This window comes from Streptomyces sp. NPDC025833 (assembly GCF_055558055.1).
Genome location: NZ_JBVHNF010000007.1, coordinates 111,591 through 221,695, shown reverse-complemented (window position 1 = coordinate 221,695; position 110,105 = coordinate 111,591). Strand labels below are relative to the sequence as shown.

112 protein-coding genes, 4 tRNA genes, 1 pseudogene and 1 riboswitch (2 of these 118 cut by a window edge) are annotated in these 110,105 nt (G+C 71.3%); of the genes and pseudogenes, 27 read left to right on the top strand and 90 right to left on the bottom strand.

Translation table 11 applies throughout. The features are described 5' to 3' along the window. On the bottom strand, positions 1 to 1,094 hold the 5' portion of the coding sequence (gene glmS, locus ACZ4K2_RS14480) for a glutamine--fructose-6-phosphate transaminase (isomerizing) (protein ID WP_467478267.1). The gene continues 754 nt to the left of window position 1, outside the view; 1,094 of the gene's 1,848 nt are visible here — the first part of the coding sequence; the start codon lies at positions 1,092 to 1,094; the stop codon falls past the left edge of the window. Between the two features lie 761 nt (positions 1,095 to 1,855). On the opposite strand from glmS, the gene ACZ4K2_RS14475 reads away from it, so the two are divergent. From ACZ4K2_RS14475 to coaA, 3 genes are all read left to right on the top strand, one after another. Further along, positions 1,856 to 6,550, top strand: a complete 4,695-nt coding sequence (locus tag ACZ4K2_RS14475; RefSeq protein ID WP_467769957.1) for an RICIN domain-containing protein — start codon at positions 1,856 to 1,858, stop codon at positions 6,548 to 6,550. A gap of 169 nt (positions 6,551 to 6,719) precedes the next feature. After that, a complete protein-coding gene (locus ACZ4K2_RS14470) occupies positions 6,720 to 6,923 on the top strand; it encodes a hypothetical protein (RefSeq protein ID WP_467477001.1) in 204 nt (67 codons plus the stop codon). Between the two features lie 202 nt (positions 6,924 to 7,125). Continuing rightward, positions 7,126 to 8,094: a type I pantothenate kinase gene (coaA, locus tag ACZ4K2_RS14465; RefSeq protein WP_467477024.1), complete on the top strand. Its 969-nt coding sequence runs from the start codon at positions 7,126 to 7,128 to the stop codon at positions 8,092 to 8,094. Between the two features lie 51 nt (positions 8,095 to 8,145). Here the strand turns inward: coaA and glmM are convergent, their stop codons facing one another. The 3 genes from glmM to rplM form a co-directional block, all read right to left on the bottom strand. Continuing rightward, positions 8,146 to 9,504, bottom strand: a complete 1,359-nt coding sequence (gene glmM, locus ACZ4K2_RS14460; protein WP_467476999.1) for a phosphoglucosamine mutase — start codon at positions 9,502 to 9,504, stop codon at positions 8,146 to 8,148. Between the two features lie 221 nt (positions 9,505 to 9,725). Next, the gene (gene rpsI, locus ACZ4K2_RS14455) at positions 9,726 to 10,238 is read right to left on the bottom strand and encodes a 30S ribosomal protein S9 (protein WP_020941689.1); all 513 of its coding nucleotides are present in this window, start codon (positions 10,236 to 10,238) and stop codon (positions 9,726 to 9,728) included. A 42-nt stretch (positions 10,239 to 10,280) separates the two neighbouring features. Next, entirely contained in the window at positions 10,281 to 10,724 is a 444-nt protein-coding gene (gene rplM / locus ACZ4K2_RS14450) for a 50S ribosomal protein L13 (protein ID WP_020941688.1), read from the bottom strand. Between the two features lie 299 nt (positions 10,725 to 11,023). Here rplM and ACZ4K2_RS14445 point away from each other — a divergent pair, with 299 nt between their 5' ends. Further along, entirely contained in the window at positions 11,024 to 11,893 is an 870-nt protein-coding gene (locus ACZ4K2_RS14445) for a hypothetical protein (protein ID WP_467476995.1), read from the top strand. A gap of 16 nt (positions 11,894 to 11,909) precedes the next feature. On the opposite strand, the gene truA is transcribed toward ACZ4K2_RS14445, so the two are convergent. The 39 genes from truA to rpsL all read right to left on the bottom strand — a co-directional run bounded on the left by truA (position 11,910) and on the right by rpsL (position 36,631). Continuing rightward, the gene (gene truA / locus ACZ4K2_RS14440; protein ID WP_467476993.1) at positions 11,910 to 12,773 is read right to left on the bottom strand and encodes a tRNA pseudouridine(38-40) synthase TruA; all 864 of its coding nucleotides are present in this window, start codon (positions 12,771 to 12,773) and stop codon (positions 11,910 to 11,912) included. Between the two features lie 90 nt (positions 12,774 to 12,863). Beyond that, the gene (rplQ, locus tag ACZ4K2_RS14435; RefSeq protein WP_467476992.1) at positions 12,864 to 13,364 is read right to left on the bottom strand and encodes a 50S ribosomal protein L17; all 501 of its coding nucleotides are present in this window, start codon (positions 13,362 to 13,364) and stop codon (positions 12,864 to 12,866) included. 124 nt (positions 13,365 to 13,488) lie between these two features. Continuing rightward, entirely contained in the window at positions 13,489 to 14,511 is a 1,023-nt protein-coding gene (locus ACZ4K2_RS14430; RefSeq protein ID WP_003966937.1) for a DNA-directed RNA polymerase subunit alpha, read from the bottom strand. 152 nt (positions 14,512 to 14,663) lie between these two features. Further along, on the bottom strand, positions 14,664 to 15,068 hold the full coding sequence (rpsK, locus tag ACZ4K2_RS14425; RefSeq protein WP_003956432.1) for a 30S ribosomal protein S11: 405 nt from the start codon (positions 15,066 to 15,068) through the stop codon (positions 14,664 to 14,666). A 65-nt stretch (positions 15,069 to 15,133) separates the two neighbouring features. After that, entirely contained in the window at positions 15,134 to 15,514 is a 381-nt protein-coding gene (gene rpsM / locus ACZ4K2_RS14420) for a 30S ribosomal protein S13 (protein ID WP_360815856.1), read from the bottom strand. Between the two features lie 192 nt (positions 15,515 to 15,706). Continuing rightward, complete coding sequence (gene rpmJ, locus ACZ4K2_RS14415) at positions 15,707 to 15,820, bottom strand: 50S ribosomal protein L36 (protein ID WP_003998809.1); 114 nt, start codon at positions 15,818 to 15,820, stop codon at positions 15,707 to 15,709. A gap of 60 nt (positions 15,821 to 15,880) precedes the next feature. Then, positions 15,881 to 16,102, bottom strand: coding sequence for a translation initiation factor IF-1 (gene infA, locus ACZ4K2_RS14410; protein ID WP_004927214.1), 222 nt, complete (start codon positions 16,100 to 16,102; stop codon positions 15,881 to 15,883). Positions 16,103 to 16,265: 163 nt separating this feature from the next. After that, the gene (gene map / locus ACZ4K2_RS14405) at positions 16,266 to 17,102 is read right to left on the bottom strand and encodes a type I methionyl aminopeptidase (RefSeq protein ID WP_467476989.1); all 837 of its coding nucleotides are present in this window, start codon (positions 17,100 to 17,102) and stop codon (positions 16,266 to 16,268) included. Positions 17,103 to 17,199: 97 nt separating this feature from the next. Further along, the gene (locus ACZ4K2_RS14400) at positions 17,200 to 17,862 is read right to left on the bottom strand and encodes an adenylate kinase (protein ID WP_467476987.1); all 663 of its coding nucleotides are present in this window, start codon (positions 17,860 to 17,862) and stop codon (positions 17,200 to 17,202) included. Beyond that, complete coding sequence (gene secY / locus ACZ4K2_RS14395) at positions 17,862 to 19,175, bottom strand: preprotein translocase subunit SecY (protein ID WP_467476985.1); 1,314 nt, start codon at positions 19,173 to 19,175, stop codon at positions 17,862 to 17,864. The genes ACZ4K2_RS14400 and secY overlap by 1 nt, the downstream gene beginning before the upstream one ends. A gap of 190 nt (positions 19,176 to 19,365) precedes the next feature. Continuing rightward, on the bottom strand, positions 19,366 to 19,821 hold the full coding sequence (gene rplO / locus ACZ4K2_RS14390) for a 50S ribosomal protein L15 (protein WP_467476983.1): 456 nt from the start codon (positions 19,819 to 19,821) through the stop codon (positions 19,366 to 19,368). 2 nt (positions 19,822 to 19,823) lie between these two features. Next, positions 19,824 to 20,006 carry a 50S ribosomal protein L30 gene (gene rpmD, locus ACZ4K2_RS14385; protein WP_003974250.1) on the bottom strand — a complete coding sequence of 61 codons (183 nt, stop codon included), beginning with the start codon at positions 20,004 to 20,006 and terminating at the stop codon, positions 19,824 to 19,826. Positions 20,007 to 20,008: 2 nt separating this feature from the next. Then, a complete protein-coding gene (rpsE, locus tag ACZ4K2_RS14380; protein ID WP_003992370.1) occupies positions 20,009 to 20,614 on the bottom strand; it encodes a 30S ribosomal protein S5 in 606 nt (201 codons plus the stop codon). Between the two features lie 39 nt (positions 20,615 to 20,653). Beyond that, on the bottom strand, positions 20,654 to 21,037 hold the full coding sequence (rplR, locus tag ACZ4K2_RS14375; RefSeq protein WP_030860987.1) for a 50S ribosomal protein L18: 384 nt from the start codon (positions 21,035 to 21,037) through the stop codon (positions 20,654 to 20,656). A gap of 3 nt (positions 21,038 to 21,040) precedes the next feature. Next, the gene (gene rplF, locus ACZ4K2_RS14370; protein ID WP_467476978.1) at positions 21,041 to 21,580 is read right to left on the bottom strand and encodes a 50S ribosomal protein L6; all 540 of its coding nucleotides are present in this window, start codon (positions 21,578 to 21,580) and stop codon (positions 21,041 to 21,043) included. 24 nt (positions 21,581 to 21,604) lie between these two features. Beyond that, positions 21,605 to 22,003, bottom strand: coding sequence for a 30S ribosomal protein S8 (gene rpsH, locus ACZ4K2_RS14365; RefSeq protein ID WP_007384075.1), 399 nt, complete (start codon positions 22,001 to 22,003; stop codon positions 21,605 to 21,607). A 212-nt stretch (positions 22,004 to 22,215) separates the two neighbouring features. Beyond that, the gene (locus ACZ4K2_RS14360) at positions 22,216 to 22,401 is read right to left on the bottom strand and encodes a type Z 30S ribosomal protein S14 (RefSeq protein WP_003948630.1); all 186 of its coding nucleotides are present in this window, start codon (positions 22,399 to 22,401) and stop codon (positions 22,216 to 22,218) included. Positions 22,402 to 22,406: 5 nt separating this feature from the next. Beyond that, complete coding sequence (rplE, locus tag ACZ4K2_RS14355) at positions 22,407 to 22,964, bottom strand: 50S ribosomal protein L5 (RefSeq protein ID WP_385161341.1); 558 nt, start codon at positions 22,962 to 22,964, stop codon at positions 22,407 to 22,409. Then, entirely contained in the window at positions 22,964 to 23,287 is a 324-nt protein-coding gene (rplX, locus tag ACZ4K2_RS14350) for a 50S ribosomal protein L24 (protein WP_467476974.1), read from the bottom strand. Before rplX ends, rplE begins: the two co-directional genes overlap by 1 nt. Positions 23,288 to 23,289: 2 nt before the next feature. Beyond that, positions 23,290 to 23,658 carry a 50S ribosomal protein L14 gene (gene rplN, locus ACZ4K2_RS14345; protein WP_003998823.1) on the bottom strand — a complete coding sequence of 123 codons (369 nt, stop codon included), beginning with the start codon at positions 23,656 to 23,658 and terminating at the stop codon, positions 23,290 to 23,292. A gap of 100 nt (positions 23,659 to 23,758) precedes the next feature. Then, positions 23,759 to 24,043 carry a 30S ribosomal protein S17 gene (gene rpsQ, locus ACZ4K2_RS14340; protein WP_360990539.1) on the bottom strand — a complete coding sequence of 95 codons (285 nt, stop codon included), beginning with the start codon at positions 24,041 to 24,043 and terminating at the stop codon, positions 23,759 to 23,761. Then, on the bottom strand, positions 24,043 to 24,267 hold the full coding sequence (gene rpmC, locus ACZ4K2_RS14335) for a 50S ribosomal protein L29 (protein ID WP_018564811.1): 225 nt from the start codon (positions 24,265 to 24,267) through the stop codon (positions 24,043 to 24,045). The genes rpsQ and rpmC overlap by 1 nt, the downstream gene beginning before the upstream one ends. Then, entirely contained in the window at positions 24,267 to 24,686 is a 420-nt protein-coding gene (gene rplP / locus ACZ4K2_RS14330) for a 50S ribosomal protein L16 (protein ID WP_009190136.1), read from the bottom strand. The genes rpmC and rplP overlap by 1 nt, the downstream gene beginning before the upstream one ends. Positions 24,687 to 24,691: 5 nt before the next feature. Next, entirely contained in the window at positions 24,692 to 25,513 is an 822-nt protein-coding gene (rpsC, locus tag ACZ4K2_RS14325) for a 30S ribosomal protein S3 (RefSeq protein ID WP_003998826.1), read from the bottom strand. Next, a complete protein-coding gene (gene rplV / locus ACZ4K2_RS14320; protein WP_003974262.1) occupies positions 25,513 to 25,860 on the bottom strand; it encodes a 50S ribosomal protein L22 in 348 nt (115 codons plus the stop codon). Before rplV ends, rpsC begins: the two co-directional genes overlap by 1 nt. 44 nt (positions 25,861 to 25,904) lie before the next feature. Next, on the bottom strand, positions 25,905 to 26,186 hold the full coding sequence (gene rpsS, locus ACZ4K2_RS14315) for a 30S ribosomal protein S19 (protein WP_003974263.1): 282 nt from the start codon (positions 26,184 to 26,186) through the stop codon (positions 25,905 to 25,907). 12 nt (positions 26,187 to 26,198) lie between these two features. Next, on the bottom strand, positions 26,199 to 27,035 hold the full coding sequence (gene rplB / locus ACZ4K2_RS14310; RefSeq protein WP_467476969.1) for a 50S ribosomal protein L2: 837 nt from the start codon (positions 27,033 to 27,035) through the stop codon (positions 26,199 to 26,201). A gap of 38 nt (positions 27,036 to 27,073) precedes the next feature. After that, complete coding sequence (rplW, locus tag ACZ4K2_RS14305; RefSeq protein ID WP_145886671.1) at positions 27,074 to 27,493, bottom strand: 50S ribosomal protein L23; 420 nt, start codon at positions 27,491 to 27,493, stop codon at positions 27,074 to 27,076. Continuing rightward, a complete protein-coding gene (gene rplD / locus ACZ4K2_RS14300; protein WP_145886673.1) occupies positions 27,493 to 28,146 on the bottom strand; it encodes a 50S ribosomal protein L4 in 654 nt (217 codons plus the stop codon). The genes rplW and rplD overlap by 1 nt, the downstream gene beginning before the upstream one ends. Positions 28,147 to 28,154: 8 nt before the next feature. Further along, a complete protein-coding gene (gene rplC / locus ACZ4K2_RS14295; protein WP_005481233.1) occupies positions 28,155 to 28,799 on the bottom strand; it encodes a 50S ribosomal protein L3 in 645 nt (214 codons plus the stop codon). Between the two features lie 16 nt (positions 28,800 to 28,815). After that, complete coding sequence (gene rpsJ / locus ACZ4K2_RS14290) at positions 28,816 to 29,124, bottom strand: 30S ribosomal protein S10 (protein ID WP_003948644.1); 309 nt, start codon at positions 29,122 to 29,124, stop codon at positions 28,816 to 28,818. Positions 29,125 to 29,569: 445 nt separating this feature from the next. Continuing rightward, positions 29,570 to 30,106, bottom strand: coding sequence for a hypothetical protein (locus tag ACZ4K2_RS14285; protein ID WP_467476963.1), 537 nt, complete (start codon positions 30,104 to 30,106; stop codon positions 29,570 to 29,572). Next, complete coding sequence (locus ACZ4K2_RS14280) at positions 30,106 to 30,333, bottom strand: hypothetical protein (protein WP_467476959.1); 228 nt, start codon at positions 30,331 to 30,333, stop codon at positions 30,106 to 30,108. Before ACZ4K2_RS14280 ends, ACZ4K2_RS14285 begins: the two co-directional genes overlap by 1 nt. Continuing rightward, on the bottom strand, positions 30,330 to 31,688 hold the full coding sequence (locus ACZ4K2_RS14275) for a hypothetical protein (RefSeq protein WP_467476957.1): 1,359 nt from the start codon (positions 31,686 to 31,688) through the stop codon (positions 30,330 to 30,332). Before ACZ4K2_RS14275 ends, ACZ4K2_RS14280 begins: the two co-directional genes overlap by 4 nt. 12 nt (positions 31,689 to 31,700) lie before the next feature. After that, positions 31,701 to 32,072 (bottom strand): hypothetical protein, encoded by a 372-nt coding sequence (locus ACZ4K2_RS14270; RefSeq protein WP_467476955.1) that lies wholly within the window; start codon positions 32,070 to 32,072, stop codon positions 31,701 to 31,703. A 194-nt stretch (positions 32,073 to 32,266) separates the two neighbouring features. Continuing rightward, on the bottom strand, positions 32,267 to 33,460 hold the full coding sequence (gene tuf, locus ACZ4K2_RS14265) for an elongation factor Tu (RefSeq protein WP_467476952.1): 1,194 nt from the start codon (positions 33,458 to 33,460) through the stop codon (positions 32,267 to 32,269). 160 nt (positions 33,461 to 33,620) lie between these two features. Next, positions 33,621 to 35,747: an elongation factor G gene (gene fusA, locus ACZ4K2_RS14260; protein ID WP_467476949.1), complete on the bottom strand. Its 2,127-nt coding sequence runs from the start codon at positions 35,745 to 35,747 to the stop codon at positions 33,621 to 33,623. Positions 35,748 to 35,786: 39 nt separating this feature from the next. Continuing rightward, complete coding sequence (gene rpsG, locus ACZ4K2_RS14255; protein WP_003974303.1) at positions 35,787 to 36,257, bottom strand: 30S ribosomal protein S7; 471 nt, start codon at positions 36,255 to 36,257, stop codon at positions 35,787 to 35,789. A gap of 2 nt (positions 36,258 to 36,259) precedes the next feature. Further along, on the bottom strand, positions 36,260 to 36,631 hold the full coding sequence (rpsL, locus tag ACZ4K2_RS14250; protein WP_003948652.1) for a 30S ribosomal protein S12: 372 nt from the start codon (positions 36,629 to 36,631) through the stop codon (positions 36,260 to 36,262). Positions 36,632 to 37,360: 729 nt separating this feature from the next. Here rpsL and ACZ4K2_RS14245 point away from each other — a divergent pair. Further along, positions 37,361 to 37,522, top strand: coding sequence for a hypothetical protein (locus ACZ4K2_RS14245; RefSeq protein WP_467476947.1), 162 nt, complete (start codon positions 37,361 to 37,363; stop codon positions 37,520 to 37,522). A gap of 53 nt (positions 37,523 to 37,575) precedes the next feature. On the opposite strand, the gene ACZ4K2_RS14240 is transcribed toward ACZ4K2_RS14245, so the two are convergent. The 11 genes from ACZ4K2_RS14240 to ACZ4K2_RS14190 all read right to left on the bottom strand — a co-directional run bounded on the left by ACZ4K2_RS14240 (position 37,576) and on the right by ACZ4K2_RS14190 (position 51,563). Continuing rightward, positions 37,576 to 41,475 carry a DNA-directed RNA polymerase subunit beta' gene (locus tag ACZ4K2_RS14240; protein WP_467476944.1) on the bottom strand — a complete coding sequence of 1,300 codons (3,900 nt, stop codon included), beginning with the start codon at positions 41,473 to 41,475 and terminating at the stop codon, positions 37,576 to 37,578. A 100-nt stretch (positions 41,476 to 41,575) separates the two neighbouring features. Continuing rightward, the gene (gene rpoB, locus ACZ4K2_RS14235) at positions 41,576 to 45,061 is read right to left on the bottom strand and encodes a DNA-directed RNA polymerase subunit beta (protein ID WP_467476942.1); all 3,486 of its coding nucleotides are present in this window, start codon (positions 45,059 to 45,061) and stop codon (positions 41,576 to 41,578) included. A gap of 589 nt (positions 45,062 to 45,650) precedes the next feature. Next, complete coding sequence (rplL, locus tag ACZ4K2_RS14230; RefSeq protein ID WP_467476939.1) at positions 45,651 to 46,034, bottom strand: 50S ribosomal protein L7/L12; 384 nt, start codon at positions 46,032 to 46,034, stop codon at positions 45,651 to 45,653. A 116-nt stretch (positions 46,035 to 46,150) separates the two neighbouring features. After that, positions 46,151 to 46,681, bottom strand: a complete 531-nt coding sequence (gene rplJ, locus ACZ4K2_RS14225) for a 50S ribosomal protein L10 (RefSeq protein ID WP_467476938.1) — start codon at positions 46,679 to 46,681, stop codon at positions 46,151 to 46,153. A 501-nt stretch (positions 46,682 to 47,182) separates the two neighbouring features. Further along, the gene (locus ACZ4K2_RS14220; RefSeq protein ID WP_467476937.1) at positions 47,183 to 48,103 is read right to left on the bottom strand and encodes an SCO4651 family lipoprotein; all 921 of its coding nucleotides are present in this window, start codon (positions 48,101 to 48,103) and stop codon (positions 47,183 to 47,185) included. A gap of 163 nt (positions 48,104 to 48,266) precedes the next feature. Then, positions 48,267 to 48,992 (bottom strand): 50S ribosomal protein L1, encoded by a 726-nt coding sequence (rplA, locus tag ACZ4K2_RS14215; protein WP_467476935.1) that lies wholly within the window; start codon positions 48,990 to 48,992, stop codon positions 48,267 to 48,269. A 97-nt stretch (positions 48,993 to 49,089) separates the two neighbouring features. Further along, the gene (gene rplK / locus ACZ4K2_RS14210) at positions 49,090 to 49,524 is read right to left on the bottom strand and encodes a 50S ribosomal protein L11 (RefSeq protein WP_003998857.1); all 435 of its coding nucleotides are present in this window, start codon (positions 49,522 to 49,524) and stop codon (positions 49,090 to 49,092) included. Positions 49,525 to 49,655: 131 nt separating this feature from the next. Next, a complete protein-coding gene (locus ACZ4K2_RS14205) occupies positions 49,656 to 50,063 on the bottom strand; it encodes a hypothetical protein (protein ID WP_467476931.1) in 408 nt (135 codons plus the stop codon). Between the two features lie 80 nt (positions 50,064 to 50,143). After that, on the bottom strand, positions 50,144 to 51,019 hold the full coding sequence (nusG, locus tag ACZ4K2_RS14200) for a transcription termination/antitermination protein NusG (RefSeq protein WP_467476928.1): 876 nt from the start codon (positions 51,017 to 51,019) through the stop codon (positions 50,144 to 50,146). 80 nt (positions 51,020 to 51,099) lie between these two features. After that, entirely contained in the window at positions 51,100 to 51,384 is a 285-nt protein-coding gene (gene secE, locus ACZ4K2_RS14195) for a preprotein translocase subunit SecE (protein ID WP_467476926.1), read from the bottom strand. A 106-nt stretch (positions 51,385 to 51,490) separates the two neighbouring features. Beyond that, positions 51,491 to 51,563 (bottom strand) — tRNA-Trp (locus tag ACZ4K2_RS14190). 261 nt (positions 51,564 to 51,824) lie between these two features. Between ACZ4K2_RS14190 and ACZ4K2_RS14185 the strand changes: the two genes are divergently transcribed. Together ACZ4K2_RS14185 and ACZ4K2_RS14180 are read left to right on the top strand one after the other, a co-directional pair. Beyond that, on the top strand, positions 51,825 to 53,051 hold the full coding sequence (locus ACZ4K2_RS14185; RefSeq protein WP_467476924.1) for a pyridoxal phosphate-dependent aminotransferase: 1,227 nt from the start codon (positions 51,825 to 51,827) through the stop codon (positions 53,049 to 53,051). 148 nt (positions 53,052 to 53,199) lie between these two features. Further along, positions 53,200 to 54,240: an adenosine deaminase gene (locus ACZ4K2_RS14180; RefSeq protein WP_467476921.1), complete on the top strand. Its 1,041-nt coding sequence runs from the start codon at positions 53,200 to 53,202 to the stop codon at positions 54,238 to 54,240. A gap of 19 nt (positions 54,241 to 54,259) precedes the next feature. Here ACZ4K2_RS14180 and ACZ4K2_RS14175 read toward each other — a convergent pair whose 3' ends face one another. Beyond that, positions 54,260 to 54,883, bottom strand: a complete 624-nt coding sequence (locus tag ACZ4K2_RS14175; RefSeq protein WP_467476917.1) for a TetR/AcrR family transcriptional regulator — start codon at positions 54,881 to 54,883, stop codon at positions 54,260 to 54,262. A gap of 103 nt (positions 54,884 to 54,986) precedes the next feature. On the opposite strand from ACZ4K2_RS14175, the gene ACZ4K2_RS14170 reads away from it, so the two are divergent. Next, a complete protein-coding gene (locus ACZ4K2_RS14170; protein WP_467476915.1) occupies positions 54,987 to 55,619 on the top strand; it encodes an NAD(P)-dependent oxidoreductase in 633 nt (210 codons plus the stop codon). 10 nt (positions 55,620 to 55,629) lie between these two features. Here ACZ4K2_RS14170 and ACZ4K2_RS14165 read toward each other — a convergent pair whose 3' ends face one another. From ACZ4K2_RS14165 to ACZ4K2_RS14130, 8 genes are all read right to left on the bottom strand, one after another. After that, a complete protein-coding gene (locus ACZ4K2_RS14165) occupies positions 55,630 to 56,685 on the bottom strand; it encodes a UDP-N-acetylmuramate dehydrogenase (RefSeq protein ID WP_467476913.1) in 1,056 nt (351 codons plus the stop codon). A 618-nt stretch (positions 56,686 to 57,303) separates the two neighbouring features. After that, positions 57,304 to 58,764, bottom strand: a complete 1,461-nt coding sequence (locus ACZ4K2_RS14160) for a DHA2 family efflux MFS transporter permease subunit (RefSeq protein ID WP_467476910.1) — start codon at positions 58,762 to 58,764, stop codon at positions 57,304 to 57,306. 89 nt (positions 58,765 to 58,853) lie between these two features. Then, the gene (locus ACZ4K2_RS14155) at positions 58,854 to 59,429 is read right to left on the bottom strand and encodes a TetR/AcrR family transcriptional regulator (protein ID WP_467476908.1); all 576 of its coding nucleotides are present in this window, start codon (positions 59,427 to 59,429) and stop codon (positions 58,854 to 58,856) included. 170 nt (positions 59,430 to 59,599) lie between these two features. Beyond that, positions 59,600 to 60,028, bottom strand: a complete 429-nt coding sequence (locus ACZ4K2_RS14150; RefSeq protein WP_467476907.1) for a MaoC family dehydratase — start codon at positions 60,026 to 60,028, stop codon at positions 59,600 to 59,602. 7 nt (positions 60,029 to 60,035) lie between these two features. Further along, a complete protein-coding gene (locus ACZ4K2_RS14145; protein ID WP_467476904.1) occupies positions 60,036 to 60,488 on the bottom strand; it encodes an FAS1-like dehydratase domain-containing protein in 453 nt (150 codons plus the stop codon). 155 nt (positions 60,489 to 60,643) lie between these two features. Continuing rightward, entirely contained in the window at positions 60,644 to 60,808 is a 165-nt protein-coding gene (gene rpmG / locus ACZ4K2_RS14140; protein WP_003948671.1) for a 50S ribosomal protein L33, read from the bottom strand. A 90-nt stretch (positions 60,809 to 60,898) separates the two neighbouring features. Continuing rightward, positions 60,899 to 60,971, bottom strand: a tRNA-Met gene (locus ACZ4K2_RS14135). A 46-nt stretch (positions 60,972 to 61,017) separates the two neighbouring features. Further along, a tRNA-Thr gene (locus ACZ4K2_RS14130) sits at positions 61,018 to 61,090 on the bottom strand. 471 nt (positions 61,091 to 61,561) lie between these two features. Between ACZ4K2_RS14130 and ACZ4K2_RS14125 the strand changes: the two genes are divergently transcribed. Together ACZ4K2_RS14125 and ACZ4K2_RS14120 are read left to right on the top strand one after the other, a co-directional pair. Next, positions 61,562 to 62,818 (top strand): amidohydrolase family protein, encoded by a 1,257-nt coding sequence (locus ACZ4K2_RS14125; RefSeq protein ID WP_467476901.1) that lies wholly within the window; start codon positions 61,562 to 61,564, stop codon positions 62,816 to 62,818. A gap of 144 nt (positions 62,819 to 62,962) precedes the next feature. Then, complete coding sequence (locus tag ACZ4K2_RS14120; RefSeq protein WP_467476900.1) at positions 62,963 to 63,619, top strand: SDR family oxidoreductase; 657 nt, start codon at positions 62,963 to 62,965, stop codon at positions 63,617 to 63,619. 158 nt (positions 63,620 to 63,777) lie between these two features. On the opposite strand, the gene ACZ4K2_RS14115 is transcribed toward ACZ4K2_RS14120, so the two are convergent. The 4 genes from ACZ4K2_RS14115 to ACZ4K2_RS14100 all read right to left on the bottom strand — a co-directional run bounded on the left by ACZ4K2_RS14115 (position 63,778) and on the right by ACZ4K2_RS14100 (position 65,859). Then, positions 63,778 to 63,990, bottom strand: a complete 213-nt coding sequence (locus tag ACZ4K2_RS14115) for a hypothetical protein (protein ID WP_467476899.1) — start codon at positions 63,988 to 63,990, stop codon at positions 63,778 to 63,780. 132 nt (positions 63,991 to 64,122) lie between these two features. Next, the gene (locus ACZ4K2_RS14110; RefSeq protein ID WP_344347781.1) at positions 64,123 to 64,347 is read right to left on the bottom strand and encodes a hypothetical protein; all 225 of its coding nucleotides are present in this window, start codon (positions 64,345 to 64,347) and stop codon (positions 64,123 to 64,125) included. A gap of 44 nt (positions 64,348 to 64,391) precedes the next feature. Then, the gene (locus tag ACZ4K2_RS14105) at positions 64,392 to 64,643 is read right to left on the bottom strand and encodes a hypothetical protein (RefSeq protein ID WP_467476896.1); all 252 of its coding nucleotides are present in this window, start codon (positions 64,641 to 64,643) and stop codon (positions 64,392 to 64,394) included. A gap of 280 nt (positions 64,644 to 64,923) precedes the next feature. Then, complete coding sequence (locus ACZ4K2_RS14100) at positions 64,924 to 65,859, bottom strand: LysR family transcriptional regulator (protein ID WP_467476895.1); 936 nt, start codon at positions 65,857 to 65,859, stop codon at positions 64,924 to 64,926. Positions 65,860 to 66,029: 170 nt separating this feature from the next. Here ACZ4K2_RS14100 and ACZ4K2_RS14095 point away from each other — a divergent pair, with 170 nt between their 5' ends. The 3 genes from ACZ4K2_RS14095 (at position 66,030) to ACZ4K2_RS14085 (ending at position 70,101) form a co-directional block, all read left to right on the top strand. Next, positions 66,030 to 67,340, top strand: coding sequence for an MFS transporter (locus ACZ4K2_RS14095; RefSeq protein WP_467476894.1), 1,311 nt, complete (start codon positions 66,030 to 66,032; stop codon positions 67,338 to 67,340). 182 nt (positions 67,341 to 67,522) lie between these two features. Beyond that, the gene (locus ACZ4K2_RS14090) at positions 67,523 to 68,083 is read left to right on the top strand and encodes an ATP-binding protein (protein ID WP_467476893.1); all 561 of its coding nucleotides are present in this window, start codon (positions 67,523 to 67,525) and stop codon (positions 68,081 to 68,083) included. After that, a complete protein-coding gene (locus ACZ4K2_RS14085) occupies positions 68,038 to 70,101 on the top strand; it encodes a SpoIIE family protein phosphatase (RefSeq protein ID WP_467476891.1) in 2,064 nt (687 codons plus the stop codon). Before ACZ4K2_RS14090 ends, ACZ4K2_RS14085 begins: the two co-directional genes overlap by 46 nt. Before the next feature lie 116 nt (positions 70,102 to 70,217). Here the strand turns inward: ACZ4K2_RS14085 and ACZ4K2_RS14080 are convergent, their stop codons facing one another. Together ACZ4K2_RS14080 and ACZ4K2_RS14075 are read right to left on the bottom strand one after the other, a co-directional pair. Further along, positions 70,218 to 71,483 carry a glycoside hydrolase family 3 N-terminal domain-containing protein gene (locus tag ACZ4K2_RS14080; RefSeq protein ID WP_467476889.1) on the bottom strand — a complete coding sequence of 422 codons (1,266 nt, stop codon included), beginning with the start codon at positions 71,481 to 71,483 and terminating at the stop codon, positions 70,218 to 70,220. Positions 71,484 to 71,870: 387 nt separating this feature from the next. Next, positions 71,871 to 71,952, bottom strand: a tRNA-Tyr gene (locus ACZ4K2_RS14075). A 233-nt stretch (positions 71,953 to 72,185) separates the two neighbouring features. Here ACZ4K2_RS14075 and ACZ4K2_RS14070 point away from each other — a divergent pair. Next, positions 72,186 to 72,674 (top strand): YajQ family cyclic di-GMP-binding protein, encoded by a 489-nt coding sequence (locus ACZ4K2_RS14070; RefSeq protein WP_467476887.1) that lies wholly within the window; start codon positions 72,186 to 72,188, stop codon positions 72,672 to 72,674. 104 nt (positions 72,675 to 72,778) lie between these two features. On the opposite strand, the gene ACZ4K2_RS14065 is transcribed toward ACZ4K2_RS14070, so the two are convergent. Further along, positions 72,779 to 73,045 carry a GlsB/YeaQ/YmgE family stress response membrane protein gene (locus tag ACZ4K2_RS14065; RefSeq protein WP_467476885.1) on the bottom strand — a complete coding sequence of 89 codons (267 nt, stop codon included), beginning with the start codon at positions 73,043 to 73,045 and terminating at the stop codon, positions 72,779 to 72,781. Positions 73,046 to 73,201: 156 nt separating this feature from the next. Between ACZ4K2_RS14065 and ACZ4K2_RS14060 the strand changes: the two genes are divergently transcribed. Next, positions 73,202 to 74,455: an APC family permease gene (locus ACZ4K2_RS14060; protein WP_467476883.1), complete on the top strand. Its 1,254-nt coding sequence runs from the start codon at positions 73,202 to 73,204 to the stop codon at positions 74,453 to 74,455. A gap of 26 nt (positions 74,456 to 74,481) precedes the next feature. On the opposite strand, the gene ACZ4K2_RS14055 is transcribed toward ACZ4K2_RS14060, so the two are convergent. The 12 genes from ACZ4K2_RS14055 to ACZ4K2_RS14000 all read right to left on the bottom strand — a co-directional run bounded on the left by ACZ4K2_RS14055 (position 74,482) and on the right by ACZ4K2_RS14000 (position 86,307). After that, the gene (locus ACZ4K2_RS14055) at positions 74,482 to 74,874 is read right to left on the bottom strand and encodes a YccF domain-containing protein (protein ID WP_467476880.1); all 393 of its coding nucleotides are present in this window, start codon (positions 74,872 to 74,874) and stop codon (positions 74,482 to 74,484) included. Further along, positions 74,871 to 75,731, bottom strand: a complete 861-nt coding sequence (gene htpX, locus ACZ4K2_RS14050) for a zinc metalloprotease HtpX (RefSeq protein WP_467476878.1) — start codon at positions 75,729 to 75,731, stop codon at positions 74,871 to 74,873. Before htpX ends, ACZ4K2_RS14055 begins: the two co-directional genes overlap by 4 nt. Before the next feature lie 189 nt (positions 75,732 to 75,920). After that, complete coding sequence (locus tag ACZ4K2_RS14045; RefSeq protein ID WP_467476876.1) at positions 75,921 to 77,438, bottom strand: NADH-quinone oxidoreductase subunit N; 1,518 nt, start codon at positions 77,436 to 77,438, stop codon at positions 75,921 to 75,923. Then, on the bottom strand, positions 77,435 to 79,009 hold the full coding sequence (locus ACZ4K2_RS14040) for a complex I subunit 4 family protein (protein WP_467476873.1): 1,575 nt from the start codon (positions 79,007 to 79,009) through the stop codon (positions 77,435 to 77,437). Before ACZ4K2_RS14040 ends, ACZ4K2_RS14045 begins: the two co-directional genes overlap by 4 nt. A 6-nt stretch (positions 79,010 to 79,015) precedes the next feature. After that, positions 79,016 to 81,010 carry an NADH-quinone oxidoreductase subunit 5 family protein gene (locus ACZ4K2_RS14035; protein ID WP_467476870.1) on the bottom strand — a complete coding sequence of 665 codons (1,995 nt, stop codon included), beginning with the start codon at positions 81,008 to 81,010 and terminating at the stop codon, positions 79,016 to 79,018. Beyond that, entirely contained in the window at positions 81,007 to 81,384 is a 378-nt protein-coding gene (nuoK, locus tag ACZ4K2_RS14030; RefSeq protein ID WP_467476869.1) for an NADH-quinone oxidoreductase subunit NuoK, read from the bottom strand. The genes ACZ4K2_RS14035 and nuoK overlap by 4 nt, the downstream gene beginning before the upstream one ends. Further along, positions 81,384 to 82,079 carry an NADH-quinone oxidoreductase subunit J family protein gene (locus ACZ4K2_RS14025; RefSeq protein ID WP_467476868.1) on the bottom strand — a complete coding sequence of 232 codons (696 nt, stop codon included), beginning with the start codon at positions 82,077 to 82,079 and terminating at the stop codon, positions 81,384 to 81,386. Before ACZ4K2_RS14025 ends, nuoK begins: the two co-directional genes overlap by 1 nt. Next, positions 82,076 to 82,627, bottom strand: coding sequence for a NuoI/complex I 23 kDa subunit family protein (locus ACZ4K2_RS14020; RefSeq protein ID WP_467476865.1), 552 nt, complete (start codon positions 82,625 to 82,627; stop codon positions 82,076 to 82,078). Before ACZ4K2_RS14020 ends, ACZ4K2_RS14025 begins: the two co-directional genes overlap by 4 nt. Beyond that, on the bottom strand, positions 82,627 to 83,595 hold the full coding sequence (locus ACZ4K2_RS14015) for a complex I subunit 1/NuoH family protein (protein ID WP_467476862.1): 969 nt from the start codon (positions 83,593 to 83,595) through the stop codon (positions 82,627 to 82,629). Before ACZ4K2_RS14015 ends, ACZ4K2_RS14020 begins: the two co-directional genes overlap by 1 nt. After that, positions 83,592 to 85,286: an NADH-quinone oxidoreductase subunit C gene (locus tag ACZ4K2_RS14010; RefSeq protein WP_467476859.1), complete on the bottom strand. Its 1,695-nt coding sequence runs from the start codon at positions 85,284 to 85,286 to the stop codon at positions 83,592 to 83,594. The genes ACZ4K2_RS14015 and ACZ4K2_RS14010 overlap by 4 nt, the downstream gene beginning before the upstream one ends. Continuing rightward, on the bottom strand, positions 85,283 to 85,897 hold the full coding sequence (locus tag ACZ4K2_RS14005; RefSeq protein ID WP_467476857.1) for an NADH-quinone oxidoreductase subunit B: 615 nt from the start codon (positions 85,895 to 85,897) through the stop codon (positions 85,283 to 85,285). Before ACZ4K2_RS14005 ends, ACZ4K2_RS14010 begins: the two co-directional genes overlap by 4 nt. Continuing rightward, on the bottom strand, positions 85,888 to 86,307 hold the full coding sequence (locus tag ACZ4K2_RS14000) for an NADH-quinone oxidoreductase subunit A (protein WP_467476855.1): 420 nt from the start codon (positions 86,305 to 86,307) through the stop codon (positions 85,888 to 85,890). The genes ACZ4K2_RS14005 and ACZ4K2_RS14000 overlap by 10 nt, the downstream gene beginning before the upstream one ends. 221 nt (positions 86,308 to 86,528) lie before the next feature. Between ACZ4K2_RS14000 and ACZ4K2_RS13995 the strand changes: the two genes are divergently transcribed. From ACZ4K2_RS13995 to ACZ4K2_RS13975, 5 genes are all read left to right on the top strand, one after another. Then, the gene (locus ACZ4K2_RS13995; RefSeq protein WP_467476853.1) at positions 86,529 to 87,737 is read left to right on the top strand and encodes a sensor histidine kinase; all 1,209 of its coding nucleotides are present in this window, start codon (positions 86,529 to 86,531) and stop codon (positions 87,735 to 87,737) included. Between the two features lie 359 nt (positions 87,738 to 88,096). After that, the gene (locus tag ACZ4K2_RS13990) at positions 88,097 to 89,440 is read left to right on the top strand and encodes a sensor histidine kinase (protein WP_467476851.1); all 1,344 of its coding nucleotides are present in this window, start codon (positions 88,097 to 88,099) and stop codon (positions 89,438 to 89,440) included. A 399-nt stretch (positions 89,441 to 89,839) separates the two neighbouring features. Continuing rightward, the gene (locus ACZ4K2_RS13985) at positions 89,840 to 90,499 is read left to right on the top strand and encodes a LuxR C-terminal-related transcriptional regulator (protein WP_467477020.1); all 660 of its coding nucleotides are present in this window, start codon (positions 89,840 to 89,842) and stop codon (positions 90,497 to 90,499) included. A 325-nt stretch (positions 90,500 to 90,824) separates the two neighbouring features. Beyond that, positions 90,825 to 92,753, top strand: a complete 1,929-nt coding sequence (locus tag ACZ4K2_RS13980; RefSeq protein WP_467476849.1) for a 2-oxoacid:acceptor oxidoreductase subunit alpha — start codon at positions 90,825 to 90,827, stop codon at positions 92,751 to 92,753. Further along, a complete protein-coding gene (locus ACZ4K2_RS13975) occupies positions 92,746 to 93,807 on the top strand; it encodes a 2-oxoacid:ferredoxin oxidoreductase subunit beta (RefSeq protein WP_467476847.1) in 1,062 nt (353 codons plus the stop codon). Before ACZ4K2_RS13980 ends, ACZ4K2_RS13975 begins: the two co-directional genes overlap by 8 nt. A 157-nt stretch (positions 93,808 to 93,964) precedes the next feature. Here the strand turns inward: ACZ4K2_RS13975 and ACZ4K2_RS13970 are convergent. Further along, positions 93,965 to 94,351, bottom strand: a pseudogene (locus ACZ4K2_RS13970) (winged helix-turn-helix transcriptional regulator); the annotation flags it as partial. A 91-nt stretch (positions 94,352 to 94,442) separates the two neighbouring features. Between ACZ4K2_RS13970 and ACZ4K2_RS13965 the strand changes: the two are divergent. The 3 genes from ACZ4K2_RS13965 to ACZ4K2_RS13955 all read left to right on the top strand — a co-directional run bounded on the left by ACZ4K2_RS13965 (position 94,443) and on the right by ACZ4K2_RS13955 (position 96,893). Next, positions 94,443 to 95,297, top strand: a complete 855-nt coding sequence (locus ACZ4K2_RS13965) for an SDR family oxidoreductase (RefSeq protein ID WP_467476845.1) — start codon at positions 94,443 to 94,445, stop codon at positions 95,295 to 95,297. Positions 95,298 to 95,418: 121 nt separating this feature from the next. After that, positions 95,419 to 96,375, top strand: coding sequence for an EamA family transporter RarD (gene rarD / locus ACZ4K2_RS13960; RefSeq protein ID WP_467476843.1), 957 nt, complete (start codon positions 95,419 to 95,421; stop codon positions 96,373 to 96,375). Positions 96,376 to 96,425: 50 nt separating this feature from the next. Next, positions 96,426 to 96,893 (top strand): VOC family protein, encoded by a 468-nt coding sequence (locus ACZ4K2_RS13955; protein ID WP_467476840.1) that lies wholly within the window; start codon positions 96,426 to 96,428, stop codon positions 96,891 to 96,893. Between the two features lie 40 nt (positions 96,894 to 96,933). Here ACZ4K2_RS13955 and ACZ4K2_RS13950 read toward each other — a convergent pair whose 3' ends face one another. Then, positions 96,934 to 98,007, bottom strand: coding sequence for a hypothetical protein (locus ACZ4K2_RS13950; protein WP_467476836.1), 1,074 nt, complete (start codon positions 98,005 to 98,007; stop codon positions 96,934 to 96,936). 193 nt (positions 98,008 to 98,200) lie between these two features. Between ACZ4K2_RS13950 and ACZ4K2_RS13945 the strand changes: the two genes are divergently transcribed. Next, positions 98,201 to 98,794, top strand: a complete 594-nt coding sequence (locus ACZ4K2_RS13945) for a flavodoxin family protein (RefSeq protein ID WP_467476833.1) — start codon at positions 98,201 to 98,203, stop codon at positions 98,792 to 98,794. Between the two features lie 70 nt (positions 98,795 to 98,864). Here ACZ4K2_RS13945 and ACZ4K2_RS13940 read toward each other — a convergent pair whose 3' ends face one another. From ACZ4K2_RS13940 to ACZ4K2_RS13925, 4 genes are all read right to left on the bottom strand, one after another. Then, the gene (locus ACZ4K2_RS13940) at positions 98,865 to 99,749 is read right to left on the bottom strand and encodes an ABC transporter permease (protein ID WP_467476830.1); all 885 of its coding nucleotides are present in this window, start codon (positions 99,747 to 99,749) and stop codon (positions 98,865 to 98,867) included. After that, on the bottom strand, positions 99,736 to 100,854 hold the full coding sequence (locus ACZ4K2_RS13935) for an ABC transporter ATP-binding protein (RefSeq protein ID WP_467476828.1): 1,119 nt from the start codon (positions 100,852 to 100,854) through the stop codon (positions 99,736 to 99,738). Before ACZ4K2_RS13935 ends, ACZ4K2_RS13940 begins: the two co-directional genes overlap by 14 nt. A gap of 41 nt (positions 100,855 to 100,895) precedes the next feature. Beyond that, a complete protein-coding gene (locus ACZ4K2_RS13930; protein ID WP_467476826.1) occupies positions 100,896 to 102,152 on the bottom strand; it encodes a LolA family protein in 1,257 nt (418 codons plus the stop codon). A 443-nt stretch (positions 102,153 to 102,595) separates the two neighbouring features. Further along, a complete protein-coding gene (locus ACZ4K2_RS13925; protein WP_467476823.1) occupies positions 102,596 to 103,606 on the bottom strand; it encodes a polyprenyl synthetase family protein in 1,011 nt (336 codons plus the stop codon). A gap of 592 nt (positions 103,607 to 104,198) precedes the next feature. Further along, positions 104,199 to 104,370, top strand: a riboswitch (cyclic di-AMP (ydaO/yuaA leader). Positions 104,371 to 104,375: 5 nt separating this feature from the next. Between ACZ4K2_RS13925 and ACZ4K2_RS13920 the strand changes: the two genes are divergently transcribed. Then, positions 104,376 to 104,858 carry a transglycosylase SLT domain-containing protein gene (locus tag ACZ4K2_RS13920; RefSeq protein ID WP_467476820.1) on the top strand — a complete coding sequence of 161 codons (483 nt, stop codon included), beginning with the start codon at positions 104,376 to 104,378 and terminating at the stop codon, positions 104,856 to 104,858. 26 nt (positions 104,859 to 104,884) lie between these two features. On the opposite strand, the gene ACZ4K2_RS13915 is transcribed toward ACZ4K2_RS13920, so the two are convergent. Beyond that, the gene (locus ACZ4K2_RS13915) at positions 104,885 to 105,712 is read right to left on the bottom strand and encodes an HAD family hydrolase (protein WP_467476818.1); all 828 of its coding nucleotides are present in this window, start codon (positions 105,710 to 105,712) and stop codon (positions 104,885 to 104,887) included. A 270-nt stretch (positions 105,713 to 105,982) separates the two neighbouring features. Between ACZ4K2_RS13915 and fahA the strand changes: the two genes are divergently transcribed. Further along, complete coding sequence (gene fahA, locus ACZ4K2_RS13910; protein ID WP_467476816.1) at positions 105,983 to 107,200, top strand: fumarylacetoacetase; 1,218 nt, start codon at positions 105,983 to 105,985, stop codon at positions 107,198 to 107,200. A gap of 507 nt (positions 107,201 to 107,707) precedes the next feature. Next, positions 107,708 to 108,646 (top strand): M56 family metallopeptidase, encoded by a 939-nt coding sequence (locus tag ACZ4K2_RS13905; RefSeq protein ID WP_467476813.1) that lies wholly within the window; start codon positions 107,708 to 107,710, stop codon positions 108,644 to 108,646. A gap of 97 nt (positions 108,647 to 108,743) precedes the next feature. On the opposite strand, the gene recQ is transcribed toward ACZ4K2_RS13905, so the two are convergent. Then, positions 108,744 to 110,105: the 3' portion of a DNA helicase RecQ gene (gene recQ, locus ACZ4K2_RS13900; RefSeq protein ID WP_467476811.1), read on the bottom strand. It continues 642 nt past the right edge of the window; only the last 1,362 of its 2,004 coding nucleotides appear in the window; its start codon lies beyond the right edge, outside the window; the stop codon is at positions 108,744 to 108,746.

Genomic DNA, 110,105 nt, shown 5'->3' with positions numbered 1-110,105 from the left:
GCGTGCCGCAGCGCCATCAGGGTGTCCATGGTCTCGCCGGACTGGGAGATGGCGATGACCAGGGAGCGGCCGTTCAGGATCGGGTCCCGGTAGCGGAACTCGCTCGCCAGCTCCACCTCGCACGGGATGCGCGTCCAGTGCTCGATGGCGTACTTCGCGATCAGGCCGGCGTGGAAGGCCGTACCGCACGCGACGATGACGACCTTCTCGGTCTCCCGCAGCTCCGAGGGGCTGATCCGCACCTCGTCCAGCGTCAGCGAGCCGGACGGGTCGATGCGGCCGAGCAGGGTGTCGGCGACCGCCCTGGGCTGCTCGGCGATCTCCTTGAGCATGAAGTAGTCGTAGCCGCCCTTCTCGGCGGCCGAGGCGTCCCAGTCCACGTGGTACGAGTGGACCTCGGCCGGGGTGCCGTCGAAGCCCGTCACCGTGACGCCGTCGCGGCGCAGCTCCACCACCTGGTCCTGGCCCAGCTCGATCGCGGAGCGGGTGTGGGCGATGAACGCGGCGACGTCGGAGGCCAGGAACGCCTCGCCCTCGCCGACCCCCACCACCAGCGGCGAGTTGCGGCGGGCGCCGACCACCATGCCCGGCGCGTCGGCGTGCACCGCGACCAGGGTGAACGCGCCCTCCAGCCGGCGGCAGACCAGCCGCATCGCCTCGGCGAGGTCCGCGGCGGACGAGAACTCCTCGGCCAGCAGGTGAGCGACCACCTCGGTATCGGTCTCGGAGGTCAGCTCGTGCCCCCGCTCGGCCAGTTCCGCGCGCAGCACCGCGAAGTTCTCGATGATGCCGTTGTGGACCACCGCGACCCGGCCCGCGTTGTCCAGGTGCGGGTGCGCGTTGCCGTCCGTGGGACCGCCGTGCGTGGCCCAGCGGGTGTGGCCGATGCCGGTCGAGCCCGTCGGCAGCGGCCGGCCGACCAGTTCCTTCTCCAGGTTGACGAGTTTCCCGGCCTTCTTCGCGGCGGCCAGTCCGCCGTCGGCCAGCACGGCGACACCCGCCGAGTCGTACCCCCGGTACTCCAGCCGCTTCAGCCCGGCCATGACCACGTCGAGCGCCGACTGTGACCCTACGTATCCCACGATTCCGCACATGGGGCGCAGCCTACGGTCCGTCAGCCGACGGAAACGGGCGCCGCGTGCCCGAAATCGGAAATCGGAAATCGCCACGGGGATACCAAGGGTCTCCGCGCCCGGCGCCCCGGCGATCGAAAGAGGGCGAGAATCGGCCAACTTCTACCGGCCACCTCCCCCTTTTCCCGCACACGGGAAGCACACGGCAAGTCCACGACCGCGCGCGGAAGGTGGGCGGCGCCGACCGGTTCCGTGCCGACGGCGCGGGGCGCGAGATTTCACGCCAGTCACCCTCGTCACAGGGGCGGACCCTTGTTCGACACGGCGTGTACATGCCTAAATTGTCGCCGCGCGCGGACGCAGGCAGACCACTGCGTCACCACGCGCGCCACCCGGCGACCGGGGGAAAGGCGTCGGGCACGGGGAGAGTCACATCGTCAGGCCGCCATGCCGGCCGTCCGCAGCCGTCGACGCCGCGGCCCGGGCGTTCTTCTGAGCCGTCCGCAGGACACCGGCTCCTTCCCGCGCCCCGCCGCCCCCGGGCCGGCACGTCACCGACCGAGAAAGGGATGCTCTTGCATTCCAGACCCTGGTTCCGCGTGCGCGGAACCCGAACCCCACGAAAACTCGTCACCACCGTCACCTCGGTGGCCGCGCTCTCCGTGCTGGCCGGCCTGGCCGTCCAGCCCGGTTCGGTCCGGCTGAACGCCGAGCCGGTGAGCGACTCGGACCCGTGGTACGAGGACACGGCCGCCGAGCAACTGCGCCAGGACCAGTGCCTGATGGGCGAGGTGCTGCGGCTGGGCGGTGTGTCGATGGCCGCGACCGCCCAGGACGGCCTGAACCAGAGCGCGGACAAGCTGCACGTCCTCGCCGACCGCAACCACTGGGAGCAGACACCGCTGGCCGTCGCCTACAAGAGCGACCGCGACGCCGCCGGCAAGCAGCTCGACGACCTCGCCGCCGCCCGGGACGGGTGGCAGAAGCCCCTGTCGGGCCTGAACACGCCGGTCGGCTTCACCGACGCCGACTTCCACTGGCCGCCCGGATCGCCGGGCGACGGCAAGCAGACCTTCTACGAGCAGACGGGTCTGACCACCTGGGTCACCTCCCGGTTCTGGAAGAACGACAGCGACTTCTACGAGGACTCCACCCCGAAGGCCGACGCCAAGACCGTCGCGGCCGTCGACGCCCTCGGCACCCCGCTGTACGGACCGGACCCGGACCCGCACGCGCCGGACTGGAACCGGGCGCTCGACGAGCACGACGCGTTCGAGTGGATGCACGGCTTCGACAACGACAACATGAGCGCCGACGACGCCCGTATCTTCCTCTCCTCGGGCGGCTTCCCGCGCACGGCGCCGCAGCCGGGGACCTCGGAGTACCGCATCGCGGTCGAGGACCTGAAGACCCGGTTCGCCTCGTGCGCCTGGCGTGACCCGCTGGACCCGGACCGGGTGCTGGACGACGTCACGGCGACCGCGGCCGGCGAGTGGCAGCAGGAGATCGCCTCCCAGGCCGCGCAGCGCAACCAGATCCTCGGCGCGAGCAAGGACGCCACCGACGCCCTGGCCAAGGGCGCCAAGGCGCTCTCGGAGATGCTGGGGCAGTCCTGGGTCGCCGACCACCTCACCCGCTGGCAGGACTACTGGTCCCCGGGCGGCCTGGGGTACATCGGGGACGCCCCGCTGGTCATCCAGGTGCCGGGCGCCACCGGCAAGTGCCTCGACGTCCAGGGCGGGGCCACGGCCAACGGCACCCCGGTCCAGATCTACACCTGCAACGGCGGTGCCGCGCAGAAGTGGCAGCTCTGGGCCTCCTACTCGGGCGGCTACACCCTGCGCAACCCCAACTCGAACAAGTGCCTGGAGGTCCTGAACGGGGCCGGCACCGACGGTACGAAGATCCAGATCCGGGACTGCGGCAGCGCCAAGGCGCAGCAGTGGAAGTTCGACGTGCGCAGCGCCGGCCCGCTGGTGAACGCGGCGTCCGGCAAGTGCCTGCACCTGCCGACGTTCGACAACAGCAAGGACGCCGTGCTGTCGACGTGCAACGGCTCCAGCGCGCAGTCCTTCCGGATCGTCCCCGAGGCGCACACCGGCGACGGCCAGCTCGGCTACCCGAGCGCGGCCCAGTTCACCAAGGCCAAGGCCAATCTCGCGGCCGCCCAGGCGGCTTCGAAGAGCCAGCTCGCGGTCCTGAAGGCGCAGCTCGCCGCCGGGCAGAAGGCCGCGACCACCTCGAACACGGCGTTGCAGGCGGCGTACGGGATCGCCGATGCGGCGGGTGCTCCGCGGGGTCGTGGTCTGCTGGTGGGTCTGCAGAAGGACCAGGTCACGCAGGGTGCGGCGGCCGCGCTGGCGGCGCTGGAGAAGGCCGGTGAGACCGCCGAGGCGGCGACGCGCGCGGCGGCCGGGGACAGCGCGACGATCGCGCAGCGTGCGCTCGCGCAGGCGGCGCAGTCGAAGGCGGAGTTCCGCAAGAAGGCCGCCGAGGCGGCCGAGTCGCAGGCCAAGGCCGCGGCCGACGCGGCGAAGGTGCACCGGGACAACGCCAGGAAGGACAAGGAGACCGCGGAGGCCAAGCTCGCGGTCGCGGTGAAGGCCGAGGCGGACGCGAAGGCGGCCGCCGCCGACGCGCACGCCAGGCGGCTTTCGGCGGAGGCCGAGGAGAAGACGGCCAAGGCGGAGAAGGCGAACGCCGCCGCCAAGCAGGCCGAGGCCGCCCAGCACCGCCACAACGCCGAGTCCGAGGCATCGAACGCGAAGACGGCCAAGGACAAGGCCGAGGCCGCCGAGAAGACCGCCGAGAGCAAGCGCGACGACGCCGTGGCGGCCAAGGACCACGCCAAGGAGATGCGCGACGACGCGTGGGACGCCGAGCAGAAGGCCGAGGCCGCACGCGCCAAGGCCGCGGCGAAGGAGGCCTACGCCGACAAGCTGGAGGCAGGCGACGCGGCCGACGCGGCGCGTGCCGCGGCGGACGAGGCGGACACCGCGGCCGGTACCGCCGAGGCGGCGGCGGGCCGGGCCCGCACCGAGGCCGACGCCGCCACCCGGGCGGCCGCCGACGCGGACGCCGCGGCCACCCGCGCCGAGGCTGCCGCCAAGCGCGCCCGCTCCGATGCCGACGCCGCGCAGGCGGCCAAGCTCAAGGCCGACGCGGCCGTCAGAACCGCCACCAGCGCAGCCGCCGACGCGATCGCGGCCGCCCAGCACGCCTCCTCCGAGGCGAAGATGGCGGTGAAGCTGGCCGACGAGGCCCAGCAGCACGCCAAGGACGCCAAGACCCAGGCCGACGCGGCCGGCAAGGAGGCGGGTGTCGCGCTGGCCGCGGCGGCGAAGGCCGCCGGGTACGCGCACGTCACCGCCCAGGCGGCCGTGGACGCCGGCAAGGCGGCCCAGCAGGTCGCCGCACCCAGCAACGACGCCGTCCAGCTCGGCTCCGCCTACGTCGACACCGACTCCGCCGCCGGCCTGGTCGTCCTGACCGGCCAGTCCTCCAGGACGATCGCCGAGCAGCAGCAGGCCGTCGCCGACGCGCACGCCAAGAACGCCGCCGCCGAGGCCGACGCCGCGAAGAACCTCGCCGACCAGGCCAAGGGCGACGCCAAGGAGGCGTACACGCACGCGGCCAACGCCGCCAAGTACGCCGCCGACGCCCGCACCTACGCCAAGGAGGCCCTCGGCTACGCCGCCGACGCCACCAAGGCCGCCGCGGCCGCCCAGGCGTCACTGGCCCGCACCATCGACTACGACCAGCAGGCCGCCGCCGACGCGGCAGCCGCCGACAAGGCAGCCGGCAACGCCGAGGGCTACGCCAAGGACGCCCGCGACTCCGCCGACACCGCCGCACTCGACGCCGAAGCCGCCCGCTCCGCCGCCGCCCGGGCCGAACAGGACGCCAAGGACGCCCGCGCCGCGGCCGACCGCGCCGACACCGCCGCGACCGAGGCCGAACAGGCCGCCAAGGACGCCGACAAGTACGCCAAGGAGGCAGAGGAAGCCGCCGACCGGGCGGAGAAGGCATCCAAGGCCGAACAGATCGACGCCGGTACCGTCCCCGACGGGAACGGCGGCTCGATCGGCAACATGTTCTACGTCATCGACCACATCGAGCGGGTCGGCGATCCGCAGATCGTGGACAAGACGAGCGCCTGCGACAACTGGATCAGCAAACTCGCCTACAAGGGCGACTGCACCATCACGGCGAAGCTTCCGTACAAAGCCGTCGTCGACCTCTATCTGTGCAGTGCCGAGGGCATCGACCCGCAGAAGCTGATGTGCCCCTCGGGCGCGACGCAGTACCTCATGACAGTCACGACCGATGTGCTGTACGAGAAGGTCACGCACAACATCACGATGGCCGAGTGGCAGGAGAGCATCGACCCGATCGACATCCTCTTCGGCAGTTGGATCAAGTGCGCGCAGAAGTTCGCCCCCGGCGGCGAGAGCGGAAGCTGGACCGGATGCGGCTGGGCGTCCCTGGACGTCCTCTCCCTGTTCGCGGGCAAGATCCTCCGGCCCATCGCCGACGCGGTGAAGGCAGCGGACGCCGCCGCCCGGACCGGGATCGAGTTCACGGACGCGTGGAGGGCGCTGCGCGCTCTCAACCTGCCGGAAGACGCCGTCGCCGGAATCTTCAAGACGCTCTCCCAGAAGCTGCGTGGACTCTGCCTGAAGGACAGCTTCCCCGCCGCGACACCCGTTCTGCTGGCCGATGGCTCGACCAAGCCCATCGACGCGGTCAAGGTCGGCGACCGACTGCTCGCCACCGATCCGGACGCCGGTACGACCGGCCCCGAACAGGTCACGGCGACGTACTCCCACCCGGCGGACCGGCTGCTGCGGATCACCCTCGCCGACGGCGGACGGATGGTGACCACGCCGGGGCACCGGATGTACGTGCCGGGCCGTGGCTGGGTCCACGCCTCCGACCTGCACCCGGCGGATCCGCTCCGGACTCCGAGCGGATCCGTGGACCGGGTGGCCGGCACCAGCCCCGTGGGCGCACCACAGCAGGTGTGGGACCTGAGCATCGCCGACCTCCACACCTTCTACGTGCTCGCGGGCCGGACTCCGGTCCTGGTCCACAACGTCAGCTGCCCCGTCTACTCGGAGAACTACGACAACGGGGCGGGGATCGTCGCCGACATCGACAAAGACGGCCTCGTCGGATACGCCATCGTAGCCATCAAGGGCGAGGAGCCGAGAGGTGGCGCGATGTTCAACGCCGCACTCGCGCATTTCGGTGACGCGGTGAAGGGCGTGAAGGGATACTGGCAGGACGGTGGTCTGCTCAGCGACAATCTGGACTCGTTCAACGAGGCGGTGCGGGCCGGTGCGACACTCGAAGAGGCGGCCCTGAAGACGTTCACGGGCAAGATGGCCTCGCGAGCCGGTTACTCGAACGTGGAGATAACCGAGCTGAGGGGCATGCCCGGGCACTACACGAATGTGGGGGCGACCTTCCGTTAGGTCGGCTGTCCCCTGCGTCCACAGGAACAGGACACGCGTCGGGGTGGTGCGGAGGACCGCGTCCCGCCCCGGCGCCGTCACGCGAAGGATCGGAAACCGGTACGCGATGAATGAGCTGCACATCCCTGTCGACGAACTGAAAGCCGCTCACGCCGGTGGAATGAATGCGATGGAACTCGCGCTGCTCGCCAGGGAACTGCTCGGTCCGGGATTCAGTGTGATCTCCTTCATCACCGCGTTCCGGCTCGCTTTCGACATCCCGCTGCCCGTCCTGCAACGGGCTCAGGCATGGGAAAGGTTCGGCTTCGGGCGCATCCACATCTCCGACGAGGAGTTCTCGGACCTCCTCGCACCCTGGCTCGCCCACGGGTGACGAGATCCTGCACCCCTCAGGCCCCCCGGTGCACGGGCAACCGCATCGACTGACCAGCCCAACCGACGTGCGAACCCAGGGGCGGGCGGCGATGCGGTCCGCCGGCGGCATGTCCCGGGCCCCGGCCCCACGTGACGCACCCCACCCCGCCGCCCCGTTCAGACTCCGTTAACAATGGACTGTGATCTCACAGGTCCCCTCGATGCCCCGGAGCGCCCACCGGCACAGGCCGGAGGCGACTCCCTACGTCGATCTCACCCGCGCCGAGTGGAGCGCGCTGCGCGACAAGACGCCGCTGCCGCTCACCGCCGAGGAGGTGGAGAAGCTCCGCGGTCTCGGCGATGTCATCGACCTGGACGAGGTGCGGGACATCTACCTCCCGCTCTCCCGGCTCCTCAACCTCTACGTCGGCGCCACGGACGGTCTGAGGGGAGCGCTGAACACCTTCCTCGGGGAGCAGGGCTCCCAGTCGGGCACCCCGTTCGTCATAGGGGTCGCCGGCTCCGTCGCCGTGGGCAAGTCCACCGTGGCCCGGCTGCTCCAGGCGCTGCTCTCCCGCTGGCCGGAGCACCCGCGCGTCGAACTGGTGACGACGGACGGCTTCCTGCTGCCCACCCGGGAACTGGAGGCGCGCGGCCTGATGTCGCGCAAGGGCTTCCCCGAGTCCTACGACCGCCGGGCCCTGACCCGCTTCGTCGCCGACATCAAGGCCGGCAAGAGCGAGGTGTCCGCGCCGGTCTACTCCCACCTCATCTACGACATCGTGCCGGACGGGCAACTCACCGTCCGCCGCCCCGACATCCTCATCGTGGAGGGCCTGAACGTCCTCCAGCCCGCGCTGCCCGGCAAGGACGGCCGCACCCGGGTCGGTCTCGCCGACTACTTCGACTTCAGCGTGTACGTCGACGCGAGCGCCGAGGACATCGAGCGCTGGTACCTCAACCGCTTCACGAAACTGCGCCGCACGGCCTTCCAGAACCCCAACTCGTACTTCCGCAAGTACACCCAGGTGTCGGAGGAGGAGGCCCTGGACTACGCGCGCACCCTCTGGCGCACCATCAACAGGCCCAACCTGGTGGAGAACATCGCCCCGACCCGCGGCCGGGCCACCCTCATCGTCCGCAAGGGCCCGGACCACAAGGTGCAGCGGCTGCGGCTGCGCAAGCTGTAGCGCGACACGAAAGGGGCGCGGGACCGGTCCGGTCCCGCGCCCCCGAGCGCACTATCCGAGCGCCGACTTCACCACGTCGGCCAGCCGCCCGGCCACCGCGCGGGCCTGCTCGATGTCGGCGGCCTCCACCATCACGCGTACCAGCGGCTCGGTGCCCGAGGGGCGCAGCAGCACCCGGCCGGTCCCGCCCAGCTCCCGCTCCGCCTCGGCGACCGCGGCCGCGAGGTCCGCCGACGTCCGCACCCGCGACTTGTCCACGTCCGGCACGTTGACCAGCACCTGCGGCAGCCGTTCCATGACGGACGCCAGCTCCCGGAGCGTCCGTCCCGTCTCGGCGACCCGGGCCGCCAGCAGCAGTCCGGTCAGCGTGCCGTCACCCGTCGTCGCGTGGTCGAGGATGATCACGTGCCCGGACTGCTCGCCGCCGAGGGCGTAGCCGTGCTCCTTCATCTCCTCCAGCACGTAGCGGTCGCCGACGCCCGTCTGCACCAGCCGGATGCCGGCCTTCTCCATCGCCAGCTTGAAGCCGAGGTTGGACATCACCGTGGCGACGACCGTGTCCGACCGCAGCGCGGACCGCTCCCGCATCGCCAGCGCCAGGACGGAGAGGATCTGGTCGCCGTCCACCTCGTCGCCGGTGTGGTCCACGGCCAGGCACCGGTCGGCGTCGCCGTCGTGCGCGATGCCGAGGTCCGCGCCGTGCTCGAGGACCGCGGCCTTCAGCTTGTCGAGGTGGGTCGAGCCGCAGCCGTCGTTGATGTTGAGGCCGTCCGGCTCGGCGCCGATCGTCACGATCCGCGCGCCCGCCCGGGTGAACGCCTCCGGCGAGACCCCCGAGGCCGCGCCGTGCGCTTCGTCCAGGACGATCTTCAGGCCGTCGAGCCGGTTGGGCAGCACCGACAGCAGGTGGGCGACGTACTGCTCGAAGCCCTCGTCGTACGGGCGCACACGGCCGACGCCGGCGCCCGTCGGCCGCTCCCACGGCTCACCGTGCCGGTGCGACTCGTACACCGCCTCGATCCTGTCCTCCAGCTCGTCGGCGAGCTTCTGGCCGCCGCGGGCGAAGAACTTGATGCCGTTGTCCGGCATGGCGTTGTGGCTGGCGGAGAGCATCACCCCGAGGTCGGCGCCGAGCGCGCCGGTCAGGTGTGCCACCGCGGGCGTCGGCAGCACACCGACGCTCAGGACGTCCACGCCCGCGCTCGCCAGGCCGGCCACCACCGCCGCCTCCAGGAACTCCCCGGAGGCACGCGGGTCCCGCCCGACCACCGCGGTCGGCTTGTGACCCTCAAAGGTGCCCGCCTCGGCCAGTACGTGCGCCGCGGCCACGGAGAGGCTGAGCGCCATCTCGGCCGTCAGATCCGCATTCGCGACACCGCGCACGCCGTCCGTGCCGAAGAGTCGTCCCACTTGTCCTCCTGAGGAAGCATCGATGTCGGATGCGGGGCCGGCGCCGCGTCGGGTGGCAGACGCCCCGGCATCCGATCACACAAGCCGTTGAGCGTCTTGTGTCGTTATACGCCCTTGGCTGGGATAAACGAACGCCCCGGAGGCACATGTGGCGTGCCGCCGGGGCGTTCGGAGTACGGGAGGGGCCAGAGCCCGTTTCTCGTACGAGCAGGCAGCGAAGCTTAGCGCTTGCTGTACTGCGGAGCCTTGCGGGCCTTCTTGAGACCGGCCTTCTTGCGCTCGACCGCACGGTCGTCGCGCTTGAGGAAGCCGGCCTTCTTCAGCGGGCCGCGGTTGTTGTCGACGTCGGCCTCGTTCAGCGCACGGGCGACACCGAGGCGGAGGGCACCGGCCTGGCCGGAGACACCGCCACCCGCGATGCGGGCGATGACGTCGTAGCGGCCCTCGAGCTCCAGGACCTTGAACGGCTCGTTGACTTCCTGCTGGTGCACCTTGTTCGGGAAGTAGTCCTCGAGGGTGCGACCGTTGATCTTCCACTTGCCGGTGCCCGGGACGATCCGGACGCGGGCGATGGCGTTCTTGCGGCGGCCCAGGCCGGCGGCCGGCTGGGGCTCACCGAAGCGGGACGCGAGCGACTCGGAGGTGTACTCGCCCTCGACGGGGACGTCCGACTCCGTGGTGTAGCTGTCGATGTCAAGCTCTTCGAGCGGCTGCTCGGCAGTGGTCTCGGCCACGATTCTCCTCAGATTCTGTTCAGTCTTAGGGGGTGGCCGGACTTACTGCGCGACCTGGGTGATCTCGAACGGCACCGGCTGCTGCGCAGCGTGCGGGTGTACGTCACCCTTGTAGACCTTCAGCTTCGAGAGCATCTGACGGCCCAGCGTGTTCTTGGGGAGCATGCCCTTGACGGCCTTCTCGATGGCCTTCTCGGGGTTCTTGTCGAGCAGCTCGTCGTAGCGGACGGAGCGCAGACCACCCGGGTAGCCGGAGTGGCGGTACGCCATCTTCTGCGTCCGCTTGTTGCCGGACAGGTGCACCTTGTCGGCGTTGATGATGATGACGAAGTCACCGGTGTCGACGTGGGGGGCGTAGATCGGCTTGTGCTTGCCCCGCAGGAGGGACGCGGCGGTCGTGGCGAGACGACCCAGGACGACGTCCTGAGCGTCGATGACGTGCCACTGGCGCGTCACATCGCCGGGCTTGGGGCTGTACGTACGCACGGTTCGTAGCCTTCGCTTCGAGTGAATGGTCCTGAACAGGTCACCGAAACGATCACGACAGCCCTGACCGCACCACGGTTGACGCAAACCGCGTGCTGGTCGCTGGTCATCGGCCCGGTGGACCGGTGTAAGGGCCCGTCCCGTGAGAATGAGCAAGCCAATACACAACGAAGAAGCAGGTTACCTGTACGGGCCCGGACGGGTCAAAACGATGCCCTTCCCCCTCATGTCGCGGGACAAACGAGGCATGCCGCCGCACGCGCCCCTGAGCGCTCCGCCCCCCGTCTAAGATGCGCCCCATGAGTGACGGGCAGGGGGGACCTCAGTCTCAGTGGGATCCCTGGAAACCGAATTCCCAGCAGCCGCAGGGCGGCGCGACCGACGACGGGACCCCGGACTGGGCCGCGCTCGCCGAGGCCTCCGAGACGCGCACCAAACGCCGCAAGCTGCTGTACACGGCCGGCGGCGCGCTCGCCACGCTCGCGATAGGCACCGCGGTCGCGATGGCCGTCGTCTCGGCGAACGGCGACGATCCGCAGACCGGCCCCGGCAGCCTGGGCGGCTCGCTGCCCGGCTCCGCCACCGCGACGCCGTCCTTCGCGCCCACCAGCGCCCCGCCGCCGCTGGACCCCAGGGACTTCGTCTCCAGCGCCCGCAAGGACACCGCCCCGCTGAACCCCGCCACCCTCTTCCCGGACACCCGGCTGACCATGGGCGGCGCGGTGTACGAGAAGGGCCCGACCGCCGACACCCAGAGCTGCGCCACCGCCGCCGGCGGCACCCTGCCCAAGGCCCTCACCGACAACGGCTGCACCCGCCTGCTGCGCGCCACCTACGCCAAGGGCGACATCGCCGTCACCGTCGGCGTCGCCGTCTTCGACACCGCCGCCCAGGCGACCCGGGCCCGGGGCCAGACCGACGACCGCAGCATCGTGCGCTCCCTGTCCGGCAAGGGCGTCAAGCCCTTCTGCGACGGACCCTTCTGCCGCTCGACGCGGAACGCCTACGGCCGCTACGCCTACTTCACGGTCGCCGGCTTCACCGACGGCAAGGACGTCACCACCAAGAACACCGCCGTTTTCGGCGCCGGCGACGACCTGGCCCAGTACACCGTCAACCAGATCTACCGCCGCGGCCAGGCCGAGGCGCAGGCGGCGGCCGGCCGGTGACGGCGCGGGGGCGCGGCTAACAGGTCGCGCAGCCCGACGCCCGCAGCAGCGTGCGCTTGTTCCGCGCCTCCTTGTTCCGGGCCGCCAGCAGCTCGTCGGCCGGGTAGCCGACCTCCTCCAGCGTCAGCCCGTGCGGCCGTACGACGTGCACCGCGGAGTCCCGGACCCCCGCGGCCAGCACCTGCCCGGGCCACCGGGGCGCCCGGTGCCCGTCCCCGACGAACAGCAGCGCGCCGATCAGCGACCGCACCATGTTGTGGCAGAAGGCGTCGGCGCGGACGGTGGCGGTGATGATCCCGTCCCCGCCCCTGACCAGGCTCAGCTCCTGGAGCGTACGGATCGTGGTGGCGCCCTCGCGCTTCTTGCAGTAGGCGGCGAAGTCGTGCTCCCCGAGCAGCGCGCGGGCGGCCTCGTTCATGGCGTCCACGTCGAGCGGCCAGTCGTGCCAGAGCACATGGCCGCGCAGCAGCGGGTCCACCCCGCCCGGGTCGTCGGTGACCCGGTACGCGTAGCGCCGCCAGACGGCCGAGAACCGCGCGTTGAAGCCGGCCGGCGCCTCCGTGAGCCGCCACACCCGCACGTCCTTCGGCAGCCGCCCGGCGAGCCGCTTGAGCAGCTTCTCCCGGTGCTCCGCCCACAGCTCGACGGGCAGGTCGACGTGGGCCACCTGACCGCGCGCGTGCACTCCGGCGTCGGTCCGCCCGGCCACGGTCAGCTCGTACGTCTCCCGCGACCGCGTCACGGTGCGCAGCGCGTCCTCGATCTCCCCCTGCACGGTCCGCCGGCCGCCGGCCTGCTTGGCCCAGCCGTGGAAGTCGGTGCCGGCGTAGGACAGGTCGAGGCGGATGCGCACGTACCCGGGCTGTACTTCGTCACTCACGTAGGAATCCTCTCAGGGCGGTGCGCCCGGGCGGGAACGCGGAAGCGGGCCCGCCCCCCAGGGCGGACCCGCTTCGCGTCAGGCAGAGCCTCAGGCGTCCTTCGACTCCTCGGCCGGAGCCTCGGTGGCCTCGGTCTCCTCGACCTTGGTCTCCTCGGCCTTGGCCTCGTCGGACTCCTTGACCGCGCGCTTGGTGGCGGCCTCGGCCTCACCGACGGCCTTCTGCTGCACCGTCAGCGCCTCGACCAGCTCGATGACGGCCATGGGCGCGTTGTCGCCACGGCGGTTACCGATCTTGGTGATGCGGGTGTAGCCACCGGGGCGGTTCTCGTACCGCGGGCCGATCTCGGTGAAGAGCGTGTGCACGATGCTCTTGTCCGTGATGACCTGGAGCACCTGGCGGCGGTTGTGAAGGTCGCCCTTCTTCGCCTTGGTGACCAGACGCTCGGCGTACGGGCGCAGGCGGCGGGCCTTCGCCTCGGTGGTGGTGATGCGGCCGTGCTCGAAGAGGCTCTTCGCGAGGTTCGCGAGGAGGAGCTTCTCGTGCGCGGCGCTGCCGCCCAGACGGGCACCCTTGGTGGGCTTCGGCATGGTTCTTCTCCTGTGTGTCTGCCCCGGCCGTGTCAGGTACCGGGGTCAGTATCCGAGCGGGCGGTCGCCCGTCGGAGATCCGGGGCCCTTGCGGGGCCCCGGAGGTGAGACGCTCAGTACCGGATCAGTACTGCTCGGTCTCGACGAAACCCGCGTCCGCGTCGTCGTCGGCGCCGAAGGCGTCCGCGGCGGCGGTCGGGTCGAATCCGGGCGGGCTGTCCTTCAGGGCCAGGCCCATGCCGGCCAGCTTCGCCTTGACCTCGTCGATGGACTTCGCACCGAAGTTGCGGATGTCCAGGAGGTCGGCCTCCGAGCGGGCGACGAGCTCGCCCACGGAGTGGATGCCCTCGCGCTTGAGGCAGTTGTAGGAGCGGACGGTGAGCTCCAGCTCCTCGATCGGCAGCGCGAGGTCGGCGGCCAGGGCGGCGTCCGTCGGGGACGGGCCCATGTCGATGCCCTCGGCGTCGATGTTCAGCTCGCGGGCGAGACCGAACAGCTCGACCAGCGTCTTGCCCGCGGAGGCCATGGCGTCACGCGGACGCATCGCCTGCTTGGTCTCGACGTCGACGATCAGCTTGTCGAAGTCGGTGCGCTGCTCGACACGGGTCGCCTCGACCTTGTACGTGACCTTGAGCACCGGCGAGTAGATGGAGTCGACCGGGATACGGCCGATCTCCTGGCCCACCTGCTTGTTCTGCACGGCGGAGACGTAGCCGCGGCCGCGCTCGACGGTCAGCTCCATCTCCAGCTTGCCCTTGCCGTTGAGCGTGGCGAGGACCAGGTCGGGGTTGTGCACCTCGACACCGGCCGGGGGCGCGATGTCGGCGGCGGTGACCAGACCCGGGCCCTGCTTGCGCAGGTACATCACGACCGGCTCGTCGTGCTCCGAGGAGACGACCAGCTGCTTGATGTTGAGGATCAGGTCGGTGACGTCCTCCTTGACGCCCGGCACGGTGGTGAACTCGTGCAGCACGCCGTCGATCCGGATGCTGGTGACAGCGGCGCCCGGGATCGAGGAGAGGAGGGTACGGCGGAGGGAGTTGCCGAGGGTGTAGCCGAAGCCCGGCTCCAGCGGCTCGATCACGAACCGGGAGCGGAACTCGTCGACGACCTCTTCGGTCAACGAGGGACGCTGAGCGATCAGCATGTGTGGATCAGATCCTTCTTTCGTGGACGCCCGCTATTTGACGCCCGACGGGAACCGCACCGGTGGAAAGTGCGGGTAGTGCAAGGGTACGGGCGGCACGACCCGAAGGAGCCGTACCGCCCGGAACCCGTGCTCGGCGAAGCAGCCGTGCGTCAGACGCGGCGGCGCTTCGGCGGGCGGCAGCCGTTGTGCGGGGTCGGGGTGACGTCCTGGATGGAGCCGACCTCGAGGCCCGTGGCCTGCAGGGAGCGGATCGCGGTCTCACGACCGGAGCCCGGGCCCTTGACGAACACGTCGACCTTGCGCATGCCGTGCTCCTGGGCGCGGCGGGCAGCCGACTCGGCGGCCATCTGCGCGGCGAACGGCGTGGACTTCCGGGAGCCCTTGAAGCCGACGTGGCCGGCGGAGGCCCAGGAGATCACGTTGCCGGACGGGTCCGTGATCGAGACGATCGTGTTGTTGAACGTGCTCTTGATGTGCGCGTGGCCGTGAGCGACGTTCTTCTTTTCCTTGCGGCGCACCTTCTTGGCAGCGCCCTGACGACCCTTGGGGGGCATCTACTAACTCCTACGGGAGGTGGTCGGTCCTACAGCGAAGACCGTGGACAGATGTCCGCTGCGGACTACTTCTTGCCCGGCTTCTTCTTGCCGGCGATGGCGCGACGCGGGCCCTTGCGGGTGCGGGCGTTGGTGCTGGTGCGCTGACCGCGGACGGGCAGACCGCGACGGTGACGGAGACCCTGGTAGGTGCCGATCTCGACCTTGCGGCGGATGTCGGCCTGGATCTCGCGACGGAGGTCACCCTCGGTCTTGATGTTGCTGTCGACGTACTCGCGGATCGCGACCAGCTGCTCTTCCGACAGGTCGCGAACACGGGTGTTCGGGTCGACGCCGGTCGCAGCCAGCGTCTCCTTCGAGAGCGTCCGGCCGATGCCGAACACGTAGGTGAGGGCGATCTCCACGCGCTTTTCGCGCGGGATGTCGACACCGGAAACGCGTGCCATTCACTGGCTCCTGGTGAATCTTCGGAGGTCTTCCACAGAGCCGGTCCCCGGCCGCCGTACTAGGTACGAACCGGGTCCCCGGCCTCCGAACCGGGGGTGTCGAGCTGGTGGGCTCGGGCTCTGCGTATGAACATATTCAGCTCGCGTCGCGCGAAACTCTGCGATAGAGGTGCAGAGGGAGATGGTCGTGCGTCAGCCCTGGCGCTGCTTGTGGCGCGGGTTCTCGCAGATGACCATGACCCGGCCGTGACGGCGGATCACCCTGCACTTGTCGCAAATCTTCTTGACGCTCGGCTTGACCTTCATGGGGTGAGGTTCTCCGGGTCAGTGCCATCGCTCCGGGCGGGCCCGGGGCTAGGGCAAGATCTACTTGTACCGGTAGACGATCCGGCCACGCGTCAGGTCGTACGGAGACAGCTCCACCACGACCCGGTCGTCAGGGAGGATGCGGATGTAGTGCATACGCATCTTGCCGCTGATGTGTGCCAGGACCTGGTGGCCGTTCTGGAGCTCGACCCTGAACATGGCGTTCGGCAGAGACTCGACGACAGTGCCCTCGATCTCGATGGCACCTTGCTTCTTGGCCACGCTTCGCCCTTCGAATCGACTACCTTGATCGACTCTCACCCTGGCCACGAGGGAGCAGGGGCGAGCGCATGAGGACATGCGGGTGCACGAGAGCCGACGAGTCAGTCTACGTCGGCGCACCCGGAAACGCGAATCGGGAGAGTCTGCCCCATGGGAGTGATCCCTATGCCAACGGGTCGGGAGCGGCCGTGACGCCGTACTCCGCCAGCTTGGCCCGGCCGCCGTCCGGGGCGGTCAGGACGAGGGGGCCCTGTTCGGTCAGCGCGACCGAGTGCTCCCAGTGGGAGGACCAGGTGCCGTCCGTGGTGATGACCGTCCAGTCGTCTTCCAGGACCTCGGTGCGCGGGGTACCGAGGGAGACCATCGGCTCGATGGCGAGACAGAAGCCGGGCACCAGCTTGGGGCCCTTGCCGCGGCGCCGGTCGACGTAGTTCAGCAGGTGCGGGTCCATGTGCATCTCGGTCCCGATGCCGTGGCCGCCGTAGTCCTCGATGATCCCGTACCGGCCGCCGCCCGGCTTCGGCTGGCGGCGGATGTACGTCTCGATCGCCCGGGAGACGTCCACCAGGCGGCTGCCCTGCTTCATGGCCGCGATGCCGGCCCACATCGACTCCTCGGTCACCCGGGACAGCTCGACCAGCTCCGGGGCGTGCCCGGAGCCCACGAACGCCGTGTAGGCGGCGTCGCCGTGCCAGCCGTCGACGATCGCGCCGCAGTCGATGGAGATGATGTCGCCGTCCTTGAGGACGACGTCGTCGGAGGGGATGCCGTGGACGACGACGTCGTTCACGGAGGTGCAGATGGTGGCGGGGAAGCCGCCGTACCCCAGGAAGTTCGACTTCGCGCCGTGTTCGGCGAGGACCTTGCGGGCCACCCCGTCCAGGTCCTTGGTGGTGGCGCCCGGGACGGCCGCCTCCCGCGTGGCCGCGTGGATGGCGGCTACGACCAGGCCCGCCGCCCGCATCTTCGCGATCTGCTCGGGGGTCTTGATCTGCACCATGGGGGCCTGCGCTCTCCGTCACTCACGTCGACTGGGATACCTGCACAACAGTACGGCCGCGGCACCCCGGGGGCACCGCGGCCGGAAGGACCGGGACCTACTGCTCGGCCTTCTCGCGCTTGAGGGCTTCCAGCGCCCGCTGCGTGATCTCGTCCACCGGGCCGAGGGAGGAGATCGTGACGACCAGTCCCTGCGCCTTGTAGTAGTCGATGATCGGCTCGGTCTGCGTGTGGTAGACCTCGAGTCGCTTGCGGACCGTGTCCTCGGAGTCGTCGTCGCGCTGGTACAGCTCGCCGCCGCAGACGTCGCAGACGCCCTCCTGCTTCGGCGCGCTGTACGTCACGTGGAAGACGTGCGAGGAGTCGTTGCGGCAGATGCGCCGGCCGGCGATCCGCTTGACGACCTCGTCCTCGGGTACTTCGAGGTCCAGGACGGCGTCCAGCGTGATGCCCTCGGCCTGCAGCAGCCGGTCCAGCGCCTCCGCCTGCGAGACGTTCCGCGGGAAGCCGTCCAGCAGGAAGCCGTTCTCCGCGTCCGCCTGCTCCATGCGGTCCTTGGCCATCGCGATGGTCACCTCGTCCGGGACGAGGTTGCCGGCGTCCATGTAGGACTTCGCGAGCTTGCCCAGCTCCGTCTGGCGGCTGATGTTGGCGCGGAACAGGTCTCCCGTGGAGATGTGCGGAACGACCAGCTTCTCTGCGAGCCGGACGGCCTGCGTTCCCTTACCGGCACCCGGCGGCCCGACGAGGACGATACGCATCAGCGGAGGAACCCTTCGTAATTGCGCTGCTGGAGCTGGCTCTCGATCTGCTTCACCGTCTCCAGGCCGACACCCACGATGATGAGGATGCTGGTCCCGCCGAAGGGGAAGTTCTGGCTTGCCCCGAAGCCCACCAACGCCATTGTCGGCACGAGAGCGATCAGACCCAGATACAGCGAACCCGGCCAGGTGATCCGGTTGAGCACGTAGCTCAGGTACTCAGCGGTCGGTCGGCCAGCCCGGATGCCCGGGATGAAGCCACCATACTTCTTCATGTTGTCGGCCACTTCCTCGGGGTTGAAGGAGATGGCGACGTAGAAGAACGCGAAGAAAACGATGAGCAAGAAGTACGTAGTGATGTAAATCGGGTGGTCGCCCTTGGTCAGGTTCTGCTCGACCCAGGTCTTCCAGCCCGAGTTGCCGCCCGAGAACTGCGCCACGAGCGCCGGGATGTAGAGCAGCGACGACGCGAAGATGACGGGAATCACACCCGCCTGGTTCACCTTGAGCGGGATGTAGGTGGAGGTACCACCGTAGGACCGCCGGCCGATCATGCGCTTCGCGTACTGCACCGGGATGCGGCGCTGGGCCTGCTCGACGAAGACGACGAGCGCGACCATGACCAGGCCGACCAGGATGACCGTGCCGAACTCGATCCAGCCGCCGGCCAGGGTGCCCTGCTTCTTGATGGCCCACAGCGCGGACGGGAAGGTCGCGGCGATCGAGATGAACATCAGGATCGACATGCCGTTGCCGATGCCCCGGTCGGTGATCAGCTCACCGAGCCACATCACGACGGCCGTACCCGCGGTCATGGTGATGACCATGGTGATGGTCGTGAAGATCGCCTGGTCCGGAACGATGCTCGTGGCGACCGAGCAGCCGTTGAACAGGGCGCCGCTGCGGGCGGTGGCCACCAGGCCGGTCCCCTGGAGGATGGCGAGCGCCACGGTCAGGTAACGGGTGTACTGCGTGATCTTCGCCGTACCGGCCTGGCCCTCCTTCTTCAGGGCCTCCAGGCGCGGGATCACCACGGTCAGCAGCTGAAGGATGATGCTGGCCGTGATGTAGGGCATGATGCCGAGCGCGAAGACCGTGATCTGCAGCAGCGCACCGCCGCTGAACATGTTCACGAGACCGAAGAGGCCCTGGTTTCCCTGTGCCTCGGTCACGCACCGCTGGACGGCCTGATAGTTGACGCCGGGGATCGGGATGTGGGTACCGACCCGGTAGACCACGATGATGCCCAGCGTGAAGAGCAGCTTCTTGCGCAGGTCGGGCGTCTTGAACGCCCGGGCGAACGCGGTGAGCACGGTGCCTCCTGCGACCCCCGCGCAACTGCGTCAAGGGTGACGGTCTTGAGGTTCGACGAATACGGAAAAGAACAGTGCAGGCCACCTTACCGGCGACACCGCCCCCCTAGGAACGACCAACCGGGGATACCTCATTGTGAGGTATCCCCGGTCGGGTTCGTCTACGTCATCGACGCGTCGTCCGAAGGAGTCAGACGAGCTCGGTGACCGTGCCGCCGGCGGCGGTGATCTTCTCCTTGGCGGAGCCGGAGACGGCGTCGACCGTCACCTGCAGCGCCACGGAGACCTCACCCTGGCCGAGGACCTTGACCAGGCTGTTCTTGCGAACGGCACCCTTGGCCACCAGGCCCTCGACCGTGACCTCGCCACCCTCGGGGTAGAGCGCGGCCAGCTTGTCGAGGTTCACGACCTGGTACTCGGTCTTGAACGGGTTCCTGAAGCCCTTCAGCTTCGGGAGGCGCATGTGGAGCGGCATCTGGCCACCCTCGAAGCGCTCCGGAACCTGGTAACGGGCCTTCGTGCCCTTGGTACCACGACCGGCCGTCTTACCCTTCGACGCCTCACCACGACCCACACGGGTCTTGGCGGTCTTGGCGCCCGGGGCGGGACGGAGGTTGTGGATCTTGAGCGGGTTCTGCTCCGCCATGATCAGTCGACCTCCTCGACCGTCACGAGGTGGCGGACGGTGTGCACCATGCCGCGGAACTCGGGGCGGTCCTCCTTGACGACCTGCGTGTTGATGCCCTTGAGACCAAGGGAACGCAGGGTGTCACGGTGGTTCTGCTTGCTGCCGATGTAGGACTTGACCTGCGTGATCTTGAGCTGCGCCATGATTACGCACCCGCCCCGGCACGCGCACGGAGCAGAGCCGCGGGAGCGACGTCCTCGAGCGGCAGACCACGGCGGGCCGCGATCTCCTCGGGACGCTGCAGACCCTTCAGGGCCGCCACGGTGGCGTGCACGATGTTGATCGCGTTGTCGGAGCCGAGCGACTTCGACAGCACGTCGTGGATACCGGCGCACTCGAGCACGGCGCGCACCGGACCACCGGCGATGACACCGGTACCGGGGGACGCGGGCTTGAGCAGCACGACGCCGGCAGCCTTCTCACCCTGGATGGGGTGCGGGATGGTGCCCTGGATACGGGGGACCTTGAAGAAGTGCTTCTTGGCCTCCTCAACACCCTTGGCGATGGCGGCCGGCACCTCCTTGGCCTTGCCGTAACCGACACCCACGGTGCCGTCACCGTCGCCCACCACGACCAGCGCGGTGAAGCTGAAGCGACGACCACCCTTCACAACCTTGGCGACGCGGTTGATCGCGACGACACGCTCGACGTACGCGGTCTTCTCGGCGGCAGCAGCGCCGCCGTCACGGCCCTTCCGGTCCCGCCGCTCGCCGCCACCGGCACCGCCACCGCGGCGCTGGGGTCCAGCCATTGGAATTACCTCTCTTCGTTTCCGCTAGCTACGGCAGGCTCAGAACTTGAGCCCGGCTTCGCGGGCGGCGTCCGCCAGGGCGGCGATGCGCCCGGCGTACTGGTTGCCACCACGGTCGAACACGACAGCCTCGACACCGGCGGCCTTGGCGCGCTCGGCGACCAGGGCGCCGACCTGCTTGGCCTGCGCGGACTTGTCGCCCTCGCCACCGCGGACGGACGCGTCCAGAGTGGACGCGGACGCCAGGGTGTGGCCCTTGAGGTCGTCGATCACCTGCGCCACGATGTGGCGGTTGGAGCGGGTCACGACCAGACGGGGACGCTCCGCCGTACCGGCGATCCGCTTGCGGATCCGGATGTGACGGCGCTTGATCGCGGCGCGCTTGTAGGCGTCGCCCTTGAGGATCTTCTGCCCGTATGCCATGGCTTACTTACCCGCCTTTCCGACCTTGCGGCGGATGACTTCGCCCTCGTACTTGACGCCCTTGGCCTTGTACGGGTCGGGCTTGCGCAGCTTGCGGATGTTGGCCGCAACCTCGCCGACCTTCTGCTTGTCGATGCCCTCGACCTGGAAGCGGGTCGGGCTGTCCACCTTGAAGGTGATGCCCTCGGGGGCCTCGATCAGGATCGGGTGGCTGTAGCCGAGCGCGAATTCGAGGTTCGAGCCCTTGGCCGTCACGCGGTAACCGACACCGCTGATTTCGAGCTTCTTCACGTAACCCTCGGTCACGCCGGTGATCATGTTCGCCACCAGCGTGCGGGACAGGCCGTGCAGGGCCTTGCTCTGACGCTCGTCGTTGGGGCGGGTCACCTGCAGGGTGCCGTCCTCGCCCTTGGCGATGTCGATCGGCGCCACGACGGTGTGGGTCAGCGAGCCCTTGGGGCCCTTGACCGAGACCGTACGGCCGTCGATGGTGACGTCCACGCCGGCGGGAACCGTGATGGGGAGCTTGCCAATACGCGACATAGCTGTTTCCTCCGTTCCCTTCCGCTACCAGACGTAGGCGAGGACTTCCCCACCCACGCCCTTCTTACCGGCCTGCTTGTCGGTGAGGAGCCCGTGCGACGTGGAGATGATCGCCACGCCCAGGCCGCCCAGCACCTTCGGCAGGTTGGTGGACTTCGCGTACACCCGGAGACCGGGCTTGGAGATCCGCTTGATGCCCGCGATGGAGCGCTCACGGTTCGGGCCGAACTTCAGCTCGAGAACGAGGTTCTTGCCGACCTCGGCGTCCTCGACCTTCCAGCCCGTGATGAAGCCCTCCTGCTGGAGGATCTCCGCGATGTGCGACTTGATCTTCGATGCCGGCATCGTCACGGAGTCGTGGTATGCCGAGTTCGCGTTCCGCAGACGCGTAAGCATGTCTGCGATCGGATCAGTCATGGTCATGAATTGGCCTTCGGCCTCTCTCGCCGGGGTTTCCTGGTGCGCCATCCCTCTCCCCGATCCGAGACGGGACGGGTGCGGCGCGGTGGACCTACGGCGTAGTAAGTCGTACGGGCGCAGCAGGCGCCCAACCCCGCAAGCCTACGGCATGCGGAGAAGGGCCCCTGCCGACCCAGATGCTTACCGAGAGCTTCAGGAATCCCTAATTACCGGGATTACCAGGAGCTCTTGGTCACGCCCGGCAGCTCGCCACGGTGAGCCATCTCACGAAGGCACACGCGGCAGAGGCCGAACTTACGGTACACGGAGTGCGGACGGCCGCAGCGCTGGCAGCGGGTGTAGCCACGCACACCGAACTTGGGCTTGCGAGCAGCCTTAGCGATCAGAGCCTTCTTCGCCATCTCGCTCACGCCTCCTTGAACGGGAAGCCGAGGTGACGAAGGAGCGCACGGCCCTCAGCGTCGTTGGTCGCCGTGGTGACCACGGTGATGTCCATACCCCGGACACGGTCGATCTTGTCCTGGTCGATCTCGTGGAACATGACCTGCTCCGTGAGACCGAAGGTGTAGTTGCCACGGCCGTCGAACTGCTTGGGGGACAGGCCGCGGAAGTCGCGGATGCGCGGCAGCGCGAGCGACAGGGTGCGGTCCAGGAACTCCCACATGCGGTCGCCACGGAGCGTGACGTGGGCACCGATCGGCTGACCCTCGCGCAGCTTGAACTGCGCGATGGACTTGCGGGCCTTGGTGACGGCCGGCTTCTGACCGGTGATGGTGGTCAGGTCGCGGATCGCGCCATCGATCAGCTTCGAGTCACGGGCGGCGTCGCCGACACCCATGTTGACCACGATCTTGACGAGGCCGGGAACCTGCATGACGTTCTCGTACTTGAACTCGTCACGCAGCTTGCCCGCGATCTCCTCGCGGTACTTCGTCTTCAGACGCGGAGTGGTGGTGGTAGCCATCAGATGTCCTCACCCGTCCGCTTGGCAACGCGGATCTTGTTGCCTTCGTCGTCGAAGCGGTAACCGACACGCGTGGCGACCTTCTGACCGTCCTTCTCCACGACCAGCTGAACGTTGGACACGTGGATGGGGGCCTCGGTGGTCACGATGCCGCCGGCCTGCGAACCGCTGGCGGTCGGGCCGGCCTTGGTGTGCTTCTTGACCCGGTTGACACCCTCGACCAGGACGCGGTCCTCGCGGGGGTAGGCCGCGATGACCTTGCCCTGCTTGCCCTTGTCCTTACCGGTGATGACCTGGACCAGGTCGCCCTTCTTGATCTTCATGCTTACAGCACCTCCGGCGCGAGCGAGATGATCTTCATGAACTTCTTCTCGCGCAGCTCCCGGCCGACCGGGCCGAAGATGCGGGTGCCGCGAGGGTCGCCGTCGTTCTTCAGAATGACGGCGGCGTTCTCGTCGAAGCGGATGTACGAGCCGTCCGGACGACGGCGCTCCTTGACGGTGCGAACGATGACCGCCTTGACGACGTCACCCTTCTTCACGTTGCCACCGGGGATCGCGTCCTTGACGGTGGCGACGATGACGTCACCGATGCCCGCGTAGCGGCGACCGGAGCCACCGAGCACACGGATGCAAAGGATTTCCTTCGCACCAGTGTTGTCGGCGACGCGCAGTCGCGACTCCTGCTGGATCACGTCTATCTCCTGATCGTCTGCCGGTTCCCGGCAGGGGCCTCACACAGAGGACCCCTGCCGAGCCTGGCGGAACTTACCTGCGGGGAATGCCCCGCAGGAATTACTTGGCCTTCTCGAGGATCTCGACGACGCGCCAGCGCTTCGACGCGGACAGCGGCCGGGTCTCCATGAGGAGGACGCGGTCGCCGACACCCGCGGCGTTCTGCTCGTCGTGCGCCTTGAGCTTGTTGGTACGGCGGATGACCTTGCCGTACAGCGCGTGCTTCACGCGGTCCTCGACGGCGACGACGACGGTCTTGTCCATCTTGTCGCTGACGACGAGACCCTCACGGGTCTTGCGGAAACCGCGCGCCTCGGTGTTCTCAGTCACGTTCTTCTCGCTCATCAGGCGTTCTCCACCGTCTCGATGCCGAGCTCACGCTCACGCATGAGGGTGTAGATCCGGGCGATGTCCTTGCGGACCGCCTTGAGACGGCCGTGGTTCTCGAGCTGTCCCGTGGCCGCCTGGAAGCGGAGGTTGAACAGCTCTTCCTTGGCCTCGCGGAGCTTCCCCAGAAGCTCCTCGTTGCCCAGCTCGCGCAGCTCGGACGCCTTGGTACCGGCCGACATCACGCTTCACCTGCCTCGCGCTTGACGATCCGGCACTTCATCGGCAGCTTGTGGGCCGCACGGGTCAGCGCCTCACGGGCGATCTTCTCGTTGGGGTACGACAGCTCGAACATCACACGTCCGGGCTTGACGTTGGCGATCCACCACTCCGGAGAACCCTTACCGGAACCCATGCGGGTCTCGGCCGGCTTCTTGGTGAGCGGACGGTCCGGGTAGATGTTGATCCAGACCTTGCCGCCACGCTTGATGTGGCGGGTCATCGCGATACGGGCCGCCTCGATCTGGCGGTTCGTCACGTAGGCCGGGGTCAGCGCCTGGATGCCGTACTCGCCGAACGCAACCTGCGTCCCACCCTTGGACATACCGTTGCGCTTCGGGTGGTGCTGCTTGCGGTGCTTGACCCTACGGGGGATCAGCATTTCGGTCAGGCCTCCGTTCCGGTGCTCTCAGCCGGAGCGGACGCGGGAGCCTCGGCCTTGGGGGCCTCGGCGCCGGCAGCCTGCTGCGGCTTGCGACCGCGCCGCTCGCCACCACGGCCACCACGGGCCGGGCGGTCGGCACCGCCACGGGCCGGGCGGTTACCCGCACGGGCCGCAGCGTTCTCGGCGCGGACCTCGGCGATGTTCTTCACGTCGCCCTTGTAGATCCAGACCTTCACGCCGATGCGGCCGAAGGTCGTCTTGGCCTCGAAGAAGCCGTAGTCCACGTTCGCACGGAGCGTGTGCAGGGGCACGCGGCCCTCGCGGTAGAACTCCGAGCGGGACATCTCGGCGCCGCCGAGGCGGCCGCCGCACTGGATCTTGATGCCCTTGGCGCCGGCCTTCATCGCCGACTGCATGCTCTTGCGCATGGCACGGCGGAAGGAGACGCGGGAGGAGAGCTGCTCGGCAACGGCCTGGGCCACGAGCTGAGCGTCGGTCTCGGGGTTCTTGACCTCGAGGATGTTCAGCTGGACCTGCTTGCCCGTGAGCTTCTCGAGGTCGCCGCGGATGCGGTCGGCCTCGGCGCCACGGCGGCCGATGACGATGCCCGGACGAGCGGTGTGGATGTCCACCCGCACGCGGTCACGGGTGCGCTCGATCTCAACCTTCGAGATGCCGGCGCGCTCCATGCCGGACGTCATCATCCGACGGATGGCGACGTCTTCCTTGACGTAGTCCTTGTACAGCTTGTCGGCGTACCAACGCGACTTGAAGTCGGTCGTGACACCGAGCCGGAACCCATGCGGGTTAACCTTCTGGCCCATTACCGGGTTCCTTCCTTGCTGCTGACGACCACGGTGATGTGGCTGGTCCGCTTGCGGATCCGGTAGGCACGGCCCTGGGCACGCGGCCGGAACCGCTTCAGGGTCGGGCCCTCGTCGACGTAAGCCTCGGAAATGAAGAGGCTGTCGGCGTCGGTGTGGTCGTAGTTGTGCGCGGCGTTGGCGATGGCGCTGTCGAGCACCTTGCCGACCGGCACGGAGGCTGCCTGCGGAGCGAATCGCAGAACAGCCTGAGCCTCCGTGGCATCCATGCCACGGATAAGGTCCACCACGCGGCGGGCCTTCATGGGCGTAACGCGGATGTACCGCGCCTGGGCCCTGGCTTCCATGGTTGTCCCTCTCAGTTACTTACGTGTCTGAATGCGATCCGCTACTAGCGGCGCTTCGACTTCCGGTCGTCCTTGACGTGGCCCCGGAAGGTGCGGGTCGGCGAGAACTCGCCGAGCTTGTGGCCGACCATCGACTCGGTGACGAACACCGGGATGTGGGTCTTGCCGTTGTGCACCGCGATCGTGTGACCGAGCATGGCCGGGACGATCATCGAGCGACGGGACCAGGTCTTGATGACGTTCTTGGTGCCGGCTTCGTTCTGCGTGTCCACCTTCTTGATCAGGTGGTCGTCGACGAAGGGCCCCTTCTTCAAGCTACGAGGCATCTCAACCCGTCCTTAGCGCTTCTTGTTCGTCTTGCGGCGGCGGACGATGTACTTGTTCGACGCCTTCTTGGGCGAACGAGTACGGCCTTCCTTCTTGCCCCACGGGGACACAGGGTGGCGGCCACCGGAGGTCCGGCCCTCACCACCACCGTGCGGGTGGTCGACCGGGTTCATCACGACACCACGGACGGTCGGGCGAACGCCCAGCCACCGCTTGCGGCCCGCCTTGCCCCAGTTGATGTTGCTCTGCTCGGCGTTGCCGACCTCACCGACGGTGGCGCGGCAGCGGACGTCGACCAGGCGGATCTCACCGGACGGCATGCGCAGGTGGGCGTAGGCGCCCTCCTTCGCGAGCAGCTGCACGGAGGCACCGGCGGAGCGGGCGAACTTGGCACCGCCACCGGGACGGAGCTCGATCGCGTGGATCGTGGTACCGACCGGGATGTTGCGGAGGGCCAGGTTGTTGCCCGGCTTGATGTCGGCCCCGGGACCGTTCTCGACGTGGTCACCCTGCTGCAGGTTGCGCGGGGCGAGGATGTAGCGCTTCTCGCCGTCGGCGTAGTGCAGCAGCGCGATGCGCGCGGTGCGGTTGGGGTCGTACTCGATGTGCGCGACCTTCGCCGGCACGCCGTCCTTGTCGTGACGACGGAAGTCGATCACGCGGTAGGCGCGCTTGTGTCCGCCACCCTGGTGGCGAACGGTCACACGACCGGCGTTGTTACGGCCGCCCTTGCTGTGCAGGGGACGGACCAGCGACTTCTCCGGCGTGGACCGCGTGACCTCGACGAAGTCGGCGACGCTGGCGCCACGACGGCCCGGCGTAGTCGGCTTGTACTTGCGGATTCCCATTTCTCAGTCCTCGTCCGATATCGGACGATCCGACCCGCTTACGCGGTCGGACCGCCGAAGATGTCGATACGGTCGCCCTCGGCGAGGGTCACGATCGCGCGCTTGCTGCCGGCACGCTGACCGAAACCGGTCTTCGTGCGCTTGCGCTTGCCCTGGCGGTTGATCGTGTTGACCCCGGTGACCTTGACCGAGAAGACCGCCTGGACGGCCTGCTTGATCTGGGTCTTGTTGGCGTTCGGGTCGACGATGAACGTGTACTTGTTCTCGTCGAGGAGCGCGTAGCTCTTCTCGGAGACGACCGGCTTCAGCAGGACGTCACGGGGGTCCGTGTACGACTTGCTCAGCGGGGTCTCGACGGTGTTCTTGCCCTCGGTGGCGTGGCGACGCGCCTTGGCGACGCGCGCGGCCTTGGCCGCCTTGGCGGCCTTCGAGGCAATGCTCGGGTGACGCGTAGCCATCAGGCTTCGCTCCCTTCGGTGTCAGCGGCCTTGGGGCCAGACACGAAGGACTCGAAAGCGGCCTGGGTGAAGACCACGTCGTCCGAGACGAGAACGTCGTACGTGTTCAGCTGGCCCGGCTCCAGGATGTGGACCTGGGGCAGGTTGCGGGCGGACAGCCACGCGGCCTCGTCGGCGCGGTCGACGACCAGGAGCAGGTTCTTGCGCTCCGAGATCTTGCCGAACAGCGACTTGGCGGCCTTCGTGGACGGGTTCGCGCCCTCGACCACGCCGGAGACGACGTGGATGCGGTTGTGGCGCGCCCGGTCGGTGAGGGCGCCGCGCAGGGCGGCGGCCTTCATCTTCTTCGGGGTGCGCTGCGAGTAGTCACGCGGCTGCGGGCCGTGCACGACGCCACCACCGGCGAACTGCGGCGCGCGGGTCGAGCCTTGGCGGGCGCGACCGGTGCCCTTCTGGCGGTACGGCTTCTTGCCACCACCACGGACTTCGCCACGGGTCTTGGTCTTGTGCGTGCCCTGACGGGCAGCGGCCAGCTGCGCGACGACGACCTGGTGGATCAGCGGGACGCTGACCTTGGCGTCGAAGATCTCCGCGGGGAGCTCGACGGAACCGGCCTTGTCGCCCGCCGGCGAGAGGATGTCAACAGTGCTCATCGGTTACCTCAGGCCCCCTTGGCCGCGGTGCGGACCAGGACGAGGCCGCCGTTCGGACCGGGAACCGCGCCCTTGATGAGCAGCAGACCCTTCTCCGCGTCAACGGCGTGGACGGTCAGGTTCTGGGTGGTGACCCGCTCGTTGCCCATACGACCCGCCATGCGGAGGCCCTTGAACACGCGGCCCGGGGTGGCGCAGCCACCGATGGAACCGGGCGAGCGGTGCTTGCGCTGGGTGCCGTGTCCGGCGCCGAGGCCCTTGAAGTTGTGACGCTTCATGACACCGGCGAAGCCCTTGCCCTTGCTCTTGCCGGTCACGTCCACCTTGACGCCCGCCTCGAAGACCTCAGCGGAGATCTCCTGGCCCAGCGTGTACTCGGAGGCGTCCGCGGTGCGGATCTCGACGAGGTGGCGGCGGGGGGTGACGTCGGCCTTCGCGAAGTGGCCCTTGAGGGGCTTGTTCACCTTGCGCGGGTCGATCTCGCCGAAGGCGATCTGGACGGACTCGTAGCCGTCGACATCGTTCGTACGGACCTGGGTGACGACGTTGGGGCCGGCCTTGACGACGGTGACCGGAACAACACGGTTGTTCTCGTCCCACACCTGCGTCATGCCGAGCTTCTCGCCCAGGATGCCCTTGATCTGCTTAGCCATTCTCAGCCCACCAGCCTCAGAGCTTGATCTCGATGTCGACACCGGCCGGGAGGTCGAGTCGCATCAGAGAGTCAACGGTCTTGGGGGTCGGGTCGAGGATGTCGATCAGGCGCTTGTGCGTGCGCATCTCGAAGTGCTCGCGCGAGTCCTTGTACTTGTGCGGCGACTTGATGACGCAGTACACGTTCTTCTCAGTGGGCAGCGGCACCGGGCCCGCGACCGACGCACCAGTGCGGGTCACCGTCTCGACGATCTTCTTCGCCGAGGAGTCGATGACCTCGTGGTCGTAGGCCTTGAGCCGGATGCGGATCTTCTGTCCCGCCATGGCTACTCAGTAGTCCTGTCTCTTCTAACGCTCCGGAACCCGGCGGATTCCTGCTGCTGCCCTTGCTCCTCCGACCCACGCGGTCGGGTGTGTCGCGCTCCCGCTGACACAGATGTCCCTTGTTCGGACATCCCTGCAGGAATGCGCACGGCCCTTCCGGAAACCGCGGACCGGGGACCTCGGGCCCACCGGGTGCCTGGCCGGTGCCGCGCTCACACTTCCCGGAAGATTCCCGTACGTCCGCCCCAGTGCTGCCCGAGGGCAGTTAGGACGACGAGTACTGTGGGACTCGCTTCCGGTCCTCCCGGCGGGAGGCGCGCAGCATCAACACTCGACCGAGCAACTCGGACAGTCTGCCATACGGTGCGCCCTGTCCGCCAATCGAGTCGAAGAGATTACCCCGAAGGTGACGTAGGTCAAACCGCCGAGCCCCGCGCCGCGCACCTCAGGAACACCCCAGGGTCCCGACGGTGGCGGGGAAGTAGGCCCGCATGAACCGTTCGATGTCCCTGCGGTGCGACTGATCCGTGAGCTTGATCCGCGGCAACTGGAGGGTGAGGGTGAAGTAGCCGCCGCGCTTGGTTTTGCAGGGGGCCTCGGCGAGTGCGCCATCGCTGCCGACGACTGCTCTGTACTGGAAGTCGATGGGCCGAGGAGCGGTTACGCGGGACACCGATCCGGTCTCTTCCGCCATGTACTTGAAGTCCACAGGGCCAGTCGTCCACCAGAAGTGCAGGTTCATGATCGGCCTGTTGTCCGTCAGCAGTACGCAAGGCGCTGACACCGCGTCCAGCCGGTCGACCCTGTTGTATTCACGGAGGTCGCGCCCCGTACGGATGAGTTGCCGGGTGAGGTCGGGATCGACGGACGTGCCGCAAAGTGCGCCCGGCAGTGCGGGCTCGGCGTCGTGGGCGCACGCCAGTGTCAGTGCCAGCAGTGAGGCGACGGCACTCGCCGCCGCAAACGACCTGCGTGCGCTCACTACCGCTGTCCCGAGAGACCGGAGGTGTGAGCGGCACCACTCTCCGCCGCTTCGTTGATCTGCGCTCCGGACGCGAAACGCCCTTGCTCCCCCAGGGCACGCGTCCTGATCCACTCATTCGACAGAGCCATCAGCTGGCCGTTCCTTCGCTGGTAGTGCTTGATGTTCTCTTCCGCCCGCTCCTCCCCCCGCCGCTTCTCCTCGTCCTCCAGCCATTTGTCCGTCACGTAGTCGAAGCCCTCCTGGACGTCGTCGGCGGCGACCGGGATGAAGCTGATCGCCTTGTCGAAGAGGGGCTTGGCCTCGGGTCGTCCGCGTCGGGCCCCGCCGGGTACACCGTGGACGTGGGCGTCTGGTGCACGTGCAGCGTGACGTTCCAGTCCCGCTCCGCCATCAGGTACCTCATGTGCGCGTCCGCGGAGAGGTAGTGCGCCGCCGTGGCCGGGTCCCGGCTCATGAGGCCCAGCGCGCCGTCCACCGGGTCGTTGGCGAACCAGCCCCCGTGCCGGCCGGCGTAGTCGCCCTTCAGCCGCCAGATCCCCGGCCGGCTCCGCTCCGTGGCGATCAGGTCGTCGGTCAGGTCCTCCAGCATGCCCGGCGCGTACCCGTGCCCCGCCCGCATCAGCGTCACCAGCGACTGGTAGCCCACCGCCCGGTCCAGCCGCGCCCCCTGCACCCGGGTGGCGTACCGTTCGGCGCCCGCGTGCCGCAGGTCGGCCCGCCAGTTCCGGTACCACTGCGAGTCGGTGTCCCGGGTGGCCGTGGCCAGGGAGTCGGCCAGCCCGGACTCGATGCGCGACCAGGACCGCGGGCCCGCGCCGTCCGGTCCGCCGGCGTGCAGCAGGTCGCCGAGCCGGTTGGCCAGCCGGACGGTGCCGGCCGCGCCCAGATCCGTCAGCAGGGTCCGGGCGAACGCCTCGTCCCCCGCGTTGTCCCGGAACAGGCGCTCCAGTTCCGCGCGCTCCCGCGCCGACAAGGCCGCACCCCGGGCCAGCCTCGCCAGGATGCGGTCCGCCGCCAGCGCCTCGTACGCCTCGACGTCGCCCACCGCGCGGCCGTTGAAGCCGCGGCTCCCGGCCGGGCCGCCCGTGTCGGCGACCGCCGCCCGCAGCGCGGTCCTGACCCCGGCGTCGGCGTCCCCGACGTCCCGTACGGCACGGTCGATGCGGTCCTGCCAGGAGCGCGGCGCCCGCCCGCCGGTCCCCCCGGCCGCCGCGCCGGGGTCCGCCGAGACGAGGCCGCCGTCCGACACCCGCAGCCCCGCCTCCAGTGCCTCCCGGCGCACCGCCGTCAGCCGGGCCCGCAACTCGGTGAACCGGTCCTGCGCGTCCCGCAGCAGCGCGGCGACCGCCCTCGCCTCGGTCTGGGCGTGCGCGTACTCCCGCAGCGTCACGGCGAACCGCCCGTGCGCCGCCTCCGCGCTCATGCCCGCCCAGGAGACGGGGGCCGCCGAGACGGCGTGGACGTCCCTCCGGTAGGAGCGCTCGTGCTTCTCGAACTCCCCCGCCATGCCCTCCCAGCGCTCGGCCGCGGTGGCGAGCGCGCCCAGGTCGGCGGTCATGATCTCGTGGTACGTCGGCATGCCCGGCCGGCCTCAGTACCGGTCCAGCGCGGACAGCCCGCGCAGCGCGCTCCCTGCGGCGATGTCGGCGCCGGTCAGCACCGTGTTCGCGGCGCGCAGCGCGTCCCGCTCCGCGCCCAGCCGGTCCAGCAGGTTCGCGACCTGGCCGGTCCAGGCCTCGTGGGCCGCGTGCAGCGCCCCGGCGGCCAGCCAGCCGTCGCCGTCCCGCGCGCCGAGCGCCCGCACCGCCGCGGCGGTCTGCTCGCCGGCCCACGCCCCGGCCGTACGGGTGCCCGGTTCGATGTGCTCCTCCAGGGCCCTGGCCGCCGCGCGTTTCACGGCCGGCACGGACGTCAGACCGCTCCTCGCTCCGAAGGCCCCGTACGGGCCCGTCACACCGTCCATCACCGCTCCTCACCGCCGCCTCGGCCGTCGCCCCGGCCGCCGAGACCTTCAACCGGTGCGCGCCGCTTCCCGTCACGGTGTGTTCCGCGGTGCCGGGTTGACGCGCCCCGGGGCCCGGGAACGCCGAAGAGGCCCGTACGACGGAGTGTCGTACGGGCCTCTCCTAGGTCAGAGGACCTCGAAGCAAGCGGAACTTACTTCGTGATCTTGGTGACCTGGCCGGCGCCCACGGTGCGGCCACCCTCACGGATGGCGAACTTCAGGCCCTCCTCCATGGCGATGGGCTGGATGAGCGCCACCGACATCTCGGTGTTGTCACCCGGCATGACCATCTCGGTGCCCTCGGGGAGGGTCACGACGCCGGTCACGTCCGTCGTACGGAAGTAGAACTGCGGCCGGTAGTTGTTGAAGAACGGCGTGTGGCGGCCACCCTCGTCCTTGGACAGGATGTAGGCCTGGGCCTCGAACTCGGTGTGCGGGGTGACCGAGCCCGGCTTGATGATGACCTGGCCGCGCTCGACGTCCTCGCGCTTGATGCCACGGAGGAGCAGACCGACGTTCTCACCGGCCTGGCCCTCGTCGAGCAGCTTGCGGAACATCTCGATGCCGGTGACCGTGGTGGTGGTCTTCTCGGTCTTGATGCCGATGATGTCGACGGTCTCGTTGACCTTCAGGACACCACGCTCGATACGGCCGGTGACGACCGTACCGCGACCGGTGATCGTGAAGACGTCCTCGATCGGCATGAGGAACGGCTTGTCGACGTCGCGCTCCGGCTGCGGGATCGACTCGTCGACGGCCTTCATCAGGTTGAGGACGGAGTCCACCCACTCCTGCTCGCCCTCGAGGGCCTTCAGAGCGGAAACCTTGACGACCGGGACGTCGTCGCCCGGGAACTCGTACTCGGAGAGGAGCTCACGGACCTCGAGCTCGACGAGCTCCAGGATCTCCTCGTCGTCCACCATGTCGGCCTTGTTCAGGGCGACGACGATGTACGGGACGCCGACCTGGCGGGCCAGGAGCACGTGCTCCTTGGTCTGCGGCATCGGGCCGTCGGTGGCGGCGACCACCAGGATCGCGCCGTCCATCTGCGCGGCACCGGTGATCATGTTCTTGATGTAGTCCGCGTGACCCGGGCAGTCGACGTGGGCGTAGTGACGCGCCTCGGTCTGGTACTCGACGTGCGCGATGGAGATGGTGATACCGCGCTGGCGCTCCTCGGGCGCCTTGTCGATGTTGTCGAACGGGGTGGCCTCGTTCAGGTCCGGGTACGCGTCGTGCAGCACCTTGGTAATGGCGGCCGTGAGGGTCGTCTTACCGTGGTCGATGTGACCGATGGTGCCGATGTTGACGTGCGGCTTAGTCCGCTCGAACTTCGCCTTCGCCACTGGGGTCCTCCTGTGGAGTGGTTCTGTACGCCTTACTTCATCGGCGCCAGGTGATCTTTGCTGTTAAGGCCCGGAACCGGGGGCAGACATCCGAGTGGGTTTACGGCTGTTTGCCCCATGAGGCTCCGGAGTCAAGCCTAAAGCGTGGAAACGCGGTGCGTTACTCGCCCTTGGCCTTCGCGATGATCTCCTCGGCGACGTTCCGCGGAACCTCGGCGTAGGAGTCGAACTGCATCGAGTAGCTTGCGCGACCCGACGTCTTGCTGCGGAGGTCGCCGACGTAGCCGAACATCTCCGACAGGGGCACGAGGCCCTTCACGACGCGGGCACCAGCCCGCTCCTCCATGGCCTGGATCTGGCCACGGCGGGAGTTGATGTCGCCGATGACTTCACCCATGTAGTCCTCGGGCGTGGTGACCTCGACGGCCATCATCGGCTCCAGGAGCACGGGCGAAGCCTTGCGCGCGGCCTCCTTGAAGGCCTGCGAGCCGGCGATCTTGAAGGCGAGCTCGGAGGAGTCGACCTCGTGGTAGGCGCCGTCGTGGAGGATGACGCGCACGCCGGTCATCTCGTAACCGGCGAGGATGCCGAACTGCATGGCCTCCTGCGCACCGGCGTCGACCGAAGGGATGTACTCCTTCGGGATGCGACCACCGGTCACCTTGTTCACGAACTCGTACGACGTGTCGCCGCCCTCGATCGGCTCGATGCCGATCTGCACCTTCGCGAACTGACCGGTACCACCGGTCTGCTTCTTGTGCGTGTAGTCGACGCGCTCGACGGCCTTGCGGATCGTCTCGCGGTAGGCCACCTGCGGCTTGCCGACGTTGGCCTCGACCTTGAACTCGCGCCGCATCCGGTCGACCAGCACCTCGAGGTGAAGCTCGCCCATACCGCCGATGACGGTCTGGCCGGTCTCCTCGTTGGTGTGCACCTGGAAGGAGGGGTCCTCCTCCGCGAGACGCTGGATGGCGACACCCAGCTTCTCCTGGTCACCCTTGGACTTGGGCTCGATCGCGACCTCGATGACCGGCGCCGGGAAGTCCATGGACTCCAGGATCACCGGGTTCTTCTCGTCGCTGAGCGTCTCACCGGTGGTGGTCTGCTTCAGGCCCATGACGGCGACGATGTCGCCGGCGCCCACCGACTCGATCTCCTCACGCTTGTTGGCGTGCATGCGGTAGATCTTGCCGATGCGCTCCTTGCGGCCCTTGACGGAGTTCAGCACGGCGGTGCCGGACTCCAGGCGGCCGGAGTACACGCGGACGAAGGTGAGCTTGCCGAGGTGCGGGTCGCTCATGATCTTGAACGCCAGCGCCGACAGCGGCTCCTCGTCGGACGGCTTGCGCCTGACGATCGTCTCCGGGTCCTTGACGTCGTGGCCCTCGATGGCCTCGATGTCGACCGGCGACGGCAGGTAGCGCACGACCGCGTCGAGCAGGGGCTGGACACCCTTGTTCTTGAAGGCGGTGCCGCAGAACACGGGAGTGACGGTGGTGCCGCCGCTCTTGCCGGACGCGATGGTGATACGACGGATCGCGGCGTACAGCTGCTCCACGGAAGGCTCCTCGCCCTCCAGGTACAGCTCCATGATCTCTTCGTCGTTCTCGGCCACGGCCTCGATGAGCTTGCCGCGGTACTCCTCGGCAGCCTCGGTGTGCGTGTCCGGGATGTCGACGATGTCGTACATCTCGCCCTTGGTGGCCTCGGCGGACCACACGAAGGCCTTCATCGTCACCAGGTCGACGACGCCCTTGAAGTCCGCCTCGGCACCGATCGGCAGCTGCATCACGATCGGCTGCGCGCCCAGGCGGTCGACGATCATGTCGACGCAGCGGTGGAACTCGGCACCGGTGCGGTCCAGCTTGTTGACGAAGCAGATGCGCGGCACGCCGTAGCGGTCCGCCTGACGCCACACCGTCTCGGACTGGGGCTCGACACCGGCGACGCCGTCGAACACCGTCACGGCACCGTCGAGCACGCGCAGGGAGCGCTCCACCTCGACGGTGAAGTCGACGTGACCCGGGGTGTCGATGATGTTGATGGTGTGATCGACATCTTCGAGCGGCCAGTGACAGGTGGTGGCAGCAGAGGTGATCGTGATGCCACGCTCCTGCTCCTGCTCCATCCAGTCCATGGTGGCAGCGCCGTCGTGGACCTCACCGATCTTGTAAGACACACCGGTGTAGAACAGGATCCGCTCGGTGGTGGTCGTCTTGCCCGCGTCGATGTGGGCCATGATCCCGATGTTGCGGACCTTGGCCAGGTCAAGTGAAGTGGTAGCCATAAGGCTTCAGTCTTCTCTCGGTCTCGATGTGGGTAGCGACTACCAGCGGTAGTGCGCGAAGGCCTTGTTGGACTCGGCCATCTTGTGCGTGTCCTCGCGCTTCTTCACAGCGGCACCCAGGCCGTTGGAGGCGTCGAGAAGCTCGTTGAGCAGACGCTCGGTCATGGTCTTCTCGCGACGGGCGCGGGAGTAACCGACCAGCCAGCGCAGCGCGAGCGTGTTGGCACGACCGGGCTTGACCTCGATCGGGACCTGGTACGTCGCACCACCGACACGGCGGGACTTGACCTCGAGGGTCGGCTTGATGTTCTCCAGCGCGCGCTTCAGCGTGATGACCGGGTCGTTGCCCGTCTTCTCACGCAGACCCTCCATGGCACCGTAGACGATGCGCTCGGCGGTGGAGCGCTTGCCGTTCAGCAGCACCTTGTTGATGAGCGACGTCACCAGAGGAGAACCGTAGACCGGGTCGATGATGACCGGGCGCTTCGGGGCGGGGCCCTTACGAGGCATTCTTACTTCTCCTTCTTGGCGCCGTAGCGGGAACGGGCCTGCTTGCGGTTCTTGACACCCTGGGTGTCGAGGGAGCCACGGATGATCTTGTAGCGAACACCCGGCAGGTCCTTCACACGGCCGCCGCGCACGAGCACGATGCTGTGCTCCTGCAGGTTGTGTCCCTCACCCGGAATGTAGGCCGTGACCTCGATGCCGCTGGTGAGACGCACACGTGCGACCTTACGCAGGGCCGAGTTCGGCTTCTTCGGGGTGGTCGTGAACACACGCGTGCAGACGCCACGACGCTGAGGGGAACCCTCGAGTGCGGGCGTCTTGTTCTTCTCGACCTTGTCCTGCCGGCCCTTACGGACCAGCTGCTGGATCGTAGGCACTACTTCTCCGGTTTCTGTGTGCCGATAGGTACAGCTAACCTGGAACGCCACCGACCCACGCGGTCGGGTGTGTCGAATCCGCCAGACTCTCGCCGCGAGGCGAGAAGGGCGCGAATCACGGTGGCCGATCGCGGCTCGCCATGCGGTTAACAGGCACGCACAGGAGCCAGGGCACACCCCAGGCACAAGGTCTGAGCGTACCTACCTCATCCGCTGTGGTCAAAACAAATGGGGTCCGGGCGCTCCGGGGTGCACAGGTGGCCGAACCGCTGTACCCTTCGCGGCCCGCCCACCGGCGATCCGTGCCGGTGCCGCCCGGCCGATCGTCGCCCCTTCACCCTACGTAGGTTGGCTCGTCGCGTCGGGAAGGGCTCAGGGGGCGGGATGACCAGCCGACCGAGAGCGGCACCAGTTCGCCGACGCCCTGCCGGACCCCGTGCCGGGCTCCCCCGCCGCAGGCCGCCTCGACGACGACCGGATTCCCCCGGGCGGCGCCCTCCACGTCCTTCTCCGGGCCTGCGAGCAGGCCGAGGGACCCCACGACCCTCCGCTCCTCCTCGGCCGGTACGCACGGGCGCTCGACGCGGCCGAGCGGGCCTCCACCTCGTCGCCTTAGGCGCTGCCGGCCGACCGGACGACGAGCGACACACTGCCCGGCCGGTTCGCCTGGCGGGTGCTGCGCCGGCTGGCCGTACGGGCGGGCGCCGGTCCGGTGGCGCGGCGGTCCTGGTGACCGGCCTGCCGGGCGCCGCCGTGGCCGCGGCGGCCACGGCGACCCACGGGCTGGTGTTCCTGCCCCTCGCCACCCCGTACCTCCGGCTGCTCGATTCCCACCCTGACGTGCACACCCGCCTCCACCGCCTGCGGGCGCACCTGGAGAACCGGCGCTGAAACGCCGAAGGGCGGCCACTCCCATCGGAGTGACCGCCCCTCGGACTGCCCGCTTACTGGTTGTACGGACCGTAGTCGTAGTCCTCCAGCGGAACGGCCTGGCCGGAGCCCGTGCCGAACGGCGAGTAGTCGATGTCGTCGTAGCCGACGGCCGAGTACATCGCGGCCTTGGCCTCCTCGGTCGGCTCGACCCGGATGTTGCGGTAGCGGGACAGACCCGTACCGGCCGGGATGAGCTTACCGATGATGACGTTCTCCTTGAGGCCGATGAGGCTGTCGGACTTGGCGTTGATCGCCGCATCCGTCAGGACTCGGGTCGTCTCCTGGAAGGAGGCGGCCGACAGCCAGGACTCCGTCGCCAGCGAGGCCTTGGTGATACCCATCAGCTGCGGACGACCGGAGGCCGGGTGACCGCCCTCCTGGACCACACGACGGTTCTCGGTCTCGAACTTCGAGCGCTCGACCAGCTCGCCGGGCAGCAGCTCGGCGTCGCCGGACTCGATGATCGTCACGCGGCGGAGCATCTGCCGGATGATGATCTCGATGTGCTTGTCGTGGATCGACACACCCTGCGAGTTGTAGACCTTCTGGACCTCGCCGACCAGGTGGACCTGGACGGCACGCTGGCCCAGGATGCGCAGCACGTCGTGCGGGTTGGTGGCACCCACGGTGAGCTGCTGGCCCACCTCCACGTGCTCGCCCTCGCGGACCAGGACCTTGGCGCGCTTCGAGATCGGGAACGCCGTCTCATCGCTGCCGTCGTCCGGGGTGACGACGAGCTTCTTGGTCTTCTCGGTCTCCTCGATCCGCACGCGGCCGGAGGCCTCGGAGATCGGGGCGACACCCTTCGGGGTACGGGCCTCGAAGAGCTCGACGACACGGGGCAGACCCTGGGTGATGTCGTCACCGGCCACACCACCGGTGTGGAAGGTACGCATCGTCAGCTGGGTACCGGGCTCACCGATGGACTGGGCGGCGATGATGCCGACCGCCTCACCGATGTCGACCAGCTTGCCGGTGGCCAGCGAACGGCCGTAGCACATCGCGCAGGTGCCGACGGCGGACTCGCAGGTCAGGACCGAGCGGGTCTTGACCTCCTCGACGCCGGCCTTGACCAGCTGGTCGATGAGGACGTCACCGAGGTCGACGCCCGCCGGGGCGAGCACCTTGCCGTCCACGACGATGTCCTCGGCGAGGCAGCGCGCGTACACGGACGTCTCGGCGTTGTCCGCCTTGCGCAGGACGCCGTCGGCGCCACGCTCGGCGATGGCCAGCTTGAGGCCGCGCTCGGTGCCGCAGTCCTCCTCGCGGATGATGACGTCCTGCGAGACGTCGACCAGACGACGGGTGAGGTAACCCGAGTCGGCGGTACGCAGGGCGGTGTCCGCCAGACCCTTACGGGCACCGTGCGTGGAGATGAAGTACTCCAGCACGGACAGGCCCTCACGGAACGAGGCCTTGATCGGACGCGGGATGGTCTCGTTCTTCGCGTTCGACACCAGACCGCGCATACCCGCGATCTGCCGCATCTGCATCATGTTTCCTCGGGCACCCGAGTCGACCATCATGAAGATGGGGTTGGTCTTGGGGAAGTTCTCGTTCATCGCCTCGGCGACCTCGTTGGTCGCCTTGGTCCAGATCGCGATGAGTTCCTGCGTGCGCTCTTCCTTGGTGATCAGACCGCGCTCGTACTGCTTCTGGACCTTCTCGTCCTGCGCCTCGTAGCCGCGGACGATCTCCTTCTTCGCCTCGGGGACGACGACGTCGGAGATGGCCACGGTGACACCGGAACGGGTCGCCCAGAAGAAGCCGGCCGCCTTCAGGTTGTCGAGCGTCGCCGCCACAATGACCTTGGGGTAGCGCTCGGCCAGGTCGTTGACGATCTCGGAGAGCTGCTTCTTGCCCACCGAGTAGTCGACGAACGGGTAGTCCTCGGGCAGCAGCTCGTTGAAGAGCGCGCGGCCCAGGGTGGTGCGCAGGCGGAACGAGTCACCCTGCTGCCACTCGGGCTCGCCCTCCTCGCGCGTCGGCGGGGTCCAGCCGCGCGGCGGGATGGTGCCCACCGGGAAGCGGATGTCGATCGGCGACTGCAGCGCGAGCTCGCCGGCGTCGAACGCCATGATCGCCTCGGCCGTGGAGCCGAACGCGCGGCCCTCGCCCTTGGTGTCACGCAGCTCGCCGTCGGTGGTGAGGAAGAACAGACCGAGGACCATGTCCTGGGTCGGCATCGTCACCGGGCGGCCGTCGGCCGGCTTGAGGATGTTGTTCGAGGACAGCATCAGGATGCGGGCCTCGGCCTGCGCCTCCGCGGACAGCGGCAGGTGCACGGCCATCTGGTCACCGTCGAAGTCCGCGTTGAACGCGGTGCAGACGAGCGGGTGGATCTGGATGGCCTTGCCCTCGACGAGCTGCGGCTCGAAGGCCTGGATGCCGAGGCGGTGCAGGGTGGGAGCACGGTTCAGCAGGACCGGGTGCTCGGCGATGACCTCTTCGAGGACGTCGTACACGACCGTGCGGCCGCGCTCCACCATGCGCTTGGCGCTCTTGATGTTCTGCGCGTGGTTCAGGTCGACCAGGCGCTTCATCACGAACGGCTTGAAGAGCTCCAGCGCCATGGCCTTGGGCAGACCGCACTGGTGCAGCTTGAGCTGCGGGCCGACGACGATGACGGAACGCGCCGAGTAGTCGACTCGCTTGCCGAGCAGGTTCTGCCGGAAACGACCCTGCTTGCCCTTCAGCATGTCGCTGAGGGACTTCAGCGGGCGGTTGCCCGGGCCGGTCACCGGCCGGCCGCGGCGGCCGTTGTCGAAGAGGGCGTCGACCGCCTCCTGGAGCATCCGCTTCTCGTTGTTCACGATGATCTCGGGGGCACCGAGGTCGAGCAGGCGCTTCAGGCGGTTGTTGCGGTTGATGACGCGGCGGTACAGGTCGTTCAGGTCGGAGGTCGCGAAGCGGCCACCGTCGAGCTGCACCATCGGACGCAGGTCCGGCGGGATGACCGGGACGCAGTCCAGGACCATGCCCTTGGGGCTGTTGGACGTCTGCAGGAACGCGGAGACGACCTTCAGCCGCTTGAGGGCACGGGTCTTCTTCTGGCCCTTGCCGGTGCGGATGATCTCGCGGAGGCGCTCGGCCTCCTCGTCGAGGTCGAAGGACTCCAGGCGCTTCTGCAGCGCCGCGGCACCCATCGAGCCGTCGAAGTAGGTGCCGAAGCGGTCGCGCAGCTCGCGGTAGAGCAGCTCGTCGCCCTCCAGGTCCTGGACCTTGAGGTTCTTGAACCGGTTCCACACCTCGTCGAGGCGGTCGATCTCGCGCTGCGCGCGGTCGCGCAGCTGCTTCATCTCGCGCTCGGCACCCTCGCGCACCTTGCGGCGCACGTCGGCCTTGGCGCCCTCGGCCTCCAGCTCGGCCAGGTCGGTCTCGAGCTTCTTGGCGCGGGCCTCGAGGTCGGCGTCGCGGCGGTTCTCGACCTGCTGGCGCTCGACGGAGACGTGCGCCTCCAGGGAGGGCAGGTCGCGGGTGCGGCGCTCCTCGTCGACGTACGTGATCATGTACGCCGCGAAGTAGATGACCTTCTCCAGGTCCTTCGGGGCGAGGTCCAGCAGGTAGCCCAGGCGGGACGGGACGCCCTTGAAGTACCAGATGTGGGTGACGGGCGCGGCCAGCTCGATGTGGCCCATCCGCTCACGGCGCACCTTGGCGCGCGTGACCTCGACGCCACAGCGCTCGCAGATGATCCCCTTGAAGCGGACGCGCTTGTACTTGCCGCAGTAGCACTCCCAGTCCCGGGTCGGACCGAAGATCTTCTCGCAGAAGAGTCCGTCCTTCTCGGGCTTCAGGGTGCGGTAGTTGATGGTCTCGGGCTTCTTGACCTCACCGTGGCTCCACTGACGGATGTCGTCAGCGGTGGCCAGGCCGATCCGGAGCTCGTCGAAGAAGTTGACGTCGAGCACTATGCGTCAATCCCTCTCAGGGTCGAAAGTCTGTGGTCTGAAACGGGGGCCTGGGGGTCGGCGGGGGCCCTCCTGGATGAGGGCCCGCGCCGGACTCCCGTCAGACCTCTTCGACGCTGCTCGGCTCGCGCCGGGACAGGTCGATGCCGAGCTCCTCCGCAGCGCGGAAGACGTCCTCGTCGGTGTCGCGCATCTCGATGGACATGCCGTCCGAGGACAGCACCTCCACGTTGAGGCACAGGGACTGCATTTCCTTGATGAGCACCTTGAAGGACTCGGGAATGCCGGGCTCGGGGATGTTCTCGCCCTTGACGATGGCCTCGTAGACCTTCACGCGGCCGGTGACGTCGTCGGACTTGATGGTCAGCAGCTCCTGGAGGGCGTACGCGGCGCCGTAGGCCTCGAGGGCCCACACCTCCATCTCGCCGAACCGCTGGCCACCGAACTGGGCCTTACCACCCAGCGGCTGCTGGGTGATCATCGAGTACGGACCGGTCGAGCGGGCGTGCAGCTTGTCGTCGACCAGGTGGTGCAGCTTCAGGATGTACATGTAGCCGACCGAGATCGGGTCCGGGAACGGCTCACCGGAGCGGCCGTCGAACAGCCGCGCCTTGCCGGACGGGAGCACCATGCGCTCGCCGTCGCGATTCGGGATGGTGTGCTGCAGCAGACCCGCCAGCTCGTCCTCGCGGGCACCGTCGAAGACCGGGGTCGCGACGTTGGTGCGCGGGGCGACCTGGTCGGCACCGATGACCTGGAGGCGCTGGGCCCACTCGTCCGCGAGGCCGGAGACGTCCCAGCCGCGGCTGGCGAGCCAGCCGAGGTGGATCTCCAGGACCTGTCCCGGGTTCATCCGGGACGGCACACCCAGCGGGTTGAGGATGATGTCGACCGGGGTGCCGTCCTCCAGGAACGGCATGTCCTCGATCGGCAGGATCTTGGAGATGACGCCCTTGTTGCCGTGGCGGCCGGCGAGCTTGTCACCGTCGGTGATCTTGCGCTTCTGCGCGACGTAGACGCGGACCAGCTGGTTCACGCCCGGCGGCAGCTCGTCGCCCTCCTCGCGGTCGAAGACGCGCACGCCGATGACCTTGCCGGTCTCACCGTGCGGCACCTTCAGCGAGGTGTCGCGGACCTCACGGGCCTTCTCACCGAAGATCGCGCGGAGCAGGCGCTCCTCGGGGGTCAGCTCGGTCTCGCCCTTCGGGGTGACCTTGCCGACGAGGATGTCGCCGGCGATGACCTCGGCGCCGATGCGGATGATGCCGCGCTCGTCGAGGTCGGCGAGGACCTCCTCGGAGACGTTCGGGATGTCCCGGGTGATCTCCTCGGGGCCGAGCTTGGTGTCACGGGCGTCGACCTCGTGCTCCTCGATGTGGATCGAGGAGAGGACGTCGTCCTGCACGAGGCGCTGCGACAGGATGATCGCGTCCTCGTAGTTGTGACCCTCCCACGGCATGAACGCCACGAGCAGGTTCTTGCCGAGGGCCATCTCACCGTTCTCGGTGGCCGGGCCGTCGGCGAGGACCTGGCCCTCGATGATCCGGTCGCCCTCGTTGACGACGACCTTCTGGTTCACCGAGGTGCCCTGGTTGGACCGGGCGAACTTGTGCAGGCGGTACGTGATGTACGTGCCGTCGTCGTTGGCGGTGGTGATGTAGTCCGCGGAGACCTCCTGGACCACACCCGCCTTCTCGGCCTTGACGACGTCGCCGGCGTCGACGGCGGAGCGGTACTCCATGCCGGTGCCGACGAGCGGCGCCTCGGACTTGATGAGCGGAACGGCCTGGCGCATCATGTTCGCGCCCATGAGGGCGCGGTTGGCGTCGTCGTGCTCCAGGAACGGGATCATGGCGGTCGCGACCGACACCATCTGGCGCGGCGAGACGTCCATGTAGTCCACGTCCTCGGGGCCGACGTAGTCGACCTCGCCGCCGCGGCGGCGGACCAGGACGCGGCTCTCCTCGAAGCGGAGCTCGTCCGTCAGCGGCGCGTTGGCCTGCGCGATGACGAAGCGGTCCTCCTCGTCGGCGGTCAGGTAGTCGACCTCGTCGGTGACCTGGCCGTCGATGACCTTGCGGTACGGGGTCTCGACGAAACCGAACGCGTTGACCCGGCCGTAGGAGGCGAGCGAGCCGATCAGACCGATGTTCGGGCCTTCGGGCGTCTCGATCGGGCACATGCGGCCGTAGTGCGAGGGGTGCACGTCACGGACCTCGAAGCCGGCCCGCTCACGGGACAGACCACCCGGGCCGAGCGCGGACAGACGACGCTTGTGCGTCAGCCCGGACAGCGGGTTGTTCTGGTCCATGAACTGCGAGAGCTGGCTGGTGCCGAAGAACTCCTTGATGGAGGCGACGACCGGCCGGATGTTGATCAGGGTCTGCGGCGTGATCGCCTCGACGTCCTGGGTCGTCATCCGCTCGCGGACGACACGCTCCATACGCGCCAGACCCGTGCGGACCTGGTTCTGGATGAGCTCGCCGACGCTGCGCAGACGGCGGTTGCCGAAGTGGTCGATGTCGTCGGTCTCGACGACGATCGAGTCACCGCTGTCGCCGACCGTCTCGGTCTCGCCGGCGTGCAGCTGCACCAGGTACTTGATCGTCGAGATGATGTCCTCGACGGTCAGGATGCCCGCGTCCAGCGGAGCGTCGGCGCCCAGCTTCTTGTTGACCTTGTAGCGGCCGACCTTGGCGAGGTCGTAGCGCTTCGGGTTGAAGTAGAGGTTCTCCAGCAGCGTCTGCGCGGCCTCGCGCGTGGGGGGCTCGCCCGGACGCAGCTTGCGGTAGATGTCGAGCAGCGCGTCGTCCTGGCCCTGGGTGTGGTCCTTCTCCAGGGTGGCGCGCATCGACTCGTAGTCGCCGAACTCCTCGAGGATCTGCTCGGTCGTCCAGCCGAGCGCCTTCAGCAGCACGGTGACCGACTGCTTGCGCTTGCGGTCGATGCGGACACCGACCATGTCGCGCTTGTCGATCTCCATCTCCAGCCAGGCACCCCGGGACGGGATGATCTTGGCGGAGAAGATGTCCTTGTCGGACGTCTTGTCGATCGAGGAATCGAAGTAGACACCGGGGGAACGGACCAGCTGCGACACCACGACGCGCTCGGTGCCGTTGATGACGAAAGTGCCCTTGTTCGTCATGAGCGGGAAGTCGCCCATGAAGACCGTCTGGGACTTGATCTCACCGGTCTCGTTGTTGGTGAACTCGGCGGTGACGAAGAGCGGGGCAGCGTACGTGAAGTCGCGCTCCTTGCACTCGTCGATGGAGTTCTTCGGCGGCTCGAAGCGGTGGTCCCGGAACGTCAGGGACATCGACCCGGAGAAGTCCTCGATCGGGGAGATCTCCTCGAAGATCTCCTCCAGACCGGACTTGGTGGGGACGTCCTGACCGTTCTCCAGAGCCTCCTCGACCCGACTCTGCCAGGCGGTGTTGCCGAGCAGCCAGTCAAAGCTCTCGGTCTGCAGCGCGAGCAGGTTCGGAACCTCGAGAGGCTCCTTGATCTTTGCAAAGGAAATGCGCAGCGGGGCGGTGCTGGCGCCGTTGTTCGTATTCGCGGTCGAGGCGTTGCGCGAGGCGGCCAAGAGGGGGTCCTTCCGAGGGCTCGGACTCACTACGCGCGTACCGGTCCCTACCCATGCACAGCGTGGAAACCCCGGGTCAGGGTGCTTCGGTCGACTGTGCTCGAGTGAGGGCAGACCCCTGGTGACGGGCAGGGGGCAGCTAACAGGCAGCGCAAAGGGTCAGTGTAGCCACTTGGCACACTGATGTCCAGCGCGGGTTTTCGAAGACCCTCGTTGTGCTCAACGCCTCTCTCAACGCTCTTGGCCTGCTGCCCTCAACGCACGTTGATACTGCCCTCTTCGTCGTCGATCCATGCCTCGGATTCGGATCCTTGTGACGACGCGTCCTGAGAATTGCGCGCTGCGTGCGGTTCGTCAAGGCCCCCCTGCCCGAAGCAGGCCCGTCCGGTGGCACAACGAAGATCACCATACCCCTCGCCGTGGCGAGCGCAAGGCAACCGCGGTCGGTCCCCGGATACGCCGAAGAGCGACCACCCGGATGGATGATCGCTCTTCGATGCGTTCGCGTTACAGCCCGGGGGCGCCGGTTCCCGGCGCCCCACGAGACCGCGTTCCACGCGTGTCCGGGCCCGAGGGGCCCGGAGGGGTGTTACTTGACCTCGACGGAGGCGCCGGCGCCCTTGAGGGACTCGGCGGCCTTCTCGGCGGCTTCCTTGTTGACCTTCTCGAGGACCGGCTTCGGGGTGCCGTCGACGAGGTCCTTGGCCTCCTTCAGACCCAGCGAGGTCAGCTCACGCACGACCTTGATGACCTGGATCTTCTTCTCGCCGGCACCGGTGAGGATGACGTCGAACTCGTCCTTCTCCTCCTCGGCCGGGGCGGCGGCGGCCGGGCCGGCCGGGCCGGCGACGGCGACCGCGGCGGCGGCGGTGACGTCGAACTTCTCCTCGAAGGCCTTCACGAACTCGGAGAGCTCGATGAGGGTCATCTCCTCGAACTGGGCAAGCAGCTCGTCCTGGGTGAGCTTCGCCATGATGGCGGTCCTTCCACTCGATCGGCAGGTGCCGGATGTACTGGGTAAGGCGGGCGTACGTCGGCCCGCTGCGACCCCGGCCGCGTCAGGCGGCAGGGATCAGAAAGCGAGCCGAATTACTCGGCACCGCCCTGCTCGGCCTGCTTGGCGCGCAGCGCGTCCACGGTGCGGACGAGCTTCGACGGCAGCGCCTGGAAGAGCGAAGCAGTCTGGGACTGCTTGCCCTTGAAGGCACCGGCCAGCTTGCTGAGCAGAACCTCGCGGGACTCGAGGTCCGCAAGCTTCTTGATCTCGTCGGCGGACATCGCCTTGCCATCAAGGACGCCGCCCTTGATGACGAGATTCGGGTTGTCCTTGGCGAAGTCACGGAGACCCTTCGCCGACTCCACCGGGTCACCGGTGACGAAGGCGACGGCCGTCGGACCAGCGAAGAGCTGGTCGTCCAGCGTGATCCCGGCCTCGTTGGCCGCAATCTTGGTCAGCGTGTTCTTCACCACGGCGTACTGGGCGTTCTCACCGAGCGACCGGCGCAGCGTCTTGAGCTGCGCCACGGTGAGACCGCGGTACTCGGTCAGCACGGCGGCGTTGGAGCTGCGGAACTTGTCCGTCAGCTCCGCAACCGCGGCAGCCTTGTCGGGCCTCGCCATAGAGCCTCGGCCTCCTTCCGGGTGATTCGGACCGCGCGGACCCGAAGGAGGACTGGGCAAACGAAACGCCCCGGCGCAGGCGCACGGGGCGGACTCGACCGGCCGTACACGCGCGGGACGCGCACTCCGGGAGTTCTTCCACAGTCACCTGCGCGGGTCGTCCACTTTTCAGCGGATCCTTCGGCCACCGCACCCTCGTTGGAGAGCGTGGCAACGACCAGCGGTCTTTGGCTTCTCCAAGAGAGTACGGGACCGTGCCGCCACGGAGCAAATCGGCCCGCGCCGGGCCGTGTGCGGGGCCCGGGGAGCGACCCGCGGGCGTGGCCGCGCGACGACGCCCGGGGCAGGGCGGGACTGTCGCCGGAGCCCCGGCAGGGGGCCGCTGGGGGCATCGCGGCGGTCCCCCGGGGGCCGGACCGTCACAGCCCCGCCCGCCCGTGTACGCGACGCGGGCGGGCGGGGCTGCGGGCCTCCCCGGGGTCACCGGGGTGGGTGCGGGGTTCAGGAGACGGTGCCGGTGCCCGTACCGCCCGACGCGGCGCCGCTGGACTTCATCAGCTTCGCGAAGTCCTCGGTGTCACCGGCCGGCGGGGCCTCGGCGGTGACCTTCACGCCGTAGTCCGTGTAGAACGTCGTGTTGGTCATGGCGCCGTTCGCCGTGTTCGCCTTCTCGGTCTTCTTGACCAGCAGGTCGTGGTCGTCGATCCAGATGTCGACGGTGTCCGTGGTGACACCCGCCTGGTCGAGCTGCTTCTTCAGCGCCGTCAGCTGCTCCGCGCTGAGGTTGCCGGACTTGCCGGCCAGGTCGGCGACGTTCACCGTGCCCGAGTAGTGCGTGGTCGAGACGCCGGATATCTTCTCCTCGCCGACCTTCTTGACGTCACCGGAGGCCAGCAGCAGCCGCACCGACTGGTTGGGCGTGGCGTTCTGGATCTGGTCCTTCATGTACGAGCCGGAGGCGCCGCCGAGCTTGGCCAGGTCGTCGTACGAGTACTTGAGCCAGTGCTTGCCGCCGGCCTGCTTGGCGAAGGTGTCGCTCATGTGCGCGTAGTAGGCGTCCGGCAGGTACCGGGCCTCCATCGACTGGGTGCCGGCCTTCTTCATCATCTCGGCCATCTTGCCGCCGGTGTACGTGATGGTGAGGTTGCCCTTGAGGCCGTCGCTCCAGGTGAGCGCGCCCTTCGCGGACATCGCCATCAGGTCGCCGACGGAGGTGGTGGAACGCACCTTGGCCGAGTCGGCCTTGTCCGTGGACTTCTCGGCGGAGCGCAGTGCGGCGATGGGGCTGACGTTCATCGTGTCCCCGCCGGCCGCCTTGCCGCCGTCCTTGCCGGAGTCGGAGGAACCGCAGGCGGCCACTCCGGTCAGCGCGGCCACCACCGCGATCGAAAGGGTCGCCCGGCGCGCGGTCGTGCTCTTCATCTAGCTCCCACCCCTATGCGTGTCCTGTGCCTGCACCGTAGTCCAGGCCACCGACAGTCGTGCGAAAGACCGCACGAAGAAAGGACGGGCCCGGAACCACTTGGGTTCCAGGGCCCGCCCTTTTCTAACGCGCCGACGCGGTCGGCCGGACTGAGCGGAGGGCTCAGACTGCGGCCGGGTCCTCCTCGACGAGGAGGTTGCGGGTGCGGTTCGGGTCGACCGGGATGCCGGGGCCCATCGTGGTGCTGATGGCGGCCTTCTTGATGTAGCGACCCTTGGCGGCGGACGGCTTCAGACGGAGGATCTCCTCCAGCGCGGCGCCGTAGTTCTCCACCAGCTTGTCGTCGTCGAAGGACGACTTGCCGATGATGAAGTGCAGGTTCGAGTGCTTGTCGACGCGGAACTCGATCTTGCCGCCCTTGATCTCGGTGACGGCCTTGGCGACGTCGGGGGTGACGGTGCCGGTCTTCGGGTTCGGCATCAGACCACGGGGGCCGAGGACGCGGCCGAGGCGGCCGACCTTGCCCATGAGGTCCGGGGTGGCGACGACGGCGTCGAAGTCCAGACGGCCCTTCGCCACCTCGTCGATGAGTTCGTCGGAGCCGACGATGTCGGCGCCCGCGGCCTCCGCGGCCGCAGCACGGTCACCGGTCGCGAAGACCAGGACCCGGGCGGTCTTGCCGGTGCCGTGCGGCAGGTTCACGGTGCCACGGACCATCTGGTCGGCCTTGCGCGGGTCGACACCCAGGCGGAAGGCGACCTCGACGGTCGAGTCGAACTTGGTCGTGGAGGTCTCCTTGGCGAGACGGACGGCCTCGAGCGGGGCGTACTGCTTCTCCCGGTCGACCTTGGCGTCCGCAGCGCGGAGAGCCTTGCTGCGCTTGCTCACAACTTGCTCCTGTGTGTTCTGAAAGGAGTCGTGGTCCGGGCCGAGCAGGCCCTCCCACGGGCGGTCGGCGACGACCGCATGACTACGGGAGGTGGGTTCAGCCCTCGACCGTGACGCCCATGGAGCGCGCGGTGCCGGCGATGATCTTCGCCGCGGCGTCCAGGTCGTTCGCGTTCAGGTCGGGCAGCTTGGTCTGGGCGATCTCGCGGACCTGCGCCTCGGTGATCTTGGCGACCTTGGTCTTGTGCGGCTCGCCGGAGCCCTTCTCGATGCCCGCGGCCTTGAGGATCATCTTCGCGGCCGGCGGCGTCTTGGTGATGAAGGTGAAGGAACGGTCCTCGTAGACCGTGATCTCCACCGGGATGACCCAGCCGCGCTGCGACTCGGTCGCGGCGTTGTAGGCCTTGCAGAACTCCATGATGTTGACGCCGTGCTGACCCAGCGCCGGGCCGACCGGCGGAGCCGGGTTGGCGGCGCCGGCCTGGATCTGGAGCTTGATGAGCCCCGTGACCTTCTTCTTCTTGGGAGGCATGCTCTCTCCGGGTCCTTGCTGAGAGGTTGACTGCCATCCGCGTCATCCGGATCCATGCCGAGCACGATCCCGACAGATGGCATACCGCACAACGATAGCTTCTGTCCCCTCGGGACAGGAAATCGCCCAGGTCAGGCGGTCGGCGCGGGGCTTTTCCGGCGTGGTCCGCGCCGTCCGTACGCGGCCGCGGCGGCCAGTGCGAGCAGGGTGAGGCCGCCCGGCACCGCGAGCAGCGCGGCGACGGTCCCCCGCCCGGTGTCCGCGGCGAGCGCGACCCGCTCCGGCTCGCCGGGTGCGGTGCGCACGTACACGGTGTCGCCCTCGGAGCGCCCGCCCGCGCGCGTGCCGAGCGGGAGGCCGGCGGTCACCCGCTCCCCCGCGTGCGGGTAGGTCACCGTGCAGCCGCCGAGGAGGCAGGTCCCACCGGTCCCGCCGTGGAAGGTGGCCGCGGTCGGTTCCGCGCCCCGCAGTTCGGTGCGCAGCCAGACCGCTGGGACGAAGACGGCGTACGCCAGTGCCAGCAGCGCCAGGGCGGCCACCGTGACGACGGTCGCGGCCCGGACACGGCGAAGGCGCCCCGGCCCGGTGCTCACCGGCGGGGCGCCCTCGGCGGACGTGCTCAGTTCTTCTGGATCTGGTCGAAGGACAGCTCGACCGGGGTCTCGCGACCGAAGATCTCGACCAGGCCCTTGACCTTCTTCGAGTCGGGGTTGATCTCGTTGATGGTCGCCTGGAGCGTGGCGAACGGGCCGTCGGTGACGGTGACCGAGTCGCCGACCTCGAAGTCCAGCACCTGGACCTCGACCTTGCGCTGCGGGGCGGGCTTGCCCTCGGCCTCGGCGGCCTCGCGGGCGGCCTTCTCCTCGGCCTCCGGGGCGAGCATCTTGACGATCTCGTCCAGGGTCAGCGGGTAGGGGTCGTAGGCGTTGCCCACGAAGCCGGTGACGCCCGGGGTGTTGCGGACGACGCCCCAGGACTCGTTCGTCAGGTCCATGCGGACCAGGACGTAACCCGGCAGCTTGTTCTGCCTGATCGTCTTGCGGTCGCCGTTCTTGATCTGGACGACCTCTTCCTGCGGCACCTCGGCCTGGAAGATGTAGTCCTCGACGTTCAGCGAGACGGCGCGCTGCTCCAGGTTGGTCTTCACGCGGTTCTCGTAGCCGGCGTAGGTGTGGATGACGTACCACTCGCCGGGCAGGGTGCGCAGTTCCTCGCGCAGGGCCTCGATCGGGTCGACCGGAGCGGCCGGCTCCTCCTCGGCATCCTCGGCGACGGCTTCCTCGTCGCTCGCGGCCTCGTCGCTCTCGGCGGCTTCGGTCGCGTCGTCCTCGGCGTGCGGTGCGGCTTCCTCGGCGGGCTCGCCCGCCTCGGCCTCGGCAGCCTCGAACTCGTCCTGCTCGTCCGCGCCCTCGACGATGTCGAGCTCGTCGTCGACCGTCTCGGCAGCCTGCCCGCGGGGCTCGATGGCGTCGTCCTTCAGGTTCGGGTCAGACACGATGGCTGCTTCTTCCTGGATACATAGGGGTGGAACATGCGAAAAGGGGCGCCGGTACCACGGCGCCCTTCGCTCTTGGCTCAGCCGAAGACGTACTTGGCCGCGTGGTTGAGCCCATAGTCAATCACGGTCACCAGGGCGATCATGATGACGACGAAGAAGATCACCACGGTGGTGTACGACGTCAGTTGGTTGCGCGACGGCCAGACGACCTTGCGGAGTTCGGCGATGATCTGGCGGTAGAAGGTGGCCAGACGCTTCAGCGGGCCCTTCTTGGCGCGCTTGCCGCCCTTGCGGGCCTTTTTCGACTCCGGCACCTCGTCCTGGGCGTCAGGCGTGTCGATGGAGCCTACGGCGTCCGTCATGGTCCTCACCTGGTCCCGGGTCGTGGCCGTGCCGCGCCCGGTTTCTGAGCCGCACGGCGGTGCATTGCTGTACGTACATGCGCACACATCCTGGCGGTGTGTGTAGCAGGGCCGGAGGGACTTGAACCCCCAACCGCCGGTTTTGGAGACCGGTGCTCTACCAATTGAGCTACGACCCTTTGTGTGTCCCCCAACGTACCGCATCCAATCAGGTGCTGGGTGTGCACCGGATTCGCGGCGGCAGCCGGAGGCCAACGAGGTGAGAGTGTACGTGTTCCGTGGCCCGGCGTCGAACAGAAAGTGCCCGCCCGGTGCGGTCCGACTGAAGATCGTCCAGGCCCGGGGCCGGATTCGGACCCGTGTTCACGCTTCGACCCCGTGCTGTTCAGTCTGTGAAACCCGTGTGTCGCGGGGATTTCCGGTCTGGAACGATGGGCCGCATGAGCGCTGCAACCCCTCCCACCGAGCGCCGGGTCTCCGCCCGAGTCGGCGCGATCTCCGAGTCCGCCACCCTCGCCGTGGACGCCAAGGCCAAGGCCCTGAAGGCCGCCGGGCGTCCGGTGATCGGCTTCGGCGCCGGTGAGCCCGACTTCCCGACCCCGGACTACATCGTCGAGGCGGCCGTCGAGGCCTGCAAGAACCCGAAGTACCACCGCTACACGCCGGCCGGCGGCCTGCCCGAGCTGAAGGCCGCGATCGCCGCGAAGACGCTGCGCGACTCGGGCTGGGAGCCGGACGTCTCCCAGATCCTGGTCACCAACGGCGGCAAGCAGGCCATCTACGAGGCCTTCGCCGCGATCCTCGACCCGGGCGACGAGGTCATCGTGCCGGCGCCGTACTGGACGACCTACCCGGAGTCGATCCGCCTGGCCGGCGGCGTGCCGGTGGAGGTCGTGGCCGACGAGACGACCGGCTACCGCGTGACGGTGGAGCAGCTGGAGTCGGCCCGTACGGAGAAGACGAAGGTCGTCCTCTTCGTGTCCCCGTCCAACCCGACCGGCGCGGTCTACTCCGAGGCCGAGACCGAGGCGATCGGCCGCTGGGCCGTCGAGCACGGCCTGTGGGTCCTCACCGACGAGATCTACGAGCACCTGGTCTACGGCGACGCGGCCGCGGTCTCCCTGCCCGGCCTGTTCCCGGAGCTGCGCGACAAGTGCGTCGTGGTCAACGGCGTGGCGAAGACGTACGCCATGACCGGCTGGCGCGTGGGCTGGGTCATCGGCCCGAAGGACGTCGTCAAGGCCGCGACGAACCTCCAGTCGCACGCCACCTCGAACGTCTCCAACGTCGCCCAGGTCGCCGCCCTGGCCGCCGTCTCCGGCGACCTCGCGGCCGTCGCGAAGATGCGCGAGGCCTTCGACCGGCGCCGCCGGACCATCGTGCGGATGCTGAACGACATCGAGGGCGTGGTGTGCCCGGAGCCCGAGGGCGCGTTCTACGCCTACCCCTCGGTCAAGGCGCTGCTCGGCAGGGAGATCCGCGGCAAGCGCCCGAAGGACACGGTCGAGCTGGCGGCGCTGATCCTGGAGGAGGCCGAGGTCGCGGTCGTCCCGGGTGAGGCCTTCGGCACGCCGGGCTACCTGCGGCTGTCGTACGCGCTCGGCGACGAGGACCTCGTCGAGGGCGTGAGCCGGATCCAGAAGCTGCTGGCCGAGGCACGGGACTAGTCCCGCGCCGCCCGGGCTCTCCCGGGCCTGCCCACGCGCGCGTGCGGGCCGTTTCCCTCCGGGGAGGCGGCCCGCTCCTGTGTGCGGGCGGGACCACGTCCGGGGAAACGGCTACCCGTGGGGCGGGTGTGTACGGCAGGATCCTGGGATGGAGCGTGTACGTGACCTCTCTGAGCTGCCGAAAGCCCACCTGCACCTGCACTTCACCGGCTCGATGCGGCCGGGGACCGTGCTGGAGCTGGCCGACAAGTACGGTGTGCGGCTGCCCGACGCCCTGACGGAGGCCCTCACCAGCGGCGAGCCGCCCAGGCTGCGCGCCACGGACGAGCGGGGCTGGTTCCGTTTCCAGCGGCTGTACGACGCGGCGCGCTCCTGCCTCCGCACGCCGGAGGACATCCAGCGCCTGGTGCGCGAGGCCGCGGAGGAGGACCTCCGGGACGGCTCGGGCTGGCTGGAGATCCAGGTGGACCCGACGTCGTACGCGCCCCGGCTGGGCGGGCTGATCCCGGCCCTGGAGATCATCCTGGACGCGGTCGACACGACGTCCCGGGAGACCGGGCTCGGCATGCGCGTCCTGGTCGCCGCGAACCGGATGAAGCACCCCCTGGACGCGCGCACCCTGGCCCGGCTCGCGGTGCGCTACGCGGACCGGGGCGTGGTCGGCTTCGGGCTCTCCAACGACGAGCGGCGGGGCATGGCGCGGGACTTCGACCGGGCCTTCCACATCGCGCGGGAGGGCGGTCTGCTGGCGGCCCCGCACGGCGGCGAGCTGACCGGCCCGGCGTCGGTCCGCGACTGCCTGGACGACCTGAACGCCACGCGGATCGGGCACGGGGTGCGGGCGGCCGAGGACCCGTGGCTGCTGAAGCGGCTGGCGGACCGGGGGGTGACCTGCGAGGTGTGCCCGGCCTCGAACGTCGCGCTCGGCGTCTACGAGAAGCCGGAGGACGTCCCGCTGCGCACCCTCTTCGAGGCGGGCGTGCCGATGGCCCTGGGCGCCGACGACCCGCTGCTGTTCGGTTCCCGGCTGGCCGCCCAGTACGAGATCGCGCGTGCCGACCACGGCTTCACGGACGCGGAGCTCGCGGAGCTGGCCCGGCAGTCGGTGCGGGGCTCGGCCGCGCCGGAGGAGGTCAGGGCGCGGCTGCTGGCCGGGGTGGACGACTGGCTGGCGCGCCCGGCCGCCTGAGCCGCGCGGGGCCCCCGGCTCACTCGGCGGGCTCTCCCGCGGGGGTCCCGGCCGAGATCCCGCCCAGCAGGGTGCGCACCAGCCGGGCGGCGAAGTCGTCCACCGGGGGCCGCTCGCCGCTGCCGGTGGCGTCGTAGGCGAACGCGCGCTGGGCGCAGGCGCCGATGAGCAGGGAGGCGGCGGCGTAGGTGTCGGCACCGGCGCGGACCCGGCCGGCGGCCTGTTCTGCGCGGAGGTAGGCGTCCAGGCCCTGGATGGGCAGGTGCGGGCCGGAGCCGAGGCCGCGCAGCACGTCGTCGTGGCGCCGCTTGAGCTGGGGCTCGGCGTACAGGGAGGCGGCGATCGGGAAGCTCTGCTCGTAGAAGAGGGCGGCCTGGCGGGCGATCCCGGTGAGGTTCTCCTCCAGGGTGCCGCGTCCGGGCTCGGCGGCGAGGTTGCCGAGGAGGGGGCCGAGCCGGGGCAGCCGCTCGGTGAGGACCCGCACGAACAGCTCCTCCTTGCTGTCGAAGTACTTGTAGAGGGCCGCTTCGGAGCAGTCGGCCGCGCGGGCGATCTCCTTGGTGGTGGTGCGGGCCAGTCCGACGGTGAGCATGAGCTGGTGGGCGGCGTCGAGGATGCGGACCCGCGCCGGCTTTCTCTCCATGGGACTCCTTGTCGGCTTGACGGGTGGGTGAGTACTTGCTCACTCTAGGGGCCACAGGGGTGAGTGAACACTCACCCGCCTCTTCACGGCAGGGGGAGACACCATGGAGCTGACCGTCTTCGGGGCCACCGGGGGGATCGGCCGGGAGCTGGTCCGCCAGGCGCTGGACGCCGGGCACACGGTCACGGCGGTCGTCCGGGACCCGTCCCGGCTCGACGTCGCCGGCGACCGCCTGGAGGTCGTCCGCAGCGGTCTGACCGGCCCGGAGGAGCTGCGCGCCGCCGTCCGGGGCCGGCACGCGGTGCTGTCCGGCCTGGGTGCGCGCAGCCGCAAGGACGCCGGGGTCGCCACCCGGCTGACGCGTACGGTCCTGGGCGCCATGGAGGCGGAGGGCGGCGGCCGGCTGCTGGTGGTGAGCGCCGCCCCGGTCGGTCCGGCACCGGAGGGAGACGGCCCCCTGGACCGCGCGGTGCGGGGCCTGGTGTCGGCGATCCTCAAGGACACCTACGCCGACCTGCGCGCCATGGAGGAGGAGCTGGCCCGCAGCGGCACGGACTGGACGTGCGTACGGCCGCCGCGGCTGCTGGACAAGCCGCTCACCGGCCGCTACCGCACGGTGGTCGGCGGCAACCCGCCCAAGGGCCGTTTCATCGCGCGCGCGGACGTCGCGCACGCGATGCTGTCGATGGTCGACGCCGGGGAGACCGTGCGGCAGGGGGTCGGGGTGGCCTACTGAGCGGGAGCGCTCACAGGCTCACGCCCACGGTCACCGGCTCGTTGACCAGGGTGACGCCGAAGGCGTCGCGGACCCCGGCGACCACCTCGCGGGCCAGGGCCAGCAGGTCCTCCGTGGTGGCCGCGCCCCGGTTGGTGAGGGCGAGGGTGTGCTTGGTGGAGATGCGGGCGGGTCCGCTCCCGTAGCCCTTGGTGAAGCCCGCCTTGTCGATCAGCCAGGCCGCGGACGTCTTCGTACGGCCCTCCCCCGCCGGATAGGCGGGCGGCTCGGCGCCGTCGCCCAGCCGCTCGTGCACGCGCGCGCGGAAGGCGGCGAACTGCTCGTCGCCGAGGATCGGGTTGGTGAAGAAGGACCCGGCCGACCAGGTGTCGTGGTCCTCGGGGTCCAGGACCATGCCCTTCCCGGCGCGCAGCTTGAGCACGGTCTCGCGGGCGTCGGCCAGCGGCACCCGGTCGCCGGGCGCGACGCCGAGCGCGCGGGCCGCCTCGGCGTACTTGACCGGCGCGGACAGTCCGCCGGCGTCCTCCAGCCCGAAGCGCACCCGGAGCACGACATGGCGCCCGGGGTCGGCCTTGAAGCGGCTGTGGCGGTAGGAGAACGAGCACTCCTCGTTCGTCAGCGTGACCGTCTCGCCGGCCCGCCGGTCGTACGCGATCACCTCGGTGATGGTCGAGGAGACCTCCTGGCCGTAGGCGCCCACGTTCTGGATGGGGGTGGCGCCCGCGGATCCGGGGATGCCGGCCAGGCACTCGATCCCGGCGAGGCCGGCCTCCACGGCGCGGGCGACGGCGTCGGTCCACACCTCGCCGGCCGCCAGTTCCAGGGTCGTGCCGCGCAGTTCGGCACCGCGCGTGGCGATGCGCAGGGCGGTGCCGTCGAAGCCCTTGTCGCCGATGACGAGGTTCGATCCGCCGCCGACGACCAGCAGGGGGGTGCCGCTGTCGTCGGCCTCGCGGACCGCGGCGATCACCTCGGCGTCGGTCGTGGCGGTGACCAGCCGCGTCGCGGGGCCGCCCAGCCGGAAGGTGGTCAGCGGGGCAAGGGGGGCGTCGTGGAGTACCTGCACGGGCCCAAGACTACGAGACGGCTCCGGCGGCCCCGCACCCCCGAGCTGCGCACCGGGCACGCGTGCGCGTGCGCGTGCCGCTCGGCGGACCGGGCACGCGTTGCCGCTTCCGGACCGGCGGACGGCCGGCGCGCGCCGGGTCCACGCGCGTGCCCGCTCCGAGCGCGACTCCGTCCGGACCCACGCGCGCGTGCCCGGACATGCCCGTCCACGCGCGCGTGGACCGCCGTGAGGTACGGGGGTCCACGCGCACGCGTACGGGCACTGCGTCCCGGTGGCCGGGCGAGCCGCCGTACCGCCTGCTCCCGGCTCACCGGCAGATCGGCGGCGGTGGCCTGCCAGTGACCGGTGAACCGGGTGGTGTGGAGGACGCGGGAGGTGGGCCGGTGCGTGCCGGAGCGGGGGAACTCCGTCAGCGCGTTCGCCGGCTTCCCCGCGGACGGCGTCCAGCAGGTCCGCCGCAGCGGCTGGGCCCGCAGAGCCGCGCCGTTCGCGCCCCGGGCACGGCCGGCCCGGCGCCGGACGGCCCGAGGTGGACCTCGGTGCCGTGCGGCGGGGCGGCCGGCGCGGTCCGGGGCGGCGTGGGCGTCGCGGGCTCCTCGTGCGGGCGGGCGCGGGTCAGCGGGAGGTGGTCTCCAGGGCCGGGGCGGGCGCCTGCGCGGCGGCCGCTGCGGCTCGGCCGGCGTCCCGGCGCGCGGGGATCAGCAGGGCCGCGACCGCGGCGAGGGCGACCACCGCCGCGCCGGTGACCAGGGCCGGCCGCAGGCCGTCCACGAAGCTCCGCGCGGACGCGTAGCCGCCCTGCGCGGAGAAGATCGACGACATGACGGCGATGCCGAGCGCGCCGCCCACCTCGCGCAGGGCGTTGTTGGCGCCGGAGGCGATGCCCTGTTCCTGCGGGCGGACGCTGGACATGACCAGGTTGGCGGCCGGGGCGAAGTACAGGGCCATGCCGACGCCGCTGATGATCAGGCCGGGCAGCTGGACGGCGTAGGAGGCGTCCGTGGTGGCCACCCGGGCCAGGTAGCCGAGTCCGGCCGCCTGGAGGAACAGGCCCGTCGCGACGACCGGCCGGCCGCCGATCCGGTCGGAGAGGATCCCGGCGACGGGGGCGACGAGCATCGGCATGCCGGTCCACGGCAGCATCCTGAGGCCCGCCTCGGTGGGCGAGTAGCCGAGGACGCCCTGCATGTACTGGCTGAGCAGGAAGATCGAGCCGAACATGCCGACGAACATCAGCAGACTCGCGGCGTTGATCCCGGCGAAGGCGCGGGAGCGGAAGAGGCGCATGGGCAGCATCGGGGCGGCCGCCCGGGAGCTGTAGAGGACGAAGGCCGTCAGCAGCGCCGCGCCCGCGCTCAGCGAGGTCAGGACCACGGGGTCGGTCCAGCCGTCGGCGGGCCCGCGGACCAGGCCGTACACGATCCCGAAGAGCCCGCCGCTGGCGAGCAGCGTGCCGGGGACGTCGAGCCGGGCGCCGGTGCCGCGGGACTCGGCGAGGCGCAGCCGGGCGAGCGGCAGCACGGCCAGGCCGAGCGGGACGTTCAGCCAGAAGATCCAGTGCCAGGAGACGTGCTCGGTGAGGCTGCCGCCGATCAGCGGCCCGGAGGCGACGGCGAGCCCGTTGACGGCGCCCCAGATGCCGTACACCATGCCCCGCCGGGCCGCGGGCACGGCCGCGGTCAGCAGGGTCAGGGTGAGCGGCATCATCACGGCCGCGCCGACGCCCTGGACCGCGCGGGCGGCGATCAGGGAGCCGATGCCGGGGGCCATGGCCGCGGCGGCGGAGGCGCCGGTGAACACGGCGAGTCCGGCGATGAAGAGCCGGCGGCGCCCGAAGCGGTCGCCGAGCGCGGCGCCGAACATCAGCAGGACGGCGAAGGTGAGCGTGTAGGCGCTCACCGTCCACTCCAGGTCGTCCAGTGCCCCGCCGAGGTCCTCGCGGATGGCGGGTAGGGCCGTGGTGACGACGAGATTGTCGAGCGCCGCCATGAATCCGGCGACGCTGGTGACGACGAGGGCCCATACGGCCCCCGCGCGTGTGGTGGCGGTGCTGGGTACTGCTGTCTGCTCTGCCATCGCTCCCCCCGGAGTGATTCTGGTTAGTAATCGATGACTAACTTTTGTGGCCATGCGTCGTCCGCGGCCGCGGGGACGCCCGGCCGGTCCTACTCCTCCGGCTCCACCCGCTCCGTCGGCCGGAGCGACGGGTAGAGCCCCTCCCACACCCGGTGACCGGGCGGGAAGCCCATGGACACCAGGCAGTTGATGAGCATCCCGCACGCCAGGAAGGTGGTCGTCTCGCCGACGTCCGCGCCGAGCGGCAGGTGCACCGTGTCCCACAGCCGCGTCCAGCCGGCCCGGACGCTCTCGCCGAACTCGCGGTCGCCCTCCTGCTCGGCGGCCGCCACCGCGACGTACATCTGCATCTGCATCATCAGCCGCTCGGGCCGCTCCGCGATGACCTTGGTGTACGCGTTGGCCATGGCGTGCAGGGCCTCCTCGCCCCGCAGGCCCTCGGACGCCTCCTCGAAGGTCCGGATGGTGTCCTCCACGCAGCGCTCCGCCGCCGCCAGGAAGATCGCCTTCTTGCCCGGGAAGAGCCGGAAGAGGTACGGCTGCGAGACCCCGACGCGCTTGGCGATCGCCTCGGTGGAGGTGCCGTGGTACCCGCCGCGCGCGAACTCGGCCATCGCCGCGCGGACGACGCTCTCCCGCCGCTCCTCTGCGCTCATCCTGACCATGCGTCCGAAGTTAGTACGCAATCACTAACCTGGCAAGGCGGTGCCGCGTGGGGAGGACATCGGCGGTACGGCTGCCGTGGAGGGGCCGGGGGCACCCCCACGCCTCAGGGGAGCCCCAACGCCTCAGGGGCGCCTCCGGACAGTGGAGGGCGCCCCTGGGACCGTGCGCGTCAGGCCAGTCGGACGACCGCGCGGGACATGCCCAGCACCTTCTGCCCGGCGCTCATGGCGGTGAGGTCCACCCGCACGGTGTGGTCGTCCAGCTTGGCCGCGACCTTGCCGCTGACCTCGATCAGGGCGCCCTGGTCGTCGTTGGGGACGACGACGGGCTTGGTGAAGCGGACGCCGTACTCCACGACCGCGCCCGGGTCGCCCGCCCAGTCGGTGACCACCCGGATCGCCTCGGCCATGGTGAACATGCCGTGCGCGATGACGTCCGGCAGGCCCACCTCCTTGGCGAACTTCTCGTTCCAGTGGATGGGGTTGAAGTCCCCCGAGGCACCCGCGTAGCGCACCAGCGTGGCGCGCGTCACGGGGAAGCTCTGGGCCGGCAGTTCGGTGCCGACCTCGACGTCGTCGTACGCGATGTTCGCCGTCATCGGGTTCTCACGCCTCCTCGGCCCCGCGGGCCACGAGCTTGGTCCAGGCGGTCACGACGTGCTCGCCGGCCTCGTCGTGCACCTCACCGCGGATGTCCAGGATGTCGTTGCCCGCGAGGGACCTGATCGCCTCGATGGTGGAGGTGACCGTGAGCCGGTCGCCGGCCCGCACCGGGCGGGTGTAGGCGAACTTCTGGTCGCCGTGCACCACGCGGCTGTAGTCCAGCCCGAGCTGCGGGTCCTCGATGACCTGCCCGGCGGCCCGGAAGGTGATGGAGAACACGAAGGTCGGCGGGGCGATCACCGCGGGGTGACCGAGCGCCTTGGCGGCCTCGGGGTCCGTGTACGCCGGGTTGGACTCGCCCACCGCCTCGGCGAACTCGCGGATCTTCTCCCGGCCCACTTCGTAGGGCGCGGTGGGCGGGTAGGTCCGTCCCACGAAGGACTGGTCGAGCGCCATGGCCCGGCACCTCCTGATGTCTGCTGTGCTGGCCCCAAAATTAGCGGCAAACCGTCTGCGGAATGTGCGGGGCCGGTGGGAAGGGGGCCGCCGAGCTGGTGAAAACGCCGTGAGGCCGCCCCCTCGAAAGGGGACGGCCTCACGGACGAGCCTGTTTATCGCGTTTCGCGGTGCGCGGTGTGCGCGTTGCAACGCGGGCAGTGCTTCTTCATCTCAAGACGGTCCGGGTTGTTACGCCGGTTCTTCTTGGTGATGTAGTTCCGCTCCTTGCACTCCACGCAGGCCAGCGTGATCTTCGGGCGGACGTCGGTGGCAGCCACGTGAGTGCTCCTAGGACGAACGGATTATCTGATTCAACGCAAGAAAGAGTAGCCGATCGAAGGACCGACCCCGCAATCGGCTACTGTCAGTAGCGGTGACCGGACTTGAACCGGTGACACAGCGATTATGAGCCGCTTGCTCTACCGACTGAGCTACACCGCTTTGATGAGATCAGCTCCCGCCTCGCGACGGGAACCTCTCACACCAGAGCCCCAAAACGGAATCGAACCGTTGACCTTCTCCTTACCATGGAGACGCTCTGCCGACTGAGCTATTGGGGCGAGCGATGAAGACATTACACGGTCCGCCGCCGTTCGCCCAAATCCGTATCCCGCCGCCCGTCCCGGGCCGCCCCACCGCCCTGTCCGCCGCTCCCCGGATCCCGTGCGGACCCCCGTGCGGCGGTCCCGGCCGCACGGACGGAGGCCCTGCGCGGACGGGTCGCGGACGAGGGTTCCGCGCGGGTTGTGCTCACGGGCCGTACACGCGCGTGGGGGGGTCGGACGCGGTGCGCCCGTCTCGCGCGGCACCGGACGCCCGCGCCCCTCGTCACACGCGGTGCCGGTCACGCGCGCGTGGGCGACGCGTCTGCCGCCCGCGGCGGACCACGCCGGTACGACTATTTCGCTCCTCCCGGACCGGCGCGGCTCACGACCCTAGGCTCGACCCACTCCGCGTGATCTTGGGGCGTCCACGGCCCCCGGCCCCTCACGCCGGTCCGCCCGAGCCCCCCGGCCCCGACCTGGAGCGCGATGCCCGACAGCCAGCCGCAGCCGCAGCCACCGCCGAACTCGCCCGGGCCGTCCGACACCGGCGCCCTCCTGCTCTGCGGGGCGCGGCTGACCGACGGCCGGACCGTGGACGTGCGGCTCGGCGGGGGGCGCATCGAGGCGGTGGGCACGGCGGGCAGTCTCGCGGCGGGCCCGGTCCGGGCAGGCGTCACGCGCGTGGACCTGAGCGGCTTCCTACTCCTGCCGGCCCCGGCCGAACCGCATGCCCACGGCGACACCGCCCTGTCCGCGGAGCGTCCCGGTCCGGTGTCGTACGCCCCGGACGACGTGCAGCGCCGGGCGACGGAGGCGGCCCTGCTGCAACTCGGGCACGGCGCGACGGCCGTACGCGCGCACGTGCGCGTGGGGGACGTCCAGGGGCTCGGCGCGCTGGGCGCGGTGCTGCGGGCCCGGCGGTCGCTGCGCGGGCTCGCGGAGCTGACGGCGGTGGCGATGCCGCGGCTGCTGACCGGGGTGGCCGGGGCGGACGGGCTCGCGGTGCTGCGGGACGCGGTGAAGATGGGCGCCTCCGTGGTGGGCGGCTGCCCGGACCTGGACCCGGATCCCACGGGGTACGTGGAGGCGGTCCTGGAGCTGGCCTCCGAACACGGCTGCCCGGTGGACCTGCACACGGACGCCGCCGACTCGGCCCGGTTGTCCCGGCTCGCCGCCATGGCGGGGGGCCTGCGCCCGGGCGTGACGATCGGACCGTGCGCCGGACTCGCGCGCCTGCCCGCGGAGGCCGCCTCCCGGGCCGCCGACCAGCTCGCCGCGGCCGGGGTGACGGTGGTGTGCCTCCCGCAGGGCGGCTGCGGCGGCGCCGACCGGCGGGGCGCGGCGCCGGTACGGCTGCTGCGCGCGGCCGGGGTGCGGGTGGCGGCCGGCAGCGGGGCCCTGCGCGACGTCTCCAACCCCGTCGGCCGCGGCGACCCGCTGGAGGCGGCCTATCTCCTCGCCTCCGCGCACGGCCTGCGCCCGGAGGACGCCTACGACGCCGTGTGCGCCTCGGCCCGCGCGGTGCTGGGCCTGCCGGAGGTGCGGGTGGAGGCGGGCTTCCCCGCCGAGCTGCTGGCCGTGCGCGGTGACCGGCTGTCCGGCGCGCTCTCGCTGGCGTACAGCCGGATCGTGGTGCACCGGGGCCGGGTGGTGGCCCGTACGAGCGCGGTCCGGGAGTACTGCAACTCGGCCGTGGCGGCGGAGCTCGGACTGCCGCGACAGGGGCGCGGGGAGGTGTCCTGAGTCCGTACCGGGCGCGGGATCGCGGTGCCGTGGCAGGGGCGCGGGGAGTGTCCTGAGCCGGTGCCGGGCGCGGGCCGGGGCGGCCGGGCGGGCGCCGGTCAACTCGTGCGGCGGATGCGGCCCTTCGGGCGTACGGTCGGAACCATGCGCATTGTCATCGCTGGTGGTCATGGTCAGATCGCGCTGCGGCTGGAGCGGCTGCTCGCCGCGCGCGGGGACGAGGTCGCGGGCATCATCCGCAAGCGGGAACAGGGCGACGACCTGCGGGCGGCCGGCGCCGAACCGGTCCTGCTGGACCTGGAGTCCGCCTCCGTGGAGGAGGTCGCGGCGCACCTCCAGGGCGCGGACGCGGCGGTCTTCGCGGCCGGCGCGGGCCCGGGCAGCGGCACCGCCCGCAAGGACACGGTGGACAGGGGCGCGGCGGTGCTGTTCGCGGACGCGGCCGTACGCGCGCGCGTGCGGCGCTTCCTGGTGGTGTCCTCGATGGGCGCGGACCCCGCGCACCAGGGGGACGAGGTCTTCGACGTCTACCTGCGGGCCAAGGGCGAGGCCGACGCGTACGTCACCCGGCAGGAGGCCCTGGACTGGACGATCCTGCGTCCCGGCGCGCTGACGGACGACGCGGGCACCGGCCTGGTCCGGATGGAGGCGCACACGGGGCGCGGTCCGGTGCCGCGGGACGACGTGGCGGCCGCCCTGGCGGAGCTGGTGGACACGCCGGCGACGGCCGGGCTCACGCTGGAGCTGATCAGCGGCTCCACGCCGGTGTCGGTCGCGGTCAAGTCCGTGGCCGGGAACTGAGCCGCCCTCCGGTCCCCGGCCGGTCACCCGTGCGGTCCGGTCCCTCGGCCGCCAGCCGGGCGCGGGCGCGGCGCGCACGGCCGCCAGCCGGGCGCGGGCGCGGCGCGCACGGCCGCCAACCGGGCGCGGCACGCACGGCGGCGACGGCACGTCAGGGTTCAGAACAGCGGGAGCTGTCCCGGGAAGTCCGGTACGACATAGCCGTCCAGGGCCGGCTGGGCCGCGCCGAGCTGCGCCTGCCGCCGGGACCCCGCGCAGGAGACGAGGTCCCCGTTCCCGCGTGTCCCGGGCGGGTCGTGGCGGGCGAAGCGGCCCGCCACGACGGCGATCTCGCGACGGCACACGGGGCAGGTTCTGCGACGGGAGGACATCCCGCCAGTGTGCCCCCAACGGGCCGTCCGCGTGCCGCCACCCGTGGCGGGAGGCCCGGCGGACCGGCGGGGAAATCGGGTGCGGACGGAGGCCCGGAGGGCGGGCGGGGGCTCCGAGGGGGACGGTGCCGGTCAGGTGCGGGTCTCCGCCTCCCACCGGTCGGGGCCGACCCCGCGCCAGTCGATCAGGGGTGAGTCGGCCACCTCTTCGGGTTCGATGTCCAGCCCCGCCCGGCGCAGGAACTCCACCAGGTCCCGCACGTTGTGCGCGAGGCCGAGGATCTCGCCGTCGACCCGTACCCGGCGCCCGCCGGTCGGGGACGGCAGGTGCACGATGATGGGTCGTTTCCCGGCCATGGCTCCAGCATCGTCCGGACCGCCCCGGGCCGCACCCGGGCCGGTCATCCGCGCACTCCTGACGAGGTATCCGGCCTGCGCAGCGGGTACGCGGGGACGCCTTCCCCGGTGAGCGCCCGTCGTACCGCCTGCTTCCGGCCGGCGCCCGGCGGCCGCCCGGCGGTGGCGCCGGTACGGCCGCCGTCGTGGGCGTACACCGCACTCCGGCCGTGCAGGCTTCGCTCGACGGCCCGTGTCGGGCCGGTGCGCCGGGCGGCGGGGCGGCGGTGCCGTGCCGGCGAACGGTTCTCGTTCATACGTTCGATTCTAGGGGCGTCGGCGAGCGACGGGAGCGGCGGGGGCCGGTGACTTACCGCCAGGGCACGGCATGCCGGTGAGGTGAGGGGTCGGTGGGGGCTCGGCCGACCGCTCCACGCGTCCGCGGCAGCCATGGCCCCGGCGCCTCCGGGGCCGGGGGTTCGGGGGGGGCGGGCGTCTCGCGGGGCAAGTGTCTCGGGGGCCGGGCACCTCGCCCCGCCGGAGCCGCCTTCCGGGCGCTCACGCTGCCGCACGCGCGCGTACAGCCGCGTTCAGCGTTCAGCTCGGCAGCACCCAGTGCGGTCTCCACGTGCCGGCGGCGTCGTGGCCGGCCGCCGTGGCCGCGAGGTGGGCGCGCAGGGTGGCGAGGGCGGGGTGGGGGTTGTCGCGGTGCCAGATGAGCGAGTGCGGGTAGACGGGCACCGGGTCGGTCACCGGGATGCGGCGCAGACCGTGGCCGGTGGGCCAGACGAGACGGGTGTGGCCGCCCATGAAGGTGGCCAGTGCCGGGGTGTCGGCGACGGTGTCCAGGAGCGCGTCGGAGCCGAAGTTGGGCCCGGTCGCCTCGATGGTGAGCGGGAACTCGGCCGCGAGGTCGTCGTAGTAGGCGGCCCATTCGGTGCCGGGGACGATGCCGGGCATCCAGATCCGGTGCCCGGCGAGCTGGGCGACGGTGACCGACCGGGCGCCCGCCAGCGCGTGGCCGGGCCCGGTGAGGAGCTGGAGCGGCTCGTCGAGCACCCGGACGGACTCGATGTCCTCGGGAAGGGGCCGGCCGGGTGCGGCGACGGCCCGGAAGGACGCGTCGATCGTGCCGGACCGGATGGCGGTGACGGCCGTCTCGATGCCGAACAGCATCACCACGTCGAGGTCGACGTCCGGATGTGCGCGGTGGAAGTCGCGCATCAGGCCCGAGGCCGCACCGCGCGAGGCGATCACGTCGACCCGCAGCGGACGGCGGTCGGGGCGCACGGACGCGACCGCGCGCTCGGCGACGCGCAGCAGTTCGCGCGCGTGGGGCAGGAACGCCTGCCCGTCGATGGTCGGCTCGGCGCCGCGCGGGGAGCGGGTGAACAGCCGCACCCCGAGGTTGCGTTCGAGCGCGGCGATGCGCTTGGAGACGGCCTGCTGGGTGACCGCCAGCTCGGCGGCGGCCTCCTGGAACCGGCCCGTGTCGGCGACGGCGACGAAGGTCCGGACGGCTTCTAGGTCCACGACCGACACCCTACGGATACAACCACCGGTTGTGTCCGGCGCCTACGCGGTTGTTTGATCCGCGCCCGCGGTGCTCGCTTTGATGCTTCCCCGTCGGGATCGGTTCGCCGGTCGGGACCGGGCCGTCGGGCCGGGTTCCGCCGTACGGGTGAGTGGTGGGGGGCGTCGGCATGGGGAACGTGCACCGTCAGGGGCAGCCGCCCGGGCGTCTGCGGGCGGCTCCGCGGGGACGTCCGCGCGGGCACCGGCTGGGGCGGCCGTTCGGGTGGCTCTGGGCGGCGTACGGGACCAGCGCGCTCGGTACGTGGCTCGCCTTCGGCGCGTTCCCGCTGATCGCCGTGGAGGTGCTGCACGCCGGGCCGGCCGAGGTCGCCGCCCTCGCCTCCGCGGGGGCCGCGGTGGGAGCGGCCGTGGCGGTGCCGCTCGGCCCGTGGATGGAGTTCCGCCGCAAGCGGCCCGTGCTGATCACGATGGACCTGGTGCGGTGCGCGGCGCTGCTGACGGTCCCCGCCGCGTTCGCGCTCGGTGTGCTCACCTTCCTCCAGCTCCTGCTGGTCTCGGTCGTCGTGGCGGCGGCCGACATCGCCTTCCGCGCGGCCTCCGGGGCGTACCTGAAGACCCTGTTGCCGGCCGAGGACCTGCTCGTCGCCAACGCCCGCTTCGAGTCCACGACCTGGACGACCACGATAGCCGGGCCGCCGCTGGGCGGCGCGGCGATCGGGCTCCTCGGCCCGGTGGCGACGGTGGTGGCCGACGCGCTCAGCTACCTGCTCTCGGCGCTGGGCATCCGCGCCGCGGGCGGGCACGAGCCGCCACCCGAGCCCCGGGAGGTCACGCACCTGCGGGCCCGGGACCTGCTCGACGGCTGGCGGTTCATCCTCGCCGACGCGGCACTGCGCCCGCTGCTCCTCAACACCGCCCTGTTCAACGGCCTGGTGATGGCCACCCAGCCGTTGCTGGCCGTCCTGATGCTCGGCCGGCTCGGGTTCCCGCCGTGGCAGTACGGTCTCGCCTTCGCCGCGCCCGCGGTCGGCGGACTGCTCGGTTCGCGGCTGGCCCGGCCGCTCGTCACCCGGTTCGGGCAGCACCGGGTCCTGGTCGCGTCCGGGGCGCTGCGCGTGCTCTGGCCCGCCGGACTGGCGTTCGTCGGGCCGGGCACCGGCGGACTGCTGCTGGTGATCGGGGTCGAGCTGGGACTCATCTTCTGCTGCGGGGTCTTCAACCCCGTCCACGCCACCTACCGCCTGGAGCGCACCGCGGCCGGCCGGGCCGCCCGTACGCTGTCCGCCTGGGCGGTGACGACCAAGGCCGCGACCGCGCTCCTGACGGCCCTCTGGGGCGTGCTGGGCGGCCTGCTCGGCCCGCGCACGGCCATCGGCCTGGCCGGGGTCCTCCTGCTGGGGACCGCGCTGCTGCTCCCCCGCCGCCCGGCGGCGCCCCCCGCCGAACCGGCGCCGGCGCCGGCCCCGCACCACGTCTGACGGCCGCGCCGGCCTTCCCGGACCGCGCACGGCGACCCGCCCGCCGCTCCGCACGCACGAGCCCCGTGTGCGCGGGAGACGGGGGATCGGACAAGACGCTCCTCGCCCCTTTTTGCGGGGATTTTTCTGGGCACCTAGCCGGTATGGGCAGCCCCAGTCCACCGGGAGCGCCGTCACGACTCATGACTCCGACGGCGGAGAGCGTCGTCGTGGCCCGCCGGTTCGTACGGTCGGTGCTGGCCGGCCTCGGGCCCGAGGTGCTGGACACCGCCGAGCTGCTGACCGGCGAACTGGTCACCAACGCGGTGATCCACGCGCGCACGGAGATCGAGGTGCGGGCCTGGGCCGTCGAGGGCCGGGCGCACGTACGGGTCAGCGACCGGCGCCCGGACCAGGGGATCGTGCCGCACGACCGGCACCCGTACGCCTGCACCGGAAGGGGCCTCGGCCTGGTCGAGGAACTGTCCACCGGTCATGGTGTGCACAGCGACGAGGGCCGCAAGACGGTGTGGTTCGAGCTGTGGCCCGGGGCCCCGGCGCCGCCGACGTCCGTGTGGGAGACCGTGGCGCCGCCCGGCCCCACCGAGACCGTGACGCTGAACGACGTGCCGTACGCCCTCTACTGGGCGGCGCAGCAGCAGTGGGAGGGGCTGCTGCGCGAGCTGTTCCTCGCCCGGACGCCGCCCGCCGTACCGGCGTGCCGCGGAAGGACCTCCTCGTCGCCCAGGACACGAGCAACATGATCTGCGCGTCGATGACGGCGGCGGTGGAGCAGGAGACGCCGGACAGCTCGACGCTCTCCGTGCTGGTGGCGTTCGCGACGGACGCCGGGCCACGCGTCGCGGCCCTGCGCCGGGTCCTGGAGGAGGCCGACGCGGCGGCACAGCAGGGCTGTCTGCTCTGCCTGCCGGCGCTGCCGCAGATCCGTGCCTTCCGCCGCTGGCTGCTCGACCAGATCTCCGGCCAGCTGGCCGGAGAGCGGCCCACCGCGTGGACGCAGGCCCCCGGCGCGCCGGGCACCGTGCCGACCAACCTGGCGCCCTGGGACGCGAGCGAGGTGGAGGCCGCCCCCGTACCGACCGTCGCGGCTGACGACGGCAACCGGATCATCGCGGTGAACGGTTCCGCGGCGAGCCTGCTGGGCTGGCAGGCGCACGACCTGATCGGGCAGCGGCTGACCGTGGTGATGCCCGAGCACCTGCGCGCCCGCCACGTGGCGGCGTTCAGCTCACTGCTGCTCACCGGCGAGTCCCGCATCCTGGGCCGCCGGATCCCGGTCCCGGCGCAGCACCGGGACGGCCGGGTGATCCCCGTCCGGCTGACCATCCAGACCCAGGAAGCGGTCGACGGCCGTACCGTGTTCGTCGCGCAGCTCGTCGCGACGACGGCGCCCCCCGCCCCGCCGGACGCCCCGTCCGACCGCGGTCACGCGACACGGCCGGTGCCCGGCCCGGTGCACCTGCCGGTCACCGCCAAGAAGACGAAGACGCTGTTCCGGCGCACGGCGGCGCCCGAGTGGCTGTCCCTGTTCGCCGACGCCGGCCGGGCGCTGACCAGCACCCTCGACACCCACGACCGGCTGCGGCGGGTGTGCCAGGTGCTGACCCGGTCACTGGCCGACTGGTGCGCGGCCGACCTCGTCGACGAGCAGGGGTGGGTGGAGCGGGTCTGCGTCCTGCACCGCGATCCCTGGGTACGGATCGCCGCCGGGCACCTCGGCCGGCTCCCCCCGGTGTCCGACACCACCCAGGACTCGCTGCCCAGGGTGCTGCGCGGCGCCGGGCCGCTGCTGGTCACCGACGTCCCCCCGCCCGGCCGGGCCCGCAGCCCGCTGGACGCCCGGCAGCTCGAACTGGTGGCGCAGCTCAGGGCGGACAGCGCCGTCATCGCCCCGCTGCGGACCCAGCGCGAGGTCTTCGGCGCCCTGACCATGGTCCGCGTCCAGGACGAGAACCCGTTCACCAAGGAGGACATCCCGCTGATCGCCGAGCTGACCCGCAGCATCGCCCTCGCCGTCGACAACGCCCGCCTGCACCAGCACACCCGCTCCAACGCCGAGCAGCTCCAGCGCGCCCTGCTGCCCGGGCTGCCCGATGCCGAGCACCTGGAGCTGGCCGCCCGGTACGTCCCGTCCAGCACCACCGCCGAGATCGGCGGGGACTGGTACGACGCGTTCGTCCTGCCCGGCGGCGACACCGTGCTGGTCGTCGGGGACGTGACGGGCCACGATCTGCAGGCCGCCGTCGCGATGAGCACCCTGCGCAACATGCTGCGCGGCATCGCCGTAGACCGTCCGGAGCCGCCCGGCGACGTCCTGCGCCGCCTGGACCTGGCGAGCCACGCCCTGTCCCCGCAGTCCACCGCCACCTGCGTCTACGGCCTGGTCAAGGGCGCCGGCGGCAGCGGCGGCCTGCACCACTCCTCCGCCGGCCACCTGCCGCCGCTGCTGACCACCCGGGACGGCGGCACCCGGTACCTGAACGGCGGCAGGGGCATGCTGATCGGCATGGACCCGTACGTGCCCCGCGTCTCCGCCCACGACCCGCTGCCGCCCCGGTCCACCCTGCTGCTCTTCACCGACGGGCTCATCGAGCGCCGCGGCGAGTCGCTCGACGACGCCATGGCCCGGCTCAGCCGGCAGACCGCCGCCCAGGCGCGGGCCCCCCTCGACGTCTTCTGCGACGATCTCATCCTCAAGTTCGGTACCGAGGCCACCGACGACATCGCCCTGCTCGCCGTACGCCCCGACCCGCCCGCCTGATTCCCGGCCCGCCCGTCTGCCCCCCGGCCCGAGGGCGGGCCAGGGGCCGGGCCCCTCGCGCGCTCAGGCGCCCGGGGCGCCCCGGTTGCCCGGGGCGCCCAAGGCGCCGGGAGCGTTCAGGAGCAGAGGTTCACGTGCCGGACCGCCAGGACGTGCGCCGCCGCGTCGACGAGGCGCCCGCGGGAGAGGCGCCCGCCGGCCACCGCGTCGGTGATCGCCGTCGCGATCGAGGACGTCCGGGCGCCGACGTCGCCCCCCAGGTCGAACATGACCATGTCGGCCCCGGAGCGCAGGGCCTGCACGGCGGCGGAGGGGACGGTGAAACCGGCGGCCGAGATCGCCTTGGCGCTGAGCGAGTCGGTGACCACCAGCCCCTTGAAGCCCAGCCTGCCGCGCAGCTCGGTGGTGATGGCGGTGGGCGACAGGCTCGCCGGGTTGGTGCCGAGGCCCGGTATGACGTTGTTGGAGACCATGATGGCCGGTGCGCCGGCCTTGATGGCCGCGGCGAACGGCGGGAGGGCCACCCTCTTCAGCGTGGACCAGGGCAGGGTGCGGGCGGGGCCGAAGTCGGAGTTGTACGTGGAGCCGCCGAGCCCCGGGAAGTGCTTGACGACGGGTATCACGCCGCCGGCGCGCAGCCCGTTCATGTACGCGACGCCGTCCTTGGAGACCACCGAGGTGCTGCCGCTGAAGGACCGCCATCCGTCGGGGTTCGTCCGGCCGGGGGCCACGTTCCTGCCGTCGACGTCGACCACCGGCGCGAGGTCCATGTTGACCTGGGCGGCAGCCATCTTGCGGGCGACCTTGGCGACGTTCTGCTGGATCTGGGCCGGGGTCCAGTGCGAGCCCATGTACGCGGCCCAGGGCAGGGAGCCGACGAGGTTCGCCATGCGCTGGATGCCGCCGCCCTCCTGGTCGGTCATCACCAGCAGACCGAGACGGCCCGGCACGTGTGACTTCAGGGCGGTCAGCCGGGCACCCAGGTCGGCCGGCGCCTTGCTGCCGAACAGCAGCACTCCGCCCGCACCGGCGCTCACCGGGGCGGTGGCATCGGAGACCGAGGTCTCCGAGACCGGGACGGCGATGGTCAGCATGGCCAGCCGGCGGTTCGACCACCCGGCCAGCTTGGTGCTGTTGCTGCACGCGGCGGCGGCCTGGTCCGGGGTGAAGGAGGCGAGGGGCCGGGAGGGCGCGGTGGGGGCGGTGGGGGCCGCGCCGGTGCCACCGGGGTCCGAGGACGCCCTGGGGGCGCCCGCACCGCAGCCCGCCAGGAGCACCGCCGCCACGGCGGCCGCGCCCACTCGCACTGCGTTCCCTGCCCGGCCGGGCAGCCGGGGCGGCGCCGGCACGCTCCTGCGGTCACGGTACGACGGGAGTTCCATCACCTGGCCTCCTTCTGGATGTCGCGACGGTACCCGTCGCGCTGAGGTCGACAGGGGTCCGGGACGGACCCCGCGCAACGTGGGATGCGTTTCGGCCCGCGTTTGTTCGGAGCCCCGCGGTCGGCGTCACCCCCGGTTCCTGGCCTCCCCGCGCCGGCCGGAAACCCGGTGACACGGAACCAGCGGGTGCGGGGGCGTCCCACGCCGGGTTCCAATATGACGAAGGATCCGCCGTTCGGCATCGCCGCCGGGCCAACCCACGGCACGCCGCCACCGTCCGCGGCGGGGCCGGCCCCTCCCTCGCCTCCACGCCGGGACAGCCCCCACCGAAACGAAGAAACCCCCTCCGTCCCACTTTTCAGCAGGTCGGAGAGGGTTTCCCCAATGTGGCGGCGCCAGGATTCGAACCTGGGAAGGCTGAGCCGGCAGATTTACAGTCTGCTCCCTTTGGCCGCTCGGGCACACCGCCGGGGTTTGCTGCCATCGAACCCGCTTGCGGCGGTGTTCCCCGGCAACGACGTAAACAATACCCGATACACAGGGGTGCTCCGCCACCCGGTTGATCTCCGCTGCCAGGGTCGGGAGGTGGCTAGGCTGGTGCGGATGCGGCCCGGTGATCCACCGGGTCCGGCGGTCGCCGCCGCGCACGCCGGCACGCAGCTGATTCGCACCCGATGCACCCGATACAAGGAGCCACAGGACATGGCCGACTCCAGTTTCGACATCGTCTCGAAGGTCGAGCGGCAGGAGGTCGACAACGCCCTCAACCAGGCCGCCAAGGAGATCTCGCAGCGCTACGACTTCAAGGGCGTGGGGGCCTCGATCTCCTGGTCCGGTGAGAAGATCCTCATGGAGGCCAACTCCGAGGAGCGGGTGAACGCTGTCCTCGACGTCTTCCAGTCGAAGCTCATCAAGCGCGGCATCTCGCTGAAGGCGCTGGACGCCGGTGAGCCGCAGCTCTCCGGCAAGGAGTACAAGATCTTCGCCTCGATCGAGGAGGGCATCTCCCAGGAGAACGCCAAGAAGGTCGCCAAGACCATTCGCGACGAGGGTCCCAAGGGCGTGAAGGCCCAGGTCCAGGGGGACGAGCTGCGGGTCAGCTCCAAGAGCCGCGACGACCTCCAGGCCGTGATCGCCCTCCTGAAGGGCAAGGACTTCGACTTCGCGCTGCAGTTCGTGAACTACCGGTAGGACGCGGGGAAGCCGGTCCGGCTCGGAGAACGACGAAGGGTGGGCGCCCCGGGGCGCCCACCCTTCCGCGTCCGCGCCGCGCGGCCCGCGTCGCCGGACCGCGTTCAGTCGCGTGAGTTGCCGAACAGGATCCGGTAGACGATCAGCAGCACCAGGGAGCCGCCGACGGCCGCCGCCCAGGTCGCGCCGTCGTAGAAGTCCTTGGTGACCGGGTGGTCCAGCCAGCGGGCCGAGATCCAGCCTCCGATGAACGCGCCCGCGACGCCGATGAGGGTCGTGCCGACGAAGCCGCCGGGGTCGCGTCCCGGCAGCAGGACCTTGGCGATGGCTCCGGCCAGCAGCCCCAGGATGATCCAACCGATGATGCTCATGCCGTGAACCCGCCCTTCCGCGCTGCTCCGCGCACGGGCCGGGACCTGGTCCTCCGGTGCGGGCCCGCCGTCCGCCGCGCGTGTGTTCGTGCCGTGTCGATGAAGAGGACGCCGGAGTGGTACCCGCCGGTTGCCGGGCTCAGTAGGGTGCGGCGCATGACACGCAGTGATCCCGGTCTGCGGCGCGGCCTGGGGGTGGGGGACGCCGTGGTCGTCGGGCTCGGCTCGATGATCGGCGCCGGGATCTTCTCCGCCCTGGCGCCCGCCGCCCGCGCGGCCGGTTCCGCGCTGTCGGCCGCCCTGGCCGTCGCGGCCGTGGTGGCGTACTGCAACGCCATGTCCTCGGCCCGGCTCGCGGCCCGCCACCCCGCCTCCGGCGGGACGTACGTGTACGGCAGGGAGCGGCTGGGCCCGTTCTGGGGCCATCTCGCCGGCTGGGCGTTCGTCGTCGGCAAGACGGCCTCCTGCGCGGCCATGGCGCTCACCGTGGGCACGTACGTGTGGCCGGGGCAGGCGCATGCGGTGGCGGTCGCCGCCGTGGTGGCGCTGACCGCCGTGAACTACGGCGGCATCCACAAGTCGGCGTGGCTGACGCGCGTGCTCGTGGCCGTCGTCCTGGCCGTCCTCGCCGCCGTGGTCGTGGTGTGCCTGGCCTCCCCGCGGGCCGGGGCGGGACGGCTGGACGCGGGTCTGCCGTCGGGGGCGGGCGGGGTGCTCCAGGCGGCCGGCCTGCTGTTCTTCGCATTCGCCGGGTACGCGCGGATCGCCACACTCGGGGAGGAGGTGCGCGATCCGGCGCGCACGATCCCGCGGGCGGTGCCGCTGGCCCTGGGGATCGTCCTGGTGGTGTACGTGTGCGTGGCCGTCGCGGTGCTCGCCGTCCTGGGGCCGGTCCGGCTCGGGCAGGCGGCGGCGCCGCTCGCCGAGGCCGTACGGGCGGCCGGGGCGCCGGGGCTCGTGCCCGTGGTGCGGGCCGGTGCGGCGGTGGCCGCGCTGGGTTCGCTGCTCGCGCTGATCCTCGGGGTGTCCCGGACGGTCCTCGCCATGGCCCGGGACGGGCACCTGCCGGGCGCGCTGGCGGCCGTGCACCCGCGGTTCCGGGTGCCGCACCGGGCGGAGGCGGCCGTGGGCGCGGTGGTCGCCGTGCTGGCGGCGACGGTGGACGTGCGCGGCGCGATCGGCTTCTCGTCCTTCGGCGTGCTGGTCTACTACGCCGTGGCCAACGCCTCGGCCTGGACGCTGAGCGCGGCCCCGCGGTCCCGGGTGGTGCCGGTGGCGGGCCTGCTGGGCTGCGCCACCCTGGCGTGCGCGCTGCCCGTGGCCTCGGTGGCCGCGGGCGCGGGCGTGCTGGCCGCGGGCGCGGTGTCCTACGGCGTACGGCGGTGGTGGGCGGGCCGGCGCGCGGTGTGACGCCCCGCCGCGTGCGTGCCGGGTGCTCAGCGGGCCGCGAACGGCTGGTCGGTGGGGACGATCTCGCGGCCGAGCGGCAGCAGGGAGACCGGGATCAGCTTGAAGTTGGCGATGCCGAACGGGATGCCGATGATCGTGACGCACAGGGCGATGCCGGTGGCGATGTGGGCGAGTGCCAGCCACCAGCCGGCCAGGACCAGCCACAGGACGTTGCCGACACAGGAGGGGGCGCCCGCGTCGCGCCGTTCGACCGTGGTGTACCCGAACGGCCAGAGGGCGAAGACGCCGATACGGAAGGCGGCGACGCCGAACGGGATGCCGATGATCGTGACGCACAGCAGGACGCCGGCGAGGAGGTAGGCGAGGAACAGCCAGAAGCCGCTCAGGACGAGCCAGATGAGGTTCAGGATGGTTTTCACCGGCGACCTGCCATCTTCTCGAGACGGGCGATGCGCTCCGCCATCGGCGGGTGCGTGGAGAACATCTTGGACAGCCCCTGGCCGGGGCGGAAGGGGTTGGCGATCATCATGTGGCTCGCCGTCTCGATCCGGGGCTCGGGCGGCAGGGGAAGCTGTCGGGTGCCCGCTTCGAGCTTGCGCAGGGCTCCGGCGAGGGCGAGGGGGTCGCCGGTGAGGTGGGCACCGGAGGCGTCCGCCTCGTACTCCCGGGAGCGGCTGATGGCCAGTTGGATCAGGCTGGCGGCGAGCGGGCCCAGGATCATGACGAGCAGCATGCCGATCAGGCCGGGGCCCTCGTCGTCGTCCGAGCGGCCCACCGGGATCAGCCACGCGAAGTTCACCAGGAACATGATCACCGAGGCGAGGGCGCCGGCGACCGAGGAGATGAGGATGTCCCGGTTGTAGACGTGGCTCAGCTCGTGGCCGATGACGCCGCGCAGCTCGCGCTCGTCGAGCAGGCGCAGGATGCCCTCGGTGCAGCACACGGCCGCGTTGCGCGGGTTGCGGCCGGTGGCGAAGGCGTTCGGGGCCTCGGTCGGCGAGATGTAGAGGCGGGGCATGGGCTGGCGGGCCTGGGTGGACAGCTCCCGCACCATCCGGTACAGCGCGGGGGCCTCGAACTCGCTGACCGGGCGGGCACGCATGGCGCGGAGCGCCAGTTTGTCGCTGTTCCAGTAGGCGTACGCGTTCGTGCCGAGTGCCACCAGGACGGCGACGACCAGTCCGGTACGGCCGAAGAAGCCGCCGATGACGATGATGAGTGCGGACAGCCCCCCGAGGAGTACTGCGGTCCTGAGCCCGTTGTGCCGGCGGTGCACGGTGCGCCCTCCAAGTCGTGCAGCTGGGGAACACTCTGGTCCAGTGGACCCTCCCGCTGGTGACAACGCCGGGCGGCGGCCACGAGTTCCCCGGTGCGTGCGTCGGCGCGCGCCGGCCGCGTGGGTGACGTGCTGGTCCGGCGTCCGCGCGCGTGACGGCACGGGTGCCCCACGCGCGCGTGGCGACGCCTAGAACAGCCCGGTGGCCGCGAACCGCAGGACCAGCTGGGGCGCTCCGGAGAGGGCGACGCCGACGACTCCGGTGAGGGCCAGCGCGGCCGTGAGGGGCGCCGGGACGTGGTGCCGGACGGGCTCGCCCTCGGGGGCCCGGAACAGCAGGGCCGCCCACTGGAGGTAGTAGAAGAGCGCGATCACGACGTTGACGGCCATGACGACGGCGAGCCAGCCGAGGCCCGCGTCGACGGCCGCGGAGAACACGGTGACCTTGGCGAACAGGCCGATGACGCCCGGCGGCAGCCCGGCCAGGCAGAGCAGGAAGAAGGCCAGCAGGAGCGCGCCGGCCGGGTTGGTGGCGTACAGGCCCCGGTAGTCGCTGATCCGGTTCAGTGGCCGGCCGCGGCCCACCAGGGCGGCGACCGCGAAGGCGCCGAGGTTCACGGCGGCGTACATCAGGGCGTACGCCACCGTGGAGCCGATCGCCTTCTCGGCGTCCCGGGTGTACCCGGCGGCGGCGATCGGCACCAGCAGGTAGCCGGCCTGGCCGACGGAGGACCAGGCGAGCAGCCGTACCGCGCTGTACGCGCGCGTGGCCCGCTGGCGCAGGGCGGCGGCGTTGCCGACGGTCATGGTGAGGGCGGCCAGGGCGGCGAGCGCGGGCCCCCAGACGTCGGCGTACGAGGGGAACGCGACGACGGTGACGAGGATCAGGCCGGAGAAGCCGACGGCCTTGCCGACGACGGACAGGTAGGCGGCGACGGGCAGGGGCGCGCCCACGTAGGTGTCGGGCACCCAGAAGTGGAAGGGCACGGCGGCCGTCTTGAAGGCGAAGCCGACGAGGGTGAGGACGACACCCGCCTGGGCCAGGGTGTGCAGCTGCCCGTCGACGTGCGGCAGGCGCTGGGCGACCTGGGTGAGGTAGAGGGTGCCGGTGGTGGCGTAGACGAAGCTGACGCCCATCAGGCTGACCGCGGTGGCGGTGACCGACGACAGGAAGAACTTCAGCGCGGCCTCGGAGGAGCGCCGGTCGCCGTGGCGGATGCCGACGAGGGCGAAGGCGGGCAGGGAGGCGACCTCCAGGGCGACGATCAGGGTGGCCAGGTCGCGGGAGGCGGGCAGCAGGGCGGCGCCGGCCGCGGAGGACAGCAGCAGGAACCAGAACTCGCCCGCGGGTACGCGCCGCCGGTCGTCGTCCAGGTTCGTCACCGACAGCAGGGCCGCGAGCAGGGCGCCGCCGAGGACCAGGAACTGGATGACCAGGGTGAAGCGGTCGGCGGTGTAGCTGCACGCGCGCGTGGGGCCGGTCAGGCAGAAGGTGCTGCGGTCGCCGTCCAGCAGCGGCAGCAGCGACAGGGCGGCGGCGGCCAGCCCGGCGACCGAGATCCAGCCGAGCACGGCCTTCCTGGCCTCGGGCAGGAAGAGGTCGGCGACGAGGACGGCGAGCGCCACGACCGCGGCGACGGTGGGCGGGGCGATCGCGAGCCAGTCGACGGACTGGACCAGCGACTCGGCAAGCGGCTGGGCGCTCATCGGGTGCCTCCTGCGAGGAGCTGCTGCACGGCCGGGTCGGTCAGGCCGAGCAGGGCCTTCGGCCACAGTCCGGCGAGGACGGTGAGGGCGACGAGCGGGGTCCAGGCGGCGAACTCGTACCCGCGCACGTCGGCGAGGGCCGGGGCCTCCCGCTCGGCGCCGCCCATGCAGACGCGGCGGACCACGATCAGCATGTACGCGGCCGTCAGCAGGGTGCCGAACGCGCCGATCGACATGAAGGTGAGGAAGGCCGGCCGGCTGAGGCCGGCGGCGGGTTCGAACGAGCCGAACAGCGCCAGCATCTCGCCCCAGAACCCGGCGAGTCCGGGCAGGCCGAGCGAGGCGACCGCGGCGAAGGCGAGGAGGCCGCCGAGGCGCGGCGCCCGGCCGTACAGCGCGGCGCCCGTCCGCTCGGCGAGGGTGTCGAGGTCGGTGCTGCCGGTGCGGTCCTTCACCGCGCCGACCAGGAAGAACAGCAGGCCGGTGATGAGGCCGTGGGCGATGTTGGCGAACAGGGCGCCGTTCACGCCGGTCGGGGTCATGGTGGCGATGCCGAGCAGGACGAAGCCCATGTGGCCGACGGAGGAGTAGGCGATGAGGCGCTTGAGGTCACCCTTCGCGCCCCGTTTGGCGAGGGCCAGGCAGGCCAGGGACCCGTAGACGATCCCGACGACGGCGAACGCGGCGAGGTACGGCGCGAAGGTGTGGAAGCCGTGCGGTGCCGCCGGCAGCAGGATGCGCACGAACCCGTACGTGCCCATCTTCAGCAGGACGCCGGCCAGCAGCACCGAGCCGACGGTCGGAGCGGCGGTGTGGGCGTCGGGCAGCCAGCTGTGCAGCGGCCACATCGGCGCCTTCACGGCGAGTCCGATCCCGATCGCCAGAACCGCGATGACCTGCACGGACGCGGTCAGTGACCGGCCGTTGTCAGTGGCGAGTGCCACCATGTCGAACGTGCCCGCCTTGATGCCGATCAGGAGGAGGCCGAGCAGCATGACCACGGAGCCGAGCAGCGTGAAGAGGATGAACTTCCACGCGGCCCGGGTCCGGTCCGCGCCGCCCCAGCGGGCGATGAGGAAGTACATCGGGATGAGCACGGTCTCGAACGCGAGGAAGAACAGCAGCAGGTCGAGGACGGCGAAGGTGGCGAGGGTGCCGGACTCGAGCAGGAGCAGCAGTGCGACGAACGCCTTCGGGGACGGGCCCGCGGGCATCTTGAAGTACGAGTAGAGCGCGCAGAGGAAGGTCAGCAGCGCGGTCAGGACGACGAGGGGGAGGGAGATGCCGTCGATGCCGAGGTGGATCCGCACGTCGAGCGCGGGGATCCAGCTGATGTCGGTCGTGGCCTGCATCCTCGACGGATGGCCGTGGTCGAAGCCGAGCGCGAGGGCGATCGCGGCGGCGAGGATCACGCCGGTGACGGTCACGCCGTGCCGGAGCACGGCCTGCTCGGGTGACTTCCCCTTCAGTCCGGGCGGGGCCGGGAGGAGGGCGGCGACCGCGCCGAGGAGCGGGCCGGCGACGACGAACGCCAGGAGGAACTGCATCACGGACTCGTTGATATCGATCACGCCTGCTCACGCTCCCGTGGCGACGAGGAGGACGGCGACCGCCAGGACGACGGTGCCGGCGAGCAGCGCGCTCACATAGGTCTGCACGTTGCCGGTCTGCGCGCGCCGTACGGCGGTGCCGAGCAGCCGGGGCGCGGCGGCGGCGGCGCGCACGTAGGTGTCGACGACCTCGCGGTCGAGGAACCGGACGAGACGGGCTCCGGCCTGGACCGGGCGGACGAGCAGCGCCGTGTAGACGGCGTCCAGGTGGAAGCCTGCGGCCGCGTGGCGGTGCAGCGGGCCGAGCAGCAGCCGTCCGGGGTCCGCCGGGTCGGGGGCGTGGGCGATGTCTCCGTAGGCGGGCCGGTGGGTGGCGATGGCCTCGGCCTCGACCAGACCGGCGTCGGCCTCGGGGTGGGCGGCGACGGCGCCCAGCGGGGTGCGGGCGGCGAGCGCGGCGGTGCGCTGCCAGGCGCCGTAGGCGAGCAGTCCGCCGACCACGGCGAGGCCCGTGCCGAGGATGGAGGTGAGCGGGGTGGGGGCCAGGTCGCGGCCGTCGAACCAGCCGGGCAGCGAGCGGTAGGCGAGCCCGCCGAAGGCGAGGGACGGGACGGCCAGGACCCAGAGCACCACGTTCATGGTCAGCGGCTGGCGGCCGTGGTCGGGTGCCTCGGCGCCCCGGCCGCGGAAGGCCAGCAGCCACAGCCGGGCCGCGTACGCGGCGGTCAGCAGGGCGGTGACCAGGCCGGCGACGAGGACGATCCAGCCGGCGGCGCCGGGGACGTGCGCGGTGTGGCCGCCGGAGGCGTGTTCGGCGGCGCCGAGGACGGACTCCTTGGAGAAGAACCCGCTGAACGGCGGGACGGCGGCGAGCGCGAGGAGCGCCACGGTCATCGTCCAGTAGGCGTCCGGGACGCGGTCGCGCAGGCCGTGCATGCGCGACATGGCGGCCAGCGAGTTGGTCCCGGCGGCGTGGATGACCACGCCGGCCGCGAGGAACAGCAGCGCCTTGAAGGCGCCGTGGGACAGGAGGTGGAAGACGGCGGCCCCGCGGTCGCCGACGGCGAGGGCGCCGGTCATGTAGCCGAGCTGGCCGATCGTCGAGTAGGCGAGGACGCGTTTGATGTCGTCCTGGGCGAGCGCGGCGAGTCCGGAGCCGGCCATGGTCACGGCGGCCATGACGGCGAGGACCACCATCGCGGCCCGGGACGCCTCGAAGACCGGGAGGAGGCGGGCGACGAAGTAGACACCGGCGGCGACCATCGTCGCGGCGTGGATCAGTGCCGAGACGGGCGTCGGGCCCGCCATCGCGTCCGGGAGCCAGGTGTGCAGCGGGAACTGCGCCGACTTGCCCGCGACGCCCGCGAGGAGCAGCAGCGCGATCGGCGTGGGGTGGTCGAGGCCGCCGCCGGCGACGGCGCCGAGGACGCGGGTGATGCGGAACGATCCGGCGTCGGTGGCGAGCGCGAACAGGCCGATCAGGAACGGCACGTCGCCGAGCTTGGTGACCAGGAACGCCTTCAGGGAGGCGGCGCGGGCCTCGGGCGTCTCCCAGTAGTGGCCGACCAGGAAGTACGAGCAGATGCCCATGACCTCCCAGCCGACCAGCAGCACGATCAGGTCGCCGGAGTAGACGACGAGGAGCATCGCGGAGGTGAACAGGGAGACGAGCGCCGCGTACGACGGGTAGCGCGGGTCGTCGCGCAGGTAGCCGGTCGAGTAGATCTGCACGCAGGTCGCGACGAACGCGACCAGGACGGCGACGAGGGCGGCGAAGCCGTCGATGCGCAGGGCCAGCTCGATGGGGACGGACCCGGTGGGCGTCAGCTCGGTGTGGGAGTCGACGGCCGCGCCGCCGCCCTGGCGCGCGGCGACCAGCGCGGCCAGCACCAGGGAGGCCAGCGGCGGCAGCACGGCGAGCGGGCGGACGAAGCCGGGGGCGGTGCGGCCCAGCAGCAGCCCGGCCGCCGCGCCGAGGAACGGCAGGAGGGGGACGAGTACGGCGAGGGTGGTCGTGGTCACGCGGAGGCCTCAGCCTTCTCGGCCGCGGAGGTGCCGGGGCCCTCGGGACCGGCGGGGCCCTCGGCGGTGTCGCGGAGCTTGTCGATGTCGGAGGTGCCGCGGTTGCGGTGCACGGCGAGCACGATCGCCAGGCCGATGCCGATCTCGGCGGCGGCGATGGCGATGGTGAACAGCGTCAGGGCCTGGCCGGAGTGCAGGGTCTCCTTCGCGGCCCGGCTGAGCCAGACGTCGAAGGCGACCAGGTTGAGGTTGACGGCGTTGAGCATCAGCTCGACCGACATGAGGACCAGGATCGCGTTCCGGCGGGCGAGGACGCCGTACAGGCCGGTGCAGAACAGGAGGGCGGACAGGACGGCGGGGTAGGCGAGGTGCATCAGCGGGCGCCTTCCTTCCCGGTGGCCGCGGGGGCGGTGTCGGCGGGGGCGTCCGCCGGGGCCCGGGTCGCGGTGGGGTCCGCGGGGGCGTTGGCCGGGTGCCGCGTCGCGGTGGGGTCCGCGGGGCCGGTGTCCGTGCCCGCGGCGGCCTTGCGGGACAGGACGATCGCGCCGACCAGTGCCGCGAGGAGCAGCACGGACAGCGCCTCGAAGGGCAGCACCCAGTGCCGGAACAGGCTGGTACCGGTGACCCGCGTGCTGCCCGCGGCCGGGCCTGTCAGGTCGATCCAGGTGGTGCGGAAGGCGTCCACGACCACCCACACCAGGGCGGCGGCCGCGGCGACCGCGACGGCGAGGGCCGCCCAGCGGTTGCCGGAGTCGGCGTCCGGGGAGCGGCCGATGGGCGCCCTGGTCAGCATCAGGCCGAACAGCAGGAGGACGACGACGGAGCCGACGTAGATCAGCACCTGTACCCAGGCGATGAACTCGGCGGTCAGCAGCAGGTACTCCACGGCGAGACCGCCGAGGGCCACCACGAGCCAGAGGGCGGCGTGCACGAGCTGCCGGGTGGTGACCGTCACGAGGGCGGCGCCGAGGGTGACCAGGCCGACGAGGAGGAAGGCGATCTCCACCCCGGTCGGGGACAGGAAGCCGTGCCGGGCCCCGGCGAGGCTCAGGGTTGCGGCGAGGGTCACGACCCGCCCTCCTGCGGTTCGGCCTGGGCGGCGGCCAGCTTCTCGGCGGTCTTGCGGGCCGCAGCGATCTCCTTGGGCTCCTCGGCGGCGGGGTCGAGGGCGGGCGGGGCCGGCACGGTCCACATCCACTCGCGGAGCTTGTCCCGCTCGTGGGTGAGTTCGCGGATGTCGGTCTCGGCGTACTCGAACTCGGGCGACCAGAACAGCGCGTCGAAGGGGCAGACCTCGATGCAGATACCGCAGTACATGCAGAGGGAGAAGTCGATCGCGAACCGGTCGAGGACGTTGCGGCTGCGCTCCCGGCCGCCGGGAGCGGCGGGCGGGACGGTCTCCTTGTGGGAGTCGATGTAGATGCACCAGTCGGGGCACTCGCGGGCGCAGAGCATGCACACCGTGCAGTTCTCCTCGAACAGCCCGATGACGCCGCGGGTGCGGGGCGGCAGCTCGGGCAGGGCGTCCGGGTACTGCTCGGTGACGGTCTTCCGCGTCATCGTGCGCAGGGTGACGGCGAGGCCCTTGGCGAGCCCGGAGCCGGGGATGGGGGCCACTAGGAGATCACCACCTTGACGATGCCGGTGAGGGCGATCTGGGCGAGGGAGAGGGGGACGAGCAGGGTCCAGGACAGCTTCTGCAACTGGTCCTCGCGCAGCCGCGGGTAGGTCACGCGGAGCCAGATGATCAGGAAGGCGAGGACCGCGGTCTTCAGCAGGGTCCAGACCCAGCCGAGGCCGTCGGCGCCCCACGGGCCGTGCCAGCCGCCAAGGAAGAGGACGGTGGTCAGGCCGCACAGGACGACGATGCCGGCGTACTCGGCGAGCAGGAACAGGGCGAACCGCAGGCCGGTGTACTCGGTGTAGGCGCCGAAGATGATCTCGGAGTCGGCGACCGGCATGTCGAACGGCGGGCGTTGCAGCTCGGCGAGCCCGGCGACGAAGAAGACGACCGCGCCGACGACCTGCCACGGCACCCACCACCAGTGGAAGGCGTCCAGGATGCCGGGCAGCGAGACCGTGCCGGCCGCCATGGCGACCGAGGCCGCCGCCAGCAGCATGGGGAGTTCGTAGGCGAGCAGCTGCGCGGCCGTGCGCAGGCCGCCCAGCAGGGAGAACTTGTTGGCGCTGGCCCAGCCGGCCATCAGCGAGCCGAGTACACCGACGCCCATCACCGCGAGCACGAAGAACACGCCCGCGTCGAGGACCTGGCCGACGGCGCCCTCGCCCGGGCCGATCGGGACGGCGAGCAGGACGAGGAGGTACGGCAGCAGGGCCACGGCGGGGGCGAGCTGGAAGACGCGGCGGTCGGCGCCCGCCGGCACCACGTCCTCCTTCTGCGCGAACTTCACGCCGTCGGCGATGAGCTGCGCCCAGCCGTGGAAGCCGCCCGCGTACATCGGGCCGAGGCGGCCCTGCATGTGGGCCATCACCTTGTGCTCGGTCTGGCCGACGATCAGCGGGAAGGTGAGGAAGACGACGAAGACGGCCAGGAGTCGCAGGGCGACGTCGAGTGCGTCGTTCACCGCGGGCCTCCTGTGGAGTCGGGATCTTCGGGGGTGTCGGGCGGGGCGGGGGCGCCGGTGGCCCCGTCTCCCTCGGGGCGGGGCTCGGGGGCGCGCACCTGGCCGGGGCCGGGTGACGGTTCAGGGCCGGGTGCCTGCCCGGAGCGGGGTTCGGGTGACCGGCCGGGGTCCGGTTCGGGTGACTGGCCGGGGTCCGGTTCGGGTGACCGGCCGGCCTCCGGTTCGGGTGACGGTTCCGGCTCGGACGTCGAGTCGGGCGCCGGCCGCTCCTGCGCGGCCCGCTCCGGCTCGGGTGCCTCACGCGGCTCCGGGTCAGTTGCCCGGTCGGGGTCAGTTGCCCGGTCCGGGTCGGGCGTCCGGTGCGACTCGGGCGCCGATTCCGGCTCGGGCGCCGGTCCCGGCTCGTGCGTCCGTTGCGGCTCGTCGAAGGCCGGGCGGGCGTGGTGCCACGGCGCGTCCGAGCTGCGCGGGGCCGTGCTCCGGCGGCCGGGCGGGCGGGCGGGGCCTTCCGGCTCCCCCGACGCCCCCGGCGCCCCCGCCTCATCCGGTCCCGGCTCCGGGGACGCCTCCGCGGCAGCCGGGGCCGGTTCGGCGGGCCCGGTGGCCCCGGGCCGCTGGGAGGCCGAGCCTTCCGAGGCGCTGCGGGCGCGGCGGGGCCGGGCGGGCGAGGGTGCCGGGCCGGGCTCGTGGGCCACCGATGCCTCGGCGGCCGGTCCCTCCGCCGGTCCTGCCGCCGCGGCCCGGGTGGCGTCGCCCTCGGCCGCGTCCTGCTTGCGCGTCGCCGCGTCCACGTCCGCCTCCCGTGCGGCCGGGCCCGCCGCAGGGCCCGCCGCCGTGTCCGTGTCCGGTACCGACGCCTGGCTCACCGAGCCCTCGCTCGCACTGCGCGTCCGGCGGGGCCGGACGGGCGCACCGGCACCGGTACCGGCACCAGCACCGGCACCCGGCTGGGCGTCCGGTGTTCCGGCCGCCTCCGGGGCGGCGGCCGGCGCCGCCTGGCCGGCCGAGCCCTCCGCGGCCGAACGCGTGCGCCGTACCGGGCGGTCGCCGGCCGCTCGCGCGGGACGGTCGCCCGCGGCGCGTCCCGCCGCCGCCCGGGCCGGGCGGGCCGGGGCCGGGGGGAGCTGGCCCCTGAGGGGGCCCCACTCGTTCGGGTCGGGGACGCCGGGAGGCAGCATCTGCCGGCGCTTCGGGCCGCCGTGCTCGGACTCCCCCGGCTCCTTCGCGCCGGGCCACGCCTTGGCGACGCGGGCGGCGAGGACGAAGTCCTTGCGCAGCGGGTGGCCCTCGAAGTTCTCCGGGAGCAGCAGGTGGTCCAGCCCGGGGTGGCCCTCGAAGGCGACGCCGAACATCTCGTGGGTCTCGCGCTCGTGCCAGGCGGCGCCCGCGTAGACACCGACCGCGGAGGGCAGGGCGGGGGCCTCGTGCGGCACCGTCGTGCGCACGAGGAGGCGGCGGACCGGGTGCAGCGCGACCACGTGGGCCGCGATCCGGAAGCCGGTGCCGGGCTCGTCGACCGCGCTCAGCCAGTCGAAGTAGGTGCAGGACAGCGTCGTACGGGCCGTCTCCAGGGCGGTGAGCCAGGCGGACGGCGGCACGTCCACGGTCAGGAGGTCGTACGACTCCTCGGCCGTGGCGTCCGGGCCGAAGAGTTCCTCGGCGGGCGCGGGCAGCCAGCCGGCCGTGTTCATCGGGCGTCCCCCTCGGACGGTCCGGCGGCGGGCGCCGGGGCCGGGGGCCGCACCAGGCCGCTCTGCAGGGCGGCGGCCGACGGCCGGGCGGAGGTGGCGTACCGCTCCCCCAGCGACTCCCGGGCGATCTTCTCCTGGAGCTTGAGGATGCCCTGGAGCAGCGCCTCGGGACGGGGCGGGCAGCCGGGGACGTACACGTCCACCGGGATGATCTGGTCGACGCCCTTGGTGACGGAGTACGAGTCCCAGTAGGGGCCGCCGCAGTTGGAGCAGGCGCCGAAGGAGATGACGTACTTCGGCTCGGGCATCTGCTCGTACAGGCGCTTGACGGCCGGGGCCATCTTGTCCGTGACCGTGCCCGACACCACCATCAGGTCGGCCTGGCGGGGGCCGGGCGCGAACGGGATGACGCCGAGCCGGATGAAGTCGTGGCGGGCCATCGACGCGGCGATGAACTCGATCGCGCAGCAGGCGAGGCCGAAGTTGAACACCCACAGCGAGTAGCGGCGGCCCCAGTTCAGGACCACCTTCATCGGCTCGGGAGCGAGCCGCGCCAGGGCGCCGAGCCGCTTGGGCTCCGGCAGGTAAACGGGATCCGGGGTCACGTCCATGCCAGGACGCCCTTCTTGTATGCGTACAGCAGGCCCACGGTGAGGAAGCCGAGGAAGATGAACATCTCCACGAGGGTCGTCGCGCCGTAGCCGGGGGCGGCGAAGACCGTCGCCCAGGGGAACAGGAAGATCGAGTCGACCGCGAAGATCACGTAGAGGAAGGCGTAGACGTAGTAGCGGACCTGGGTGTGGGCCCAGCCCTCGCCGACGGGGTCGACGCCGCACTCGTAGGTCAGGAGTTTCTCCGGTGTGGGCACGACCGGGCGCAGCAGGCGTCCGGCGCCGAAGGCGACCGCGACGAACAGCACGCCGATGAGGGCGAGCAGTCCGACCACCGAGTAGGACCGGAAATATCCGGCCGCGACGACGTGCGCCGCGGCGACCGTCGAGTCCCCCAACGTCTCTCGCACCGTCCGCCCTCGCTCCCTGACCTCTTGACCCGAGTGAACTCTGTGATGCACCGCGATTCGAGGATCTGTACGCACCGGAGTCTAGGCCCTGATAAAGAGCCGGTAAGCAGCCCGTCACACCGTGGGACGGGCCGGACCGGCGTGGGTGGGGTTTTCCCCCGGCGGCGGAGGGCGGCGTACCGCATGGCGTCGGGGGTGCCGCGCACGGCAGGCTGATCAGCATGACCGCTCCCAGCCCCACCGCCGACCGGACCGGCGGCTCAGACGCACGCGACGGACGCGACGGCACCGGCCGGCCGCCTCCGCCCCGTCCGGCCTTCGACGCGCACACCTGGAAGGAGATCGCGCATCTCCTGCTGAACATGCCGGTGGCGGTGTTCGGGTTCGTCTACGCGATCACCTCGCTGGCCCTCGGCGGCGCGCTGACCGTCACCGTCGTCGGGCTCCCGCTGCTCGCCCTCAGCCTGCTGGGCGCCCGGCAGCTCGGGAAGCTGGAGCGGGGCCGGGCCCGGAGGCTGCTCGGGGTGCGGGTGGAGGAGCCGACACCGCTGCCGCTCGCCAGGAGCGGGGGGCCGGTGCAGCGCCTGATGATGGCGGTGAAGGACCCGGTGGGCTGGCGCACCCTGCTGTACGACGCGATCCGGCTGCCCTGGGGCATCCTGACCTTCTGCACCGTGCTGGTGTCGCTGTTCGTGCTGTGGCCGGTGCTGCCGTACCTGGCGCGGGGCCTGGCGAACGTGGACCGGGCGATGGTGCGGGCGCTGCTGTCGCCCTCGGACGAGCTGGAGCGCCGTATCGCCGAGCTGGAGTCCGACCGCGGGATCGTGGTCGACACGGCCGCCGCCGACCTGCGCCGGATCGAGCGCGACCTGCACGACGGGGCGCAGGCGAGGCTGGTCAACCTGGCGATGGGGCTCGGTCTGGCCAAGGAGAAGCTGCTGGAGGACCCCGACACGGCGGCGGCCATGGTGGCGGAGGCGCACGGCGAGGTGAAGCTGGCCCTCCAGGAGCTGCGCGACCTCGCCCGGGGCATCCACCCGGCCGTGCTCACCGACCGCGGCCTGGACGCGGCCCTCTCCTCGGTCGCCTCCCGCTGCACGGTGCCGGTGACGGTGACGGTGGACCTGCCGGCCCGCCCGGCGGCCGCCATCGAGGGCATCGCCTACTTCACCGTCTCGGAGCTGCTCCAGAACGTCAGCAAGCACAGCGCGGCCCGTACCGCCTCGGTGGAGGTGTGGCGCACGGACGACCGGCTGATGCTCCAGGTACGGGACGACGGGCGGGGCGGTGCCCGGCTGGACAAGGGCAGCGGCATACGGGGGCTGGCGGACCGGCTGGGGGCGGTGGACGGCCTGTTCGTGGTCGACTCCCCGGACGGCGGCCCCACGGTGGTCACCGCGGAGCTGCCGTGGCGGAACCGCGAGGGGTGACCGCCGGCGCCACGGCTTCCCACGCCGCGGCCCGCCCCCGCCACCTCCGACGCCTCGGCTCCACGCACGCGCGTGGGACCGAGGCGTCACGCACACGCGCGTGGGGCCGGAATTGGCACGGGCACGCGCGTGCGGGCCGAATGGGCACGGGCACGGGCACGCGCGCGCGTGGGGCGCCGGCACTCCGGTGGACCGCCGGGGGGCCGGGGTGGGGAAAACCCCCCGTTCGAGACGCCGACGACCTCCATGGTCCGCGGACCCGGCGCGGAGGACTCTGGAGGTACGGCTGAGGCGCCCCTCCCACGGCGGGGACGGCAGCGGCGACGACGCACACGGCGACGAGGACAGGACGGCATCCGATGGCCATGGAGTACGGAGACGGGTACGGGCGAGGGCAGGGGCACGCGGCCGGGACCGGCCACCGGCTGCCCGCCGTCCTGCGGGCGCCGTTCGAGGGACGCTCCTGGCGGCGGTTCGGCTACGTGCTGCTGAGCCTGCCGATCTCCGTGCTGCTGTTCAGCTGGACGGTGTCGATGGTCGCCCTCGGCGCGGGCCTGCTGGTGACCTTCCTCGGCATCCCGGTGCTGGCGGTGGCGCTGGCCGGCTGCCGGGGGTTCGGCGCGCTGGAGCGGGGGCGGGCGCGCAGGCTGCTCGGTGTGCGGGTGGCCGACCCGGAGCCGCTGCGGCCGCGCAAGCCGGGCGCGGCGGCCTGGATGGGCGCGCTGCTCAAGAACGGCTCCTCCTGGCGGCACGCGGTATACGCGCTGGCGCACTTCCCGTGGGCGGTGTTCACCTTCTCGGTGGTGGTGACCTTCTGGACGGCCGGCTGGGGGCTGCTGACGTATCCGCTGTGGCAGTGGGTGTTCCCGGCGTACGTCGGGAACGGCGGGATCCAGCTGTACGGGGACGGCCACCACAACTTCTACCTCGACAACCCCTTCGAGATCACGGTCACCGCGCTGGTCGGGCTGGTCCTCACGCTGCTCACGCCGTGGCTCGTACGGGGCCTGACCAGCGTGGACGGTCTGATGGTCCGCGGGCTGCTCGGCCCGTCGCCGCTGTCGGCGCGGGTGGAGGAGCTGGAGACGGACCGGGGGGCCGTGGTCGACACGGCCGCCGCCGACCTGCGCCGCATCGAGCGCGACCTGCACGACGGCGCGCAGGCCCGGCTGGTCAGCCTGGCGATGGACCTGGGGCTGGCGAAGGAGAAGCTGCGGGAGGACCCCGACACGGCGGCGCGGATGGTGGCGGAGGCGCACGGCGAGGTGAAGACGGCCCTCCAGGAGCTGCGCGACCTCGCCCGCGGCATCCACCCGGCCGTGCTCACCGACCGCGGCCTGGACGCGGCCCTGTCCGCGATCGCCTCCCGCTGCACGGTGCCGGTGACGGTCTCGGTGGACCTGCCGGGCCGCCCGGCGCCCGCCATCGAGGGCATCGCCTACTTCACCGTCTCCGAGCTGCTCCAGAACATCAGCAAGCACAGCCGGGCCCGGACCGCCTCGGTGGACGTCTGGCGCGTGGAGGACCGGCTGATGGTGCAGGTGACCGACGACGGCGTGGGCGGTGCGGACGTCACCCACGGCTCCGGTCTCGCCGGTCTGGCGGCGCGCCTGGACGCGGTGGACGGCGTCCTCGTGGTGCGCTCCCCGGCCGGCGGCCCCACCCGGGTGATCGCGGAGCTGCCCTGGCGCACGGGCGCCTGACGCCGCCACCGGCCCGCCGCCCGGTGCCCCCGCCCGGCCGCCCGCACGGCGGCCGGGTCGGTCCCGGCGCCGACCGCCGTACGAGGCCCGTCCGCACCGCCGTACGGGCCGTGCGGGCCGTGCCGCAGTGGGGGTGACCCGCCGCGCGCCCCTCACCGCTCCCCGTACGGGATCGCGGCCGGCGCCCCTGACCGCCCCCCTACTTTCCCCCGGTGGGGCGGCGGGCCGGGCCGATTCCTGGAATGCTGATCTCCGTAGGACGTCACGGACGGGCACACGTCACGGACGACGGGGACGCCGCGGACCGCACGTCCCGCACGCGCGACACCGCTCGCGCGTGCGTGACGGACGGGGCCGCGGCATCGGGCTGTGGGGGACCGGAAGATCGTGGAGGACAGGGTGCGGGTGGTCATCGCCGAGGATTCAGTGCTGCTCAGGGAGGGCCTGACCCGGCTGCTGACCGACCGCGGACACGACGTCGTGGCCGGAGTCGGCGACGCGGACGCGCTGCTGAAGACGATCGACGACCTGGACGGCCGGGGCGAGCTGCCCGACGTGGTCGTGGCGGACGTACGGATGCCCCCGACCCACACCGACGAGGGCGTCCGGGCGGCCGTCACCCTGCGCCGGGTGCATCCCCGGCTCGGTGTGCTGGTGCTCTCGCAGTACGTGGAGGAGCGCTACGCCACCGAGCTGCTGGCCGGTTCCAGCCGGGGCGTCGGCTACCTGCTCAAGGACCGGGTGGCGGACGTGCGGGAGTTCGTCGACGCGGTGGTGCGGGTCGCCGACGGCGGTACGGCGCTGGACCCCGAGGTGGTCGCCCAGCTGCTCGGCCGCAGCCGCAAGCAGGACGTGCTGACGGCGCTCACGCCCCGGGAGCGCGAGGTCCTCGGGCTGATGGCGGAGGGCCGGACGAACTCGGCGATCGCCCGGCAGCTCGTGGTCAGCGACGGCGCCGTGGAGAAGCACGTCAGCAACATCTTCCTGAAGCTCGGCCTGACGCCGAGCGACGGGGACCACCGGCGGGTTCTGGCCGTTCTCACCTACCTGAACTCCTAGCGGCGGCCGTGTCGGCGTCGCACCGGCTCCGGCCGGCCGAGGGGAGCGGGGTACCCGGGGAGAAGCCCGGCCGGCCCCCGTAGGGGTTGACCGGGGGACCCGGACGGCAGCCGGAGGAGAGAACCTGTGAACGCGCGGGGAGCGTCTCGAGGGGCGGTCCGGCGATGCGGGACATGATGTGAAGTCAGCGCGACAGGCCGTCTCGAAAATCGTCCGATGAACGGACGGACTCGGGAAGGCGACCCTAACCGACGTAGGGTTGATCCTGGGATGGTCCGCGGGACGACCAAACCCCGGACAGCCGCCTCGAAGGAGGTCAAGTTCAGTGACCAGCCAGGTCAGCAGCCCAGCGGAGCAGACCGACGAAACCGTCGTGGGAGAGCAGCGCAAACCGGGCGGCGCGAAGGACGTGCGGCGCCTGGACCGGGTGATCATCCGGTTCGCGGGGGACTCGGGTGACGGCATGCAGCTCACCGGGGACCGGTTCACCTCGGAGACCGCTTCCTTCGGCAACGACCTCTCCACCCTTCCCAACTTCCCCGCCGAGATCCGCGCACCCGCCGGCACCCTGCCCGGCGTCTCGTCCTTCCAGCTCCACTTCGCCGACCACGACATCCTCACCCCCGGGGACGCGCCCAACGTGCTGGTCGCGATGAACCCGGCCGCCCTGAAGGCCAACATCGGCGACCTGCCGCGCGGCGCCGAGATCATCGTCAACACCGACGAGTTCACCAAGCGCGCCCTGCAGAAGGTGGGGTACGGCGGCTCGCCGCTGGAGGACGGCTCGCTCGACGGCTACCACCTGCACCCGGTGCCGCTCACCACGCTCACCGTCGAGGCGCTGAAGGAGTTCGACCTCTCCCGCAAGGAGGCCGAGCGCAGCAAGAACATGTTCGCGCTGGGCCTGCTGAGCTGGATGTACCACCGGCCCACCGAGGGCACCGAGAGGTTCCTGAGAACGAAGTTCGCGAAGAAGCCGGACATCGCGGAGGCCAACATCGCGGCGTTCCGCGCGGGCTGGAACTTCGGCGAGACCACCGAGGACTTCGCGGTCTCCTACGAGGTCGCCCCGGCCGCCCGGGCCTTCCCGGTGGGCACCTACCGGAACATCTCCGGGAACCTGGCCCTGGCCTACGGCCTGGTCGCGGCGTCCCGGCAGGCCGAGCTGCCGCTGTTCCTGGGCTCTTACCCGATCACCCCGGCCTCGGACATCCTGCACGAGCTGAGCAAGCACAAGAACTTCGGCGTGCGCACCTTCCAGGCCGAGGACGAGATCGCGGGCATCGGCGCGGCGCTCGGCGCGGCCTTCGGCGGCTCGCTCGCGGTGACGACGACGTCCGGCCCGGGCGTGGCGCTGAAGAGCGAGACGATCGGTCTCGCGGTGTCGCTGGAGCTGCCGCTGCTCGTGGTGGACATCCAGCGCGGCGGCCCGTCCACCGGCCTGCCGACCAAGACCGAGCAGGCGGACCTGCTCCAGGCGATGTTCGGCCGCAACGGCGAGGCGCCGGTGCCGATCGTCGCGCCCCGCACCCCGGGGGACTGCTTCGACGCGGCGCTGGAGGCGGCCCGGATCGCGCTGGCGTACCGCACGCCGGTGATGCTGCTCTCCGACGGCTACCTGGCCAACGGCTCCGAGCCGTGGCGCATCCCCGACCTGGAGGAGCTGCCGGACCTGCGGGTCGAGTTCGCCTCCGGCCCCAACCACACGCTCGCGGACGGCACCGAGGTCTTCCAGCCGTACAAGCGGGACCCGCGGACCCTGGCCCGGCCGTGGGCGGTCCCGGGCACCCCGGGCCTGGAGCACCGCATCGGCGGCATCGAGAAGCAGGACGGCACGGGCAACATCTCCTACGACCCGGCCAACCACGACTTCATGGTCCGCACCCGCCAGGCCAAGATCGACGGCATCGACGTACCGGACGTGGAGGTCGACGACCCGCACGGCGCGCGGACCCTGGTCCTCGGCTGGGGCTCCACCTACGGCCCGATCACGGCGGCGGTACGGCGGCTGCGCACGGCCGGCGAGCCGATCGCCCAGGCCCACCTGCGCCACCTCAACCCCTTCCCGCGCAACCTCGGCGCGGTCCTGAAGAGCTACGACAAGGTGGTCATCCCCGAGATGAACCTCGGGCAGCTCGCCACCCTCGTCCGGGCGAAGTACCTGGTCGACGCCCACTCCTACAACCAGGTCAACGGCATGCCGTTCAAGGCGGAGCAGCTCGCCGCGGCGCTGAAGGAGGCCATCGATGACTGACACGACCAACGGGCTGCTGCAACTGGTCCCCAAGGCCGAGGCCAGACAGTCGATGAAGGACTTCAAGTCGGACCAGGAGGTCCGCTGGTGCCCCGGCTGCGGCGACTACGCGATCCTCGCGGCCGTGCAGGGCTTCATGCCCGAGCTGGGCCTGGCGCGCGAGAACATCGTCTTCGTCTCCGGCATCGGCTGCTCGTCCCGCTTCCCGTACTACATGAACACCTACGGGATGCACTCCATCCACGGCCGCGCCCCGGCCATCGCCACCGGGCTGGCGTCCTCCCGCCGGGACCTGAGCGTGTGGGTGGTCACCGGGGACGGCGACGCCCTGTCCATCGGCGGCAACCACCTGATCCACGCCCTGCGCCGCAACGTCAACCTGAAGATCCTGCTGTTCAACAACCGGATCTACGGCCTGACCAAGGGGCAGTACTCGCCGACGTCCGAGGTCGGCAAGATCACCAAGTCGACGCCGATGGGCTCGCTGGACGCGCCGTTCAACCCGGTGTCGCTGGCGCTCGGCGCGGAGGCGTCCTTCGTCGCGCGCACGATCGACTCCGACCGCAAGCACCTGACCGAGGTGCTGCGCGCGGCCGCCGATCACCCGGGCACGGCGCTGATCGAGATCTACCAGAACTGCAACATCTTCAACGACGGCGCCTTCGACGCGCTGAAGGACCGGCAGCGCGCCGAGGAGGCGCTGATCCGGCTGGAGCACGGGCAGCCGATCCGCTTCGGCACGGACGGCGCGCGAGGGGTCGTGCGCGACCGGCGGACCGGTGACCTGGAGGTGGTCACGGTGACCCCGGAGAACGAGGCGGACATCCTGGTGCACGACGCCCACGCCGCGTCCCCCACCACCGCGTTCGCCCTGTCCCGGCTGGCCGACCCGGACACCCTGCACCACACCCCGGTCGGGGTATTCCGCTCGGTCGAGCGGCCCGTCTACGACTCCCAGATGACCGACCAGCTCGACGCCGCCGTCGCACAGCGCGGCAAGGGCGACCTGGCCGCGCTGCTGGCGGGCGGGGACACCTGGACGGTCGTCGGCTGAGGCACCGCCCGCTTCACGAGGCCCGGGACCGGACGTCCCGGGCCTCGTCGTCCACCCGGCGGCTCACGCCCCCCGCCCCGCGGCTCACGCTCTCCGCCCCGCGGCTCCCGCCCTCCGCCCGGCGGCCCGTGTCCCCCGCCCCGCGGCCTCCCTCGCCGGCCCGGCGGCTCTCGTCGTAGGCGCGGCGGGCCTCCCGCACCTCGTCCATGCGGCCGTGGGTCCACCGCGAGAGGGCCCGCACCTGCTCCGCCGCCTCACGGCCGAGGGCGGTGAGGGAGTAGTCGACGCGGGGCGGGATGACCGGCTTGGCGTCCCGGTGGACCAGGCCGTCCCGCTCCAGGGTCTGGAGGGTCTGGGTGAGCATCTTCTCGCTGACGCCCCGGCCGCTGTACGCGCTGACCGCCCGGCGCAGTTCGCTGAACCGGTACGACCGCTCCAGCAGCTCGATGAGGACGAGGACACCCCAGCGGCTGGTGACGTGCTCCAGGACGAGGCGGTGGGGACACAGCGCCTCGGCATCCGCCGCCTTCTCACTTACCAGCATGCCAGTACCTTACTTCAAAGTGGGTACTTTCCAATAAACAGCGCTGGTCATACGGTGAGTGCATCAAGGCACCCCGAAGGAGTCACGCATCATGAGCATCGTCGTCACCGGAGCCACCGGACACCTCGGCCGTCACGTGGTGGAGCAGCTGCTGGAGAAGGTCCCGGCCGAGCGGATCACCGCCGTCGTGCGCGACGAGGCCAAGGCCGCCGATCTCGCCGCCCGCGGCGTCCGGCTCGCCGTCGCCGACTACAACGCGCCCGAGACCTTCGACCACCTGTTCAGCGCCGGCGACAAGGTGCTGCTGATCTCCGGCAACGAGTTCGACAAGGGCCGGGCCGGGCAGCACACCGTCGTGATCGAGGCGGCGAAGGCGGCCGGTGTGGCGCTCCTCGCCTACACCAGCGCCCCGGGCACCCTCACGGCCGCGCTGGCGGACGACCACCGGGCGACCGAGGAGGTGCTGCTCGCCTCCGGCCTGCCGTACAGCCTGCTGCGCAACGGCTGGTACCACGAGAACTACACCGAGAACCTGGCACCCGTGCTGGAGCACGGCGCGGTGGTGCAGGCCGCCGGTGACGGCCGGGTCTCCTCCGCCTCCCGCGCCGACTACGCCGCCGCGGCGGTCGCGGTGCTGACCAGCGAGGGGCACGAGAACACGACGTACGAGCTGGGCGGCGACGAGGCGTGGGGCTTCGCCGAGTACGCGGCCGAGCTGAGCCGGCAGACCGGCCGGGAGATCGTCTACCGCCCGGTCTCGACGGAGGCGCTCACCGGCATCCTGAGCGGCGCGGGGCTGCCGGCGCCGCTGGCCGCGGTCCTGGCCGGCGTGGACGCCTCGATCGAGAAGGGCGAACTCGTCGTCACCTCCGGCGACCTGTCCCGGCTGACCGGCCGCCCCACGACGCCGCTGGCGGAGGCCGTCGCCGCCGCGCTCGAGGACTGAGCCGCCGCCGGCCCCGGGCTGTCATGACCGTATAGCGATACGAGCATGACAGCAGCGGGTGCCCGGGGCTACCTTCTTCCTCGCGCGTCCTTGCCGGGAACGCGGGTGAGAAGGAGGGGCCGTGGCCGCGACGTCCGAGGGTGAACACCGCATAGGCCTGATGAACGGTTTCGCCGCGTACGGGATGTGGGGGCTCGTCCCCCTGTTCTGGCCCCTGCTCAAACCGGCCGGGGCCGTGGAGATCCTGGCCCACCGCATGCTGTGGTCCCTGGTCTTCGTCGCCGCCGCCCTGCTCTTCGTCCGCCGCTGGGCCTGGGCCGGGGAACTGCTGCGCCAGCCCCGGCGGCTCGGCCTGGTCGCCCTGGGAGCCACGGTGATCACCGTGAACTGGGGCGTGTACATCTGGGCGGTGAACGCCGGCCACGTCGTCGAGGCGTCCCTCGGCTACTTCATCAACCCGCTGGTCACCATCGCGATGGGCGTACTGCTCCTCAAGGAGCGGCTGCGGCCCGTGCAGTGGGCGGCGGTCGCGGTCGGCCTCGCCGCCGTCGTCGTGCTGACCATCGGCTACGGCCGCCCGCCGTGGATCTCCCTCTGCCTCGCCTCCTCCTTCGCCACCTACGGCCTGGTCAAGAAGAAGGTCCACCTCGGCGCGGTGGAGTCGCTGGCCGCCGAGACCGCGATCCAGTTCCCGCCGGCGCTCGTCTACCTGCTGTGGCTGGGCGCGCACGGCGGCACCAGCTTCATGAGCGACGGCGCCGGGCACGCCGCCCTGCTCGCCTCCACCGGCATCGTCACCGCCCTGCCCCTGGTCTGCTTCGGCGCGGCGGCGATCCGCGTGCCGCTGTCCACCCTGGGCCTGCTGCAGTACCTGGCCCCGCTCTTCCAGTTCCTGTGCGGCGTCCTCTACTTCCACGAGGCCATGCCCGCCGAGCGGTGGGCCGGGTTCGCACTGGTCTGGCTGGCGCTGCTGCTGCTCACCGGCGACGCGCTGCGCTCGGCCAGGCGGCCCGGACGTCTCGCCGCACCGGCCGCCCGGAGCCTCGACACGCCCGCCTCGGCCCCGGCCGACGCCTGATCACGCGGAACGGGAGCCTCCGCCGGTGGCCCCGGCTATAAGTGGTGTCCATGACCACACAGGCGCCCGCACCGCTGCACTGGAAGCTCGTCGTCGACGCGGCGGACCCGCACACCCAGGCCGACTTCTGGGCGGCCGCCCTGCACTACACGGCCGAGGACAACAGCGCCCTCGTCGAACAGCTCCTGTCCGTCGGCGCGCTGCCCGGAGGGGCCTCCGTCGAGTACCACGGGCGGCCCGCCTTCCGCGACCTGATCGCGGTACGGCACCCCGACGACCCGTACGACGCGCAGACCGGCACCGGGCTCGGCCGGCGGCTGCTGTTCCAGCGAGTGCCCGAGCCGAAGTCCGGCAAGAACCGGCTGCACATCGACCTCCACCCCGGCCCGGACCGGCGCCCGGAGGAGGTGGCCCGCCTCGAAGCCCTCGGCGCGCGGGTGGTGCGGGAGGTGAAGGAGCCGTCGGGCCAGTGGACGCTGATGGAGGACCCGGAGGGCAACGAGTTCTGCGTGCACTAGCCGCCCGACACGGCGCCGGCCGGGCGGCTGTCCCGGCCGGTCAGGCCCGGGTCGCCCCGGCCGCGCGGTCGCTCAGGCGGACCATGCGGGCGCGGGCGGCCTCCAGCGGGCGTACGTCGTCCGCGGCGGGGCCCGGCTCGGTGGTGAGGTCCGTCCACAGGTCGATCAGGTCGCGGCCCAGCCGCAGGCCCTCCTCGGGGTCGCGCACCGCACGCCAGGCGGTGGCCGCGCTCCGCACGTTGCCGTAGGCGGCCTCCCCGTCGCCCGCCTGGCGGCGCAGCCGGGCCACGTCCACGGAGAGACGGCAGGCGCCGGCCGGGTCGTCGCCCAGGTACGCGATGTAGGCGCACAGTTCGCGCAGGTGCAGCACTTCGGCGTGGCGCGGGCCGAGCACGGTGGACGCCTCCACGAGCGCCCGGTCGGCCAGGTCCGCCGCCGCTTCGACGCGGCCCGCGCGCACGGCCTCGTTGATCCGGCTCATCGACTCGCCGAGCAGTTCCGCGCCCTCGGCGGTCTCGGTCAGGGGCCCGTCGCCGAGCACCTCCTCGGCGACGGCGTCGAAGCCGCGGGCCGGGGTGGGCGTGGGAACGGGCGGCTCCGGCGGCAGGTCGGCGAGGGCCCCCAGGGGGACGAGGGGGACGGCGGGCGGCGCTTCCGCGGGCGCTGCGGCGCGTACGGCTGCCGCGGGCACGCCCGCGGCTTCCGCGTGTGCGGCAGGCGCGGGCATCGCGGGCGGTGGGCCGAACTGCCCGGTCGGCGCCCGCACGGGCCCCGGCGCGGCTCCCGCCGGCCCGGTGGCGGGCCCGTGCGGCTCGTCCGGAGCGGTCAGCGGGACCGGTTCGCCCGTCATGCGGCTGGAGCCGTCCGTCGAGACCTCCAGGGGGACCACGCAGCCCGCGCGGTCGTCCTGGATCACGGCCCGTACGGGGGCGCCGAGGCTGATGGCCAGACGCTGGAGGTGGTTCAGCACGGCCTGCTGGATGTCCTCGCCGGGCGCCGCCACGACCGCGGCCCCGTCCACCGAAGCACCCCCCGTGCCGAACACCCGGACGGGCACCGCCAGGTGCCCCACGGGCTGCTGCGGCCGCTTCTTCTCGAAGCTCAGTCGGGCCATCGGTGTCCCTCACTCCCCCGGCATCGCGATCCGGTCGTACGCATCCTGTGCACCAGTGTGTCCGCTCGCCCCGGTTTCCACGTCACCGAGACGTCACAGCCTCGCACCAGCCGCCCCTGGCGGAAGGTACTTGCGTGTGCATAAAATGCAGGCGCCTGCATTCGCGGTACGACGTGACGCATCTGGGGGATCCGTGAGCCGCCGTTTTCTCTTCGTCCTGGGCAGCACCCGCACCGAGGGCAACACCGAACTGCTGGCCCGCCGGGCCGCCGAACAACTGCCCGCGGACACCGAACAACGCTGGATCCGCCTCACCGACCACCCGCTGCCCGAGTTCGTGGACCTGCGGCACGACATCGACCACGTACGGCCGCCGTCGGACACCAGTGCCGGCCTGCTGCTGGACGCCACGCTGGAGGCCACGGACATCGTGATCGCCTCACCGGTGTACTGGTACTCGGTGTCCGCGCTCACCAAGAACTACCTGGACCACTGGTCCGGCTGGCTGCGCACCCCCGGGGTCGACTTCAAGGCGACACTGGCCGGCCGCACGCTCTGGGGCGTCGCCGCGCTGGCGGACCGCGAGCCGTCCGTCGCCGATCCGTACGCGGGCACCCTCAACAACTCGGCCGCCTACATGGGCATGCGCTTCGGCGGGGTCCTGGTGGGCAGCGGCAGCAAGCCCGGTGACGTGCTGTCGGACAGCGGCGCGCTGACGCACGCGAAGACGTTCTTCGCGCAGGACGCGCCCCTCGCGCGCTTCCCCTACGAGACCGTCGGCGTCTGACGGTTCGTCCGGCCCCGCGGACCGGGGGGCGGGGCCGGACCGTCCGGCACCGGCCGGCGCACCCGGGCGGTCAGGCGCTGATGTCCTTCGCCGTGAACCGCGCCCAGGCCGCCGAACCGAACACGGCGGCGTACAGGGCCTGGAGGCCGAGGTTGCGCAGCAGGTCGTCCCAGTAGACGGGGTCGCGCATCAGGTCGGCGAACGACAGCCAGTAGTGCGAGAACAAGTAGGGCTGCACGGCGTGCAGCTGGGGTATCTGGTCGACGATCTGCACGGTGATGAGCAGGCCGACCGTCGTGGCCATCGCCGCGATGCCGCTGTTGGTGAGGGTCGACACGAACAGGCCGAGGGCGGCCACGCCGACCAGCGAGGCCGCGACGGCCAGGGCGATCAGCAGGGCGCGGCCCAGCCCTTCGGCGAAGCCGATCCGGGTGCCGGAGATCGTCGTCACCTCGCCGAGCGGGAAGAGCAGCGCGCCGACGACGAGCGCCGAGACGGTGACCACCAGCGTGGCCAGCACGCAGAAGGCCAGCACCGTCGCGTACTTGGTGAGCAGCAGCCGGGTGCGGCCGGCCGGGGCGACCAGCAGGTAGCGCAGGGTGCCCGCGCCCGCCTCCCCGGCGACCGCGTCCCCGGCGACGACCCCGACCGCCATCGGGAGGAAAAACGGCAGGGTCGCGGCCAGCGCGGTGAACACCAGGAACAGGCCGTTGTTGGTGATCTGCGAGATGAACGCCGGGCCCTCCCCGCCCCCGCCGCCCACCGGGCCGCCGTCCCGCGTCTCGATCCACACCGCGATCCCGACCAGCACCGGCACCGCGGCCAGCACCCCGAGCAGGGCGAGCGTGCGCCAGCGGCGGACGGTGGTCACCAGCTCGCTGCGCAGCAGCCCGAGCGCCCACAGGGGACTCGGGGCGCGTCCGGCGGCCGTCGGCGGCGAGTCAGCCCGCGACATCGAACCCCTCCCCGGTCAGTGCCACGAACGCATCCTCCAGCGAGGCGCGTTCCACGGTGAGGCCCCGGACCCGGACGCCCGCGGCGACCAGGGCCGCGGTGACCTCGGCGAGATCCCGGCCGGGCGGTTCGCCGGTGACCCGGTCGCCCTCGGCGGTCACGTCCCCGACGCCCAGCTCCTTCAGCACCCGGGACGCCTCGCCCGCGTCCGGGGTGGTCACCACCAGCCGGCCGCGCGCCCCGGCCGCCAGGTCGGCCACCGCGCCCTGGACGACGAGCCGGCCCTGCGCCATCACCGCCGCGTGCGTGCACACCTGCTCGATCTCGTCGAGGAGGTGGGAGGAGAGGAAGACGGTCGTACCGTCGGCGGCCAGTTCCCTGACCAGGGTGCGGATCTCGCGCATGCCCTGCGGGTCCAGGCCGTTGGTGGGCTCGTCCAGGACGAGCAGCCGGCGCGGCTGGAGCAGGGCGGCGGCCAGGCCCAGGCGCTGCTTCATGCCGAGCGAGTACGCCCTGGCCTTCTTGCCCGCGGCGGACGCGAGGCCCACCCGGTCCAGCGCCGCGGCGACCCGCGCGCGCCGGGTGCGCGGGTCGGCGGTCGGATCGGCGGCGTCGTAGCGGATCAGGTTGTCGCGGCCGGAGAGGAAGCCGTACAGGGCGGGGCCCTCGATGAGCGCGCCGACCTGCGGGAGCACCGCGCGGGACGCCCGGGGCATGGGACGCCCGAGCACCCGCGCGGTGCCCGCGGTCGGCTCGATCAGGCCCATCAGCATGCGGATGGTCGTGGTCTTGCCGGAGCCGTTCGGGCCGAGGAAGCCGAAGACGCTGCCCGCCGGGACGGTCAGGTCGAGACCGTCCACGGCGAGCTGTCCGCCGCGGTAGCGCTTGGTGAGACCGCGCGTGGCGATCACGTGCGGGTCCCCGGCGGCCGGACCGTCCGCCACCGCGCCCGCGGGCGCGGGCCCCGGCCCCCCGGAGGACGCGCGCTCCGGCGCGCGCTCCGGGGCACCCGCGGGTGCGCGCACCGGCTCCCGGCCCGGGGCGGGCGCGGGCGCGCCGGCCGGCTCGCGGTCGGCTCCACGCCGCGCGGCGGACGGTCCGTCCATCGGTCCCCCCTCGTCTCCTCGTCCCCTGCGGCCCCTACGGGTCACTTCCCCGCGTCGGCCGCCTTCACCAGGGCGTCCTTGGTCACCGCGCCGGCGTACACCTTGCCGTCCTCGGTGATCAGGGCGTTGACCAGGCGCGTGGAGAAGACCGTGCCCTTGCCGAACTTCCCGGAGACCGAGTCGCCGAGGGAGCCCAGGAAGCCGCCGAGGTCGCCGCCCCGGGAACCGGTGGGCAGGCCGCCCTTCGCCCCGCTGTCGAAGGTGGCGATGGACGTCCAGCCCTCGCCGAGCACCTTCGTGCCCCGCCCGTCACCGGGGAGGCCCTCCATGCCCTTGCCACCGCCGGGAAACCCTTCCATGCCCTTGCCGCCGCCGGGACGGTCGCCGCGTCCCGGGGTGTGCTCGGGCGCCTTGGCGGCGTCGTCCCCCTCGGTGACCTTGGCGCCCTTGGGCGGGGTGAAGTCGAAGGTGGAGGCGGCCGGCCGGGCGAAGGAGACCCGGGTGAAGCCCGCGTCGACCACGGCGGCACCGCCGCTCTTCGGGGTCAGCGTGAACTTCAGCGGCAGGCCCGTCCGCGCGTCCACCGCGATGCTGATCGCGCCGACCGTGCTGTCGGACTGCCGGGGCCGGATCAGCAGCTTGTAGGCGTCGCGTCCGGCGACCTGCGCGGTGCCGTCGACGGTGACGGACGTGGTGTCGTCCACCGCCTTCAGGGCCTCGTCGGCGAAGTCCTTGGGCGTGGCCGGGGGTTGGGCCTCGCGGTTCTTGCCGGTGGCGGCCCCGGTCGAGTGGTAGACCTCGTTGCTCCTGCTGTCGTAGCCCCAGACGTCCTTGCCGTCGTGGACGAGGCTGTACTCGGCGCCGCTCTCCAGCAGCGACAGCTTCTGCCGGTCGGGGCCGTCGGCGGCGACGCGCAGGGTGTGGGTGCCGGACAACAGCCCGGTGAGCTTGGACCGCGGGTCGGCGGAGGACCCGTCGCCGGCGCCGCCGCCCGCCCCCGGGACCAGGCCGTCGCCCAGACCGCCGAGGTCGGGCAGGCCGAGGTCGGTGCTGATCTTCACGGTGCCGGACAGCCGCTGCACGTCCGACCTGGCCATCTTCTCGATGAGCTGCTGCGTGCTGATCTTCGGCAGGTCGGGGTCGCCGGAGTCGGCGAGCGCCGGGACGAGCCCGATCGTGGCCGCCGCCACCCCCACCACCGCGACCGGCACGGCGTACCGTGCGGCCTTGCGCCGTCCGGAGCCCGGGTCCTCGTCCCGCGCGGCGCCCACTGCGTCGTCGGATTCGTACGGTGCCATGTGTGCCTTACCTCCGTCGTCGGCGGCGGCTGTTCTCACGCTGGTCCACCTGAGCCGCCATTCTCACCCGAATCGGTGAGGAGTGGTGATTTCCGTGATTCCCATATGACCAAATCGGCCGCGCGGACGCGTCAGCCCTCGGAGGCAACTCGGTGTACGACTGCGGTATGACACAGGGCGACGGCGCCCTACCTCTACCCGTAGGGGTCGTGCGGGACGGTACCGCCATATGGGTGTGCGCCCGGGGCGGGAGAGGTGCGCGCGGTGGGGGCGTGCCCCGGTGGTCGGTGAGACGCGCGGTGAGGGGCGTACGCCCGGGCTCCGCGGCGCGCTGGGGGCTCGGCGGAGCGTCACGGGCCGGTGGAGCGTCACGGGCTCGGCGGGACGTGCGATGAGGGGGCGCGGTGGGAGGGCGCCGGGGGCGCGGGCCGCGCCCGGCCGGGTCAGCCGGCGCGGTGGACCACCGCGTCGCACAGTTCCACCAGCGCTGCCTTGGCGTCGCACTCGCGCAGCGGGGCCAGTACGGCCCGCGCCTCCTGCGCGTAGCGGACCGTGTCCCGGCGGGCCTGCTCCAGCGCGGGGTGCGCGCGCAGGCCGGCCAGCGCCTCGGCGAGCCGGGCGTCGTCGGTGAGATCGGAGGCCAGCAGTTCGCACAGCGCGACGTCCTCGGCCAGCCCCAGCTTGGCCGCCCGCTCGCGCAGCCGGAGCACCGGCAGGGTCGGGATGCCCTCGCGCAGGTCGGTGCCCGGGGTCTTGCCGGACTCGTGGGAGTCGGAGGCGATGTCCAGTACGTCGTCCGCGAGCTGGAAGGCGACCCCGAGCCGCTCGCCGTACTGGGTGAGCACGTCGACGACCGTCTCGTCGGCGCCGGACATCATCGCGCCGAACCGGCAGGCCACCGCCACCAGGGAGCCCGTCTTGCCGGCGAGCACGTCCAGGTAGTGCTCGACCGGGTCACGCCCGTCCGAGGGACCCGCGGTCTCCAGGATCTGGCCGGTGACCAGCCGTTCGAACGCCAAGGCCTGCACCCGGACCGCCTCCGGGCCGAGGTCGGCGAGGATCTGGGAGGCGCGGGCGAAGAGGAAGTCCCCGGTGAGGACCGCGACGGAGTTGCCCCAGCGCGCGTTGGCGCTGTCCACGCCGCGGCGGACGGCCGCCTCGTCCATGACGTCGTCGTGGTAGAGCGTCGCCAGGTGGGTCAGCTCCACGACCACCGCCGACGGCACGATGCCCGGCGCGTAGGGGTCGCCGAACTGGGCCGCGAGCATCACCAGCAGTGGCCGGAATCGTTTCCCGCCCGCACGGACCAAGTGCTGCGCGGCCTCCGTGATGAACGGGACCTCGCTCTTGGTGGCATCGAGCAAGCCTTCCTCGACAGCCGTCAATCCGGCCTGGACATCGGCTTCCAGAGCCTGGTCCCGCACGCTCAGCCCGAACGGCCCGACGACGGTCACGAGGGGTCTCCTGTCTGCTGGTGTCTGCTGGCGATTACACGGTTTGTCGATAGGTCGCTGCCATCACTCAAGTCAGCGTATCCGGTCCTGTTTCGATCACCGATAGCGCCCACCGGTCCAGCCTGGGCGGTATCGGACCAGGACCGGCATGGTTTTGATCACATAGTAAGAACGGACATTTACCGACTTAACAGTAATCCGGGCACTGTGTCGCCACCTCTCCGCACCCTTTTCGGCCCACCGGCCCCTGTCGATCGACGCGAGACCGGTGAGCGTCGCGCCGCGGATTCCATCACCACGCGGACTTCGGGCCCGAATCCCACTCATCCCTCATGTCTGAATTAGCGTATTTTGCTATTTCGTGAGTTGGGTCACTCTCCCCGTCGTCACGGACGGCCCGCCGAAACCCCTCCATCTTCGCGCCCCGTAAGCGAGTTGAGGGTTGGCGATCGCAAAGGATCAAGCACCCCATACGCTGTCGATCAAGGTCAAATCGCACGTTGTGTGAAACCGGCCCTTGTTCCCGGCATGTGCTCTCGCATACGTTCCGGGCCGTCGGGCGGACGCCGAATCCTGCCGCCGCCCGCATACCCATCCACGAACTCATTCGCACGGCAGGAGCGGGGGACCCAGGTAAGTCGCCGGTCCGGACGGCATTCGCCGCCCGGGACGGCTCGGGGTGAAGCCGTGCCTCCTTCGGGGCACGGCCGGGCACCTCCCCGCCCGAACCCGACAGCTCACCTCGCAGGCGCCGGAGAGGAACACCGCCATGCCTGCAGCCGTTCAGCCCCGCCGTACCCGGAACACCCGCCTCGTCCGCACCCTGGCCGCCGCCGGCACCGGTGCCGCCGTCCTCGCCCTGCCGGTCGTCGGCGCGACCAGCGCCTCCGCCGCCCCCACCGGCACCACGACGGCCGTGTCCGCCGGGTACACGAACAACCTCGACGGCTGGATCCGCCAGTCGCTCGCGATCATGGCCGAGAAGCGCATCCCGGGCACCTACAACGGCATCTACCGCAACGTCATGCGGGAGTCGTCGGGCAACCCCTCGGCCATCAACCTCTGGGACTCCAACGCCGCCAAGGGCATCCCGTCCAAGGGACTGCTCCAGGTCATCGACCCGACGTTCAACGCGTACCACGTCGCCGGAACGTCCTTCAACATCTACGACCCGGTCGCGAACATCACCGCCGCCTGCAACTACGCGGCCGCCCGGTACGGCTCGATCGACAACGTGTCCAGCGCGTACTGACGGCCGGCGGGCCGGCCTGACGGGAGCTACCGGAAGGCCGGCCGGTCGGACGGGAACAGTCTTTCGAGGACGACGGCGATGCCGTCGTCCTCGTTGGACAAGGTGACCTCGTCGGCCACCGCCTTGAGTTCGGGGTGCGCGTTGGCCATGGCGACACCCCGCCCGGCCCAGTCGAACATCGGGACGTCGTTGGGCATGTCGCCGAAGGCCAGCGCCCGTTCCGCGCCGATCCCGAGCCGCTCGGCGGCCAGGGCGAGCCCGGTCGCCTTCGTCACCCCGCTCGGTTGCAGCTCCACGGTGCCCGGCCCCGACATGGTGACCGTGGCCAGCGAATCCACCACCGAGCGCGCCACGGCCGCCAGCTCGTCGTCGGACAGGACGGCGTGCCGCAGCAGGACCTTGCTGATGGGGCGGCGCCACAGGTCGTCGCGGCGGCCGACCCGCACCGCGGGCAGCGACGGGTGGGGCATCCGGTAGCCGGGCTCGATGAGGGTGAGCCCGTCCACGCCGTCCTGGTCGACCGCCGCGTAGACCTGCCCCACCTCCGCCTCGATCTTGCCGAGCGCGGCCTCCGCCAGCCCCCGGTCCAGCCGGACGGACCACACCAGGCGGTCCGTCCCGGCGTCGTAGACCTGCGCCCCCTGACCGCACACCGCCGGCCCCGTGCAGCCGAGGGCCGCGAGGAGCGGCCGCACCCGGGGAGCCGGCCGCCCGGTCACCACCAGGTGCCGGGCACCGGCGCGCGCCACCCGCGCGAGCGCGGCGAGCGACCGGTCGGAGACGGTGTCGTCGCCGCGCAGCAGCGTCCCGTCCAGGTCGGTGGCGATCAGTGCATATGCCGGGGAGGGGTCCATGATCAGAGAATACGGACACCTCGCCCGGCCGACTCACCGGTCTTTCCCCATACTTACGTGCTGTTCGCCCCCAAGTGCCCCTCGGCCGAGCCCCGATGACGACCAGTTCCGCGTGCGGAAGGGGGAATCGGCCGGGAGCCGCCGCGCGGGCGACCTGCCGAGGACAGCGGGAGGCACTGCCCAAGACACGTGGGACAGCCGTAACGTGTGCCGCGACCACATGGAACGCACTGCCATGCATGGCCCCGGATGAGAGTGAGGCAGCACCCCATGCCCCCCTTCGACGTCCCCGAGGATGATCCCTTCGGCCCGCACAACCTCCCCTACGGCGTGTTCACGCCCTCCGGCGGCACGGAGCGGAGGATCGGCGTCCGACTCGGGAACCACGTCCTCGACGCGGGCGCCACGGCCGCGGCGCTCGGCTCGCCCCACCGGGAGCTGCTCGCCCGGCCGACCCTCAACCCGCTGCTGGCGGCCGGCCGCACCACCTGGTCGGAGGTGCGCGGCGCCGTCACGTCCTGGGTCACCGACCCGGCGCACCGCGAGACGGTGGAGCCGTTCTTCCACCCCCTGTCCGAGGTGGCCCTCCACCTGCCCTTCGAAGTGGCGGACTACGTCGACTTCTACGCCTCGGAGCACCACGCCCGCAACGTCGGCCAGATCTTCCGCCCCGACGCCGAGGACTCCCTCACCCCCAACTGGAAGCACCTGCCGATCGGTTACCACGGCCGCTCCGGCACCGTGGTCGTCTCGGGCACGGACGTCGTACGGCCCTCCGGGCAGCGCAAGGGACCGGCCGACCCCGCACCCGTCTTCGGTCCGTCGGTCCGGCTCGACATCGAGGCCGAGGTCGGCTTCGTCGTGGGCGTGCCGTCGCGGCTGGGCAGCCCGGTCGCGCTGGACGGCTTCCGGGACCACGTCTTCGGGCTGTGCCTGCTGAACGACTGGTCAGCGCGGGACGTCCAGGCCTGGGAGTACGTCCCCCTGGGCCCGTTCCTCGGCAAGTCCTTCGCCACGTCGGTGTCGGCGTGGATCACCCCGCTGGAGGCGCTGGAGCACGCGCGCGTGGCGCCCCCCGAGCGCACGCACCCGCTGCTGCCCTACCTGGACGACTCGGCGGCCGGCGCCGAGCCCGGCGGCTACGACCTGCGCATCTCCGTGGCCGTCAACGGTCACGTGGTCTCCGAGCCGCCCTTCTCCACGATGTACTGGACGGCCGCCCAGCAACTCGCCCACATGACGGTGAACGGCGCCTCGCTGCGCACGGGCGACCTGTACGGCTCGGGCACCGTGAGCGGGCCGGCCGAAGGGCAGCGCGGCTCGCTGCTGGAGCTGACCTGGAACGGCCGCGAGCCCCTGGAACTCCCCGACGGCAAGCGCGCGTTCCTGGAGGACGGTGACGTGGTGACGCTGTCGGCGTGGGCACCGGGCCCGGACGGCCGCCGGGTGGGGCTGAGCGAGGTCACCGGACGGGTCGTGGCCGGCTGAGCCGCGGCACGGCGGGCCCGCGTCGCGGCACGTGACCGGCACGCCCGCCGCCGGCACCTTCCCGTGCCCGCCGCCCGCCGCCCGCTGCGGGCGGCGGGCACGGGTCCGCCCTCCCGGCCTCGCGCGAGCGACGCGGCGAACGCCGCCGCCGACCGTGTGACCGGCGGCCGGTGACCGTGTGACCGGTGGCCGCCGCCGAGCGGCGGTTTCCGGGTGGCCGCCACCGACCGACGGTTTCCGGGTGGCCGCCACCGACCGGCGGCTTCCGGGTGGCCGTCGCCGACCGGCGGATTCCGGTGGCCGTCGCCGGACGGCGGTCCCCCCTTCGGGTCACGCGCCCGCGCACGCGTGGCCGGTCGGGGCGGATCACCGCGGACACCTGCCTCCGGCCGCCCGACTTCGCCATACTGGCAGGGACACGCACTCCGTGCGGCCCACGGCCGCACCCCGCGTGCCCGGCACCACCGACACCCGCACGCCTTTCCGACGAGGAACCGGAGCCCCGGCATGACCGTCTGCCTGCTCCTGCTGAGCGTCGTCGCCCTGACGGCCGCGGTACCGGCACCACGCGCGCTGACCCGGGCGGCCTGGACCGAGCGGGAACCCGTGGTCGCGCTCTGGGTGTGGCAATGCCTGATCGCCACCGTGCTGCTGTGCTGCCTGACCGCACTGGTCCTGGGTGCGGCGGCCGTCTTCCACACGGTCCGCGACCGCGTGTTCGCGCCCGCGCCGCCCGCCGTGACCGCCGCCTACGACCTGTCCACCGCGCCGGTGTGGGCGGCCGCGCTGACGGTGCTGCTGGCCTGCGGGGCCGCCTGGACGACGGCGATGCTGGCCCGGGAACTCGTCGAGGCCCGCCGCCGCAGGGGCCGGGCACGGGCGCAACTGCGTGAACGCGCCCCCGAGCTGCCGGCCGGACTGCCCGCGGCGCGCGGGCCGATGCTGGTGCTGGAGGACGAGTACCCGGACGCCTGGTGGATGCCCGGGCACCCGCCGCAGCTCGTCGTCACCACGGGGGCGCTGCACCGGCTGACCGATCCGCAACTGGACGCCGTCCTCACCCACGAGCGCGGGCACGCCCGCGCCCGCCACGACTGGCTGCTGCACCTGTCCACCGCACTCGCCACCGGCTTCCCGCGCCTGCCGCTGTTCGCCCATTTCTGCGACCAGACGCACCGCCTGGTCGAGCTGGCCGCCGACGACACGGCCTCCCGGCGCTGCGGGCACCTCACCACCGCCCTCGCCCTGATCGAGCTGAACCAGCACCGGGGTGTGCTCTCCTGCGACTCCAGCCGCCGCCTCCTCGGCGAACGCGTGGACCGCCTGCTGGAGCCGCCGCCGCGGCTGCTGCGCCGGCACCGGGCGCTGACGACGACCGTGGCCGCGCTGGTCCCGCTGCTGCCGCTGCTGATCACCTTCGCCCCGGGCCTCACCGCGATGTCCTGACCCGGACCCGGCCGCCTCGGACGCGGACGGGGACGCGGACGTCCGGGCCCGCGCGGCGCCGGGGCTCCGAGCCCCGTGCCGCGCCCGCGGGACCGGGCTACATCCAGTCGTCCGGCTCCGGCTCCGGCTCGTCGTCGGGTTCGGGCCAGTCGGCGGACGGCGCGTCCTCGGCGGACGGCGCGTCGGCGGGCGGCGCGGCACCCTCCAGAGAGGCCAGTACCCCGAGCACGCCTTCCCCGTACGTCACCAGCTTCTTCTCGCCGACGCCGTTCACCGTGCCCAGCTCCCGCACCGAACCGGGCCGGCGCAGCACGATCTCGCGGAGGGTGGCGTCGTGGAAGATGACGTACGCCGGGACGCCCTGTTCCCTGGCCTGTTCGGCGCGCCAGGCCCGCAGGGCCTCGAAGGCGGGGAGCAGCTCGTCGGGCAGTTCGACCGCGGCGGCCTTGGCCTTCCCGGAACCCGCGGAGGCCCCGCCGGACCGCTGCCGGGCGACGGCCGGCTTCTTCGGCTCCTTGCGCAGCGGCACCTCGCGCTCGCGCCGCAGGACCGAGCCGCTCGCCTCGGTGAGCGCCAGCGTGCCGTACTCGCCTTCGACCGCGAGCAGTCCCTGCGCCAGGAGCTGCCGGATGGCGCCCCGCCACTCGCCCTCGGTCAGGTCCTGGCCGATGCCGAAGACGGACAGCTGGTCGTGGTCGAACTGGATCACCTTGCCGGTGCGCTTGCCGAGCAGGATGTCGACGATCTGTATGGCGCCGAACTTCTGCCCGCGCTCCCGCTGGAGCCGCACCACGGTGGACAGCACCTTCTGCGCGGCGATCGTGCCGTCCCAGGTCTCCGGCGGGGTGAGGCAGGTGTCGCAGTTGCCGCAGCCCGCGGTGTCGGGGTCCTGGCCGAAGTAGGCGAGGAGCTGGCCGCGGCGGCACCGGGCGGTCTCGCAGAGCGCGAGCATGGCGTCGAGGTGGGAGGCGGCCCGGCGGCGGAACGCCTCGTCGCCCTCGCCGGACTGGATCAGCTTGCGCTGCTGGATGACGTCGTTCAGGCCGTACGCCATCCAGGCCGTGGACGGCAGGCCGTCGCGGCCCGCGCGGCCGGTCTCCTGGTAGTAGCCCTCGATCGACTTGGGCAGGTCCAGGTGGGCGACGAAGCGCACGTCCGGCTTGTCGATGCCCATGCCGAAGGCGATGGTCGCCACCACGACCAGGCCCTCCTCGCGGAGGAACCGGGACTGGTGCGCCGCGCGGGTGCCCGCGTCCAGGCCGGCGTGGTACGGCACCGCCTCGACGCCGTTGGCGGTCAGGAACTCCGCCGTGCGCTCGACGGAGTTGCGGGAGAGGCAGTACACGATGCCGGCGTCGCCCGGGTGCTCCTCCCGGAGGAAGGCGAGCAGCTGCTTCTTGGGGTCGGCCTTGGGCACGATCCGGTACTGGATGTTGGGCCGGTCGAAGCTGGCGACGAA

What these genes read in the sequence shown, in the direction of transcription:
- ACZ4K2_RS14145 (WP_467476904.1), bottom strand. Translation starts at nt 60,488, where the DNA reads ATGGCGCTCGACCAGTCCTTCGTGGGACGGACCTACCCGCCCACCGCG.
- ACZ4K2_RS14045 (WP_467476876.1), bottom strand. Translation starts at nt 77,438, where the DNA reads ATGAGCGCCCAGCCGCTTGCCGAGTCGCTGGTCCAGTCCGTCGACTGG.
- rplF (WP_467476978.1), bottom strand. Translation starts at nt 21,580, where the DNA reads ATGTCGCGTATTGGCAAGCTCCCCATCACGGTTCCCGCCGGCGTGGAC.
- ACZ4K2_RS13930 (WP_467476826.1), bottom strand. Translation starts at nt 102,152, where the DNA reads ATGGCACCGTACGAATCCGACGACGCAGTGGGCGCCGCGCGGGACGAG.
- rpsM (WP_360815856.1), bottom strand. Translation starts at nt 15,514, where the DNA reads ATGGCACGCGTTTCCGGTGTCGACATCCCGCGCGAAAAGCGCGTGGAG.
- rplD (WP_145886673.1), bottom strand. Translation starts at nt 28,146, where the DNA reads ATGAGCACTGTTGACATCCTCTCGCCGGCGGGCGACAAGGCCGGTTCC.
- rplV (WP_003974262.1), bottom strand. Translation starts at nt 25,860, where the DNA reads ATGGAAGCCAGGGCCCAGGCGCGGTACATCCGCGTTACGCCCATGAAG.
- rpsG (WP_003974303.1), bottom strand. Translation starts at nt 36,257, where the DNA reads ATGCCTCGTAAGGGCCCCGCCCCGAAGCGCCCGGTCATCATCGACCCG.
- ACZ4K2_RS14110 (WP_344347781.1), bottom strand. Translation starts at nt 64,347, where the DNA reads ATGGCCGGGAAACGACCCATCATCGTGCACCTGCCGTCCCCGACCGGC.
- ACZ4K2_RS13975 (WP_467476847.1), top strand. Translation starts at nt 92,746, where the DNA reads ATGACTGACACGACCAACGGGCTGCTGCAACTGGTCCCCAAGGCCGAG.
- rplB (WP_467476969.1), bottom strand. Translation starts at nt 27,035, where the DNA reads ATGGGAATCCGCAAGTACAAGCCGACTACGCCGGGCCGTCGTGGCGCC.
- rpsQ (WP_360990539.1), bottom strand. Translation starts at nt 24,043, where the DNA reads ATGAGCGAGAAGAACGTGACTGAGAACACCGAGGCGCGCGGTTTCCGC.
- rpsS (WP_003974263.1), bottom strand. Translation starts at nt 26,186, where the DNA reads ATGCCTCGTAGCTTGAAGAAGGGGCCCTTCGTCGACGACCACCTGATC.
- ACZ4K2_RS14445 (WP_467476995.1), top strand. Translation starts at nt 11,024, where the DNA reads ATGAGTGACGGGCAGGGGGGACCTCAGTCTCAGTGGGATCCCTGGAAA.
- ACZ4K2_RS14115 (WP_467476899.1), bottom strand. Translation starts at nt 63,990, where the DNA reads ATGTCCTCCCGTCGCAGAACCTGCCCCGTGTGCCGTCGCGAGATCGCC.
- ACZ4K2_RS14270 (WP_467476955.1), bottom strand. Translation starts at nt 32,072, where the DNA reads ATGGACGGTGTGACGGGCCCGTACGGGGCCTTCGGAGCGAGGAGCGGT.
- ACZ4K2_RS14155 (WP_467476908.1), bottom strand. Translation starts at nt 59,429, where the DNA reads ATGGTCAGGATGAGCGCAGAGGAGCGGCGGGAGAGCGTCGTCCGCGCG.
- ACZ4K2_RS14160 (WP_467476910.1), bottom strand. Translation starts at nt 58,764, where the DNA reads ATGGCAGAGCAGACAGCAGTACCCAGCACCGCCACCACACGCGCGGGG.
- ACZ4K2_RS13965 (WP_467476845.1), top strand. Translation starts at nt 94,443, where the DNA reads ATGAGCATCGTCGTCACCGGAGCCACCGGACACCTCGGCCGTCACGTG.
- ACZ4K2_RS14400 (WP_467476987.1), bottom strand. Translation starts at nt 17,862, where the DNA reads ATGCGTATCGTCCTCGTCGGGCCGCCGGGTGCCGGTAAGGGAACGCAG.
- ACZ4K2_RS13995 (WP_467476853.1), top strand. Translation starts at nt 86,529, where the DNA reads ATGACCGCTCCCAGCCCCACCGCCGACCGGACCGGCGGCTCAGACGCA.
- ACZ4K2_RS14470 (WP_467477001.1), top strand. Translation starts at nt 6,720, where the DNA reads ATGGAACTCGCGCTGCTCGCCAGGGAACTGCTCGGTCCGGGATTCAGT.
- ACZ4K2_RS14070 (WP_467476887.1), top strand. Translation starts at nt 72,186, where the DNA reads ATGGCCGACTCCAGTTTCGACATCGTCTCGAAGGTCGAGCGGCAGGAG.
- rpmD (WP_003974250.1), bottom strand. Translation starts at nt 20,006, where the DNA reads ATGGCGCAGCTCAAGATCACGCAGGTCAAGTCCTACATCGGCAGCAAG.
- ACZ4K2_RS13920 (WP_467476820.1), top strand. Translation starts at nt 104,376, where the DNA reads ATGCCTGCAGCCGTTCAGCCCCGCCGTACCCGGAACACCCGCCTCGTC.
- rpsH (WP_007384075.1), bottom strand. Translation starts at nt 22,003, where the DNA reads ATGACCATGACTGATCCGATCGCAGACATGCTTACGCGTCTGCGGAAC.
- ACZ4K2_RS14475 (WP_467769957.1), top strand. Translation starts at nt 1,856, where the DNA reads ATGGGCGAGGTGCTGCGGCTGGGCGGTGTGTCGATGGCCGCGACCGCC.
- rplC (WP_005481233.1), bottom strand. Translation starts at nt 28,799, where the DNA reads ATGGCTAAGCAGATCAAGGGCATCCTGGGCGAGAAGCTCGGCATGACG.
- ACZ4K2_RS14010 (WP_467476859.1), bottom strand. Translation starts at nt 85,286, where the DNA reads ATGAACACGGCCGGCTGGCTGCCCGCGCCCGCCGAGGAACTCTTCGGC.
- ACZ4K2_RS14220 (WP_467476937.1), bottom strand. Translation starts at nt 48,103, where the DNA reads ATGAAGAGCACGACCGCGCGCCGGGCGACCCTTTCGATCGCGGTGGTG.
- rpsJ (WP_003948644.1), bottom strand. Translation starts at nt 29,124, where the DNA reads ATGGCGGGACAGAAGATCCGCATCCGGCTCAAGGCCTACGACCACGAG.
- fahA (WP_467476816.1), top strand. Translation starts at nt 105,983, where the DNA reads ATGCCCCCCTTCGACGTCCCCGAGGATGATCCCTTCGGCCCGCACAAC.
- rplP (WP_009190136.1), bottom strand. Translation starts at nt 24,686, where the DNA reads ATGCTGATCCCCCGTAGGGTCAAGCACCGCAAGCAGCACCACCCGAAG.
- ACZ4K2_RS14090 (WP_467476893.1), top strand. Translation starts at nt 67,523, where the DNA reads ATGACTCCGACGGCGGAGAGCGTCGTCGTGGCCCGCCGGTTCGTACGG.
- ACZ4K2_RS14185 (WP_467476924.1), top strand. Translation starts at nt 51,825, where the DNA reads ATGAGCGCTGCAACCCCTCCCACCGAGCGCCGGGTCTCCGCCCGAGTC.
- rplR (WP_030860987.1), bottom strand. Translation starts at nt 21,037, where the DNA reads ATGGCATACGGGCAGAAGATCCTCAAGGGCGACGCCTACAAGCGCGCC.
- ACZ4K2_RS14005 (WP_467476857.1), bottom strand. Translation starts at nt 85,897, where the DNA reads ATGGACGTGACCCCGGATCCCGTTTACCTGCCGGAGCCCAAGCGGCTC.
- ACZ4K2_RS13915 (WP_467476818.1), bottom strand. Translation starts at nt 105,712, where the DNA reads ATGGACCCCTCCCCGGCATATGCACTGATCGCCACCGACCTGGACGGG.
- rplE (WP_385161341.1), bottom strand. Translation starts at nt 22,964, where the DNA reads ATGGCTACCACCACCACTCCGCGTCTGAAGACGAAGTACCGCGAGGAG.
- ACZ4K2_RS13990 (WP_467476851.1), top strand. Translation starts at nt 88,097, where the DNA reads ATGGCCATGGAGTACGGAGACGGGTACGGGCGAGGGCAGGGGCACGCG.
- rpsC (WP_003998826.1), bottom strand. Translation starts at nt 25,513, where the DNA reads ATGGGCCAGAAGGTTAACCCGCATGGGTTCCGGCTCGGTGTCACGACC.
- ACZ4K2_RS13955 (WP_467476840.1), top strand. Translation starts at nt 96,426, where the DNA reads ATGACCACACAGGCGCCCGCACCGCTGCACTGGAAGCTCGTCGTCGAC.
- ACZ4K2_RS14150 (WP_467476907.1), bottom strand. Translation starts at nt 60,028, where the DNA reads ATGACGGCGAACATCGCGTACGACGACGTCGAGGTCGGCACCGAACTG.
- ACZ4K2_RS13935 (WP_467476828.1), bottom strand. Translation starts at nt 100,854, where the DNA reads ATGGACGGACCGTCCGCCGCGCGGCGTGGAGCCGACCGCGAGCCGGCC.
- ACZ4K2_RS14095 (WP_467476894.1), top strand. Translation starts at nt 66,030, where the DNA reads ATGGGGAACGTGCACCGTCAGGGGCAGCCGCCCGGGCGTCTGCGGGCG.
- ACZ4K2_RS14120 (WP_467476900.1), top strand. Translation starts at nt 62,963, where the DNA reads ATGCGCATTGTCATCGCTGGTGGTCATGGTCAGATCGCGCTGCGGCTG.
- ACZ4K2_RS13940 (WP_467476830.1), bottom strand. Translation starts at nt 99,749, where the DNA reads ATGTCGCGGGCTGACTCGCCGCCGACGGCCGCCGGACGCGCCCCGAGT.
- ACZ4K2_RS14275 (WP_467476957.1), bottom strand. Translation starts at nt 31,688, where the DNA reads ATGCCGACGTACCACGAGATCATGACCGCCGACCTGGGCGCGCTCGCC.
- fusA (WP_467476949.1), bottom strand. Translation starts at nt 35,747, where the DNA reads ATGGCTACCACTTCACTTGACCTGGCCAAGGTCCGCAACATCGGGATC.
- secE (WP_467476926.1), bottom strand. Translation starts at nt 51,384, where the DNA reads ATGACGGACGCCGTAGGCTCCATCGACACGCCTGACGCCCAGGACGAG.
- ACZ4K2_RS13905 (WP_467476813.1), top strand. Translation starts at nt 107,708, where the DNA reads ATGACCGTCTGCCTGCTCCTGCTGAGCGTCGTCGCCCTGACGGCCGCG.
- rplJ (WP_467476938.1), bottom strand. Translation starts at nt 46,681, where the DNA reads ATGGCGAGGCCCGACAAGGCTGCCGCGGTTGCGGAGCTGACGGACAAG.
- rpsE (WP_003992370.1), bottom strand. Translation starts at nt 20,614, where the DNA reads ATGGCTGGACCCCAGCGCCGCGGTGGCGGTGCCGGTGGCGGCGAGCGG.
- ACZ4K2_RS14060 (WP_467476883.1), top strand. Translation starts at nt 73,202, where the DNA reads ATGACACGCAGTGATCCCGGTCTGCGGCGCGGCCTGGGGGTGGGGGAC.
- rplO (WP_467476983.1), bottom strand. Translation starts at nt 19,821, where the DNA reads ATGGCGGAGCAGAACCCGCTCAAGATCCACAACCTCCGTCCCGCCCCG.
- map (WP_467476989.1), bottom strand. Translation starts at nt 17,102, where the DNA reads ATGGTGCAGATCAAGACCCCCGAGCAGATCGCGAAGATGCGGGCGGCG.
- rplK (WP_003998857.1), bottom strand. Translation starts at nt 49,524, where the DNA reads ATGCCTCCCAAGAAGAAGAAGGTCACGGGGCTCATCAAGCTCCAGATC.
- rpmJ (WP_003998809.1), bottom strand. Translation starts at nt 15,820, where the DNA reads ATGAAGGTCAAGCCGAGCGTCAAGAAGATTTGCGACAAGTGCAGGGTG.
- coaA (WP_467477024.1), top strand. Translation starts at nt 7,126, where the DNA reads ATGCCCCGGAGCGCCCACCGGCACAGGCCGGAGGCGACTCCCTACGTC.
- nuoK (WP_467476869.1), bottom strand. Translation starts at nt 81,384, where the DNA reads ATGCACCTCGCCTACCCCGCCGTCCTGTCCGCCCTCCTGTTCTGCACC.
- rplL (WP_467476939.1), bottom strand. Translation starts at nt 46,034, where the DNA reads ATGGCGAAGCTCACCCAGGACGAGCTGCTTGCCCAGTTCGAGGAGATG.
- ACZ4K2_RS14360 (WP_003948630.1), bottom strand. Translation starts at nt 22,401, where the DNA reads ATGGCGAAGAAGGCTCTGATCGCTAAGGCTGCTCGCAAGCCCAAGTTC.
- ACZ4K2_RS13950 (WP_467476836.1), bottom strand. Translation starts at nt 98,007, where the DNA reads ATGGCCCGACTGAGCTTCGAGAAGAAGCGGCCGCAGCAGCCCGTGGGG.
- ACZ4K2_RS14180 (WP_467476921.1), top strand. Translation starts at nt 53,200, where the DNA reads ATGGAGCGTGTACGTGACCTCTCTGAGCTGCCGAAAGCCCACCTGCAC.
- ACZ4K2_RS14065 (WP_467476885.1), bottom strand. Translation starts at nt 73,045, where the DNA reads ATGAGCATCATCGGTTGGATCATCCTGGGGCTGCTGGCCGGAGCCATC.
- rpmC (WP_018564811.1), bottom strand. Translation starts at nt 24,267, where the DNA reads ATGTCGGCCGGTACCAAGGCGTCCGAGCTGCGCGAGCTGGGCAACGAG.
- ACZ4K2_RS14105 (WP_467476896.1), bottom strand. Translation starts at nt 64,643, where the DNA reads ATGAACGAGAACCGTTCGCCGGCACGGCACCGCCGCCCCGCCGCCCGG.
- rplX (WP_467476974.1), bottom strand. Translation starts at nt 23,287, where the DNA reads ATGAAGATCAAGAAGGGCGACCTGGTCCAGGTCATCACCGGTAAGGAC.
- ACZ4K2_RS14125 (WP_467476901.1), top strand. Translation starts at nt 61,562, where the DNA reads ATGCCCGACAGCCAGCCGCAGCCGCAGCCACCGCCGAACTCGCCCGGG.
- rplW (WP_145886671.1), bottom strand. Translation starts at nt 27,493, where the DNA reads ATGGCTACGCGTCACCCGAGCATTGCCTCGAAGGCCGCCAAGGCGGCC.
- ACZ4K2_RS14175 (WP_467476917.1), bottom strand. Translation starts at nt 54,883, where the DNA reads ATGGAGAGAAAGCCGGCGCGGGTCCGCATCCTCGACGCCGCCCACCAG.
- ACZ4K2_RS14170 (WP_467476915.1), top strand. Translation starts at nt 54,987, where the DNA reads ATGGAGCTGACCGTCTTCGGGGCCACCGGGGGGATCGGCCGGGAGCTG.
- ACZ4K2_RS14080 (WP_467476889.1), bottom strand. Translation starts at nt 71,483, where the DNA reads ATGGAACTCCCGTCGTACCGTGACCGCAGGAGCGTGCCGGCGCCGCCC.
- rpsK (WP_003956432.1), bottom strand. Translation starts at nt 15,068, where the DNA reads ATGCCCCCCAAGGGTCGTCAGGGCGCTGCCAAGAAGGTGCGCCGCAAG.
- ACZ4K2_RS14430 (WP_003966937.1), bottom strand. Translation starts at nt 14,511, where the DNA reads ATGCTGATCGCTCAGCGTCCCTCGTTGACCGAAGAGGTCGTCGACGAG.
- rplQ (WP_467476992.1), bottom strand. Translation starts at nt 13,364, where the DNA reads ATGCCGAAGCCCACCAAGGGTGCCCGTCTGGGCGGCAGCGCCGCGCAC.